The organism is Pseudomonas sp. GD04058 (assembly GCF_029836855.1).
Classification (GTDB): domain Bacteria; phylum Pseudomonadota; class Gammaproteobacteria; order Pseudomonadales; family Pseudomonadaceae; genus Aquipseudomonas; species Aquipseudomonas bharatica.
The window spans coordinates 114,480-229,822 of sequence record NZ_JAOECN010000004.1 but is presented as its reverse complement, the minus strand read 5'-3'; the positions used below and the strand labels follow the sequence as shown (position 1 = coordinate 229,822).

Here is a 115,343-nt window from a genome sequence, read left to right as displayed (position 1 = left end):
CAGCATGGGTAATGACTTGCGCACGCCAGGCATAACGATCAGCGCGCAGGTTGCCGAACTGCAATTCATTGGCGACCTGATGCAGTACCTGTTCGTCGCTGAGGCGGTGAATCAGCAAGGTCTGCCGGGCCAGCATCGCGCGCAGTTCCAACAGCCGGTCGCGCAAGTGAAACTGCACGAACGCCTCGGCCTGCCAGGCATCCCCGAGGTCGACGCGCCGCTGCCAGGACAGGTTGCCACCGTCACGGGCAATGGCCGGGAACTCGGCCTGTTCGCACAGGCCGATCTGTTCCACGCCGTCGGCAAGCCATATGCGCATGGTCGTCCCGGGAAGTCGAAAAATGTGCCGACACACTACCGCGAGCAATGGCCTTTAGCCAGATCAGCACGAAAGCCGCAGTGGCGCCGTTCAGGATTTCTACCGAACGTAGGTCAATAAGCCACAAAAAAAGCCGGGATTTGCTTGACCCACGCCAGAATCCTCCCCTTAAATCCGCACATTCTTACAAAAATAACGGCCGCCGCCAGGCTTCCTCAAGGGACGTCCCATGCTCAGCACCGCCCTCGATAACGCTCGTGTCATGGCTCTCAACGACCAGGCCGGGCATTACAAAGCCCACGGTTACCTGGACAAGGCGGAGCAATGCTTCATCGAGGCACTCGACCTCGCCGGAAGCGTCGACAGCTTCGATCCCGCCCTTCTCGCCACGCTTCGCGACGGCCTCGCCGGCCTGCGCTGGGAGCAGCAACGCCACGCCGAAGCGGAGGCCCTGTACCTGGAGGTGCTGAGCACCCGGGAACAGCTGTTCTCCAGCAGCCACCGACTGGTCGGGCAAAGCCTGCAGACCCTTGGCAATTGCTACCTCAAGCAGGGCCGCATCGGCGAAGCGGCGCGCATGCTGGAACGGGCGGTGCAGGTCTACCGCGAAGACACCCCCGACGACCTGGAGCCGGTCAGTGCCTGCCTGGCTTCGCTGGGGCTGGCTCATCTGCAGCAGGACAACCTGGCGGCGGCGCACAAGGCATTCAGCGAATCGCTGGGTATCTACCAGGTGCAACAGCCGCGAGACGAACAGGTGATCGCGGTGCTGGGCGAGCAGTTGAAGATGATCGAGCATCTGGGCAAGGGGGCCTGGTGGAAGTTCTGGTAAAGAACGGTTAGCACGGCCCCTGTGGGAGCTGGCTTGCCAGCGATAGCTAGGGTGAATTCACTGGAGCTATCGCTGGCAAGCCAGCTCCCACAGAGTCCGCGGTGCTTTCCGACTATCTGCCTCCTGCAAAACCCGCCAAGAAGGATTATTCTTCGAAAACATCTCCCCGCCCCAGACTATGTGAGAAGCGAATATGAAGATCGATGACATGGACGCTTTCGTCGCGGTCATCCGCTGCCAGTCGACCAACCTGGCCGCCGAGGCCTTGCAGTTGACCCAACCGGCGATCACCCGGCGGGTACAGAATTTCGAGGAAGACCTGGGCGCCAACCTGCTCGATCGCAATACCAAGCCGCTCAAGCCGACGCCCATGGGCTGGCGTGTGTACGAACAGTGCAAGGCGATCCTGCGCGAGATCGATACCCTGCGCGAGCTGGTCGCCAGCGACGGTGCGCCCAGCGGCACCCTGCGCCTCGGCGTGCCGCAGACCATCGGCGACGTGGTCCTGCTCGACGCCCTGGCGAAGATTCGCGAAGCCTACCCGGACCTGCGTACCCAGGTGGTCAGCGGCTGGGGCAGCTCGTTGATCTCGCGCATGGAAAACGGTGACCTCGACGCCGCCGCGGCACTGTTCCCTACCGGCAAGATCTTCCCCGAAGGCATCGCCAGCCGCTCCATCGGGCGCATGCAATTGAGGGTAGTGGCGGCCAAGGGCACCGCCGGCAAGAAAAGCTACAAGCTCAAGGACTGCTACCTGCGCGGCTGGGTGCTCAACCCCGATGGCTGCGGTTTCCGCGCAGGTTTGCAACGGGCGTTGAGCGAACAGGGGTTGTCATTGCAGATCAACCTGGAAACCTTCGGCACCGAGCTGCAACTGGGCCTGGTCGCCAATGGCCAGGGCCTGGGCCTGGTACCGGAACCCCTGCTCGCGGCCAGCCGGCATCGCGACCAGCTGGAAGTGCTGAACGTCACCGATTTCAAGCCCCAGGTCGATCTCTGGCTGTTCCATCCGCGCTACCTGGGCAATCTGCAGGAGCCGGTGGAGTTGTTCGGCGCGGTATCGGCCCAGCGCCTGGATACGCATAAAATAGCCTGATTGCATTTTGAAAATTTTGATTATGTCTTTCTCTGATAATTAACTTAGAACCAAAAAGCCTTTCACAAGCCCGTTTCAGACGCTTATGTTCGCTTTACCGACCCCGACCTGGTGGAGGCAAATGGATTTCCGCCGCCGCCAGAGGGTCGTCCCCCCTCCCCGTTTTCGGGTCGCCCTCCGGTTGTCTGCGGAACCGCTATCCCAAGCTCGCGGTTGCCCATGCGGCAACCTTATGGAGAACGCGATATGGGGCTCACCCGTAGAGATCTGGTAACCCGCCTGGCCGCCATCGGCGGCTATTCGGCGGCATTGGGCGGCCTGTCCGCCCTTGGTCTGCCCGGCAGCGCCCGGGCGGCAAGTTTCGAACCCCTGAACCTGGCCAGCCGCACCGGCAACGGCAAGCGCGTGCTGATCGTCGGCGGCGGCATCAGCGGCCTGGTTTCGGCCTACGAGTTGCGCAAGGCCGGTTTCGAAGTGAAGGTGCTGGAAGCACGCAACCGCATCGGCGGGCGCGTCTGGACCCTGCGCAACGGCGACCCGGTCGAACACAACGACGGCAGCAAGCAGACCGTGGCCTTCGACGACGGCCTGTTCTTCAACGCCGGCGCCGCGCGCCTGCCCAGCCACCACCTGACCATCCTCGGCTACTGCCGCGAACTCGGCGTGCCCCTGGAGGTGCTGGTCAACAGCAGCCGCAACGCCCTCGCCCAGCCGGACCTGGCGCAGCCACCCCTGCTGCTGCGCCAGGCGGTCAACGACACCCGCGGTCATCTCAGCGAACTGCTGGCGCGCAGCGTGCAGCGCAATACCCTCGACCAGGAGCTGAATGCCGGCGAACGCAAGGCACTGCTGGATTTCCTCAAGGTCTATGGCGACCTCAACGACGAGCGCCAGTACCGCGGTTCGGTGCGCTCCGGCTATACCCGCTTCGCCGGCGCCGGCGACCAGACGCCAGTGCAACGCACGCCGGTGGAACTGAAGCGCCTGCTCGACAGCAACCTGCTGCTGCCCCTGGTGTTCGACGAAATCCCGGAGTTCTCGGCAACCATGTTCCAGCCCGTGGGCGGCATGGACCAGATCCCCAAGGCGCTCTACCGCCAGGTCAAGGACGCGGTGCAGCTCAACGCCGAGGTGCAGTCGATCCAGACCTCGGACAGCGGCAGCCGGGTGGTATGGCGCGACCGCCTCACGGGCCGCCAGCACACCGAGGACGCCGACTACGCCGTGGCCGCCCTGCCGCTGCCACTGCTGCGCCGGCTCGACAGCAACTTCACCCCGGCCTTCAAGCAGGCCATGGAGCTGGCCAAGCCGGACAAGGCCAACAAGGTGGCCTGGCAATCACCGCGTTTCTGGGAGACCGACTTCCAGATCTACGGCGGGCTTTCCTATATCAACCATGAAGCGCGTTTCCTCTGGTACCCGAGCGATCGCCTGAACAGCCCGCAAGGCGTGCTGGTCGCCACCTACAACACCAGCGAAGTCGCCGAGTCCTTTGCCGCCAAGCCCTGGGATGCGCAACTCGCCTCGTCGCGCAGCGCGGTGGAATCCCTGCACCCCGGCCACTCGCACAAGCTCGGCCGTGGCGTGGTGGTCAACTGGTCGAAGATCCCCTTCAGCGAAGCCCCGTGGATCGTCCACGACGAAGTCGCCCAGCCCGGCTACGACATTCTCAACCAGCCGCAAGGCCGCACCTGGCTGGCCAGCGATGCCCTGGCCCATGGCGGAGTCGGCATCTGGCAGAACAGCGCCGCCGAATCGGCGCGGCGGGTGGTCGGCCTGATCGCGCAACACGCCAAGCAAACCCATGCCGGCGTCGCCGCCGCCTGAACCACGACAAGGAACGTCCCATGAAAAACATTCACGCCCTTACCCTCGGAGCCCTGATGAGCCTGACGCTGAACACCGCCCACGCCGACAGCATCCAGCGTATCGATCCGCCGGGTTCCAGCTTCCCCATTTCCCAGGTCGTCACGGTGCCGGCGTCGGCGAAGCTGACCTTCGTCAGCGGCACCCTGCCTGACGTCGCCGACCCCAAGGCGCCGAAAGGCAGCATCGCCGCCTACGGCAATACCGAGACCCAGACCCTGTCGGTGCTCAACAAGCTGCAAGCCATCCTCAAGGCCCAGGGCCTGGGCCTGGGCGATATCGTGCAGTTGCGAGTGTTCCTCGTGGGCGATCCGGACAAGGGTGGCAACCTCGACTTCGCCGGGCTGCAGGCCGCCTACACGCGCTTCTTCGCCACCGCCGAGCAACCGAACAAGCCAACCCGCACCGCCTTGCAGGTGGTCGCCCTACCGCTGCCTGGCGCCCTCGTCGAAATCGAAGCCATAGCCGCCAAAGCCCCATAAGCCACCGGGACCGCTCCCGGACATAAAACAGAACAGGAAACACGCCTTGAACACTGCCCGACTTTCCCGTTGGCCGGTGGCGACGGCGCGCACCCCGCTGTTGGGTGCCGCGCTGCTTGCCGGCCTTAACTTCCCCGTCGCCCAGGCCGAAGAAGCCGGTACCGACACCGCGGCCTCGCGCCTGGAGACCGTGATCGTCACCGGTAGCCGCGGCAGCGAAAAACGCACCGTGACCACCAGCCCCGCGCCGATCGACGTGATCAGCGCCAAGCAATTGCAGGACACCGGCAAGCCAGGCCTGATGGAGGCCCTGAGCGCCACCGTGGCCTCCTTCACCCTCCCGGAAAAGACCGGCTGGGATGCCAGCGGCATGGCCCGGGCGCCTAGCCTGCGCGGGCTGAATGCGGCGCAGGTGCTGGTATTGGTCAATGGCAAGCGCCGCCACACCAGCGCCACCCTCAACATCAGCGGGATCAACGCCGGCGCCGCCCCGGCCGACCTGGACCTGATCCCGATCAGCGCCATCGACCATGTCGAGGTGCTGCGCGATGGCGCCGCCGCCCAGTACGGCTCCGACGCCATCGCTGGGGTGATCAACGTGATCCTCAAGGCCGATACCAGCGGCACCGCGGTAACCAACGTCGGCCAGGGCTACGACGGCAAGAAGCAGACCGTGCAGCAAAGCCTGAACAAGGGCTTCGAGATCGGCCAGGACGGCGTGCTGCAACTGGCGCTGGACGCGCGCAGCCAGAACGACGACAACAAGGCCAGCGCCAACGGCTATAGCGTCGCCGAGGCCCACGAGAAAGCCGGCAAGGTCACCTACGGCGGCTACGGCACGCCGAAGATCAACCTGCTGACCCTGGGCTACAACGCCGAACTGCCGATCCACGACGACCTGAGCCTGTACTCCTTCAGCACCTGGTCGTACCGCAAGGCCGAGCAGGGCCAGAACTTCCGCCTGCCGACCATCGTCAACACCATCACCACCGGCCCCAACGGCCGGCCTTCGGGCTATACGCCAACCTGGTACATCGAAGAGCAGGACTTCCAGGCGGCCTTCGGCGCCAAGGGCCTGGTCGGCGAGTGGGACTGGGACCTGTCCAGCACCTACGGGCGCAACGATGCCGAACAGGGCACGTGGAACAACCAGAACCCGTCTCTCGGTGAAGCGACACCCAATCACTTCAAGTCCGGCACCTGGATCTCCACGCAGCTGACCAGCAACCTCGATCTGCACCGCGGTTTCGACGTGGGCCTGAGCAAGCCGCTGGACCTGTCGTGGGGCCTGGAGCAGCGCCGCGACGGTTATGAAGTGGAAGAAGGCGACTGGGCCAGCTGGGCCGACGGCGGTTACTGCCGCGCGCCGGGGCAATGCGCCTCGTCCGGGGCCCAGGTAACCAACGGCATCTCGCCCGACCAGACCGACAAGACCCACCGCAACAGCGTCGCCAGCTACGTGGACGTCGGCTTCAACCCGCTGCCGCAGTGGTATGTCGGCACTGCCCTGCGCTACGAGCACTACGATCAGGGCATCGGTGCCACCCGCAGCGGCAAGCTCAGCACCCGCTACGAGTTCACCCCGCAGCTGGCGGTACGGGCCACGGTGAGCAACGGCTTCCGCGCACCGTCCCTGGCCAACAGCCTGTTCAGTGCACGCTCCACCACCTATGGCGTGGTCGACGGGGTCTACCAGTCGATCAACTACGGCGTACTGCCGGTGGACTCGGCGGCAGCCAAGGCCCTGGGTGCCGAAGCACTGAAGCCGGAACGATCGACCAACTACAGCCTCGGCCTGACCTTCCAGCCAAGTGACCGGCTGTCGTTCACCGCCGATGCCTACGTGATCAACGTGCGCGACCGCATCACCCTGACCGGGACCCTGCTTGGCCCGGAAGTCACCCAGACCCTGATCGCCAACGGCATCGACTCGACCTCCGGCGGCCAATACTTCACCAACGGTGCGAACACCCGGACCAAGGGTGTGGACCTGGTCGGCAACTACGACCAGGACCTTGGCGGCTACGGCAGCGTGAAGTGGACGGCGGCATGGAACTGGAACGACACCGAGATCCTTTCGTACAAGGACAGCGTCAACATCCTCGGCAAGGACTACGCGCTGATGGATCGCCAGGCACGCAACTTCATCTCCGGGGTGCAGCCCAGGACCAAGCTGCTGCTGGGCGGGAGCTGGAAGCTGGATGACTACACGGTGAACCTCGGGCTGACCCGTTATGGCTCGCACCGCGAGGTCAACGATGCCAACGACCGCTCGCTGGACCGGATATACAAGGCGCGCTGGATCACCGACCTCGACGTCGGCTACCAGTTGACCAAGGACCTGAACCTGGCAGTAGGCGCGAAGAACCTGTTCGACATCTATCCGGAACGCCAGGCGCCGAGCAGCAAGACCATGACCAAAGGATATGGGGCCTATTCGCCGTATGGCTTTACCGGGGGTTATTACTACACGCGGTTGACCTATGACTTTTGATTGACCTTTCGGACCTCATCGCTGGCAAGCCAGCTCCCACAGGCTTACGCGATCCCTGTGGGAGCTGGCTTGCCAGCGATGAGGCCCTCAAGTTCAAGATTCAATTCACTGATATAAACCAATCCTAAAATGCACAACTTACATAATTAGCATAGAAGAAAATGTGCTTTCACAGCACAGCCCGCAACAGCTTAAGGTCTACCCCACAGTCCGACCCCATGCCAGGCGGAGGCCATCACGAACTCCCCTCTCCTCAAGGAGCCAAGCATGAGCAAGCGACAGATCAAACTCGGCGCAATGATCCACGGTGTCGGCCACGGTTGGGGCGAATGGCGCCATCCCGATGCGCTGGCCGATGCCAGCGTCAACTTCGGCTACTACAAGCAGCAGGCGCAACTGGCCGAAGCAGCCAGGTTCGACTTCGCCTTCATCGCCGACAGCCTGCATATCCACGCCAAGTCCAGCCCCCACTACCTCAACCGCTTCGAACCGCTGACCGTGCTTTCGGCCCTGGCCGCCGTGACCGAGCATATCGGCCTGGTGGCGACCATTACCGTCAGCTACACCGAGCCCTTCCAGGTGGCCCGCCAACTGGCTTCCCTGGACCATATCAGCGGCGGTCGCGCCGGCTGGAACGTGGTCACCTCCTGGCTGTCCGGCACCGCCGACAACTTCGGCAAGGCCGAGCACCCGCCCCATGCCGAGCGCTACCGCATCGCCAAGGAACATGTGCAGGTGGTCCAGGGCCTGTGGGATTCCTGGGAAGACGATGCCTTCACCCGCGACAAGCAGAGCGGCGAGTTCTTCGACCCGGAAAAACTCCATGCGCTGAACCACCAGGGCGAGTTCTTCAAGGTCAAGGGCCCGCTGAACATCGCCCGTTCGCGCCAGGGCCAGCCGCTGATCTTCCAGGCCGGAACCTCCGAGGACGGGCGTAACTTCGCCGCGCGTCAGGCCGATGCGATCTTCGTCAGCCCCGAGGGTTTCAGCGAAGCCCGCGCCTACTACCAGGACCTCAAGCAACGCGCCCGCAACTTCGGGCGCAATGCCGAAGAGCTGTTCATCCTCCCGGGCATCCGCCCCATCGTCGGTGTCGATGCCGAAGACGCCGAGCGCCGCTATCAGCAGGCGGTGGACCTGGTCAGCATCGATGACGCCCTGGTCGCCCTCGGCCGGCCGTTCAACGACTACGACTTCAGCGGCCATGACCTCGACGCGCCCTTCCCCGATCTCGGCGACCTCGGCAGCCAGAGCCACAAGGGCTCGTCCGACCAGCTCAAGCGCATCGCCCGCGAAGAGGGCCTGACCCTGCGCCAGGTTGCGCTGCGGTTCTCCGCGCCGAAGCGCGACTTCGTCGGCACCGCCGAGGAAGTCGCCAATGCCGTGCAGGACTGGTTCGAACACGAAGCGGCGGACGGTTTCATCATCAATTCCCTATTGCCGGACGGCCTGCAGCGCTTCACCGAACTGGTGGTGCCGGTACTGCAAGCCCGTGGCCTGCTGCGTCGCGACTACGAGGGCCAGACCCTGCGCGACAACTTCGGCCTGGCCGTGCCGGCCAACCGCAATACCTTGCGTCGCACCCAGGAAGCGGTCGCTTGAACCGCCCGAGCCCCCACACACAAGGAGTTTGCTTCATGAGTCTTGAATTCATCGGCCTGATCGGCCCCCAGGAAGGCAGCGAATCCCAGGCGCCGCGCGGCCCCGGCGTTGACCTGGATTTCATCAAGGCCTTTGCCCAGGCCCAGGAATACGGCGGTTTCGACAAGGCCCTGCTGGCGGTCAATACCAGTGCTGCCGACTCGCTGATCATCGCCAGCCACGTTGCCGCCTACACCGAGAAACTCGGCCTGCTGGTAGCCCACCGTCCGGGCTTCCAGGCGCCGACCTTCGCCGCGCGCCAGTTCGCCACCCTCGACCAGCTCAGCCGCGGTCGCGCCTCGATCAACGTGATCACCGGCGCCGACAGCGGCGACCTGCAACGCGACGGCGATTTCATCGACAAGGATGCGCGCTACGCCCGCACCGAAGAGTACCTGGACGTGGCCAAGCAGGTCTGGACCGCGACCCAGCCGTTCAGCCACCAGGGCGCGCATTACCGGGTCGAGGAAAACCTGACCCTGGTCAAGCCGCTGCAGAAACCGCATATCCCGATCTACTTCTCCGGTGCCTCGGACGCGGCGGTGGAAGTCGCGGCCAAACATGCCGACGTCTACATGATGTGGGGCGAGCCCCTGGAACAGGTGCGCGAGCGCATCGCCAAGGTGCGCCGGGCAGCGGCGAAATACGGGCGGGAAAAGCACATTCGCTTCAGCCTGTCGCTGCGGCCGATCCTCGGGGCTACCGAGGAGGAAGCCTGGGCCCGGGCCGAGCGGATCCTCGCGGACGCCAAGGTGCTGCACGAGCAGCGCGCCGGCAAGCGTCGCGAACTGAACGTTGGCAGGAACAACGTCGGCTCCTCGCGCCTGGTGGAACTGGCGAGCCAGAAGGTGGTGCACGACAAGCGCCTGTGGACTGCGATTGCCGCCCTCACCGGCGCCGCAGGCAACTCGACCTCGCTGGTCGGCACACCGGACCAGGTCGCCGAGGCGGCGCTGGAGTACTACAACCTTGGAATAACGACCTTCCTGTTCCGCGGTTTCGACCAGTTGCGCGACGCGGTGGAGTACGGGCAGGAATTGCTGCCGCGGATTCGCTCGCTGGTGGCGCAGCAGGCGCAGGGGAAACGGGCCAACGGTTGAGGCCCTGATAATCGCTGGCAAGCCAGCTCCCACAGTGTCCTGTGGGAGCTGGCTTGCCAGCGATGAGGCCCTCAAGAACACCACAAGGTCCAGAGCAAAAAAAACCGCCGGCAGCCCTGCCGGCGGTTCAAACGTAGCGCAGATATGAAGATATTGCCGTCGCACGCAAAGGGACCTGTTCCAGTGGTGCGCCGCCAGTATCCGCGTCCGCTCCCCTGCGCGCTTGCCTGTCCCTGCCAGTCGCTTGCATCTGGTTGCCAAGGCCCAACTATCAACGCCAGACGATAATCCCCGACTTCCATCATTCCCCGTGATAGTCACCTTCGCTTCATTCGATTCGTCCGCGCCCGCGGCAAAACGCAGAATCCGCCCACTATCAATACATTGGCGGAGTTTTCCATGGAGCAGTCACTCAAACCCTTGCGCTATCCCCTTGCTGCGTTGGCCCTTCTGGTGATGAGTGCCTGCGGTCGCACCCCGGAAGCGGTGCAGGCTCCAGGGGCGCCCAAGGTCAGCGTAGCCAAGGTGATCGAGCAACCGATCAACGAATGGGACGAGTTCACTGGCCGTCTCGAGGCCCCGGAAACCGTCGAGGTGCGTCCGCGCGTCTCCGGCCAGATCGACCAGGTGGCGTTCACCGAGGGCGCCCAGGTACAGAAAGGCGATCTGCTGTTCCAGATCGATCCACGCCCGTTCCAGGCCGAGGTCCGCCGCCTCGAAGCCCAGCTGCAACAAGCCCGCGCCACCGCCATCCGCTCGGAAAACGAAGCCCAGCGCGGTGAACGCCTGCGCAACAGCAATGCGATTTCCGCCGAACTGGCCGAATCGCGCACCAGCGCCGCTGCCGAAGCACGCGCCGGTGTGGCGGCGATCCAGGCGCAACTGGACCTGGCCAAGCTGAACCTGAGCTTCACCCGGGTCACCGCGCCGATCAGCGGCCGGGTCAGCCGCGCCCAGTTCACCGCCGGCAACATCGTCACCGCCGACGTCACCCCGCTGACCAGCGTGGTCTCCACCGACCGCGTCTACGCCTATTTCGATGCCGACGAGCGCGTGTACCTCAAGTACACCCAGCTGGCACGGGAAGGCCAGCGCGGCCAGACCACCCCGGTGTACCTGGGCCTGTCCAACGAAGCCGGCAACCCGCACCTGGGCCAGATGAACTTCGTCGATAACCAGGTCAACCCCAGGACCGGCACCATCCGCGGTCGTGCAGTCTTCGACAACCGCGACGGCCAGTTCACCCCGGGCCTGTATGCGCGGCTGAAACTGGTGGGCAGCGCCACCTACTCCGCGGTGCTGATCAACGATGAAGCCGTGGGCACCGACCTGGGCAAGAAGTTCGTACTGGTCATGGACAAGGACAACAAGGCCGACTACCGCGCCGTCGAGCTGGGGCCGAAACTCGAGGGCCTGCGCATCGTGCGCAGTGGCCTGTCCAAGGACGACCGCATCGTGGTCAAGGGCCTGCAACGGGTACGCCCGGGCTCGCCGGTCACCCCTGAAGAAACGCCGATGGCGAGCGAAGCCACCCTCGCCGCCCTCGCCCAACAGCGCCAGGCCCTGGAAGCCGCCAACCGTCAGCCTGCCGACAACGGCAAGGCCACGGCGAAGCTCGCCAGCGCCGCGACTCCACGCGGTTAAGGGACTACACCCATGAATTTCTCCCGTTTCTTCATCACCCGGCCGATCTTCGCCGCGGTGCTTTCCCTGCTGATCCTGATCGCCGGCGCGATTTCGCTGTTCCAGTTGCCGATCAGCGAATACCCGGAAGTGGTACCGCCCACCGTCGTGGTCCGCGCCAACTTCCCCGGCGCCAACCCCAAGGTGATCGGTGAAACCGTCGCCGCGCCGCTGGAGCAGGCCATCACCGGTGTCGAGAACATGCTGTACATGTCCTCGCAGTCCACTGCCGACGGCAAGCTGACCCTGACCATCACCTTCGCCCTGGGTACCGACCTGGACAACGCCCAGGTCCAGGTACAGAACCGCGTGACGCGAACCCAGCCGAAGCTGCCGGAAGAGGTGACGCGCATCGGCATCACCGTGGACAAGGCCTCGCCCGACCTGACCATGGTCGTGCACCTGACCTCGCCGGATAACCGTTACGACATGCTCTACCTGTCGAACTACGCGATCCTCAATATCAAGGACGAACTGGCCCGTCTGGGCGGCGTCGGCGACGTGCAGTTGTTCGGCATGGGCGACTATTCCCTGCGGGTCTGGCTCGACCCGAACAAGGTCGCTTCACGCAACCTGACCGCCGCCGATGTGGTCAGCGCCATCCGCGAGCAGAACCGCCAGGTCGCCGCCGGCCAGCTCGGTGCGCCACCCGCGCCGAACGCCACCAGCTTCCAGCTTTCGGTCAACACCCAGGGCCGCCTGGTCAGCGAGGACGAGTTCGAGAACATCATCATTCGCTCCGGCGCCGACGGCGAGATTACCCGCCTGAAGGACATCGCCCGGGTCGAGCTGGGCTCCAGCCAGTACGCCCTGCGTTCGCTGCTGAACAACCAGCCGGCGGTGGCCATCCCGATCTTCCAGCGCCCAGGCTCCAATGCCATCGAGATCTCCGACGAAGTGCGGGCGAAGATGGCCGAGCTCAAGCAGAGCTTCCCCGAAGGCATGGACTACAGCATCGTCTATGACCCGACCGTGTTCGTCCGTGGCTCGATCGAGGCCGTGGTGCATACGCTGTTCGAAGCGCTGATCCTCGTGGTCCTGGTAGTGATTCTCTTCCTGCAGACCTGGCGCGCCTCGATCATCCCGCTGGTGGCGGTTCCGGTGTCGCTGATCGGTACCTTCGCGGTGATGCACCTGTTCGGTTTCTCGCTCAACGCCCTGTCGCTGTTCGGCCTGGTACTGGCCATCGGTATCGTGGTGGACGACGCCATCGTCGTGGTGGAGAACGTCGAGCGCAACATCGAACTCGGCCTGCCGCCCCTGGAAGCGACCAAGAAGGCCATGGGCGAAGTGACCGGCCCGATCATCGCGACCGCCCTGGTGCTGTGCGCCGTATTTGTCCCGGCGGCGTTCATCTCCGGCCTTACCGGGCAGTTCTACAAGCAGTTCGCCCTGACCATCGCCATCTCCACGGTGATCTCGGCCTTCAACTCGCTGACCCTGTCGCCGGCCCTGGCTGCCGTGCTGCTGAAGGGGCACCACGAGCCGAAGGACCGTTTCTCGCGGCTGCTGGAGCGCTTGCTCGGCGGCTGGTTGTTCCGTCCGTTCAACCGCTTCTTCGAGCGTGCCAGCCATAGCTACGTGGGCACCGTCGGCCGGGTCATCCGCCGCAGTGGCGTGGCGCTGTTCGTTTATGCCGGGCTGATGGGCCTGACGTACCTGGGCTTCTCGTCCACCCCGACCGGTTTCGTTCCGGCCCAGGACAAGCAGTACCTGGTGGCCTTCGCCCAGTTGCCGGACGCGGCGAGCCTCGACCGCACCGAAGCGGTAATCAAGAAGATGAGCGAAATCGCCCTGAAACAACCGGGCGTGGCCGACTCGGTGGCCTTCCCGGGCCTGTCGATCAACGGTTTCACCAACAGCCCGAACAGCGGCATCGTGTTCACTCCGCTCAAGCCGTTCGACGAGCGCAAGGACCCGAGCCAATCGGCCGGTGCCATCGCCGCCGCGCTGAACGCGCAGTTCGCCGACATCCAGGACGCCTATATCGCGATCTTCCCGCCGCCGCCGGTACAGGGGCTGGGCACCATCGGCGGTTTCCGCCTGCAGATCGAGGACCGTGGCAACCTGGGCTATGAAGCGCTGTACAAGGAAACCCAGAACATCATCGCCAAGAGCCATAACGTGCCGGAACTGGCCGGCCTGTTCACCAGCTACCAGGTGAACGTGCCCCAGGTCGATGCCGCCATCGACCGCGAGAAAGCCAAGACCCACGGCGTGGCCATCAGCGATATCTTCGACACCCTGCAGATCTACCTGGGCTCGCTGTACGCCAACGACTTCAACCGTTTCGGCCGTACCTACCAGGTCAACGTCCAGGCCGAGCAGCAGTTCCGCCTCGACGCCGAGCAGATCGGCCAGTTGAAGGTGCGCAACAACCAGGGCGAGATGATCCCGCTGGCGACCTTCATCAAGGTCAGCGACACCTCCGGCCCCGACCGGGTCATGCACTACAACGGCTTCATCACCGCCGAGATCAACGGCGCCGCGGCGCCGGGCTACAGCTCCGGCCAGGCGGAAAAAGCCATGGAAAAACTGCTCAAGGAAGAACTGCCCAACGGCATGACTTTCGAATGGACCGAGCTGACCTACCAGCAGATCCTTGCCGGTAACACCGCGCTGTTCGTCTTCCCGCTCTGCGTGCTGCTGGCCTTCCTGGTGCTGGCCGCCCAGTACGAAAGCTGGAGCCTGCCGCTGGCGGTGATCCTGATCGTACCGATGACCCTGCTCTCGGCGATTACCGGGGTGATCCTGTCCGGTAGCGACAACAACATCTTCACCCAGATCGGCTTGATCGTACTGGTGGGGCTGGCGTGCAAGAACGCGATCCTGATCGTCGAGTTCGCCAAGGACAAGCAGGCCGAAGGGCTCGATCCGCTGGCCGCGGTACTGGAAGCCTGCCGCCTGCGCCTGCGGCCGATCCTGATGACCTCGTTCGCCTTCATCATGGGTGTGGTACCGCTGGTGTTCTCCTCCGGCGCCGGTGCGGAAATGCGTCATGCCATGGGCGTGGCGGTGTTCTCCGGGATGATCGGGGTGACCATCTTCGGCTTGCTGCTGACCCCGGTGTTCTTCGTTCTGATCCGCCGTTATGTCGAGCGCAAGCAGGCGCGCAAAGCGGCCCGCCTGACCGCGCAAGGGAGCCACGCATGAGCCGTGTAGAGATGAGTAGCAAACTGTGGCTGCCGAGCCTGTTGGTGCTGGCCCTGAGCGCGTGCGCCGTGGGCCCGGACTACAAGGCGCCGGACACCGCTGCCGCCCACCTGGCCGCCAGCGACGGCCAGGCCGGCCTGGACCGCAGCCGCTTCGAAAGCGCCTGGTGGCACCAGTTCGAAGACCCGGTACTGGACCAGTTGGTAAGCCAGTCGCTCAACGGCAACCGTGACCTGCGGGTGGCGTTCGCCCGCCTCAAGGCGGCCCGTGCGATCCGCGAGGACGTCGATAACGACGCCTTGCCGACCGTGACCAGCCGCGCCAGCAGCGACCTCGGCAAAGGCCAGATCCCTGGCCAGACCACCGATCGGGTCAACAGCGAACGTTATGACCTGGGCCTGGACATGGCCTGGGAACTTGACCTGTTCGGTCGCATCCAGCGCCGCCTGGAAGCCAGCGAAGCCCAGGAAGCGGCGGCCCAGGCCGACCTGCAGCAGTTGCAGGTCAGCCTGATCGCCGAACTGGTGGATGCCTACGGGCAACTGCGCGGCGCCCAGGAGCGCGAAAAGATCGCCCTGGCCAACCTGAAGACCCAGCAGGATTCGCGCGGTATCACCGAAACCCTGCGTGAAGCCGGGGTCGGCAACGAGCTGGATGTGGTGCGCGCCGATGCGCGCCTGGCGGCAGTGGAAGCTAGCGTGCCGCAACTGCAAGCGGAACAGGTGCGCGCTCGCAACCGCATCGCCACCCTGCTCGGCCAGCGACCGGATGCCCTGAGCGTCGATCTCTCACCCAAGCAGTTGCCGGCCATCGCCAAGGCGCTGCCGATCGGCGACCCGGGCGAACTGCTGCAACGCCGTCCGGACATCCGCCGGGCCGAGCGGCAACTGGCGGCGGCCACGGCCAATGTGGGTGTGGCTACTGCTGATCTGTTCCCGCGTGTGAGCCTCAGTGGCTTCCTTGGCTTCACCGCCGCGCGGGGTTCGCAACTGGGTTCGTCGGCAGCCTCGGCCTGGGCCCTGGGCCCGAGCATCACCTGGCCGGCCTTCGACCTGGGCAGCGTGCGCGCCCGCTTGCGCGGCGCCAATGCCGAAGCCGAAGGCGCTCTGGCGACCTACGAGCAGCAGGTATTGCTGGCCCTGGAGGAATCGGAAAACGCCTTCAGCGACTATGGCAAGCGTCAGCAACGCCTCGTCTCGTTATTGAAGCAGAGCGAAGCCAGCCGCAAGGCGGCCGACCTGGCGTCGATCCGCTATCGCGAAGGCACGGTGGATTACCTGGTACTGCTGGACGCCGAACGCGAGCGCCTGGCGGCGGAAGATGCCCAGGCTTTGGGCGAGGTCGAGCTGTATCGCGGCATCGTCGCGATCTACAAGGCCTTGGGTGGTGGCTGGCAGAGCGAGGCGGTGGCTTCGCGCTAACCTGATTTGGCAAGGCTCCTTTGGTTGGTTCGCACCAGCCTTTTTGCCCCGCAGGCTTTTGGCCTTGCGGGGCTTTTTTATGCCTCAGGCATCATCCCGTCATTGCGGTCCTTCGTCCGGCCTGCGTGACCGGAGCAGTGCGAAAAACACATTGGGCACCATCATGATCGCCAGCATCCCCCAGAAACCGACCTTCCCGGCGTTGTGCAGCGCGGCGCCAAGGGCGATGAATGCCAGCAGCGCGACAAAGCGCAGCGATACGAATTTTTCCAGGCCTCTCACGGCGGCTCCTCGGTGTCGTCTGGTGCAAGCGGGCGATTCTACAGAATGCCTCTGCGCCGCGCTTGCCGGGCCGTCGATACATCCGGCTGAACCATCCCTGCACCCACCCGCCGAATGAAGGGAAGGAAGCGCAAGTCTCCCTCAGGATTGGAAGGCAATCTGCCAGGCCAATGAAATTTATCGTCAGGAGTTCCCATGACCGTAAATATCAGCAATCTGACAATCACCACACCGCTGCCCGTCTCCTCGACCAACCCCGTCGCGCTGGAAGTCAACGGCGCAACGGCGATCGCCCAGTTCCCCAGCGTGGTCAAGGTACTCGGCGACGGCTCGATCCAGTTCTCCGCCCCGACCAAGGGTGCCTCCAGCAAAAGCACGCGCAGGACCCGCTGCGAATGGACCGAATCGACCAACTGGACCCTGGCCAGCGCCCGGGATCACTGGAACAGGCAGGAAATGACCCTGACCAAGGTCAATTCCGCGCAAAAGGTGGTGATTTCGCAGATGCACGTCCGGGGCGATGATGGCCCGCCGGTGAAGGTGTTCTGGAACAAGGGCAATATCACCCTGGGGTTCCGGCAATCCTATGACCAGGCGGATCCGGTCAACTCGACGATCCTCAAGGGGGTGCCGCTGGGAACCAAGTTCAAGGTCAGTATCCACGTGACGGCGCAGGGTGTGGTCAATGTCAGCGTCGTCGCGGGAACGGCTTCTGGTTCGTCGGGGGATCTGCGGCTCGACAGCAGCTGGAATGTGCGCCTGTTCGAATTTCATGGCGGGGTTTACAACCAGATCGACTACTCGGATGCCACGCCGACTGACGATGGGTCGATTTGCGTCATCAGTGACCTTTCGCTGAGTCACGTCTGAGCCTGCGCTCTCGGCGTTGTGGTGCTAGTGTCAGGGTCTGTCCTGGTCAAGGAGCGCAGCATGACTATTCGCAGTCTGGCGAAAAACCTGCCGGCGGACCCTGGCAATCCCGGTTGGGTGCTTGGTTGGGGCGTGTTGCGGGATCGGCATCCGTGGCATTTCGTCGATGTGTATGCCGACCAGGGAACCGCAAGGGCGGAGGCGCAGCGGCGGGGTGCGGGTTATGTCGTGGAGTTCGGGTCTCATCGGCTTGGAACGGATGAGTTTGTTTGCGGTGTTGTGGCGCCGGAGGGGTGAGGGTCGCTCCGTAAGACCTTGAATACAGCGAATCCGATCAAACCCGCCTCGCTTCTGTGTGTCCAACACTCGGTAGCCCGGATGTTCCGGGGCGATGAACAAAGGTGGATAGCATGGCTGATGATTTGAACAACCGCGGCCCTCAGGACCGCTCCCGGATTAATCTGTCCGAGGAATGGGAAGTGCAATACTGGACAAAGAAATTCGGCGTGACGAAGGAGAAACTGACTGAAGCCGTCAAGGCGGTGGGAGCCAGCGCCGAGGCTGTTCAGAAGCACCTCGGCAGGTAGCAAGCGGCGCTGCGCGCTTCAAGCGCAAACTAAAAAGCCCCGCAGACGTTAATCTGCGGGGCTTTCGAATAGTGGAGGCCGAGGTCGGAATCGAACCGGCGTAGACGGATTTGCAATCCGGAGCATAACCACTTTGCTACTCGGCCTCATGAGCTTCGGAAATCTCTCGATTTCCCTAACTCGTTGAAAACTTTGAGATTTTTTATTTCTCGTCGCTTTCGATGGACGCCATTATGTCCACATTCCCGGATGCTGGCAACCCCCTGATTTAAAAAAACTTTCTGGCCGGGACAGGGGCGCTTCGCGTCGGCTCGGCGCCCTGCTCCGCGCCGGCGATCAAGCCGCTTCGCGCTGGCCACCGCTCCTGGAGACTTCGAACAGCCCAACCAGCTTCTGCAGTTTGTTGGCATTGAGGCGCACCGTTTCGGCACTGGCATGCAGGACGTTGACGGTCTGGTGCATTTCCAGGGAGGACTGGTCCACTTCCTTGATCGTCCGCCCATAGTCGAGGCTGCGCTGGTTGAGCTGCTGGATGATCTGGAACATGTTTTCCACCGCCTGGTGCAGTTGCACGTTTTCCGACGAGGCCTGTTCGGCGAGGCCGAGGCTTTGGTCGACGTTGTGCACGCCATCCTCCATGAAACCCACCGCCTTGCGCGTTTCGCCTTGCAGGCTTTCGACCGTGAGGCGGATCTCTTCGGCTGCGCTGGAGGTACGTGCCGCCAGGCTGCGGACCTCATCCGCGACCACGGCGAATCCGCGTCCGTGCTCCCCTGCCCTGGCCGCTTCGATGGCAGCGTTGAGCGCCAGCAGGTTGGTCTGGTTGGTGATGTCGCTGATCAGCCCGCTGATCTTGCCGATCTCGGCCATGCGACTGTCGAGCAGTTGCACGCTGGCCGCCGAGCGCTCGACCACGTCGCGGATCGACTGAGTGCCCTGGCGCACGGTGAGGAACTGCTCGCGGGCACGCTCGACCACTTCGTCCATGGCCTGCTTCATCTGCTCGGCACCGGCGGAGGCCTGCTGGATTTCACCCAACTGCTCCTCGACGATCACCATCATGCGATGCACCGCGTCGGCCACTTCCATGGATGTGCTGCTGGCCTTGCGGCTGCGGCCGATCATCATCTGGTTGGTGGTGCCGACGCTGTGGCTGGCCTTGACCACCTGGCCGACCACAGAGTCGAGGTGGTCGATGAAGCTGTTGATCCAGCGGCCCATGTCGCCGGTTTCGTCGTTGGCCATGCGCGTGGGGTCGAGCCGCTGGCGCAGGTTGCCCTCACCTTCGGCGATGGTGCGGATGACCCCGGTCATTTCCGTCAGGCGGGCGGCCAGGCGCTTGGGCCCCAGGGTGCTGAACACCAGCGCGGCGATCATCAGGCTGGCGGCCTCGCACAGGTCGATCAGGTGCTGGGACAGCCCGCTATAGTGCTGCACACCATAGTTGCAGGCGAACAGGCCGAGCATGGTGGCCAGGTAGGGCTTCATCAGGCCGTAGCTGAGGGAACGGCGGCGGTAGACCTCTTCCAGGTCGGCCTCGCACATCATGCCCCAGCGGTCCGGCGAGCCCGGCAACTGGAAGGTCACGCCCTTGCCCACCACTGGAATGTGCCGGTAGTCGGAGTAGCCCGGGTAGGTGACGAACAGGTTCGAGCCATTGCGGATGGTTTCCCGGACCCCGGGATGAAGCTGCTCGGTGGCAGGGTCGGTGAAGCGCAGTTCGAGTTCGGTGTGGCGCTGCACCCGCACGGTCTTCCAGGGCGTGTGCACGCCGCTCTTGAGGTTTTCGCCATGGCTGAAGGTGCCGTCCTCGAAACGCGAGCGCGACAACGCCACACCCGGCTGCAGGTTGCGGTCGAAGCGCGACTGGACCATGAACAGGTAGTTGTCACCGGACTCGGCGAAGATATGCCCGGCCTCGCGCTGGATAAGGTCGCCCAGCACATCGTTGGGCACCCTGCCGCACAGGCAGCCGAGGGTTTTCCCGTCGACTTTCAGGGGCTGGTAGAACATCAGCGTCACCTCGTCGTGGAAACGCGACGAGGACGGGCCGATGGCGAGGGTCAGTGGATCGCTGTAGGGGCCGTGGAGAAACGGCGCCTTCAACCCTTCGGCCAGCGCTGCCGGGTTCAGGGAACGGGGTTGCGCACCGCTCCAGGTCGAGGCCAGCAGATTGCCCGTGCTGTCGACGACAAAAAGTTCGGAGAAGTCCTCGGCCTGTTGCAGTTTGTCCTGCAAGGCCTGGGCGTCGATGGCACCAGGCTCGCCCAGCCCCTGGGCCAGCTCGGCAAGATGCTCCCACTGTTCCAGGGCCCAGCCATTGAGTAGCTTGACCCGGGTTTCGGCGATGGCTTCGAAGGTCTGCTCGATTACCGGATAAGCCCCACGGTTGACCCGGCAGGCCCAGCCCATGGCGAGCTTGCCGGTCTTGCCGAACCAGGGTAGCCAGCGACGTTCTTCAGCGGATAACAGCATGGAGTTGCTTGATAGCGACATACACCTCTCCAATGGCGACATTCCAATGGATTTTTTGAGGCAACTACCAGGCCAAGAGCAAAGCTAGCTAACGAATCCACTGGTAAAACTGGCTTTCTGCCATCTCCGCTGATCGCAACTTGTTGAAACGCTCACCCGGACGAGCGCGAATTGCCCCAAATGCGAGCGGTTTCGCCTTCCTGATCGTCATAACGGTGCAATTTCAACGCCTTGCTCAAGCACTGCTGGCCAGCGCCCAGTCGCTGGAGCGCCGCTGGAACGGTGTCGGCTCATCGGCCACCCGCCTGTCTTCACGGGTGATGAACAGGCCAAGTTGCGCCGCCCTGGCAATGGCGGCCACCTTGTTCTGCACCCCCAGCTTGACGATGCTGTTGCGCGCATGGAAGTTGACCGTCGATTCCGACAGGTTAAGGATCCCGGCCACCTCCTCCGCCGTCTTGCCGATGGCCGACCAGCGCAACACTTCGATCTCGCGGGTGCTGAGATTGAGCGCCTCGATCCGGCGCTTGAGCTCGTCGACCTGCTGCATATGGATCAGGTTGCACAGCAGCAGGACCTGGCCGGCCTTCTCATACCACTCCTGGTCGGAAATCGGCCCTTTTTCCCGGGCGACATCAAGGACGCTGAACACCCCTTCCGAATGCGAACCCTGTGACCAGCCATGGCACAGCCCGAAGGCCTGTGCCTCATCCCACAGGCCCGGCGCGGAACGGAACAGATCCTCGCTCCAGTTGATCGGCAAAATGGAGCGTCGGCAATGCTCTATCCGGGGATCGATCTCCAGAAACTTCCTCGCCTTGTACTTCTGGATCCACCCCGCCGGCCACGTGTTCCAGAACATCGGGCGCGGGTCGAAGCTGGTCCAGCAACTGAATCCGAAGAAATCGAACCCCAACTGCACGACCAGGTCGTGCAGCATGCCGAAGCGCAGATTGGGAGAGACTTCTCGTGCCAGAACATTCAACACATCGGCACTTAACGGCATGGTGCACCTCTTGTAATAAGCGCGAGGGTCCCTCCCGGATGCGCCTTGGGTGACGGAAATATGAGCGGTAGCAGGTTGAGGCTAGTGGCGAGCCGAAGCGCCGACAACAGGCTTTTGGATATATATCGAAAGGATGTTCCGCAGTCGGCGGAGGCTCTGGGATAGGGGTATTGGCCAGATCCAAAAGGAAATGCCGCACGTCGCGCGACGGGAACTTTGTCACTGGGCCCTGTGGGAGCTGCGGTGCGGCGGTCCGACTTGCCAGCGATAAGGCCGGCATAAGCAATGCTGGTGTCTGGACGGACCAATCGCTGGCAAGCCAGCTCCCACAAGGCCAGTGTCGAACGCAAAATCTGCGGCTGGCTCGGAACCTGTGGGAGCTGGCTTGCCGGCGATGAGGCCGGCACAGGCAATGATGGTGTCTGGACGGGCCAATCGCTGGCAAGCCAGCTCCCACAAGGTCGGTGTCGAACGCACAATCTGCGGCTGGCTCGGAACCTGTGGGAGCTGGATTTCCAGCAATGAGGCCGGCATAGGCAATGCTGGACGGGCCAATCGCTGGCAAGCCAGCTCCCACAAGGCCAGTGTCGAACGCAAAATCTGCGGCTGGCTCGGAACCTGTGGGAGCTGGCTTGCCAGCGATGAGGCCGGCATAGGCAATGATGGTGTCTGGACGGGCCAATCGCTGGCAACGCCAACTCCCACCAGGATCCAGGTCGCTCCAGCGAAATCTCACACCTTGAATTTGGAAATCATCACATTCAGTTCCACCGCCAGGCGCGACAGCTCCTGGCTCGCCGCATTGGTCTGGTTGGCCCCGGCCGAGGTCTGCATCGACAGGTCGCGGATATTGACCAGGTTGCGATCTACCTCGCGCGCCACCGACGCCTGTTCTTCCGAGGCACTAGCGATCACCAGGTTGCGCTCGTTGATCGCGGCGATGGCTTCGGCGATGACCTTCAGCGCCTCGTCCGCCGCCTGCGCCACCACCAGGGTCTGGCTGGCCTGGCTCTGGCTGCTGTGCATGGTGCTGACCGCCCGGTGGGTGCCGGCCTGTACACCGCCGATCATTTGCTCGATCTCTTCGGTGGACTGCTGGGTGCGGTGCGCCAGGGCGCGCACTTCGTCGGCCACCACGGCGAAACCACGCCCGGCCTCCCCGGCCCTGGCCGCTTCGATGGCGGCATTGAGGGCGAGCAGGTTGGTCTGGTCGGCAATGGAGCCGATCACATCGAGCACCCGGCTGATATCGTTGACGTGGTTGGCCAGGTCCTCGACTTCCTGGGCGGTGTCGCCAACGTCGCTGACCAGGCTCTGGATCGAGGCCAGCGCCTGGTCGACCTGCGCCCGGCCGTGCTGGGTGGTGTCGTCGGCGCGACGCGAGGCGTCGGAGGTGGTCACCGCATTGCTCGCGACTTCCTCGACGGCAGCGGTCATTTCGTTGACCGCCGTGGCCGCCTGCTCGATCTCGGCACTCTGTTGCAGCAGGCCGCGACTGGTGTCGTCGGTTACTGCATGCAGCTCTTCCGACGCCGAGGCGAGGCGATCGGAGGACTCGGCGATCTGACGCAAGGTGGTACGCAGCCGTTCCTGCATGGTGCGCATCGACTCCAGCAACAGTGCCGGTTCGTCCTTGCCGTAGACGTTGATTTCCTGGGTCAGGTCGCCGTGGGAGACGCGGTCGGCCACCACCACTGCCTCATGCAGCGGCAGGACAATGCTGCGGGTCAGCACCGCAGCGATGGCGATCATCGCCAGGAGGATCACCACCAGGGTCGCGGCCATGATCACGATGGCACGGTCATAGGCCTCGCCACTGATCCGCCCCGACTCCAGCAGGCCGTCGTAGTTGTAGCGGATCAGCTCGCCGAGGTCGTTCATCATGGCGTCGGCGTGGGCCACGATAGGGCCGTTGAGCACGTCGATAGCCTCTTCGGTGCGGTCGCCGCGCACGGCATCGAGGAGCTGGCGCTGCAGCACGGAGTACTGGTCATATGAAGTCTTGAATGCCTCGAACAACTCGCGGTTGCGCGGGCTGTCGATGCTTTGCTGATAGAACTCGAGGTTGCCGCTGATCTCTGCCTGGCGCTCGCCGATCAGCTCCAGGGTGCGCTGGCGCTCCTGTGGGTCGCGCTGCAGGATCGACCGCAGGGTCAGGGCCCGCGTGCGGCCCAATGCCAGGCCGACTTCGGCCAGGGCATGGCTGCCGGGCTGCCAGTAGCCGGTGATCTTCTTGGTCGAGGAATCCATTTTCTCCGCTTCGAAAATGGCGACCGCACCCAGCAGCAAGACAAGCACCGCCAGGATTGCGAAAGCGAACCCGGCCCTGGCACCTATGGAGAGATTTCTGACCCGCATTGACCGTTCCTCGAATAAAGCCTTGGAGCCCACAGGCACGACGCGATAGCGCCGGCAATGAGGGCGTGGTGCACACAAAGGCTTTTTCTGGTCAGGTCGCAGGCCTGATTTATGGGGTAGGTATTCTACGGAAGCGGCCAGATGATGGCAAACTGCCTTGCATCGTTCTCCAGGCGCTCATCATTACGGGACAGCGCTCTGGAACCCCGGGGCGGAACCTTATAGCAGGGGTTATTCTCTTGACATACAGACCTGCATCTTCCTGCGAAGAACGCTTTTGACGTGTGTCAACTCACACTAAGTGGAAACGTGCAAAATGATGAAGACTCGCCTAAAGCCATGTACTTCATCAACCGGGGGAATTCGCTCCGCGCTTGCCCCCCTGCGCCTGTCCAGCTCGATCAACAAGGCCCCACACGATGTCATCACGCACCAATCTCACTCGCGAAGACTGGATTCATGCCGCGCAGCACGTACTGGTCAGCAGCGGCGTCGATGCGGTCCGGGTCGATACCCTGGCCAAGGAACTGAAGATCACCCGCGGTAGTTTCTACTACCATTTCAAGAGCCGCGGCGAACTGCTCGAATGCATCCTCGGCAACTGGCGGACGCGGGCGACCGAGGAGGTGATCCTCAATCTGCGCAATGCCAATGTGTCGCCATTGAAGCGGTTGCAACGCTTGCTGGAGCTGCCGTCCCACGGGCAGACGGCCAAGGAAGCGGCAGCGATCGAACTGGGTATCCGCGCCTGGGCGCGGCGCGACAAGCAGGCGCGCCAGGCGATCGACGAGGTGGACAGTCACCGCCTGAACTACATCGAGGGCTTGCTGATCCAGGCCGGGGCGCTGGCAGACGAAGCCCAGGACCGGGCGTACCTGATCTATGCGTACCAGATCAGCCTGTCGCTGCTGCACGGGCATGACACCCAGCAGCAGAGGCTGGAGCGCAGCCAGCGGATGGTGGAATTGTTGTTGCCGCAGGGTGCGGCCGTGCCGGCTTGAGTACGACGCAGGCACACGAGTACAGCCTGTGCGAGCCTGAACGCACCACCGTGCCCGCCCTGGAACTGGCCATTGCGGTCAAAAGCACTGGCAGCCACGAACAAGACTTGCCCCGCCGCCCGGCGCCCTAATAGCCCCCGATCTGCCAACAAGAACCGGGGAGCACTCATGAACAAGCAACACCACCTGTTACCACTGGCCCGGGCCGTCGGCCTGAGCCTTGTCACCCTGGCCGCGGCCCAGCCGGCCCTGGCCTACGAGCTGTACGCCGACGACGATACCCACCTGAACGCCGACATGCTCGCCGTGTTCGGCATGTTCAATAGTCGCAAGAACTACGATGGCACCCCGGGCGGTTCGACCTGGCGCGAAGGCTTCATCAAGTACGGGGTCAGCGGCGACCAGGGCCTGGGTGGCAACGGCACGCTGTACGGCACTTTTAACCTGGTCAGCTCGGCGACCTGGGGTGATGGCGACGCGGCAGGCAATACCGACGGCTCCGAACGCACCACCAAGATCGAGGATGCTTTCCTTGGCTGGCGCTCGGGCGATCTGTTCCCGGTCCTGGGCAAGGACGGCGTGGACTTCTCCGCAGGACGCCAGGTGGTCAAGCTCGGCAGCGGCTTCCTGATCAACGACGACGGCCCCAACCTTGGCAAGGGCCCGGCCGACGGTGCGCTGAACCGTGGCGGCGCCTACTACCTGGCGGCCCGTCACGCCTTCGACCGCACCGCGGTGCTGAAACTCGGCGGCCAGGACGGGCTGCACGGCAGCGTAGTGTGGCTGAAGTCCGACAACCGCGCCCAGGCCGAAACCGAACTGGCTGCGGGCACCCTGGACTACACCGCCGAGGCCGGCACTCTGGGCCTGACCTGGGTACATGGCCTCGACGTGGTCGACCAATGGGCCAGCGAGTTCCAGAAAGAACGCGAGAACATGGACGTCTACAGCCTGCGCGGCGAAGGCAACGGCGGCATCGAGAATGCCAGCTTCGCCTTCGAATACGCCTGGCAGGACAAGGACGCAGGCCCGGAAAAGGCCTGGTACGCGGAAGCAGGCTACACCTTCGCCGATGTCGCCTGGTCGCCCAAGGTTACCTACCGCTACACCCGTTATTCCCAGGGCTGGGATTCGCTGTTCACCGGCCTGAGCACCGGCTATGGCACCTGGTTCCAGGGTGAAGTGGCGGCCAACTACTCCGGCCCGTTCAACAGCAACACCGGCATCCACCATGTCGGCCTGAAGGCCACGCCGCTGGAAAATCTCACCGTCGGCGCGCTGTATTTCGACTTCAATACCCTGAGGACCCGCGACACCCTCAACCTCGATGCCCGCGAGCTGGATTTCTATGTCGAATGGGCGGTCAACGAGCACCTGATCGTCAGCCCGCTGATCGGCCTCTACCAGCCGAAGAAGGATGAGACGAACGGAGGGAATCAGGTGGGCGGGAACGGGACCAATGTGTATAGCCAGTTGACCGTGGCGGTACCGTTCTAGCTCTCCATTGGTCTTGAGGGCCTCATCGCTGGCAAGCCAGCTCCCACAGGATCACCACTGCTCTTGAGAGCGGTGCTGTACCTGTGGGAGCTGGCTTGCCAGCGATGAGGCCCGAAAGAACACCTCAACCATCCGCCTTCTTGTCAGCCTTGTCCTGCTTCACCACCTGCTGCTCCTTGTCCCGGTCACCCCACAGCCGGTCCTGCTCGGCCTGGAACCTGGCCTGGAAATCCTGGATCCGCTGCATGCCATCAGCCGCCTGTGCCGTCCCGGCCAGCGCCGACACCAGACCCGCCACCGCCATTACCTTGAGCATCCGCATCACACCTCGAACGTTTTCGGACGCCCAGGGAAAGGGGTCCTGTTGCTGGCCAGTCTATGCAGGTGCAGCTAACGCCAAGGTGAGGCGCGGATGACAATCGTGAAAGGTTCAGTAGCGCCGCGTACTCATCAACTCGTCCAGCACCCGGTTCGGCACGCGGAACGGAATCGCCGCGTGATCCTCGCCCGCCTCGATCTGCAGGTCGCTGCGCAGTCCGTACTGCGAGAGGTTTTCCAGGCGCAATTGCAGCGAGCGTACATCCTGGATCTCCTGGGGCATTTCCCGGTCGCCGACGCTCAGGCTCAGGCTGCGGTGGATCAGGTCCAGCTTGCCGGCATGGGCGTTGGCGGTGAAGGCCCGTTCATGGGCCAGCAGGAAACGATCCTGCCACCACAGGCTCGGGCTGATCGCCACGTAGTGCTGGAACAGCCCGGGCCGGGTGAACAGCGTATAGATGGCGAACATTCCGCCGAACGAGTGGCCGACCAGGCTGCGCTGGTCCTGGTCGACCTTGAAGCGTTCGTTGACCCTGGGCATCAGGCGCTTCTCGATGAAGTCGAGGAACACATCCTGCCCGCCCTGTGGCGGCTTGTTGCGCTCGGCCGGGGCCGGCGGCGACAGGTCATAGGCGCGGCGCACGAAATCCAGCGGTGTGTCGCTCGGATAGCCGATCCCCACCAGCACCGCCCCGCGCAGCCGGTCCTGGGCCCGCTTGGCGGCATGGAAGGCCGGGAAGTAGGCATTGCCGTCGAGCAGGTAGATCACCGGGTAGCCGCCGGTCCAGGGCACATCACCCTCGGGCAGGCTGACCATGATGCGGTATTCGCGGCCTTCGGCACTGTGCATCGTCCATTGTTCGGTGCCATCCAGGGTCACCGGTTCAGCCCGGGCCAGACCACTGAACAGCAGCACCGCAAGGCTCATCATCCAGTTACGCAGCATGTGTTTTCCCCTCGTTACCAGCGATAGCTGAGGCTGGTGACCACGCTGCGCGCTTCACCGCGATAGCAGTAGCCGTCCTGGCAATTGATGAAGCGCTCGTCGAACAGGTTGCGAGCATTGACGCCCACCCGCACGCCGTCGAGACCGCCACCGAAGTCGTAGTGCACGCCGGCGTCGACCAGGGTATAGCCCTGGTTCTTCACCCGGTTGGCCGCATCGCCGTAGGTGCTGCCGGTGTAGCGCGCGCCGCCGGAAATGCCGAAGCCGAACGGCAGCCTGTAGTCCAGCCACAGCGAAGCCAGGTGGCGCGGTACGTTCTTCGGCACCTTGCCCTGGTCGCCGTTGTTGCCCTTGGTCACCTCCGCGTCGTTGAAGGCATAGCTGGCAGTCAGGCGCAGGCTGTCGTTGACGTCCGATACCGCTTCCAGCTCGAGCCCGCGGGACACCTGCTCGCCGGTCTGCAGGTTGTTCAGCGGGTTGACCAGGTCGCGGGTCTGTACGTTGCTCTGGGTCAGGTGGTACAGCGAGGCGGTGAGCAGGGTGCTGCTGCCTGGCGGCTGGTATTTCACCCCGACTTCATACTGCTTGCCCTCGGTAGGCTTGTACGGCTGGCCGCTGGCGTTCACGCCGCTGACCGGCAGGAACGAGGTGGCGAAGCTGGCATAGGGTGCCACGCCGTTGTCGAACAGATAGAGCACCCCGAGCTGACCGGTGGTGGCCGAATCGCTGGTGGTGCTGTTGATGTCGGTCAGGTTGTCGTCGCGCCGCACATGCACCCAGTCGCGGCGCAGGCCGGCGGACAGGCGCCACTGGTCGAGCTCGATCTGGTCCTGCACATAGGCGCCCATGCGGTGTTCCAGGCCATCCTGGTCGGCCAGCGGCGAAGTCGGCTTGGCGACCGGCTGGTGGTAATCCGGGTTCCAGCGATCGATGGTGGGTGCCGGGCCCATGGCGTAGAGCAACGAGGTGTCCAGCCAGGCATAGTCGACGCCGCTGACCAGGGTGTGGTGCAGGTTGCCGGTGGAGAAGCGGCTGACCAGGCGTGTGTCGGTGGACAGCGAGTTCATGTCCTCGTACACGCCCACCGCATAGCGGTCGAGGATATGCCCGGCGGTGATCGAGGTCGGCTGCAGGTACTGGTTGGTGGTGCTGACCTGGCCGTAGCGCAGGTTCTGCTGAAGGCTGAAGGTTTCATTGAAGGCGTGCTCGAACTCGTAGCCGAAGGTCCACTGGCGCTGGTGCAGCTTGTCGAAGTATTCGTCGCCCTGCCAGAAATGGGTCAGGTGGTCGCCTTCCTGGAGCATCATCGGCGAAGCGGCGGTCTGCCGCTCCTGGTATTGCGCCAGCAGGGTCAGGCTGGTGTCCGGGTCGATCTGCCAGCTCAGGGACGGCGCCAGCAGACGCGAGTCGTTGTCCATCTGCTCGACCGAATAGCCGGAATCGCGGTACAGGCCAACGCTGCGGAACAACACGTCACCCGCCTCGTCCAGCTGACCGCCGATATCGAACTGGCCTTGCCGGTGGTCATAGCTGCCGGCTTGTACCTGCACTTCATTCCTGGCCAGCAGGCTCGGGCGCTTGCTGACCCGGTTGACCATGCCGCCGGGGCTGATCTGGCCGTAGAGCACCGAGGCCGGGCCCTTGAGTATTTCGATGCGCTCCAGCGCGTAGGCTTCGGTGGAATACAGCGACAGCCAGCCGCTGCCGGGCTGGCGCAGGCCGTCGAGGAAGTCGGCAGCGATGGTGGTCTCGAAGCCGCGCACCTGGATATTGTCGAAGCGCGGGTCCAGGCCCGAACTGCCGACCCGCACCCCGGCACTGTAGGCTACGGCATCCTCGACCTTGTTGACCTTGCGGTCGTTGATCTGCTCGGCGGTGACCACGCTGATGCTCTGCGCGGTCTCCAGGATGGGCCGGTCGCTCTTGGTCGCACTGCTGGCATTGCTGGCGAAATAACCCGGCACCGGGGCGAAGGCGCTCTGCACCGAGGTGCTTTCGATGCTGGTTGGCGCCAACTGCAGGCCAGCTTCGCTATCGCGCAGTACCACATAACCGGAGGCGGTCTTGCGCGCGACCAGGCCGCTGCCCGCGAGCAGCCGGTTCAGGCCCTCCTCCAATGAGCCGCCACCGCCGAGGCCGGAAGTGCTCAGGCCACGCACGTCATCAGGGGCGAACGACAGGGTGATCCCGGAGCGCTCGGCGAAACTGCTCAGGGCCTGGGCCAGCGGGCCGGCAGCCACGGCCGGGGCGACCGGGTATTCGGCCCGGGCCGGCAAGCTGGCGACAGCGCTGCCCAGGGCCAGCGCCAGGCACACGGCGCGGGACAGGAAACGGGGCTGCGAGGGAATCGATGGAGGGCTTGGGCGGCGCATTCAGGGGTCCAATAAGGGAAGTGATAGCCCATAACCGGACGAGTCCATGAAGTCCGACAAAAAATTCTGCCCGGCGCTATGCCGGCACTACCCGCACCCACCAGCGGGTGCGCTCCACCACTTTCACTGGCAGCAGATGGCTGATGTTGTCCAGCAGCGAGGCTGGCTCATCCAGGCGGAAAACGCCGGACAGGCGCAGGTCGGCAATTCGCTCGTCGCAGCCCAGCCAGCCGTGTCGATAGCGCCCGGCCTCGGCGAGGAAGTCACCCAATGGCATATCGTTGACCACCAGCAGCCCACGGCTCCAGGCGAACGGATCGAGGCGGCTCTTGCCCAGCTCCGTCAGCGCCGACGCCGACGCGCCCAGCCCCTCGCCCGCCTGCAAGCGGCGCTGGCCGACCGGCGAGGTCACCAGCACCTCGCCGCGATCGACGCGGATCTCGCTGTAGCCATCGCGCTCGCGCAGCGCCACCCGGGCCTCGCGGCCGCTGCATTCGGCGAAACGGCAGCGCGCCTGCCAGCGCGCACCGTCCACCAGCACCTCGCCGGAGCGCAGCAACAACTCACCGCCCTGCACGTCCACCGAGCTGTCGCCGTTGAGGGTGACCTGGGTACCGTTGCCCAGTTCGATCTGCCGGCGCTCGCCGAGGCCGGTGACATAGCCGGGATGCCAGGTCGGTGGCGCGCTCACTGTCGCCAGCGCGGTACCTCCAGCGACCAGCCCGAGCATCTTCAGCATGCGTCGCCGGCTGAGGTCGGCCGAGGCGCGCTGCAGCAACGGGATACTCTGCTCGGCCCGCGGCAACTGGCTGGCCTGGAACATCCCGGCCATCTGCTGCAGGCGTTGCCAGGCCAGTTGATGACGGGGGTCGCGGCGCAACCATTCATTGAACGGGGCCTGCAGTTCGGGGTTGCCGCGCAGGCGCATCTGCCAGTCGATGGCGGCACGCACCACGTTTTCCGGCAGGCGACTCATGATGGCGTCTCGAAGCACAGGCGGTAGCAGTGCAGCAGGGCATGGGCGACATGCCGCTCCACGGTACGGCTGGACACCCCCAGTTGCTCGGCGATCCGGGTGTGGGTCAGCCCGCCGAGCTGGTACAACAGGAAGGCTTCGCGCACCGCCGGTTTCAGGCCTTCGAGCATTTGCGCGATGCGCTCCAGGCACTGCAGGGCTTCATGGCGGACTTCCGGCGAGGGGTGGCAGGCTTGCGGCAGATGGGACAGGGTTTCGAGGTAGGCACGTTCCAGGGCATCGCGACGCCAGTGATCGATCACCAGGCCACGGGCAATACGCGCCAGCAGGGCCCGGGGCGAACGGTTGGTCACCGGCTGATTGCGCACCAGCAGGCGCACGAAGGTGTCCTGGGCCAGGTCGGCGGCCTGCTGCGAACAGCCGACCGAACGCCGCAGCCAACCGTTGAGCCAGCCGTGGTGGGTGCCGTAGAGCACGTCGAAAGGAACGATGGAATCCGCTTCATGCAGCGACATGGCACCCCCTTCGGAGCCAGAACGGCTGAAATACGGGGGCACATTAATAGCGAATCATTCTTATTTCAATATGAAATTAGGCAAGCTCGAAAGGACAACGCGTACATTGTATGAGCGGGTTTGCTCCCATATGGGTGGAGCACGCAGACCTTGAGAAACCGGTTTTGGGACCGCTGGCGCGGTCCTTCGCAGGCAAGCCAGCTCCTACAGGGCTTTGGGCAGGCCCATCAAACCTGGCCCACGCCCCTGGAACCACCGGCAGTTCAGTCGAAATCACTCGCCGCATGCCGCTCCGGCAACCGTTCCGATTCCTCGCCCCAGGTCCGGTTGACCCGTGCCCCGCGCTTTACCGCCGGACGCTCGGCGATCTCGTTGGCCCAGCGCAGCACATGGGGGTAGCTGGGCGCATCGAGGAATTCCGCCGCGCCGTAGACCTTGTTGCGCAGCATCTCGCCGAACCACGGCCAGCAGGCCATGTCGGCGATGCTGTATTCGTCCCCGGCGACATAGCGATGTTCCGCCAGCTGTCGGTCCAGCACGTCGAGCAGGCGCTTGACCTCCATGGTGTAGCGGTTGATCGGGTATTCGAACTTCTCCGGCGCATAGGCGAAGAAATGCCCGAAACCGCCACCGACGAAACCGGCACCGCTCATCTGCCAGAACAGCCAGTTCAGGCATTCGGCGCGCTTGGCCGGGTCCTTGGGGATGAAGGCGCCGAAAGAGTCGGCGAGGTACAGCAGGATCGAGCCCGACTCGAACAGGCGCACAGGCGGGTTCTGGCGGGTGTCCAGCAGGGCAGGGATCTTCGAGTTGGGATTGAGTTCGACGAAGCCGCTGCCGAACTGGTCGCCCTCGCCGATGCGGATCAGCCAGGCGTCGTACTCGGCATCCTTGAAGCCGGCGGCGAGCAGCTCTTCGAGCATGATCCCGACCTTGACGCCGTTGGGCGTGGCCAGGGAATACAACTGCAGCGGATGGCGGCCCCGGGGCAATTCACGCTCGTGGGTCGGGCCGGCGATCGGGCGGTTGATATTGGCGAACTGGCCACCGCTGGCCTTGTCCCAGGTCCAGACCTTGGGCGGGGTGTAAGGGGTGTCTGACATGAAAAGCCCTCCTCGACGGATCGTTTGCAGGTCCTTGGTTCGGCAGCGCATGGCCGCCACGGGTTCAGTTTTCGCCGCCTACAGCGCCGTACCGCGGCGCGGCGTGTAGAACAGCGAGGACAACGCACCTTCGTGCTCCAGCAGGTGGATCTTCTTTTCGATGCCCCCGGCGTAGCCGGTCAGGCTGCCGTCGCGGCCGATCACCCGATGGCACGGAATGATGATGGAAATCGGGTTATGCCCCACTGCCCCGCCCACGGCCTGGCTGGACATGCTTGCCAGGCCGCTGCGCAGGGCCACGGCCTTGGCGATCTCGCCGTAGGTAGTGGTGCCGCCGTAGGGGATTTCACAGAGCAGGGCCCACACGGCCTTGCGGAAATCGCTGCCGATCGGGGCCATAGGCAGGTCGGCGATGGCGGGCTGCCGGCCAGCGAAGTACTGGTCGAGCCAGTCGCAGGCCTGTTGGAAGAACGGCAGGTTGTCGTTTGGCTCAAGGGTGCCGGGAGCACTGCCGCCGAAGTACTTCTGGCCGACCATCCACAGGCCCAGCAGGTGGCTGTCGCTGGCGGCGAGCTGCAGGGTGCCGACGGGGGACGGGTAGAGGGTGGAGTAGTACATGGGGCTGTCCTGGATCCGGGGGGAAGTCTTTAACATGGCATCCGCTGTGTTCTCAAGGGCCTCATCGCTGGCAAGCCAGCTCCCACAGGGTCGGCAGAGCACACAGAACCTGTGGGAGCTGGCTTGCCAGCGATGAGGCCCCCGAGGTCAACGATCAATCGTCAGGATATCCACCAGCACCCGCCCCGGCCCGCTCAGTTCCACCCCGCGCCGCGTCACCACCTCGTACGGCTCGCTGCGCGATCTCAATTGCAACGGCAACTGCACCAGCATCCCGTGCTCCACCGCCACCCGCGCCACATCCCAGGGCATCACCGCCAGCAGACCCGGGTCCTGGCGCAACAAGGACAAGGTGGTGAAGGTCGAGGAAGTTTCGATCGGGTACTGGGGGAAATTCAGCCCCGCTTCGCGAAACTCCCGCTCCAGGGTCAGGCGCATCGGCATGTTCACCGGGAACACCACCCAGCGCGAATCCGCCAGTTGCGCCAGGTCGAGCTGCTCGCTACCGGCCAGGGCGTGCTCCGGGTTGGCCACCAGCACCAGTCGCTCCTGGTGCCGGACCCGGCTGTCATAGGCATCCGGCCGCCGGCTGACGCTGGTCCGGCAGATCACCACATCCAGCCGCCCTTGGTCGAGCAGGCTGAGCAGGCGGTCGCTGGTGTCCTCGACCACGGTCACCGACAGGTCCGGCTGCTCCTCGCGCAGCCGTGCCAGCCCCTCGACCAGCATCGGCACCGCGCCCATGATGGTGCCCACCGACAGCCGGCCGCCGTGCCCCTGCATGATTCCCAGCATTTCCTCACGCAAATGGGCCAGGTCGGTGTTGATCAGCCGCGCGTAGCGCACCACGCAGCGCCCAAGGTCGTTGGCCTCCAGGCCCTTGCTGGTACGCTCGAACAGCACCGCGCCCAGGGTCGATTCGATCTCGTTGAGGGCCTTGGTCGCGCCTGGCTGTGTGATCGACATGGCGTCGGCCGCCTTGTGGATCGAGCCCAGTTCGTCGAGACAGATCAGCAGGCGCAGTTGTCGCAGGCGCAGGCGCGAGGCCATGGAACTCAAGGATGGCAGCACGGGGGATCACCAAAAGTTATCACAGGGTCAATAGCTGTCATTAGGCAGCATCGTCCGGGAAATTTAAAGTGGCCCCAGCGATCCTCCACAAGAACACACAATCATGGAGCCCCCATGCGTCTGATCCAATTCGAAACCGCAACCGCCCGGCGCCATGTGGGCGTGGTCGAGGGCGACCTGATCCAGCCGGTCCGCGCAACCAGCCATATGCGCGAACTGGCCCTGGCCGCGATTCGCAACCAGCGCAGCCTCACGGCCGAGGTGCTGGCCCGGGGCCTGGATGACGTTACTGAAAGTTATTCCCTGGCCCTGGACGAGTGCCGGGTCCTGCCGCCGCTGGACCACGAGGATCCGGCCCACTGCCTGGTCAGCGGCACCGGCCTGACCCACCTGGGCAGCGCTTCGACCCGGGACAAGATGCACCAGCAGAAGATCGACGATGCCGCTGCCCTGACCGATACCGCGCGCATGTTCCAGTGGGGCATCGAGGGCGGTCGTCCGGCGGCCGGCAGCGTCGGCGCCCAGCCCGAGTGGTTCTACAAGGGCGACGGCTCCACCGTGGTCCGCCCCGGCCAGGCATTGCGCAGCCCGGCCTTCGCCGAAGACGCCGGCGAGGAACCGGAACTGGCCGGCCTCTACGTGATCGCCGATGATGGCCAGCCTTACCGCCTGGGCTTCGCCATCGGCAACGAGTTTTCCGACCATGTGATGGAGCGCCGCAGCTACCTGTACCTGGCCCATTCGAAACTGCGCAATTGCGCCTACGGCCCGGAGCTGCGGGTTGGCGAACTGCCGCGCCATCTCGAAGGCGTGAGCCGGATCCGCCGTGGCGACAGGGTGCTGTGGGAAAAACCTTTCCTCAGCGGCGAGGACAACATGTGCCACTCGCTGGAGAACCTCGAGTACCACCATTTCAAGTACCAGCAGTTCCTGCGCCCGGGCGACGTGCATATCCATTTCTTCGGCACCGCCACCCTGTCCTTTGCCGACCAGGTCAGGACCGAGCCGGGCGATGTGTTCGAAATCAGCCTGGCCGAGTTCGGCGCGCCGCTGCGCAATACCGTGGGCCAGGCCGCCGAACCGCTGGCACCGGGAGCCGTGCAGGCCCTCTGAACCCGACCCACCCGGCGCAGGGAGGCGCCACCCGGCATTTCATAACAAACATAAGAGTGAGATGAGCATGAAGAACAGCCCCTTCCCGGCGGCGCCCTCGCCCGCCGTCGCCGGCGCCGACAGCACACGTCCGAGCAACGTGCGCTGGCGCATCTTCCTGATCCTGCTGTTGCTGGCGGCGATCAACTACATCGACCGCGCTTCGCTGTCGGTGGCCCTGCCATTGATTTCCGCCGAGTTCGAACTGACCCCGGCGCTGGAAGGCCTGATCCTCAGCGCGTTCTTCTGGTCCTACGCGTTGATGCAGATCCCCAGCGGCATGCTCCTGGACCGCTTCCAGGTGCGCAATATCGTCGGCGTCGCCACCGTCGGCTGGGGCGCTTTCCAGGCCCTCGGCGGCTTCGCCCATAACTGGATCACCCTGCTGATCACCCGGGTCGGCCTGGGCGTGGCCGAGTCGCCGATCATGCCGGCTGGGGCCAAGCTCAACGGCTCCTGGCTGACACCCAACGAACGCGGGCGCGGTGCCACCCTGGTTGACGGCGGCGCACCGCTGGGCACCGCCTTCGGGGCGATCATCATCGCCGGGCTGATCACCTGGTTCGACTCCTGGCGCATCGCCTTCATCATTGCCGGCGTCGGTACCGTGGTGGTCGGCGTCTGGGCCTGGTGGTACATCCGTAACCACCCCAGCGAACACCCGCTGGTGAACAAGGCCGAGCTGGACTACATCACCCAGGCCAACGACGCCGCGAGCACGTCCGGCGGCAACCGCAAGGCGGTGCTCAAGGAACTGCTGAAAAGCCGCTCGGTACTCTGCATGTTCGCCGGCTATGCCTGCTACAACAGCGTGTTCTACGGCCTGCTGACCTGGATGCCGAGCTACCTGCACCAGAGCCACAACCTGGATATCAAGGCCATGGGCGGGGCGACCTTCCTGATCTTCATGTGCGGCTTCGTCGGCGAGCTGGTCGGCGGCTGGATCGCCGATAAATGGCGGACCAACGGCGGCCAGCCGAACACCGTGATGCGCAGCATGTTCGCCGGCTCCGCTGCCGTCGCTGCGCTATGCATCCTGCTGGTGGCCTACACCCCGGATGCCGCGCGCGTGATCGCCCTGCTCTGCGTAGCGCTGTTCTTCATCCGCTGGTGCGGCATGTACTGGTGCCTGCCGGCCATTCTCGGCGGCAAGTCCAAGGCCGGCGTGCTGGGTGGCAGCATGAACTTCTGCGGCAACATGGTCGGGGTGATCGTGCCGATCCTGATCGGCCTGATCGTACAGTTCACCGGCTCCTATTTCCTGGCTCTGATCTTCTTCGTGGTCATGGCCTTCGGCCTGATGCTGTTCTCCGGCCTGATCGACTATCGCGAGCGTGGGCTGGCCTGAGCCCACACCGTTATCCGAGGTAAACCGTCATGCAACTGATTACAACAACAGGCAGTGAACGCGCTGCTCTGGCCGTGATCCGGCTCAATCCGCTGGACGATGTGCTGATCGCCCGCCAGCCGCTGACCGAAGGCCTGGAACTGCCCGAAGGCATCCGCGTGCGCGAGCCGGTGCCGGCCGGGCACAAGATCGCCGCCCGGGACATCGCCGTGGGCGAGCCGCTGCGCCGCTACGGGCAGATCATCGGCTTTGCCAGCCAGGCCATCGGCGTCGGCCAGCATGTCCACGTGCATAACCTGGCCATGGGCGACTTCAGTCGCGACTACGCGTTCGGCGTCGATGCCAAGGGCGTGCAGACGCCCGTCGAAGACAGCTTCATGGGCATCGTCCGCGCCGATGGGCGGGTCGCCACGCGCAACTACATCGGCATCCTGACGTCGGTGAACTGTTCGGCCACCGTGGCCCGGGCCATCGCCGACCATTTCCGCCGCGACATCCATCCCGAGGCGCTGGCCGACTACCCCAATGTCGATGGCGTGGTCGCCCTGACCCACGGCGTCGGTTGCGCCGTGGACCCGGGTGGCGAAGCCCTGGCGATGCTCCAGCGCACCCTGGGCGGCTACGCGGTGCACGCTAATTTCCACTCGGTGCTGATGATCGGCCTGGGCTGCGAGACCAACCAGATCCCCGACCTGCTCGCGGCCCAGGGCCTGGAAAGCTGCAACACCCTGCGCACCTTCACCATCCAGGGCACCGGCGGCACCTCGAAAACCATCGCCAGCGGTATCGCCCAGGTCAAGTCGCTGCTGGCCGAGGCCAATGCGGTACAACGCGAACCGGTCAGCGTCCGCCACCTCACCGTCGGCCTGCAATGCGGCGGCTCCGATGGCTATTCCGGGATCACCGCCAACCCGGCGCTGGGCAATGCGGTAGACCGCCTGGTGGCGGCCGGCGGCACCGCGATCCTCTCGGAAACCCCGGAAATCTATGGTGCCGAGCACCTGCTGACCCGTCGTGCGGTCAGCCAGGCCGTGGGCGAGAAACTCATCGCCCGCATCCAGTGGTGGGAGGCCTACTGCCAGCGCATGGGCGCCGAGCTGAACAACAACCCGTCCGCCGGCAACAAGGCCGGCGGCCTGACCACCATCCTGGAAAAGTCCCTCGGCGCCGTGGCCAAGGCCGGCTCCAGTGACCTGGTGGATGTCTACCAATACGCCGAACCGGTACGCGCCCATGGCCTGGTGTTCATGGACACCCCCGGCTATGACCCGATCTCCGCCACCGGCCAGGTTGCCGGTGGCGCCAACCTGATCGCCTTCACCACCGGGCGCGGCTCGGCCTACGGTTGCGCGCCCTCGCCGTCGATCAAACTGGCGACCAATACCCGCCTGTGGGAAACCCAGGAGGAAGACATGGACGTGAATTGCGGTGGCATCGCCGACGGCAGCATGACCATCGAAGAACGCGGCGAGCACATCTACCGCCTGATGCTGGCGATCGCCTCGGGCCAACGCAGCAAGAGCGAGCAGCACGGCTACGGACAGAACGAGTTCGTGCCGTGGCAGATCGGCGCCATCACCTGATTTTCCGTTTTACCGCTTAGGAGCAACCCATGATCCTCGGTCACAACTACATTGGCGGACAGCGCTCGGCGCAGGGCGATATCCGCCTGCAGAGCCTCGACGCCAGCACCGGCGAAGCCCTGCCTGGCGAGTTCTGCCAGGCCACCGAGGCGGAGGTCGATGCAGCGGCGCGCGCAGCTGCGGCAGCCTTCCCGGCCTATCGCAACCTGTCGCCGGAGCGGCGTGCGCAGTTCCTCGATGCCATCGCCGACGAACTGGACGCCCTGGGCGATGCCTTCGTCGCCATGGTCTGCCGCGAAACCGCCCTGCCCGCCGCACGTATCCAGGGCGAGCGCGGACGTACCAGCGGGCAGATGCGCCTGTTCGCCAAGGTGCTGCGCCGCGGTGATTTCCTCGGTGCGCGGATCGACCGCGCCCTGCCCGATCGCCAGCCATTGCCGCGCGTGGACCTGCGGCAGATGCGCATCGGCATCGGCCCGGTTGCCGTGTTCGGTGCCAGCAACTTCCCCCTGGCCTTCTCTACCGCCGGCGGTGATACCGCCGCAGCTCTGGCGGCGGGCTGCCCGGTGGTGGTCAAGGCCCACAGCGGCCATATGGCCACCGCCGAAGCGGTGGCCGATGCCATCCTCCGCGCGGCGGAGCGCACCGGCATGCCGGCCGGCGTCTTCAACATGATCTACGGCGGTGGGGTTGGCGAATGGCTGGTCAAGCACGCGGCGATCCAGGCCGTGGGCTTTACCGGCTCGCTGCGCGGCGGCAACGCCCTGTGCCGCCTGGCCGCCGAACGGCCACAGCCGATCCCGGTGTTCGCCGAGATGTCCAGCATCAACCCGGTGATCCTGTTGCCGGACGCGCTGCGCACCCGCGGCGACACCCTCGCTCGGGAACTGGCGGCCTCGGTGACCCTGGGCTGTGGGCAGTTCTGTACCAATCCGGGACTGATCATCGGCCTGCGCTCGGCGCAGTTCACTGGGTTCGTCGAGCAGCTCAAGGGGCAGATGGCCGAGCAGCCGGCGCAGACCATGCTCAATCGCGGCACCCTGGCCAGCTATTGCAAGGGGCTGGAGCATTTGCACGGGCATCCCGGCGTGCGTCATCTGGCCGGGGCCGCGCAGGGCGACGGGCAAGCGCAGCCGCAGCTGTTCGCGGCGGATGTGCGGCTGTTGCTGGAGGGCGATGAACTGCTGCAGGAAGAAGTATTCGGGCCGGCAACCGTGGTGATCGAAGTCGAGGACACGGCGCAACTGCGCGCGGCAATCCAGGCGCTGCGCGGGCAATTGACGGCGACACTGATCGGCGAGCCGGACGAGCTGCTGGCCCATGCCTGGCTGGGTGAACTGTTGCAGGAAAAGGTCGGGCGGGTACTGGTCAATGGCTATCCGACCGGGGTCGAAGTCTGCGATGCCATGGTCCATGGTGGGCCCTATCCGGCGACCTCCGATAGCCGCGGAACGTCGGTGGGCACGCTGGCGATCGAGCGCTTCCTGCGGCCGGTGTGCTTCCAGAATTATCCGGATGCCTTGTTGCCGGAAGCGCTGAGGGATGGGAATCCGCTGGGGGTGTTGCGGCTGGTGGATGGGGTGTTCAGTCGGGAGGGTCTGGTCTGATCTTCAGGGCCCCATCGCTGGCAAGCCAGCTCCCACAGGTATTGCGTGCACCGCTGAACCTGTGGGAGCTGGCTTGCCAGCGATGGGGCCCTGCAAATCCAACTTACTTCTTCGGCAAGACACTGCTCACCAGCTGCCTCGCCGTCTGCCGGATCACCCCCACGCCATCCGGATCACCCTGCAACAGCGCCCCGGCGAACTGCCGGGCCTGCTTGAGGTTGATGTGCGGCGGCAACGGCGGAACATCCGGGTCGGTGCGAAACTCGATGAGCACCGGCACATCGCTGGCCAGCGCCTGCTCCCAGGCCGGGGCCACGTCTTCCTCGCGCTCGACGCAGATACCTTTCAAGCCAATGGAAATGGCGAACAGGTGATACGGCACATCCGGTATCGCCTGGCTCGCCACGTACTTCGGATCACCCTCCATCACCCGCTGCTCCCAGGTTACCTGGTTCAGGTCCTGGTTATTGAACACGGCGCAGATCCAGCGCCCGTTGCCCCACTGGCGCCAGTACTTGGCGACCGTGATCAGCTCGGCGAGGTTGTTCATCTGCATCGCGCCGTCTCCCACCAGCGCCACCACCGTCTGCTGCGGATGGGCGAACTTGGCGGCAATGGCGTAAGGCACCGCCGCGCCCATCGAGGCCAGCCCGCCGGACAGCGAGCAGCGCATGCCCGGACGAATCCGCAGGTCGCGGGCGAACCAGTTGGCGCAGGAGCCGGAGTCGCTGGTGATGATCGAGTGATCCGGCAGGCGCGGCGAAAGCTCATACACCACGCGCTGTGGATTGACCGGGTCGGCCTTGCTCAGCGCGCGCTTCTCCAGCTTGCTGTCCCAGGCCTTGCGCCAGCCCTCGATCTTCTTGCGCCAGCGCCGTTCGCCCTTCTGCTCGATCAGCGGCAGCAGCGCATCGAGGGTGTCGGCAGCATCGCCCACCAGGTTGATTTCCATCGGGTAGCGCAGGCCGAGCATGTTCGGCTCGATATCGATCTGCACGCCCCGGGCCTGGCCTTCCTTGGGCAGGAATTCGGCATAGGGGAAGCCCGACCCGATCATCAGCAAGGTGTCGCATTCGTTCATCAGCTTCAGGCTCGGCTCGGTGCCGAGCAAACCGATGCAACCGGTGACCCAAGGCAGGTCATCGGACAGGACCGCCTTGCCCAGCAACGCCTTGGCGACCCCTGCACCGAGCTTGTCGGCCAGTTGCCTGACCTGCTCGCTGGCCCCCAGGGCACCGGCGCCGACCAGGATGGCCACCTTGCTTCCCTCGTTAAGCAGCTTCGCCGCAGCCGCCAGGTCGTCTTCCCGCGGCAGGACCCGCGGCCGACGGTAGCCAAGGCCGGAATGTAGGGTGCCGTGGGCGCGGGCCGGCTCTTCGTAGGGCAGTTCCTGCAGGTCGTTGGGCAGGATCAGCGCCGTCACCTTGCGCTCGCCCACTGCGGTGCGCACCGCACGATCCAGCAGATGGCGCACCTGGGACGGCGCCGAAGCCTGCTGGACGAACGCCCCGGCCACATCCTTGAACAGCGACACCAGGTCGACTTCCTGCTGGTAATGCCCGCCCAGCGCGGTACGGGCCTGCTGGCCGCAGATGGCGAGGACCGGCATGTGGTCCAGGCGCGCGTCATACAGCCCGGTGACAAGGTGCGATGCGCCGGGCCCCGAGGTGGCGATGCACACCCCCAGCTCCCCGGTGAACTTGGCGTGGGCACTGGCCATGAAGGCGGCCATTTCCTCGTGGCGGCACTGCACGAACTCGATCTTGCCGGAGCGCCGCAGCGCCCCGAACACGCCGTTGATGCCATCGCCGGGGTAACCGAAGATGCGCTTCACGCCCCACTGGCTGAGCCGTTCCACGAGAAAGTCGCCTACGGTGCTGGACATGTACTGCCTCCTTTATCGTTCGGGTCGATAAAGGTTGGGACAGGAAGCGTTCGGCAGGTGTTCAGATTGTTTGAACCGGGCGTGACCCGTCAGGACATCAGCTACTGCCCAGTAAACGGGCCATGCTCCTGGCCAGTTCCAGCCGCCGGAACGGCTTGCGCAACACTTCGAACTCAAGCAATGCCTGGGGTGGCAGGTTGGCGTAGCCGGTGATGATCAACACCGGCAGGTCCGCCCGCCATTGGCGCAGGTCGTGGGCGAAGCGGCTGCCGGTTTCATCGGCCATGATCTGGTCGGTCACCAGGATATCCAGCTCCAGCCCCGCCTCGATCAGGCGCCGCGCCTGGGCCGGGCCGTCGGCTTCGGTGACCTTGTAGCCGAGATCGCGCAGTTGCAATGCCGTGGCGTTGCGGACCATTTCCTCGTCATCCACCAGCAGCACACGGTTCAGGTGCCGGGCCATGGGCACCGCGTCACCGAACTCGTCCTGCCCCTCCTGCTCCACCGATCCCACCGGCAGCCAAAGCGTCACTTCGGTACCACGCCCCGGCCAGGAGCGGACCTCCATGCCGCCACCGGATTGCCCGGCCAGCCCCTGGACCATGGACAGGCCCAACCCGGTCCCGCGGCCTACGCCCTTGGTGGAGAAAAACGGCTCGGCGCAGCGGCGCAGCACATCCGCACTCATGCCACAGCCGCTGTCGCTGACCTTGAGCCACAACTGTTGCCCGCGTACGCCCTCCGGCGGTTCGCCCGGACCGGCGGAAATCCGCAGGCGCCCCCCCTGTTCCATGGCATCCCGGGCATTGACCACCAGATTGAGCAACGCCAGTTCCAGTTGATGCGGATCGACCACCACGGTCGGCAGGTATTCGTCGACCTCGACCTCGAACTGTATGGTCGGCCCCAGGGAGTGGGCAATCAGCTCGTGCATCTCCGCCACCAGGCTTGCCAGCGCCACGGTCTGCGGGGTCAGGGTCTGGCGCCGGGCGAAGCTGAGCAGGCGCCCCACCAGGTTGCGCGCCCGCTCCGCCGCCTGCAATGCGCCCTGGGTCAGGCGCGCGGTGCGTTGCAGGTCATCGGGGCGGCGCTGGATCAACTCCAGCGAGGCAATGATCGGCGTGAGCATATTGTTGAAATCGTGAGCGATACCGCCGCTGAGCTGGCCGACCATCTCCATCTTGCGCGCTTCATGCAGCTCGACGATGGCCGCCTCACGCTCGGCAAGGATGGCGCCGACCCGCTCCTCCAGGCTTTCATTGAGCGCCTTCATCTCGGCGAAGGCCGCCTGCAGGTCGCGTTGCGCGCGGGCATGGCTCATGGCGTCCCAGGTCTGCCGGGCACACTCCTCTACCAGCAGGCATTCGTCCTCGCACAGTACCCGGGGCCGGGCGAACTCCACACTGAGCATGGCCTGCAGTTCACCCGCCCGCAGCACCGGCACCTGCAGGCTGGCCGGCACGGAAAAGCGCGCGGGGTCCTCGTCGAAGCACACGCAGGAGGCGTCCAGTTCCTGCTGCAAACGGCGGGTCGCATGGTCGCGGATCGCCTCGGCGTCGTCGAGCCCGCGCAGCGCCTCGCCGAGCTCCAGGAGAAAAGCCTGGCGCCGCTGGAACTGCACGCGCCGGGTGGTCTCGGTGACGATGCACAACACCCCGCCCACGCTGCCGTCACTCTCGCGCACTGCCGAATAGGACACATCGAACCAGGCCGTCTCGCCGAAGCCGCTGCGTTCGATATAGAACGGCCGGTCGGTGGCGGAGAAGGTCTGGCCGGTTTCGCGCACGCCGCGCAACAGCGGCTCGAGGTCGTCCCATAGCTCGCTCCAGTGTTCGATGGCAGGGCGGCCAAGGGCGTGGGGATGCTTGGCACCGATGGTCGGCACGTAGGCTTCGTTATACAGGGCCACGTACTGCGGCCCCCAGAACAGCACGATCTGCGCCTTGGCCGGGAGCATCAGGCTCATGGTCGCTTGCAGCCCCGCCGACCAGGCGTGCGGAGGACCCAGCGGCGAGCTTCGCCAATCCAGCGTCTGCAATAGATCACTCATGATGCCGCCATTGTCGATAAAGCCTGGCGAAAGCGTCGTGCAACCGTCCAAAGGGTTGCCGTGGCTTGTTTTCATCCTGTAGAGGCCCCGGCCGTGTTTCGTTCATCCATCAATATGAAGCACGCCGGCCCCGGATCGTTCCACGCCGAGCGACCGAAGGAGAGAAAATTTCGTTTATTGCGCAAAAAGTCGTAAAGCCAGTGATCCCTGCTGTTCAACGGCTTTTTGTGCAATAAATAGAAATAACCGTTCGGTTGGACAGCCTACAATGGCCTGTCCACCACCCTTTCCAGCAAGGAGTCCCCATGACCTGCGCCCTGGCCCTGGAAGCACTGGCCTTCGATCACCGGGATGGCGAAGAGATCCTGCCCCACTGCCATGCCCAGGCGCAGCTGATCCACGGTATCAGCGGGGTCATGCTGGTGGGTGCGGCGGGTACGCACTGGGTGCTACCGGCCGGCCATGCACTGTGGGTGCCGCCGGGCATCGAGCACCAGATCCGCATGCTTGGCCAGGTCAGCATGCGCACCCTGTTCATGCCCGCCTCGACCTGGCCATGGGGCGGTGAGCAGTGCCAGTTGATCAGCGTCACGCCGTTGATGCGCGAGTTGCTGGTGGCCGCCAGCGGCCTGCCTTCGCAAGCCGACAACCCACACCGCCGGCAGTGCATCCATGAGCTGCTGCTGGTGGAAATGCACGGTGCGCAGGCCGTCGCCCTGCATCTGGCAATGCCCGCCGACCCGCGCCTGCAGCGCCTGTGCAACCAGGTGATCGCCCGTCCGGCGAGCGAAGCCGGGCTGGAGGAATGGGCCCGGCAATTGAACATGAGCAGCCGGACCCTTGCCCGCCTGTTCCAGCGCGAGCTCGGAACCAGCTTCGGCGACTGGCGCACCCGCGTGCGCATGGTACTGGCCATGCAGCGCCTGGGCAGCGGCGCCTCTGTGCTGGAAGTGGCGCTGGAGCATGGTTACCAGAGCCCGAGTGCGTTCTCGCAGACCTTCAAGCGGGTCGTCGGGCATCTGCCGAGTCATTACCAGGGGTGAGTCCGTCTCACAAGACTGCCTAGCGCGAGATTATCCGTTCGATGTGGTGCGGCTGACGGCCCCTTCCGCCTTTACGGCGGCCTACTTTTTTCTTGGAAAAAGTAGGCAAAACCGCTGGCTCCTACATGCGGCCCTGCGCTTCGCTCCGGGTTCCCTCCCTCCGGCACCTTCCGGGGCCATCGCGGCCTACGATTTGCTGCGCAAATCTACATCTCGCGTCTTCGGCTAACGCCGAAGGGTGCTGCGCACCTGGCCCCTACAGGCACCTCCACTCGGCCTCCTGAAGTCGCAATTGGCGGCGTTTGAACTGACGCGCACGAGGAGCAAGAGCAAAAGCCAAACCAGAAACTTGAATCCAGGAATCGATCTGTCGATGCAGTTTTCGATTTCGAAGATGGGTCAATGCAGGCGCCACCCGTAACTCGCGACGTCAGGAGGGGACCCGGAGCGAAGCGTAGGGCCGGATGTAGGAGCAAGCGGTTTTGCTTACTTTTTCCAAGAAAAAAGTAAGCCGCCGTAAAGGCGGAACGGGTCGTCAGCCGCACCACACCGAACGGATAATCTCGCGAGACAAGCCGCACACACGAAGCACTTCCCCCATATCAGATCGAACAACGGTGCAGATACAGCGACAAGATCCTGAAAGGATCAATCCCCCATTGGCATGGTGAACCTGAACTCGGTGCCCTTGCCCACTTCACTGCGAGCCTCGATCCGCCCGCCATGGGCTTCGACGATGCCCTGGGTGATATACAGCCCAAGCCCGGTACCGTTGGGGTTGCCCTCCTTCATCGTCCAGTAGCGCTCGAAAACATGGGGCAATTGTTCGGCCGGGATGCCTTCGCCGTCGTCCTTGACCGTAAACACAATCTCGTTGCCGCCCAGCGCCGCATGTACGCCCACCGTGCCCAGGCGCGGGGTGAACTTGATGGCGTTGCCCACCAGGTTGGAGAGCACCTGGAACAACCGCTCCGGGTCGGCGTGGATCTTCAGTTCCGGCTCGCTTTCGAAGGCGATGCTGATGTTCTTGTTCAACGCCAGCGGCATGAGCAGCGCCTGGGTTTCCTCGAAGATCTGGCCGACGTCCAGGGTCTTGGGCGAGATGGTGTAGCGTCCGGCGTCGATCTTCGAGGTATCGAGCAGGTCGTCCAGCAGCGTGCTCATGCGCCCGGCCGCCTGCTGCATGGTCTCGATGGCCGTGGCAATGCGCCGCGAGGCATGCGGGCCGTCGGAGCTGAAACTCTTCTGCATCATGCCGCAGAGCATGGAAATGACCGTCATCGGATTGCGCAGGTCATGGGAAACCACCGCCACCAGGTCGTCGCGGGTGCGCACCGCCTGCTGTTCACGGCGTACCTGGCGGGCCAGGTCGTTTTCCAGCGCGGAGCGGCGCAGGTCGTTGGCAGCGTACAGGTCGCCATGGCTCCACTTGCGTGAGATCCCGGCCATTTCCACCTTCCAGATCTCGAACGAGGCACGCGGGCGCAGGCGCGGGCCGGCTTCGGAATTTTCCAGGTCCAGCGGCTTCTTCGGGTCGCCGCTCCAGTTGATGGTTTCTTTTACTTCCGGGCGGAACCACAGCACGCCGTTATCCACCGGCTTGGGCAGGCTCATGGCGAGTAAGCCGCTGGCGACATGCTGGTAGGCCTCGGCCGGGGGATAGACCGCAGACAGATTGTGGCTGGCGAAAACCGCCTGGCCGCCCTGCTGCAGCCACTTGTGCAAGGCGCGGATCTCGTCGGGCTCCGGGCAATTGCCATAGCGGTGCAGTTGCTTGTCCTCGATGATCGCGATGCCGGCGGCATCGGTCAGGTTCATCAGCACCTCGGGCTGGCCGGCCAGGCCGTCGAACACATTCTGCGGCGAGTCGATCATGGCCTGGTTGAGCAGCCCCAGCGCTTCGATCTTTTCTTCACGCTGGCGGCTGACTTCCAGCGCCTCCATGGCACTGATCTGCAGCGACAGCACCTGGCCGATGGACTGGCAGGCCATGCGCAGTTCATGGGGCACGTGCAGCGGCTGGCGATTGCCACAACTGATCAGGCCCCACAGCTCGCCGTCCTTGAGCAGGGAAATGCTCATGGACGAGAGCACGCCCATGTTCTTCATGTACTGGCAGTGGATCGGCGACACGCTGCGCAGGTTGGCAAAGCCGAGATCCAGGGGCTCGCCGGTGTCGGGCCGCAGCGCCGGCACCAGCGGGACAGCCTGGTAGCCGGCATCCGGAATGATCCGCAGCCAGTTCTTGCGGTACAGCTCGCGGGCCTGCCGGGGGATGTCCGAGGCGGGGAAGAACAGGCCGTTGAAGACTTCCATGGACGGGCCGGAGGCCTCGGCGATCACCTGGCCATGGCCTTCCTCTTCGAAGCGGTAGATCAGCACCCGGTCGTAGCCGGTCAGGGCCTGGATCTCGCGGACGCTGACCTCGTACAGCGCCTGCAGGGAGGCTGCGCCCTGCAGGCGCTGGAGCATGCGGCCCAGGTTGGTCAGGTTGCCGGCGATGCTGCCGGGCTGGTAGTGCCCGGCATGCACTTCCAGTTCGAAGATCAGTACACCGTCGTGACGGTGCAGCAGGCCATCGAAGGTCATGCCGTTGAGCGCGACGGTCAGTGGCGAATCATTGGACAGCAGCGGCTGTTGCACGCTGTGCTGCAAGGCGGCGGCCTGGGCCTGGCCCAGCAGGCCTTCGACGGGCTGGCCCAGCAGCGACTGCGGCGTACGACCGAGCAGGGTCTCGACGTTGGCGCTGACCTGGAGGATCTCCAGCCCCGGCTCGCTCAGGGTCAGCAGCAGGCCGTGGGGCTGGATGGCACCGGGAAAACGGATGGGTTCATCGGCGCAATTGGCCAACAGCGTTTCGAAGGCATCCTGTTCTTCTGGGGTCATAGCAGTACCTCCCGGCCTTGCAGCCAGTGTTCGAAACAGCGAAATGTATCCTGCGCCGCACGCACCGTGGCGGCGCGCTCTTGGCCGCTCAATGGCTGCGAGCACAGATAATGAAGAAAGGCACGCCAGCGGCGGCCGGTATCTTCACCATAGACATCGAGAAAGGCCGCACCGTTTCGGGCGTCCAGGCCCAGGTGCGCGTGGATGTGCCGGCGCAGCACCTGGCCGCCCAGGGTCGCCCCTTCCACAACATAGAGCACGCCCAGGCAGGCCGCCCTGGAATCAAGGGCTGGCAGGTCCCGGCAACGCGGCAGCCCCTCGATGGCCTCGGCAGACAGGCCCAGGGCCCGCAGATCATCCTGCAGGATGGCGGATTTCAGGCGCGGTTGCAGATCGAAATCGGCGGGAAACCACGGGCTGGTGCGCAGCGCGTCTTCCAGCGGGGCATAGAAACCGTGATAGGCCTGCATCAACTGCAGGAAAGCGTGGGAATCCAGGAAATCGGCGAAGAAAGGCAGGCGTTTTTCCAGTGCGATGTGCAGTTCGGCAGTATGGGTACGCAATTCCTGCAGTACCGGCGCCGAAGCGACCTCACGGGACGTTGATTGCATATAGCGGGGCTCGGATGGCTGACCTCGTGATGGCCAATGGCTGAAAGTTGATCGAAAGATCAGGGCACAAAATGGCCTATTTCCTACAAGGAAGCAATGCGAACGACGATTTTGTACCCGGGCCCTGGATACCGAATCAGTAAAAAAGGCCGCCGGGTCTCCCCGGCGGCCTTTTTTATTACAGGACCCGACTTACTTGTTGTAGGTCATCACCCCATCCTCGCCTTCGACGAAGCCGTTGTACGGCGCGATCTGCTGGCTGGTCAGCAGGCCTGCGTCGAACATTTTCTCCGCGCCAGTCTGCTGCACGATCGCCGGCTGCAGCAGCGCTTCCATGAAGCGACGGCTTTCGGCCAGGCTGCCACCGATGACGCGGCTGCCCAGATCGACCTGCGACGAGTCGTTGACGTCGCCCATCAGTTCCTGGATCAGCGCGGCATTGCCGTTGTCCGCGGTGATCGACACCTGCCACGCACGCACGTTGGCCACGCCCGGCATGTTGTCGAGTACCTGCGGTGCGACGAACACCACCTTGCCGCCACCCATGTTGTTGGCGGTCTGGATCGACGCCACCTTGATGGTCTTGCCGCCCTGGTAGCTGACGGTACCGGTATCGGTGCTGGTGGTGCTGTTGGTGGCCATGACCACGTCGCCGGAACCGGTGACGCTGACGTTGCCCCGGCCACTGGTGCTGATATTGGCATTCTGGTTGACGTTGGCACCGCTCAGGGCAATGTTGCCCGCCCCGCTGTTGCGCACCGCGCCATTGACGTTGAGGTCGCCGGCAGTGGCCAGGGCGATGTTGCCCTGGGCAGTGGACAGCGAGGCCAGGTTCAGCGCCGAGGTGGAGGTGCTGTTCAGGTTGGCACCGCCGTTGCCACCGTTGCCGGCCAGGGTCTGCACGTTGACGTCGAAGGCATTGCCGGCCTGACCGACGCCATTGGCGGCGACCAGGTTGGCGCTTTGCGCGTTGACGTTGCTCACCGCGTTGCCATTGGCGTCGAGGATCGCGCCGGTGGTGGCATTGAGGTTGACCGCGTGGCCATTGGCATTGACCACATCGACAGCAAGGTTGCCGCCACGGCTGGTTACCGAGACGTCGCCATTGGCGCTGTTGACCGTCAGGCGGTTCAGGCCGTCGGCTTCGTCGATGGCGATATTGCCATTGCTAGTGACCTGGGCATTGACGCTGTTGCCCTGGGTCTGCACGGCGATGCCGTTGCCCGCCGTCAGGTTCAGGGCATTGCCCTGGACGCGGGTGCTGGCGTTGCCGTCATCGACCAGGGCGCCGTTTTCGGCGGTCAGGTTGACCGAGCCCGTGCCGCTCACCGAACCCAGGGTGGCATTGCCATCGGCCACATCGACCGAGACATTGCCATTGCCGGTACGAACCTGCTCCAGGGTCACGGCCTGGCTCTGCGCCAGGTTGACGTCGCCGCTGGTGGTGCTGGCCGCCACGGTAGTGCCGTGCAGTTGCAGGGCGCCTTGCGAGCCGTTACCCAGGCCGTTGGCGGCATTGAGCTCGATGCGTTCGCCGGTGATCCCGGTTGCCTGGGCGACACGGGACAGCAGGCGAGCGAAGAAGCTCGGCTGCGCCTGGGTGACGATGGCACCGCTGGCGGAGTTCAGGCTGACGGTGTGGGTACCGGCATCGACCGTGCCCACCGCAATGTCGCCACCGGCGTTGACCCGGACGTTGCCGTCAGCCGCGCCCAGGCGGGTCAGGCTGATGCCGTCGTCTTCGGTCAGCACCAGATCGCCGCTGCCATTGACCCGTACCGAAGCGCTGTCCACCGCGGTATGCAGGTTGACCCCGGTCTCGGCCGTGACGTTGAGGCTGCCACCCTTGACCAGGCCACCATTGGCGCTGACCACCTTGCCGGTGGAATCCAGCGAGATGCTGCCGCCCTGCAGTTGCTTGACGGTGATGTCACCGGCGCTGACCGCTACCAGGCCATTGGCCGCAGTAACCGCGTCGAGGGTGACCGCGTTGGCTTCGTCGATGATGATCGAACCACTGTCGGCCTTGGCCACCAGGGTATCGACCTCGGTACGCAGGGCGCCGTTGCTACCGATATCGGTCCCGGCATTGGCGGTCAGCTGACGGGCGGTAACGTTGCGTGCCGCAGAACCCTGGGCCTGGATATCACCGCTGCCGGCGCTCAGGGTCGCGTTGCCATTGGCAGCGACGATTTCGTCGATCAGCAGGTTGCCGCCGGCACCGTAGGTCACGTCGCCCTGGCCGTTGACCAGGGTCTGGGCACCGAGGTTCATGATCAGGTCGCGGCCGGCCGAGGCGTTGACATGGCCGCTGGCAGTCTGCACCAGCGCTTGCTGGGTCAGGTTGCCGACCAGCGCCTTCAGGTCGATGTTGCCGCCGCCGCTGGTCACTTGCTGCAGGTCGAGGTTGCCGCCGGCGCTGTAGTCGATGTTGCCGCTACCCGAAACCCGGGTGTCGGCCAGGGTGGTCAGGTTGCCATCCGCCTGGGCGGTGATGTTGCCTGCCCCGGTCTGCACGAGCTGGTTCTGGGTCAGGTTGCCGCCGGCCTTGAGGCCGATATTGCCGGCCGATGTGCTGACTTGCTGCAGGTCCAGGTTGCCGCCGGCGCTGTAATCGATGGCGCCATTGCCGATCACGGCGGTCGGCGCCAGGGTGGTCAGGTTGCCACCGGCCTTGGCGACGATATCGCCCTGCCCGGTCATGACCGCCGCGTTCTGCACCAGGTTGCCGCTTGCACTCAGGTCGATCTTGCCGCTGCCGGTGTCGACCTGCTGCAGGCTGAGGTTGCCGTGGCTGACGAAGGTGATGTCGCCGGTCCCGGACACGTTGGTGCTCGCCAGGGAGGTGACGTCACCTTCTGCGCCGATGCGGATATCGCCGTCGATGGTGTGCACCAGTTCCTGCTGGGTCAGGCTGCCCAGGGCAGTGAGCTGGATATCGCCGGTGCCATTGACCACCACCTCGCGCTCGGTGACCAGGTTGCCGCCGGCATGGGCGCTGATATTGCCTGCGCCGGTCTGCACCAGCCTGTGCTGGGTCAGGTTGCCCTGCCCGGCCTTCAGGTCGATGTTGCCGGTAACGGTGGTCAGGCGTTCCAGGTTGGCGTTGCCGCCGGCGTGGTAGGTGATGTCACCGCTGCTCAGGGAGTTGGCCGAGGTGCCGGAGAGCATCTCGATGTCGCCACCGGCGGTGACCGACAGGTTGCCGTTGGCGGTCATCAGGCTGGTGTTCTGCCGGACATCGCCGCCCGCCTCCAGCGTAAGGGAGCCCGCCGCAGTGTTGGCCACGCCTTCGTTGACGGTGAGGTTGCCGGTGGTGCCGACCTCGATATCGCCACCGTTGGTGTTGACCCCGAAGATCTGCTGGTTGCCCAGGTTCGGGACCACGCCACCGATGACCAGGTCGCCGTCCAGGTCCTTGACCTTGACGCCGCCGACGGCGGTTTGCGCGACAAGCCTGTCGACCTTGACGTTCAGGGCCTTGTCGGTGCCGATGCCGTTGACGGCCGACAGGGACAGGTTGCCGGCGTCGATGTTGCTGTCGTCGCCAGTGCTGGCGTTGCTGATGCTGTCACCGGCAACCAGGGTCACGGTGTCGCTGGCGGTGCTGATACGGCCGACGTTGAGCGCGCCACCTGTGGTGACGGTGACATTGCCCTGCTCGGTTTCCAGGGTGCCGATCTTTAGGTCGTCGACTTCGGCCAGGTTGACCTCGCCGCTGGCGGTGACATTGACGGTGTTGACCTTGAGGTCCAGGTGACGGTTGCTATCGCTGCCGACCGCACCGACGCTGCCCGCCGCGTTGACGTTCAGGGTGTCGGCGACGATCAGGGTGGTGTTGTCCTGGTCATCGGAAACCGCGCCATCGGCGTGCAGGTCGATGGTGCCAGTGCCGGCACCGGCGTCGAGGCTGCCCACCACTACCGCACCACCGGCCTTGAGGTCGATGTTGCCGGCGGCGGTGTTCAGGTTGCGCGCGGTCACGCCGTTGGCTTCACGCAGGGTGATAGTGCCGGCGTTGGTGACCTGGACGTCGAGGGTATCGACTTCGCTGTCGAGGTCGATATCGCCAGCGGCCCTGGCCACCAGGGTACCGCCCTGGACATTGCGCTCGACGGTGTTGCCATCGACGATCGCGCCGTTGGTGGCGGTCAGGCTCACGGTATGGGTGTGGGTGCTGTCCTTCACCAGTTGCTCGATCTTCAGCGAACCATCGGTGCTGACGCTGATGTCGCCCGCACCGCTGATGCCCTTGACCGCGCCCTGGGTACCGATGGTCAGCAGCGCGCCGCCATTGGCGTTGACGATGGCCACGCCGCCGTTGCCGGCGTCCGCTGCAACGCGGTCGACCTGGGTGTTGACCGCCTGCAGGGCACCGATGCCGTTGCCGGCGACCATTTTCAGGTCCGGAGTGACCAGCACGCCGCCCTGGCCGAGGATGGCCTGGCCGGCTTTCAGGCTGATGGAGGTGTCGCTGTTGACGTTGCCCACCACGCCGACGTTGCCGGTGGCTTCGGCGACGATCTTCTCGCCGGCGGCGACGGTGATGTCACCCAGCCCCAGGCTGCCGGTGGAGTTCAGGTACAGGCTGGAGTCGATCACCCCGCCGTTGTTGATGTCCAGGCGGTTGGCGGTGATGCCCAGCGGCTTGTCGGCGGAGCTGTCGATCTGCTGGTTCAGGTCATAGGCGGCCACGGCCTGCTTGCGCACCTGGAGGGCGGCGTCGCGGGCGGTGTTGGCCTTGAACACGGCAAGGTCCGCGGTGGCCTTGGAGGTCGCGGTGGTGTCGCGGATCTGGGTGGTGGTCGCCAGGTTGGTGGCTGCGGTGTAGACCGCGGCGTTGGCCACGTCCAGGGTGTTGTTCAGCTCCACCAGCAGGTCTTGCTGCGGTGCCAGGCTGTAGCGCTCGTAGCTGTCCAGCGCCAGGGATGCGGCGGACATCACCAGGTCGACCACGGCGAAGGCCGCGTCGGCACCGGCGTCACCGGAGAACGGGATGGCCTGGGCGGCACCGGCGATCACCGCGGCGGCGTTGCGCACCACGGTGGCGGCGTTCAGCGCGGTGTTCAGCGCATCGGCGGTGGCCGACATGCTGTCGACCTTGGCGGCCTGGGCATTGGCGTTGATCTCGGACAGACGCTGGGTCAGCTCGGCCAGGCTGTTCTGCAGGGCCGCCGAGTTGACCAGCGCCTCGTAGTCCTTCAGTTGCTGGATCAGGATGTTCAGTTGCAGCAGCTTGGCCGCGGCTTCGGCATCGCGCGCCGAGTATTCGGCGATGGCGGTGTCGCGGGTCAGCTCGGCGGTGTGCTCGCTCGGGGTGCTGGCGGTCAGGCTGACACGGTTGCCGCGGATGTTCTGCGCGCTACCGTTGCCATCGAGGATCACGCCGCCGGCCGAGGCCACGGTAACGTTGCCGGTGCTGCCGGCGTCGAGCATGCCGATGGTGATGTTCGACTGCGCCTGCAGGGTGATGTTGCCACCGTCGGTCTTCAGGTTGCCGGCGATGATCACGCCGTCATAGCCCGGAACCTGGGAGCTGGCCTTGGAGGTGGCGATCAGGCTGATGCTGCCGCCACCCGGCAGGTAGATGGTGTCGTTCTGGTTGAGGAAGACGATGTTGCCCGAGGTCGCCTTCAGTACCAGCGAGCCGCCATCCATGGTGATGGTGCCGCCGTTGTTGTCGAGGATGGTGATGGCGGTGGCGACGATATTGATCGCGCTGGCGCCCTTGCCGGTCAAGGAAGAGGCATCCACGGCCACGGCGCCGGCGTTGGTCGCGGTGACGCCCGCGTTGCCGCCGGCGGCAGACAGGAAGCTGACGTCCAGGGCGAGGTCGCCCTGCTGGCCGATGCCGTTCGGCGCGCTGATATCCAGCGAGCGGGCGACCACGTTGGCCTTGCTGCGGTCGGTGCGACCGTCCTCGATGCTGCCACCGGCAGCGATCTTGACGTTGTTGCCGCCAGCATCGACGTTGCCCAGCTTGATGCTGCCGTCGGCGTCGATCTGGATGTTGCTGCCGGTGCCGCCGCTGGTGACCTGGACCAGGGACAGCAGGTTGCCGTTGCTCTGGCGTGCGTAGATACCGCCGTTGGCGGCGTCGATCACCAGGTTATCGACCTGGATTTCCAGGGCGTCGCCGCTGGTACCGAAGGATTTCACCGCCGCGGTCAGGCCGCTGGTGATGAAGTTGGCGGCACTGCCGTTGCCGTCGGTGACGTTGCCGGTGACCTTGAAGTCGATGGTGCCGCTGGCCTGCAGTTGGCCGACCACGGTGTCGCCGGCGTTCTGGAAGGCGATCTTGCCATTGGTAGCGAGCACGTCCAGCAGGCTGATGGCACCGCTGTTGGCGAAGTTCACGTCGCCGCCGGTGGCGGTCAGGTTCACGGCGCCGCCAGCCACCTGGCTGGACAGGGCCTTGCTGCCGGTGCCGATGGAGGCGCCGGTGACGGTCAGCGAACCCGCCGAGATCGGCGTGCCCACGGCGTCGGTCGCAGTGGTCACGGCGCCGCCGGCGCTGAGTTGCACGGCTTTCTTGGCGATGACCGAGTTGACCGCGAGGTTGCCGGTCTGGGTCGCGGTGATCGCACCGTTGGTGGCGTTGGCCTTGGCGGTCAGGGTCAAGTCGCTGGAGCTGTTGGCGACGTTGACGGTGCCGTTGCGGCTGGTCAGGTTCAGGCTGCTGGCCTGGGTGGCCAGGGCGGCCCCATCGGCACCGACACTGCCGGAAGCGTCGATGACCACATCCTTGCCGACCAGGCTGCCGCTGCCCTGGGTGATATCACCGGCGGCGGTCAGGGACACCTTGCTGTCGGCACCGGCGTCGATGCCGTTGAGCTTGAGGCCGGCGGCGGTGTTGGCGAAGGACAGGTCCAGCGCCTGGGTACGGTTCAGGGTCAGGGTACCGAGGGTGCGGCTGTACACCAGCGAACCGCCGGTGAAGGCCACGTTGGTATCGCCGTTCGGAGTGGTCACCGACAGCGCGCTCAGGGCCTTGTCGTTGTTGGCGTAGACGCCGGCCTGGGCCGCCGTGGTGGTGGCGGTCAGGGTATCGACGCTGGTGCCCAGCTTCTTGGCCGAGGTACCGATGCCGGATTTGCTCGATGCGGTGAGGTCCTTGGCGCTGACGTTGGTGGTCGAGCCGCTGGCGGAGACGATGCTGCCGTTGCCGGCGTTCAGGGTTACCGAGGCACCGGCAGCGCTGATGCTGCCTACGGTCAGGTTGCCCTGGGTGGCATTGAGCACGACGTTGTTGCCGGTGCCTGCGGCAGTGATGGTGCCGACGCTCAGGCCGTTGCTTTCGCTCAGGTACACGCCACCGTTGCCGGCCGCTGCGTTGAGCGTGTTGCTTTGGGTGCTCAGGGCCTGGGCGGCGTCACCGATCTCGCCACCGGCGGACAGGTCGATGGTGCGGCCAACCAGCGAGGTGCCGGCCTGGGCGGCGAGGATGCTGCCGGTGTCGGACGTCACGCTCAGGCCATTGGTGGCCGAGACGGTACCGGTGAGGATCACCCCTTCGCTGGCCTGGACCTTGACGTTCCTGGTGCCGGTGCTGCCGTTGCTCAAGGTGATCGAGCCGCTGTTGTCCACCGCGCCGGACACCGAGGACTGGCCGTTGATGCTGATCTGCTCGCGGGCGACCACGTCGCCGAGGATCAGCGCACCGTCGTTCTTGACGTTGATGCCGCCGTTCTGGGTCGAGGCCGAGAGTACGCCGACCTGGGTGTTGACCGCGGTGCTGTCGCTGCCGACCGCGCCGTCGGCGACCAGCTTGGCCGAGTAGCCGCTGACGTTGGTTTTGCTGGTATCGGCCGAGGTGATGGAGCCGTTCTGCGCGGTGATCACCACGCTGCCGCCGGCAGCCGGGGTACCGGCCTTGACTTCGCCCAGGGCGACGCCGCCACTGACGTCGGTAACCAGCACGTTGCCGCTTTGCGAAGTGGCATTGAGCACGTCGGCATCGACCAGCAGCGCGCCTTGCTCGAAGCCGATCGATGCGCCTTCGTCCTTCACGGTCAGGTTCAGGGTGCTGGCGCGGGTCGAGCTGTTGCCGCTGGTGCTGATGGTCTTGCCGGCGGTCAGGCTGGCGGTGGTGGCGGCGGCCGTGCCAACGCCCTTGATCACGCCGGCCTGGACGATATCACCGGCGTCGATGCTCAGGTCGGTCGCCTCGACGATACCGCTGTTGTTGACCACCGAGCTCATCAGGCCGCTGGCCGAGTTGCCTTGCAGCAGGACGGTCTGGGCCGACACGGTGCCGCTGTTGCTGACGCCGGTGGCGTCGCTGCCGGTGGCGGCGGCCAGGGTATCGGCGCTGACGCTGAAGTTGATCAGGTTGCTGCCTTGCAGGTTGACCGTGAAGCGGTCGCCTGCGGCCATGGTCACCCGGCCGACGTTGGCGATGACGAAGCCGGAGTTATCGACCTTCGGTGCCACCAGGTAGACGAAGCCACCGGTATCGGCGGTGATCTGCCCCTGGTTGGTGATGCTGCCCAGGTCCTTGCCGGCGACCTGGGTGAAGTTCAGCTGGCCACCGTTCATGAAGCTCTGGTCGCTGACATCGAACGTGGTGGCCAGCAGGCCGGCCACGTCCACCTGGGAACCGGCGCCGAAAACGATACCGTTGGGGTTGATCAGGAAGATGTTGCCGTTGGCCTGCAGGGCGCCCTGGATATTCGACACCTGGCTGCCCAGCACCCGGTTCAGGGTGATCGAATCGTTACCGGCCTGCTGGGCGAAGCGCACCAGCTCGCCGGCGTCGATGCTGAAGTCGGTCCAGTTGATGATGCCCTTCTGCAGGGCCTGGGTGATCACCAGCTCGTTGTTGTTCATGCTGCCGATGGTGATGCCACCCTGGACGGCGACGCCGCCGCTCGGGGCTGCCAGCGCTACCGAGCTGCTGGCGCCGATCACGGAAACCGAAACCGCCTTGATGAATCTCTGCGTGCCTTTCTTCTTGCGGGACATAAGTACTTACCTGTGCAAATGGGGTGTGGTTTCCGAGGCTCAGAAGTGGTAGCGGGCCTGGGCGTAGACGTAGGAGCCGTCTTCGGTCTTGTCACCGATAGGCACTCCGAAATCGACGCGCAGGTCGACGCTGTCCAGCGGCCGCGCAAGCAGGCCGATGGCGGCACCGGTCAGGTCCTGGTGGTCGTCCTGGCCGACCAGCGGGTCCTTCAACCAGACCTGACCGTGGTCCAGGCGCGCGGTGGCCTGGTAGCGGTCGTTGTCCTTGAACAGCGAGTAGCGACCTTCGAGGCTGGCGGTGAAACCGTGGTCGCCCGACCAGGTGGAGGGCGCGTGCCCGACCACGGAGTTGAAACCACCGATGCCCCACTGCTCGCTCGACACCAGCGAGTCCAGCGAGTACTGGCCGGCGATGCGCGGAATCACCAGGAAGCGCGGGGTGATCTGCTGCAGACGGGCGATATCGAAGGTGAACTTGGTGAACCGGTTGTCCGCCTTGGCCGCAGCGCGGCTGGACATCAGCGAGTCGTCGTCCATGCCGCCGAGGGCCTCGCCAAGGCCGTAGTGCAGGCCGGCGGTGGCCAGGGTGCGGCCGTACAGGTCGGAGTTGTCCAGGTTCAGGCTGAAACGCAGTTTGCGGATCTTGTCTTCGGCGGTACGCACGCCGAGGATGCTCTGCTCCAGGTCCTGGGATTCGAGCCAGGCCTCGGCGGTGACGATGCTGCGCGCGGAACGCACGAAGTCCTGGGACAGGCCCAGGCCCCAGCTCTGGTTGTCACCCTCGATTTCCAGCACGCGGTAGGTGTTGCCGACGTCGACGTTACCTTTCGAGAAGTAGGCGCGGGCCTTGGTGCCCCGGGCATTGAGCGGCAGGCTGTAATCGACGTAGCCGTACCACAGGTCGCCGTCGCCCACCGAGGTCAGGGCCAGGACGTTGGCTTCGTCGCCGTGGCCGGTCAGGTTGGCGAACTTCAGGCTCGGCATCAGGCGGGTTTCGCCGGTGTCCTTGCTCCCGTAGTTGTTGATTTCCATCGCGCCTTGGACCCGCGGCGCCTCGCTCACATCGACCACCAGGTCGGTGGAACCGGTCTGCACGCCCGGTTGCAGGGTGGAGGTGACTTCGATGCCGGACAGGCGGTTCAGGTGGGTCAGCGCCCGCTCGACCTGCTCCAGGGTGAACGGCTTGCCTTCGACCACGCCACCGGCGGTGAGGGCGTCGTGCACCTGTTCCGGGGTGAAGCGCTTGGCGCCGGTGACCTGGACATTGCCCAGCCAGCCTTCCAGCACCACCAGCTTGAGGGCCGGCTCGTTGGCAAAGTCCTGGGCCGGCACCACCACCTTGACCAGGCGGTAGTTGGCGGCCTGGTAGAAGGCCTCGATCTTGGCGGCCAGGGCCTTCATCTCGACCAGGCTCATCGGCCGACCGATGTCGGCGGCGATCTGCGCGCTGAGCTGCTCGCTGGTGAAGGTGCGGTTACCACTGAACTCGACGGCCTTGACCATCACCCGGCTCTGGGAAGCCTGGGGCTGGGCGGCCGGAGCCGCGCTTTCGCTGGCCATCGCGGCATTGGCTGTCATCACGGCAAAACCGAGGGCGCACAGCAGCGCCTTCGCCGGTACGGAGGAATTGAGCATGGGAACCTTGCTGTCAGTTATTGGCGAGGAGGTTGTGCGGGACGGGCGGTTCGATCGTCGTGATACATCCGGCATCTTTGTTGTTTCTCTAACGTTGAAGCACAATCGAGCACAATGCCCCGAAACAGGGCATCGAACAGTCCTTGGTAACACCGGTTGGCATAATTCGGGCACACAGGTGCCCCTGGCCGAAAAACAGTCAGCCAATCATCTTTTTTGTCGGGCACACATAAGCGGCTTCGAGGAAGCTTGCACGCAAAGTTGTTTGCCACTCCCCCCGCAAGTCCATCGCAGTCACGACCAATAGCATGGTCTGGGTAGAGTTGGCGCATTAATAGCGCTGTTAGCAATAACGGTCAACGGCAAGTTGCTGATATTTTCTGACGCCGCCTAATTGACGCGACGACGTGCAACTTTCATAAGTGCGCAAAATAATCGGAACGGGTGGCCGAGAGGGAACGAAACAGACACAACTAGGCACGCGCAGGCCTTGAACTGCGCGGCCTGCAGCGCGACAGAGCCTTAGAGCCGCAACCTCGCAGGTAGTACCGCAAATATTTTGAGCGCTAAGCAATCAACCGGACTAGTTAAGTTACAGCCAATAACTCAGAACTACCCAATCCGTACCCAAGCATAAAAACAACAGCTCATTAATAACAACTTAAACAGCAAACCGCATCACCGACGCTCTCTACAAAGGCGCACTTCTAAATACGTAGCGCTGCGCAAAAGTCATAGAGCACATGTTAGCGGGGACGACCTGGACTATTAAGCAATCCAGGCAACTTAAAAAACGCCGCTATCAGACAATAACCAACTTTGCCTCGCCCCTGATTGCACAAATAAACAGAGGCCTCAGGTTCTCTTCATGACTACTAGGAAGACACCCAGAAACTGCAGTCGGATATGCCTACTCACACCCGATTGCCGCGCCGAAGGAAATGCGAACTTCATCACATATTTTTTTGCCTGGTCGGTCAGGACCAACGATTCCGGGGGTGATGCCCTGGTAAGGCCATGTTCGGAGATACGACACGTCGCAACTCGGCCCTATCAACGAAGAGCGACGCTAGTTGATGGCTCAATGATGGCACCTCTGATCGGGTGATGTTCCGTCAGAGCAACACTCAAATGGCTCGCTTGAACTAGCTGACCACCCCAAGCGGATGAACCGACACGCTCCAAACGAATGGTTTTTTCGAAATGTGAAATACAGTTTATATAGCGATTGGAAGCAAGCGGTTGCCCTGTACCAACTAGTCGTATGGCATACCAAGCGCACAGCCGGGAGTTCCGGCAAACATGGCGGAATGATGGCATCTATGAGGCGCCGATCATCGTAAAGTTGGGAATATGCAGGGCAAGCCTGGAACTTCTTTGCCCATAGGTAGTCGGCGCCCTGCCAGCGTTAAGAACGATGCTATTCGCTGGCCGAAGGCAACAGGACCTCGGCGCACAACCCACCCTCCTGCCGGTTGCTCAAGCGCAACGCCCCGCCCAGGCTCTGCGCCAGTTGCGCCGCGATCGCCAGGCCCAGACCGGTGCCGCCGGTATCCCGGCTGCGCGAGCTTTCCAGGCGATAGAACGGCTTGGTCACCTCTCCAAGCAGGGCATCGGGGATCCCCGGCCCGCTATCCAGCACTTGGATCGACAGGCCGGCACCTGTGTCCTCAAGCACCCTTACCCGCGCCTCGCCAGCGAACTTCAGGGCATTGTCGAGCAGGTTGGCAAGCAGCCGACGCAATGCCTGCGGCCGGCTGACCACCAGCAGATCCGCCATCTCCAGCAGCTCCACCGGCCGCCCGGTATCGCGGTAATCGAGCACCAGGCTTTCAAGGAACGCCCTGAGCCGGATCCGGCTCGCCACCTCGGTGCAAGGCTCGCTGCTGCGGGCGTAGGCCACGCCCTCCTTGACCAGGTGCCGCATCTCCTCGAGGTCGCTGTTGAGCTTGTCCTTGTCCGTCGAGTCGTCCATGAACTCGACCCGCAGCTTCATTCGCGTGATCGGGGTCTGCAGGTCATGGGAAATGGCGGCGAGCAGTTGCACGCGCTCCTTCACATAGGCAGCGATGCGCTCCTGCATGGCGTTGAAAGCCACTGCCGCCTGTACCACCTCACTCGGCCCCTGCTCCGCAAGACGCGGGTTCTGGCGGTTGAGGTCGAGACTGTCGACGGCGCTGGCCAGTTGCGTGAGCGGACGCACGGCGGTTCGCACCGCCAGCCAGGTGCAGATCAGCAACAGCGCCAGTTGCCCGAGCAACAGCGCCGGCAGCCATGGCGAAAGCGGCATGATCGACGGGCGCACATCGATGGTCAGCGGCTGCCCGTCGGCCAGGCGCAGGTGCGCCTGGTAATGCGGGCGGACATCGGGGATATCACGAAAGCTCAAGGCGTAGTGCGGGCCCAGGGTGGCCTTGATCGATTGCACCGACGCCGGCGCATCGGTCATCTCCTCCCCCGCTTCGCCCTGGTCCAGCCGGTAGCTGTAGTTAGGCCGCTGCAAACGCTGGAGCCAGGCCGGACGCTCCGCCGCAGGCAGGCGTTCGAGAATCGCCACCGAGGTGTCGATGTCCTGCTCGAAATTGCTCAGCATCAGGGTCCGGGCGCTGCTATAGCGCTCGAAGGTCTGCAGGCCGAAGGACAGGCCGTGGGCGAGGATCAGGCTGGCAAGGAAGATCAGCGACAGGCGCGAGGCCAGGCTGCGTGGCCAGGGTTTCATGAGTCGCCCCCGACCAGGCGCACCGGGAAGCTGAACACGTAGCCTTCGCTGCGCACCGTCTTGATATAGGCCGGCTGGCGCGCATCATCCAGCAGGCGTTGGCGCAGGCGGCTGACCATCAGGTCGATGGAGCGGTCGAACAGGTCGGCGTCGCGGCCCTGGGTCAGGTTGAGCAATTGGTCGCGGCTGAGCACTCGCTGCGGATGGTCGAGAAACACCCGCAACAGGCGGTATTCGGCACCACTGAGGGCGACCACGGTGTTCTGCTCGTCGAGCAGATGGCGCGCCGTGGTGTCCAGACGCCAGGTGCCGAATTCGAGCACCCGCACCGGCTCGCTGACCTGCAGGTTCGGCGGCAGCATCCGTGTGCGCCGCAGCACGGCGTTGATCCGCGCCAGCAACTCGCGGGCCGAGAAGGGTTTGACCAGATAGTCGTCGGCGCCCATTTCCAGGCCGATGATGCGGTCGGTCTCGTCGTCCCGAGCGGTCAGCATCAGCACCGGCGTAGCGCGGTGCTTGCCGGCGCGCAGTTCGCGGCAGAGCACCAGGCCGTCGTCGCCGGGGAGCATGATGTCGAGAATGATCAGGTCGACCTGGCCGGCTTCGAGGTAACTGCGCATCTGCCGGCCGTCGGCGGCCAGGGTGACACGCAGGCCGTTCTTCTTCAGGTAGTTGCCCACCAGTTCGCGGATTTCGCGGTCGTCGTCGACGATCAGCACGTGATCAGCGTTGGAATCCATTGCGGTGACCTTGCTCAGCGGGTGGTGCGCTGAGTCTAGCGAGGCGTCCCCTGGCTGGCAGCAGGCTTTGTAGGGTTTTGTATCAGAGCGGTACGCAGATACCAAAAGCGACAGCAAAGGCCCCGGATCGACACATCCCGGATACCTGCGCGACGTGAAATGCCTGGCAAGCGCTGATCCGCGGAGCAGCGCCCTCCCCCTCGCAACCGGAGAACGCCATGTTGATCATTGCCTTCCTGGGCGGCCTGCTGACCGTCCTCAGTCCCTGCATCCTGCCCATCGTGCCCTTCGTCTTCGCCCGTAGCGGACAACACCGCGCCTCGATCCTGCTGACCCTCGGCGGCCTGGTGCTGACCTTCGCTGCGGTGTCGAGCCTGGCGGTGGTCGGCAGTGCCTGGGTGGTCAAGGCCAATACCGTCGGGCGCCATCTGGCGCTGGCAGTGTTGATGCTGTTCGCCGTGTCGCTGCTGGCGCCGCGCCTCGGCAACTGGCTGGCCCGGCCTTTCGTGGCCCTGGGCAACCGCCTGGCGCCAAAGGCCTCGGCCTCGGGCCCGCTGGCCTCGTTGCTGATTGGTGTCGCCACAGGCCTGCTCTGGGCGCCCTGCGCCGGGCCGATCCTCGGCCTGATCCTCAGCGGCGCCATGCTCGCCGGGCCGAATGCCCAGACCAGCCTGCTGCTGCTCGCCTACGGCCTGGGCAGCGCGGTCTCCCTTGGCGTACTGATCCTCGCCGGCAAGGGCCTGGCCCGGCGTTTGCGCCTGTCCCTGCCAAGCCTCGAATGGCTGCGCCGCGGTACCGGCGTGGTGGTGCTGCTGGCGGCAGTCGGGATCGCCAGCGGCGGCACCCGCAGCCTGCTGGCGGACACCTCGTCGAAACTGTCCAACCGGGTCGAACAGCAGGTGCTGAAGTCGGTTTCGGGCGCCCTCGACCACCTGATAAGCAAAGCCCGGGCCGCCACCGAGCCGGACCTTTCGCCCAAGGGGCCGATGCCCTCGCTGGGCGGCGCCGTGGAATGGCTCAACTCCCCCGAACTCAGCGCCGAAGCCCTGCGCGGCAAGGTGGTGCTGGTGGATTTCTGGACCTTCGACTGCATCAACTGCCAGCACACCCTGCCCTACGTCAAGCAGTGGGCCGAACGCTACGGCAAGGACGGCCTGGTGGTGATCGGCGTGCATACCCCGGAATACCCCTTCGAGCGCGTGCCGGCCAATGTGCGCAAGCAGGTACGCAAACTTGGCATCACCTACCCGGTGGCGATCGACAACGACTACGCGATCTGGCGCCAGTTCGCCAACCAGTACTGGCCCGCCCACTACCTGATCGATGCCACGGGCCAGGTGCGCTACGCCCACTTCGGCGAAGGCGCCTATGCCACCCAGGAACACGTCATTGAAAAACTGCTGGCCGAAGCCAAGGCCACCCACTGAAGGAGCATGACCATGAACACCCTCACCTCGCTCTTCGCCGCCACCGCACTGCAACTGGGTCTGCTGGGGGCCACGCACGCCGCCCCGGGCAATGCACCGCAGATTGCGCCGCAGATTGCCCCGATCAGCGTCGGCAGCCATGTGTCCCTCGGCCCGCTCAAGCACATCAAGGCCGGCCTGCTGGACGTCGCCTATGCAGAGGTCGGTCCTGCCGACGGCCCGGTGGTGATCCTCCTGCACGGCTGGCCCTACGACATCCACAGCTACGCCGATGTTGCCCCGGCCCTCGCCGAACAGGGCTACAGGGTGCTGATCCCTTACGCCCGGGGCTATGGCGAGACCCGCTTCCTCTCGCCGAAAACCCTGCGCAACGGCCAGCCGGCGGCAATGGCCGAGGACCTGATCGCCTTCATGGATGCGCTGCAGGTGAAGAACGCCGTACTTGGCGGCTATGACTGGGGCGCACGGACGGCGGATATCGTCGCGGCGCTGTGGCCGGAGCGCGTCAAGGCACTGGTGGCGGTCAGCGGCTACCTGATCGGCAGCCAGGAGGTCGGCAGGAAACCGCTGCCTCCGACCGCCGAGCTGCAATGGTGGTACCAGTTCTACTTCGCCACCGAGCGCGGTCGCGAAGGCTATGCGCAAAACACCCATGACTTCGCCAAACTGATCTGGAAGACCGCATCGCCGCAATGGCAGTTCGACGATGCCACCTATGACCGCAGTGCAGCGGCCCTGGCCAACCCGGACCATGTCGCGGTGTCGGTGTACAACTACCGCTGGCGGCTGGGCCTGGAAAAGGGCGAGGCGCGCTATGACGCGATCGAGAAGAAGCTTGCCGGCTTCCCCGCGATCACGGTGCCCAGCATCGCCCTGGAAGGTGACGCCAACGGTGCACCGCACCCACCGGCCGAGGCGTATGCCAAGCGCTACACCGGGAAATACGAGTACCGCCTGATCGAGGGCGGCGTGGGGCACAACCTGCCGCAGGAAGCGCCACGGGCGTTTGCCCAGGCGATCGTGGATGCGGATCGGATGTAGCCATCTCAAGTGCACCGCATTACCCTGTGGGAGCTGGCTTGCCAGCGATAGCGGCTGTGAATTCAGCAAAGTCATCGCTGCGGTGCGGCGGTCCGACAAGCCAGCTCCCACAGGGTCCGCAGCGCTCCTGCCGTTCCGGTTGCCCTGATCTTGGCGGCCTGCGTATCCTGCCCCGGCCTACACACGCACAAGGCCTCCCCCTCATGTGGCACATCGACCCGATCTCCCTGCGCCTGTTCATCGCGGTCTGCGAGGAAGGCACCATCGCCCGCGCCGCCGAGCGCGAATTCATCGCACCCTCGGCGGTGAGCAAGCGCATCGCCGATATCGAGGCCGACCTCGGCGTGCCGATGCTGCACCGCAGCAAGCGCGGCGTCACGCCGACGCCCGCAGGCCAGGCGCTGTTGCGCCATGCGCGGCAACTGATGCTGAGCATGGAAAGGCTGCAAGGGGAAATCAGCGAATTCGCGGAGGGCGCGCGCGGGCATGTGAAGGTACTGGCGAACATTTCGTCGATCATGGAGTTCCTCCCCGAGTCGCTGTCGTCGTTCATGATGGCCAACGAAAACATCCGCGTGGACGTGGAAGAGCGCTTCAGTTTCGATGTGGTCCGCGGCGTGCTGGAAGGCCAGGCCGACCTGGGGATCTGTCGCAAGACCGTGTCCACCAGCGAGCTGGAATTCATTCCCTATCGGCGCGATCACCTGTCGCTGGTGGTCAACGAGCGGCACCCGCTGGCCGGGCGCAGCAGCATCACCCTCGGTGAGACCCTGGACTACGAGCATATCGGCCATTCGGCGTTCGCCACCCTCAACAGCTTCATGCAGAACACCGCCCAGGAACTGGGGCGGGAATTGCGCATCCGCGCGCATGTGTCGTCGTTCGATGCGGCTTACCGGCTGGTCCAGTCCGGCCTGGCGCAGACCATCCTGCCCCGGGAAGCGGTGACCCGCTACGCGACGATGTTCGGCCTGAAGGTGATTCCGCTGACCGATGCCTGGGCCAAGGGAGAATTCGTGATCTGCGTGCGCGACCAGGAAGCGCTGTCGCCTTCGGCACGGCGGTTGTTGAATCATCTGCTGGCGGAGATACCCACATAGCTGACCGACCCAACACGCCCTTGTGGGAGCTGGCTTGCCAGCGATTTGGTCCTACCTAACAACATCGCTGCACAGGCCGGCCTCATCGCTGGCAAGCCAGCTCCCACAGGGTTCTGTGCCAGCCGAATCGATCCATCGCCATCCACGATGGATACCCCCGTCAAAGACGTCTTTTCCCTCGCCTGCCCCCTGCCTACCTTAGGCAGCAGATCACCCCGCGAGAGACGCCATGACAAGAATAATCATCAACGAAGTCGGCATGCGCGATGGCCTGCAAAGCCTGCAGAGCATCATGCCCACCGACGCCAAGAAACGCTGGATCGACCAGGCCTACGCCGCCGGCGTGCGGCATATGGAGGTCGCCTCCTTCGTTCCCGCCCGCCTGTTGCCGCAGATGGCCGACGCCGCCGAGGTGGTGGCCCATGCCCTGACCTGTCCCGGACTGACTGTCACCGTACTCGCGCCGAACCTGCGCGGTGCGCAGAACGCCCTGGCCTCGGGCGCCCACCGTATCGTCGCGCCGATCTCGGTCAGCGCCGCCCATAGCCAGGCCAATGTGCGCCGCTCGCCGGAAGAAATGGTCGAGGAATTCGCACGCATGTGCGACCTGCGCAGCAGCAGCGGTCGCGACGACGTGATCATGGTCGCCGGGATGTCCACCGCCTTCGGCTGCACCCGCCAGGGCGAAGTGCCGTTGGCCGACCTGTGCGCCCTGGTGCGCCGCGTGCTGGAAACCGGTTGCGAGCAGATTTCCCTCGGCGACACCACCGGCTACGCCACCCCGGGCCAGGTCGGCGAGACCATCGATGCGGTGCGCGAGGTCGCCGGCTCGAAACTGCAAGCAGCACACTTCCACGACACCCGCGGCCTGGCCCTGGCCAACAGCCTGGTGGCGGTGCAGCACGGCATCACCGAGCTGGATGCCTCGCTCGCCGGCCTCGGCGGCTGCCCGTTCGCCCCGGGTGCCTCGGGCAATACGGTGACCGAAGACCTGGTGTTCATGCTGCAGAGCATGGGCCATGCCACCGGCATCGACCTGCAGGGCCTGATTGCCAGCCGCGAACTGCTGGCCCGGGCCCTGCCCGGCGAGCCGCTGTACGGCTACATCGCCCGCGCCGGCCTGCCGAAGCACTTCGTCGCCCCCGCTGCCTGAGGAAAAACCCATGCAACAGTTGCCACTCGACGGCGTTCGCGTCGTGGAAATGTCCCATATGGTCATGGGCCCTACCTGCGGGATGATCCTCGCCGATCTCGGCGCCGAAGTGATCAAGGTCGAGCCGCTCAAGGGCGACGGCACCCGCCGACTGCTCGGCGCCGGCGCCGGCTTCTTCCGTACCTTCAACCGCAACAAGCAGAGCCTGGCGGTGGATGTCGAGACGCCCGAGGGCCGCGATGCCGTGCTCAAGCTGCTGGACAGCGCCGACGTGTTCATCGAGAACTTCAAGCCCGGGCGCATGGACGCCCTCGGCTTTGGCTACGCGGCGCTGAAACAGCGCAATCCGCAGCTGATCTACGCTACCCACAAGGGTTTCCTGGCCGGACCCTACGACAAGCGCCTGGCCCTCGACGAGGTGGTGCAGATGATGGCCGGCCTGGCCTACATGACCGGGCCGGTGGGACGACCGCTGCGCGCCGGCAGTTCGGTCAACGACATCATGGGCGGCATGTTCGGCGCCATCGCCGTGCTCGCCGCGCTGTTCGAGCGCCAGCGCAGCGGCAAGGGCCGCGAAGTGCAGAGCGCACTGTACGAGAACTGCGTGCTGCTGGCCGCCCAGCACATGCAGCAATACGTGGTCACCGGCGAAGCGGCGGCGCCGATGCCCAATCGCATCAGCGCCTGGGCCATCTACGACGTGTTCGGCTTTGCCGGCGGCGAGCAGATGTTCGTCGCCGCCACCGGCGACGGCCAGTGGCGCACCCTGTGCACCCTGCTCGGCCAGCACGACCTGATGAACGACCCAACCCTGGCGAGCAACAACGACCGGGTCCTGCAACGCCCGCGCCTGCTGGCCCATCTCGCGGAGATCTTCGCCACCCTGGATGCCCGGCAACTGGCAGCGCAACTGGAAGCCAACGGCATTCCCTTCGCGCCCATTCGGCGCCCGGAAGAGCTGTTCGACGACGAGCACCTGATCCACAGCGGCGGCCTCGCCCGGCTGGAACTCGAGGACGGCAGCCATACGGAAATGCCGCTGCTGCCGTTTTCCCTCGATGGCGAACGCCTGGGGCCACGCCGCCCCATCGCGCGGATCGGCGAGGACACCCTCGGGGTGATGCGCGGCCTCGGCTACAGCGACGACGAAATCGCCCGACTGCGCGATGCCGGCGTGCTGCGCAGCGAACAATAGGAAGAGGACTGCAAGATGGCGATCTACGAATACGACGGCCAGCGGCCGGAATTGCACGACAGCGTGTACGTGGCCGAGGACGCCACGGTGATCGGCAAGGTGGCCCTCGGCCAGGGCGCCAGTGTCTGGCCCCAGGCGGTGCTGCGCGGCGACAACGAACTGATCGAGATCGGTGCCGGCAGCAATGTCCAGGAAGGTGCGGTGCTGCATACCGATCCAGGCTTCCCGCTGCGGGTCGGCAACGACGTGACCATCGGCCACCAGGTGATGCTGCACGGTTGCCAGATCGGCGACGGCAGCCTGATCGGTATCCAGTCGGTGATCCTCAATGGCGCGGTGATCGGCAGGAATTGCCTGGTCGGCGCTGGCTCCGTGGTCCCCGAGGGCAAGGTCTACCCCGACAATTCGCTGATCCTCGGCGTACCGGCCAAGGTGGTGCGGGAACTCACCGACGACAGCATCCGCAGCTTCCACCGCAACGCCCATGATTATGTGGAGCGTGCACAGATCCACAAGCGGAGCCTGATCCGCATCGCCTGACCCGAACCCGCCGCCCTCGAAGGCGGCAAACACTCTCCGCACAATTACAAGAATGGAGAACACCATGACCACGTCCTCGACGGCGCTGGACATTCCACACGCCTCTGCACGCCTCGACGAACTGCTGCTGTACCGCCGGGTGGCCTGGCGGATCATGCCGCTGGCGATCATCTGCTTCCTGTTTTCCTATTTCGACCGCATCAATATCAGCTTCGCCAAGACCCAGATGCAGGCCGAGCTGGGCCTGAGCGATGCCGCCTATGGCCTGGCGGCAAGCATGTTCTTCATCGGCTACGTGCTGTTCGAAGTCCCCAGCAGTTGGGGCCTGAAGAAGTACGGGGCACCGGCGTGGATCTGCCGGATCATGATTTCCTGGGGCCTGGCGACTGCCGCGCTGGTGTTTGCCTACACCCAGTACACCCTGTACTTCCTGCGGTTCCTGATCGGGGTGATGGAGGCCGGTTTCGGCCCGGCGATCCTGTTCTACCTGGCCTGCTGGTTTCCCAAGCGCTACCTGGCGCGGATCAACGGCCTGTGGTTCCTCGCCGTGCCCCTGGCCGGTGCGGTCGGCTCGCCGGCCGCTGGGCTGATCCTCGGCAAGATGGACGGCCTGCTTGGCCTGGCCGGCTGGCATTGGCTGTTCCTGCTGTCCGGCCTGCCCTGCGTGCTGCTCGGCCTGGCGGTGCTGTGGAAGCTGGACAAGGATATCGATTCGGCCAAATGGCTGAGCCCGGAGCAGAAGCACCAGTTGAAGGAAAACCTCAAGGCCGACCGCAAGCCGGACAGCAACGGCCACGGCTCGATCTGGCGGGTGCTGCTGACCTGGGAGGTGGGCGTGTTCGCGCTGATCTACTTCGTGATCAAGAGCGCCAGCTACGGCCTGAACTTCTGGATGCCCAACCTGATCCAGCTGTCCGGGGTACATGACCTGCTGATGGTCGGGCTGCTCAGTTCCTCGCCCTATATCGTTGCTTGCATCGGCATGCTGGTGGTGACCCGGCGCTCGGACAAGACCGGCGATCGCAAGAGCTACCTGCTCTGGTGCATGGTCGCCTCGGCCATTGGCTACATCCTCGCCTGCGGTTTCTCTGGCAATCCGCTAGCGCTGATGCTGGCGCTGGTGTTGGCGACGGCCGGCACCTTCATCGCCATCCCGGTGTTCTGGACCATTCCCCAATCCACCTTCTCCGGGCTGGGCATCGCCACCGGCACGGCGGCGATCAACTCCCTCGCGCAACTGAGCGGCATCGTCTCCCCGGCCATGGTCGGCTTCGTCAATGACCTGACCGGGATCAGCTACATGGGCATGCTCTCCATCGTGCCGTTGATCCTTGGCTGCATCGTGCTGATCGCGGTGTTCGTGAAGAACCCGGCAAAAGACTGAACCCCTGGTCGTCGGGCCGAGCCTCGGCCCGCACCGCTCTCGCAGGTAATAACAATGACAACAAGCACCTCCTGGTGGGCTTGCGCCGTGGGCGCCGGCCTGGGTTTCACCCTGCTCGCCCCGCAGGCTTCGGCGGACTTTCTGGCCGACAGCAAGGGCAAGCTGGAACTGCGCAATTTCTACTTCAGCCGGGATTTTCGCGATGGGTTTCCCAGCCAGTCCAAACGTGAGGAATGGGCGCAGGGCTTTATTCTCAACGGGCAATCAGGCTTTACTCCGGGACCGGTGGGCTTCGGTGTAGATGCCATCGGCATGATCGGACTCAAGCTGGATTCCAGCCCGGATCGCTCGGGTACCGGATTGCTGCCGCGCAATGCCGAAGGTCGGGCCGAGGATGATTATTCGAAGATGCTCGTGACCGCCAAGCTGCGTTTCGCCAAGAGCGAGTTGCGCTATGGCGGGCTGAATCCGCTGCTGCCGCTGATCGCCTCGAACAACAGCCGGCTGCTGCCGCAGTATTTCAACGGTGGGCAACTGATCTCCCGGGATTTTGACGACCTCACCCTTCATCTCGGCCGGGTCGACAAGGTCAAGCAGCGGGACTCGGCGGACTCGGAAGAACTCACCACCATGGCCCAGGTGGGCGCCTGGTCCACGGCGATCCACAGCGACAGCTACAGCTATGGCGGCGTCGATTACCAGCCGCTTGCCGACCTGACCCTGAGCGCCCATGCCAGCGAGCTTGAGGACTTCTACCGGCGCACCTACCTCGGGTTGAAATACTCGCTGCCACTGGGGCCCGGCAAGGCGTTCACCGAGATCCGCCACTTCACCGCACGGGAAACCGGGGCCGCACGGATTGGCGAAGTGGACAACCGGGTGATCAGCAGCAACTTCGGCTACCAGCTGGGTGGGCACCGGTTCAGCGGCGGGTACCAGAAGGTCGCCGGGGATACGGCTTATGCCTATCTTGGCGGCACCGATACCTACCTGTTCAGCGAGCAGCAGGCCTACACCTTTTCCCTGCAGGAAGAGCGGGCCTGGCATGCGCGCTATGACTTCGACTTCGCGACGCTGGGTATTCCCGGCCTGACGTTTACCCTGCGCTACGTGAAGGGCGATAACGTCGATGTCAGCCATGTGTCGACCCGCAAGGCCGCGTTATTGCGCGCTGCCGGCGAGGATGGACACGAATGGGAGCGCACCACGGACCTGGCCTATGTAATCCAGAGCGGGCCGTTGAAGAACCTCGGGCTGAGGTGGCGCAATGCGACGGCGCGGTCGAATCTGCAGGATGGGGTGGATGAGAATCGGGTGATTGTCAGTTACGAAATAGGGTTCTAGGTGAGCGCGCCGCGAACCCTGTGGGAGCTGGCTTGCCAGCGATTTGGCCCGACCTGACAACATCGTTGCTCAAGCCGGCCTCATCGCTGGCAAGACCAGCTCCCACAGGGTTTTGAGCCAACCCTGGAATCAGAGTCCACCGCGGACACTGTGGGAGCTGGCTTGCCAGCGATTTGGCCTGACCTGACAACATCCTTGCTCAAGCCGGCCTCATCGCTGGCAAGCCCCCACAAGAGTTGAGCCAACCCTGGAATCAGAGTCCACCGCGGACACTGTGGGAGCTGGCTTGCCAGCGATTTGGCCAGATCAGGCAACATCATTGCCCTTGCCGGCCCTCAGGGTTCGCGGCGCTTACAGCATGTTGACTACGAGTTCAACCAGGCGCGCCAGCCGCCCCACTCGCTGATATCCTGCGCGCCCTCCAGCCCGTAGGCATCACAGACGAAGCCAGTCTCCCAGCGTCCATCTTCCAGTTCGACCTTGCCCAGCCCCAGCGGCGCCGGGATCTCGGCGAGAAAGGCGCCCAGCGCCGCGCTAGGGATTTGCCAGACCTCCAGCGCAATTGCCACACCATCACGGGCAACCCGCACCATCCCCGGGCGCTGCACCGGCCCGCCGGCCAGGGCATACAGCCGGTAGTTCGGCGAGCTGCGGGTTGCCTCGACCAGCGTCGCGCCACGCTGCTGCAACTGCCAGTTGAGCGCCAGTCCTTCCAGGTGAGCACCACAGACCACCACGCTAACGCGGTCATTGCGCGCCTCGCGGGCCGGCACTTCAAGGCTCTGGTAAGCACTGGCCAGACTGAGCAGGTACTGATCGGTAAATGCCCGACCGAACAGGGTCACTCCCCACGGCAGCCCGTTGCCCATGAACCCGCTGGGCAGCGCAACCGCCGCGTAGTCCAGCAGGTTCATGAAGTTGGTGTAGTAACCCAGCTCGGCATTGCGCAGCACCGGCTCCTCGGCCAGTTCGGCCAGGGTCACCGGACGGCCGATGGTCGGGGTAAGCACGCACTCCAGCCCGGCAAGCAGCCGGTCGCATTCCGCCTTGAGCTGCTGCAAACGGTACTGGGCACGGAAGGTATCGACGCCACTCACCTGCGGCGCCTTGGCCAGCACCGCGTGGATGACCGGCAACACCGCTTCAGGCTGGTGGCGCGCCAGCTCGCCGACCACGCTGTAGCGCTCGGCGACCCAAGGGCCTTCGTACAGCAACCGGGCTGCCTCAAGGAACGGAGAAAGATCCAGGGTCACCGCCTCGCCGCCCAGCGCCTGCAAGCGCTCCACCGCAGCCGCGAACAGCGCCGGGCCTTCCTGGCAACCGAAGAATTCGAGGTCCTGCTGCCGGGGCACGCCGAAGCGGAATCTGCCCACGCGGCCAAAGGCGCTGCCCAGGTTCCACCCGGCGTTGGCCCGGCTGTATTCGTCTCGCGGATCCTGCACCGCCAGCAGTTGCAGCAGCTGGCTGGCCTCCGGGGCGGTGGCCGTAAAGGTGGTCACGCAATCCAGGGTGCGGCAGGCCGGGACCACGCCAGCGGTGGAGATCAACCCTTTGCTGGCCTTGAGTCCAACCAGGTTGTTCAGCGCTGCCGGGACCCGACCGGAACCGGCGGTGTCGGTGCCGAGGGCAAAGCTGGTCAGCCCCAACGCCACGGTCAGCGGCGAGCCGGCGCTCGAACCACCCGAGGGGTAGTCTTCCAGCACGCTGTTGATACAGGCGCCATAAGGCGAGCGCGTACCGTTGAGCCCGGTGGCGAACTGATCCAGGTTGGTCTTGCCCAGCGGCACCGCGCCCAGTTTGATCAACTGCTCCACCACCGTAGCCGAGCGCTCCGGCACATAGGCGAATGCCGGGCACGCCGCCGTGGTCGGGATGCCGGCGAGGTCGATATTGTCCTTGATCGCGAAGGGCACGCCGTACAGCGGCAGGCTCTCCAGCGAAGCGCCCTCCAGCGCTGCCAGATAGGGCTCCAGTTGTTCGGTGCTCAACAGATGGATGAACATGTTGAAGCGCGGATTCAGCTGCGCCGCCCGCTCGCGCAGGGCCAGGATCAGGTCCCGCGGTGATTGTTCACCAGCGCCATACGCCTTGCGCAGCGCGTCCAGTTGCAGATTCACCTTCATGCTTCACCTCCTTGCAGTACCACCACCCGTTGCCCCGCACGCACCGCCGAACCCGGCTCGACCCGCACTTCCCGTACCACACCCGCACAGGGCGCCAGCAGCGGGATCTCCATCTTCATCGACTCCAGCACCACCAGCGCGTCCCCTGCCGCAACCCGCTGACCGACAGCGACCTGCACCTGCCAGAGATTGCCGGCGATAGCGCTTTCCACACCGATCTGCCCCGCAGGCAACGGCGCTTCCTCGCCCGCTTCGGCCACCGCCTCGGTGGATTCGAAATGCGCTTGCCCACTGTCGATCCAGCGCTGCCGCTCGGCCGCGAACGCCGCCTGCTGCTGGTCACGGAACGCCTGGATGCCCGCTGCTTCCTCGGCCAGGAACTGCTGGTAGTCCGCCAGTCGCAACTGGCTCGATTCGATCGCCAGATCGAAACGCCCCAGCGGAAAGTCCCGGCGAATGCGCTCCAGTTCCCCGGCACTGACCGGGTAGAAGCGAATCTGGTCGAAAAAGCGCAGCAGCCACGGCTTGCCATCGAAGGCCGCGACCTCACGGTAGCGGTTCCACATCTGCAAGGTGCGACCGACAAACTGGTAACCGCCCGGCCCTTCCATGCCGTACACGCACATATAGGCGCCGCCGATACCCACCGAGTTTTCCGCGGTCCAGGTGCGCGCCGGGTTGTACTTGGTAGTGACCAGGCGATGCCGCGGGTCCAGCGGCGTGGCCACCGGCGCGCCGAGATAGACGTCGCCCAGGCCCATGACCAGGTAGCTGGCGTCGAACACCGTGCGCTGCACCTCGTCGAGGTTCGGCAGGTCGTTGATACGGCGGATGAATTCCAGATTGCTCGGACACCAGGGCGCGTCCTTGCGCACGGTGGTCATGTATTTCTCGATGGCCAGCTGGCAGGCCGGGTCGTCCCAGGACAGTGGCAGGTGGACGATGCGCGATGGCACCTGAAGGTCCTTCGAAGCGCACACGGACTGCCATTCACCGGCCACGACTTCCAGGAGATGACCAAGCGGCAGGCGCTCCGGCTGGTAATGGACCTGCAGCGAGCGGATGCCCGGGGTCAGGTCGATCACGCCGGCCAGGGCCCTGGCTTCCAGCGCCTGCATCAAGGCGTGGCCACGGAAGCGCAGGACCAGGTCCAGCTCGGCAGCGCCGATTTCCAGCAGCAGATGGGTATCCCCCGCCAACCGCGCGACCAGGCGGGTATCGTCCGCGCCGAGATCAAGAACGATGGGCGACAGCCATTGCTCTTCGCCGACGGGTTCGACCGTTTCGGCCAGCAGCTCTGCACAAGCCAGTCGCCGTGCCTGTTCCAGGGAGACGGGAACAAAGCGCACCTTGTCCCCCGCCTTGAGCTGGCCGAGCTGCCAGAGATCGGCCTCGATCACCGTTACCGGGCAGACGAAACCACCCAGGCTCGGGCCATCGGGGCCGAGGATCACCGGCATGTCGCCGGTGAAGTCCACCGCGCCGATGGCATAGGGGTTGTCGTGGATATTCGATGGATGCAGCCCGGCCTCGCCGCCATCGGCACGGACCCACTCGGGTTTCGGGCCGATCAGGCGCACGCCGGTACGGCTGGAGTTGAAGTGCACTTCCCAGTCGGTGGCGAAGAAGGTGCGGATGTAGTTTTCGCTGAAGTATTCCGGAGCGCCATGCGGGCCATAGATAACCCGGACCTGCCGGGTGGCGGCCAGCGCCGCTTGCCCGGGCAGCGAGGCACCTGCCGATCTGTCGCTCAAGCACTCCAGGTGCAGCACATCCCCGGCCCGCAACGCACGACCGCCATGGCCGCCGAACTGGCCGAGCATGAAGGTACTGCGGCTGCCCAGGTATTCCGGCACCTGGATACCGCCACGCACGCACAGATACGCCCGGGCGCCAGCACCGGCAATGGTGCCCAGGGCCAGCGTACTGCCGGCCTTGACCAGCACGCTGGTGTTCATGGCGATCGCCTGGCCGTCCAGGGTCAGCGGGATCACCGCTCCGGTCACGGCGATCACCGCATCGGTATTGAAGCGCAGGGTCGGACCACTCATGGTCACTTCCAGCGCCGCTGCACCTTCCGGGTTGCCCAGCAATTGGTTGCCCAGGCGCAGCGCGCGGCTGTCCATCGGGCCGGACGGGGGAACGCCGACGGCCCAGTAGCCCAGGCGCCCGGGGTAATCCTGCACGCTGGTCTGGGTGCCGCCGCCGAGCACTTCGACGGTGGCGGCGCGATAGGCCAGGCCTTCGAGGCAGCGGGTCCAGGGCTGGCCGCTGGCGAAGGGCGTGTCCTGGAGAATCTGGCGCAGGTAGTCGCGATTGGTTTCGACGCCGTAGACCTGGCTGTCGCCGAGGGCACGATGCAGTTGCTCCCGCGCCTGCTCGCGGTCGTCGGCCCAGACGATCACCTTGGCGATCATCGGGTCGAAGTACGGCGGAATTTCGCAGCCAGCACTGACCCAGGTGTCGATCCGCAGCGCCTTGCCATCAGCCTCGGGGAAGCCGACGGCGGTGAGCAGGCCGGGGCTGGGCTGGAAATCCTTGCCCGGATCCTCCGCATACAACCGCGCCTGCACCGCATGGCCCACGGGTTCCAGGCCCGCGGCCAGTTGATGCAGCGGCGGCAGATCGCCGGCCGCCAGTTCGATCATCCAGCGCACCAGGTCCACGTCCCAGACCTGCTCGGTGACACCGTGTTCCACCTGGAGCCGGGTATTCACCTCAAGGAAGTAGAAGCGTTGCGCATCGCTGTCGAAGACGAACTCGACGGTGCCGGCGCTGCGGTACTTCACCGCGCGAGCCAAGCGGATCGCGGCGTCGCACAGGGCTTCGGCCATGCCTTCGGGCAGGTTCGGCGCCGGGGTTTCCTCCAGCACTTTCTGGTTGCGCCGCTGTACCGAGCAGTCGCGCACGCCGAGCGCAATGACCTCGCCGGCGCCATCGCCAAACACCTGCACTTCAAGATGGCGGGCGCGCTCGATGTATTTTTCGATGAACACCCCGGCATCGCTGAAGTTGTTCTGGCCCAGGCGCTTGACCGCCTCGAAGGCCTCTTCCAGCTCCGCCGCCGAGCGGCATACGCGCATACCGATGCCGCCACCGCCTGCCGTGCTTTTCAGCATTACCGGGTAGCCGACCGCTTCGGCGGCGCGCCAGGCGTCGGCGAGGCTATCGAGCAGACCGGTGCCTTCCAGCAGCGGCAGGCCTTGCTGGCGGGCGAGATCACGGGCGGTGTGCTTGAGGCCGAACAGGCGCAGTTGCTCCGGCGTCGGGCCGACGAAGACCAGCCCGGCAGCCTCGCAGGCTTCGGCGAACGCGGCGTTTTCGGAGAGAAAGCCATAGCCGGGATGGATGGCCTGCGCCCCGCTCTCTTTGGCGGCGGCGAGGATCTTGTCCACGGCCAGATAGGTACCGGCCGCAGCGCCCTGCCCCAGGCTGATGGCCTGGTCGGCCTCGACGAGGTGGCGGCTGGCGAGATCGGCTTCGGAGTAGACCGCGACGCCGCGGACCTTCAGCTCGCGCAGGGTGCGCAGGATGCGACAGGCAATGGCGCCACGGTTGGCGATCAGCAGTGTTTCGAACATGACAACGTCCCCGGAGGGGTGCGGGCCGTCCCGCAGTTGTTTGGAGGTCTCGGGGTCGTCCCCGGACGGCAGATCAGGGATGCCTGTCGGCGTTCAACTGGCCGAAACGGGCCTGGCAGGCGCTGAAGAAGCACAGCCGGACCTTGCGCAAAAAGGCTTTCAGTTCCATATCAGCAGCTCCGCCGGGGTCGGGTTGTAGCCGTTGCACGGGTTGTTCAGTTGCGGGCAGTTGGAGATCAGCACCATCACGTCCATTTCGGCCTTGAGCTGTACGTACTTGCCGGCAGCGGAGATACCGTCCTCGAAGGTCAGGCCGCCTTCGGCGGTGACCGGGACATTCATGAAGAAGTTGATGTTCGGGCTGATATCGCGCTTGCCCAGGCGGCCGTCGTGGCAGCAGGCGCGCAGGTAGTTATCGCGGCAGCTGTGCATATGGCGCTTGTCGAGGGCGTAGCGCACGGTGTTGCTTTCCTGGGCGCAGGCGCCGCCGAGGGTGTCGTGGCGGCCGCAGTTGTCCTCGACGATGGTCAGCATCGGCCGCCCCAGGTTGGAATACAGCACGCTGCCAACGCCCAGGTAGACATTGCCCTGGCGCCGCAGGGTGCGTTGCACGTCATAGCGCTCGCGGGGGTTGGCGACGCTGTAGAACAAGGTGTCGATGGCCTGGTTGCCTTCCAGGTCGAGAATGCGCAGGGTCTGGCCGGCCTTCACTTCGGTGAGCCAGGGCTCGCCGGCCGGGATGGTGGCGCGGTAGATCGCGGTGTCGGCTTGCAGGGGTGACGTCATGACGGGTCCTCAGGCGAACAGGCGTTGGGTGTTGAGGAAGCCGCGCTCGTTTTCCGGGCGCGAGGTGCGGCAGTGCTCGGCGACGCTTTCGTCGGCGCGGGCAAAGGTCAGTTGTACCGGCCTGGGGGCGTATTGCGCGGACGGGTCCATCGGGTGCTGCAGGGCGGTAACGATGAACAGGGTGTCCATCGGCGCATACAGCTCGATGGCATCGCCCGGCCGGGAGTTGCCCTCGACGAAATGCAGGCTGCCGTCGGCGCCCACGTCCACGCGGCTGAACAGGTTGAGGGGCATGGTCAGGTCGGACAGCTCCAGGCCCCACTTGCCCATTTCCACCAGCAGGTTGTCGGTGCCGTTGCGGTGGAAGCGGTTGCGCAGTTCCTGATAACGCCCGGTGCCATATTTTTCCCGGACTTCCTCGGCGTTCAGCACACCGCCGATGCTGTCGCTCCAGCCGCAGGTATCGCGGGTGATCGCCGCCAGGACGCGGCCCATGTCCGAATACAGGCAATGCCCGCTGGTGAGCCTGGCGGTGTGCTGGCACTTGAGGCTGTCCGGCAGGTTCAAGCGTTCGCTTTTTTCATGGGCGTTGAACAGCATCAGGCTGACGTTGGCGCCGCCTTCCAGGTCGGTGAAGCGCACCTGCTGGCCGCGCTTGAGGACGAAGGACAGGTGGCCGCCTCCGGGCAGGAAGTCTTCGGCGAATACAGAGTTGTCGGTCATGGTTAACCTCTTGCGTACGATTGAAGAAGCTCGGGCAACGCGTCGGCCCGGGCCGCGAGGCGCTTGTCGTTGAGCGGCAGGTCGTAGGTGACCCGCGAGCCGAACGCCGCCGGCGCGTGCGGGTCGTGGCGCACCTTGTCGAAGACCAGCAGGCGGCTGCCGAGGCTGAAGCCTTCGCTCAGGTCGTGGGTGACCATGAACACGGTGACCCCGGTTTCGCGCCACAGCTCAAGGAGCAAGGCATGCATGTCCTTGCGGATTCCCGGATCGAGGGCGCCGAAGGGTTCGTCGAGCAGCAGCACCCTGGGCTTCATGATCAGCGCCTGGGCGATCGCCAGGCGCTGCTGCATGCCGCCGGAGAGCTGGCTGGCGTATTTGTCGAGGGCGTGGCCGAGGCCGACCTTGTGCAGCAAGGCGGCGGCCTGCTCCCGGGCTTCGCGCCTGGCGCTGCCGAACAGGCGGCCCAGCAGCTTCGCCCGGGGCAACTCAAGGCCAAGGGCGACGTTGTCCAGCACACTCAGGTGCGGGAACACCGAGTAGCGCTGGAACACCACGCCCCGGGCCGGATCAGGCTCGGCAACCAGGGGCTGGCCATCGAGCAGGATCTGCCCGCGGCTTGGTCGTTCCTGGCCCAGCAGCAGGCGCAGGAAGGTGGATTTGCCGCAGCCCGAAGCCCCGACCATGGTGCAGAACTCGCCTTCGGCAATGCTCAGGTTCAGGCCTTCGAGTACCACGTGCTGGTCATATTCCTGCCAGACATTCCTTACCTGGATAAAGCTCATGCCCGTGCCCCCTCGTACCAGGGAAACGCACGGCGGGTCAGGGCCTTGAGCAGCCAGTCGGTGAGCCAGGCGAGCGCGGTGATCCACACCACGTAGGGCAGGATCACATCCATCGCCAGGTAGCGCCGGACCAGGAAGATCCGGTAGCCCAGGCCATCCTCGGAAGCGATGGCTTCCGCCGCGATCAGGAACAGCCAGGCCGAACCCAGCACCAGGCGCAGGGAGATCAGCAGGCGCGGCAGCAGTTGTGGCAGCACCACCCGCAGGATCAGGGTCCAGGAACTGGCGCCCAGGGTCTGGGCCTTGATCAGCAATTCGACGGGAATCTCGCGGGCACGCTGTTCCAGGTCACGGGCCAGGACCGGGGTGATGCCGATGACGATCAGCATCACCTTGGACAGCTCGCCCAGGCCGAAGACGATGAACAGGATTGGCAGGATCGCCAGCGGCGGAATCATCGACAGCACCACCAGCAAGGGCGAGAGCATCGCGCCGAACAGCGGCAAGGTGCCCGAGGCGATGCCCAGGCACAGGCCGATCAAGGCGCTGATGGCCAGGCCGACGCCAAGGCGCTGCAGGCTGGAAGCGGTGTCCTGCCAGAGCAGGTAGTTGCCGCTGCGCTTGTCCTCCACCAGCGCCATGCGTTCCACCGCCGCGCCCATCTGGGCCGCGCCGGGCAGCAGCTTGTCGTTGGGATTGTCCGCCAGGCGCTGCGCCGAGCCGAGGAAATAGGCACAGAGCACCAGCACGAACGGCAACAGCATCAGCAGCAGCCGCGACGGACGATCGGGATGGCGATTGATCAGGCGCATGTTCATTCCTCGCTTACAGCGAACCGTCGACGGCCATGCGTACGTAGGTCGGGTCGAAACGCAGCTTGAGGTTGTCGCGGTTGCCGACGATCACCTCGTTGGCGAAGCTCATGCCCACCGCCGTGCTGTCCTTGGCGCCCTCGCCCAGCAGGCCGTGGTCGAAGGAGAAGCTGGCGACCTTGTCCATGGTCCTGGGCAGTTCCGCGCTGCTGACGAAGGTCAGTGCCGCCTTGGGCGTATCGAACAGGTAGGTGGTGGAAAGCTGGCGCTCGAAACCGGCGAGGTCGGTGCCGGAGGCCTTGGCCATATGCTCCAGGGCCTTGGTGCGCTGCGGGGAGTCGCCGGCGATCAGGTCCATCACCTCGTACCAGGCGCCGGTCAGCGCCTTGCCCAGCGCCGGGTTGTCCTTGAGGGTCTGGGTGTTGACCACCATCAGGTCAAGGATCTCGCCGGGAATGCGGCTGGAGTCGAAGACCTGGGTCACGCCGGGCTTGCTGCGCACTTCTTCGAGCATCGGGTTCCAGGTGGTCACCACCTGCACGTCGGGAGTATTGAAGGCAGCGGCGATATCGGCGTCGGAGGTGTTGATCACCTTCAGGTCCTTCTCGCGCAGGCCGGCGCTGTCGAGGGCGCGGGCCAGCAGGTAATGCGAGACGGACAGCTCGACCAGGTTGACGTCCATGCCCTTGAGGTCGTTCACCGTCTTGCCGGTGCCTTTCAGGACCACACCGTCATTGCCGTTGGAGAAGTCGCCGACGATCAGCGCGGTACTGTCGACGCCGCCGGCGGCGGGGATGGTCAGGGCGTCCATGTTGGTCATCGAGCAGCCGTCGAACTGGCCGGCGGTGTACTGGTTGATCGACTCGACGTAGTCGTTGACCTGGGTGAGCTTGATATGGATGCCGTACTTGCTCGCCCACTTGTCGACGATGCCTTCGGCGGCGGCGTATTCCCAGGGCATCCAGCCGGCGTAGATGGTCCAGCAGATATCGAAATCGGTCTTCGCCGCGGCGTTGGAGGCGGAGCTCGCGGACAGGGCCAGGCCGGCGGCGAGGAAGGCGGAAAGCAGGGACTTTCGCATGAAGTGACTCCAGTTGACGGTGGACGAACCAGGGAGCAGCACGACACTCATTGCAGTGAGTGGTCTGTCTCCCGGGCTTTTATCCCGCCGTGTAACCTCGAACTGGAGGTCGCCGGCTCTCGGTCCAGACGCCCGCAGAAGCGGACCGGAACCCTAGCCGACCTATTTTCAGATTGTGGTGCAATTTAGCTCGCGCTACTCCCGCACGGAGGGAAGTAATGCCAGAGGCGTGCCAAGTGGATGGCGGGGTGGGTTTTGCGGGGGTTCTGGGGGATGCGGGGGGATTATGGGCGCGGGGGATGCACGGTATTGGGGCGTTGTGCGCGTTGGCGGGGCGTCAGCTTGCGACAGGGAGAAGGGTATGGGCGAGGAAGGTGGCTGCGGGGGCGATCAGGGCGCTGAGGCTGGTTTCGGAACTGGCCAGGGCGCCGCCGGAGAGTGCGGCTGCGATGAGGGAAATGGCGGTCCAGAGGCGGCGCTTGGGGGTGAGGCCGGCTTGGAGGTTCTTCAATCGCTTGACCATGTTGGCTCTGCTTTTTATCCGGAGACTAATGAGCGGTGCAGTCTACCAGCCATTTGGGGACATCCCTTGTGCTAATCGACAGCAGGGTAATGGGCTTGGCCTTCATCCACGGCTATTGCGAACCCTGGTGCGGAGGGACCCGAAGTAGTCGTCGGTCACCGCAACGGTCGGGGCCGACTCTGCTCCAGCCGATAGCGCGTTCCGTAAATGCTGGCGGTCGTGATCCTTGCGAATCAGCTCTTGCACATACTCGCTGCTGGAGCTGTAGCCGCGTTGGCTGACCTGCTCATCGATGAAGAGCTTGAGATCGTCAGGCAGGGAAATGATCATAGTGTTGGCTGCTTTGGGCTCAAGTTCTTCAAAGCATACACTTTTGATCCTGCGTCGGCAGTGCTCGAGCTGGACACGTTTTCTGTAGGAGTCCAACCAGCCTTTCAGGCTGCGCTGTCGCGCAAAGCACTGTTCTAGAGCAGGATGCGGACCCTGTGGGAGCGAGCTTGCTCGCGAAGGACCGCAAAGCGGTCCCAAAGCCTGCCAAACTGGGGATTTGGATAAATACCATCAGCCAGTTCCCGTGAATCCAGCACTGCATTTACCTGCAGCCCGTGCTGGATGGTTTTGGGACCGCTCCGCAGTCCTTCGCGGCGCTTCGGCGGTCCGACAAGTCACAGTCCAATCCGGCACCGATCAGCGCGAGATGCGTAGATCCCCTTCCCCATCAGAAACGAGAACAGGTACTGCGAAATGCTACAAAAGGTCATGTCTCCACACTGATGATCTACCGTTGCGTCATTCAATGCAGAGACGCTAGGCAGAGGATTGAAACGTGTTTGACTACCCAGTGACCATTCACACTGACGGAAACCCGGGCGTCGCACTCACCTGCGACGACCTGCCGGAGTTCAATAGCGCTGGAGATGACATCGAGGATGCACTGTGCGAAGCAGTGGATGGCATCGAAAGCGCGTTGTCGATCTATGTTGATCAGCGTCGCGTGATTCCTGTCGCATCCGCCCCGACGCGAGGGCAGCGTGTCGTTCACCTGCCTGCCGTCAACGTGGCCAAGATCGTACTTTGGAATGAAATGATGAGCCGGGACATGCGCAAGGCTGACCTGTGCCGTCTGCTTGGTGTTTCGCAGACGCAGGGGGACCGGTTGGTGGACTTTCTTCACGCGTCAAAGATGGAGGCTGTGGAGAAGGCGCTGGCTGCGCTCGGGAAGCGGTTGAGCATCTCGGTGCTTGGCGAACGGTTTATCACCGCTTCCGGCTTTGGCGAAACAGTGGAACGTTCGAGCAGATGCTCAAGCGATTGCATCTGCAGTTCAATAATCAAGGGCTCATCGACCTGCGGGCCGGGATGATCGATTCAACTGCTATTCGTGCCACCCGCGCTTTATCAGGTGCCGGTAAAAAAGGGAGCTTGATGCCCCCAGATCACGCTCTAGGCAGCAGTCGGGGTGGTCTCACCACCAAGATTCATATGCTCTGCGACGCCAACGGCGTGCCTCTGCGCTTCCTGCTTTCTGGAGTTCAAGCCAGCGATATCAGCTACGCAGAGCCACTGCTGGACGATGTCTGTATTCCGACAAGCAAGCGCGGCCGGCCTCGCAAGCGCTGTCGCTGGCTTCTGGCCGACAAGGGCTACGATGCTGATGCACTACGCCGCTACTGTGACCGGTATCGAATGCAGCCGGTCATTCCTCTGCTTGCGATGAAGCGCAAACCCAAGCCTGGATTGCCCCGCCTGTTTGATCGCCCCAAATACCGTCAACGGAATGTGATCGAGCGCATGTTCGGCTGGCTGAAAGAGAACCGCCGAGTCGTGACACGCTTCGACAAGCTCGCAAAAAGTTATGGCGCGATGGTTTCGCTGGCTTGTGTCATGCGGTGTCTGCGACACCTGTTTCAGACACAGAAGGCGACAGAGGCAACCAGAGCTTAAAGAGTCCAGCCTGGCTGAGTGGTCTTCACTCTGCCAGGCGTTGGCCAGGTTTGAATCTGACGCATACAACACCGAAGTAACTAGCTTGGCCGGACAGGTGCTGTTTTGACGGAGATCGGCGCCTGCAGCCACCACCCCAATCGGGGTGGAGGTTGCCCTTCCCCTCCTAGGAAGCACGCTGCCAACCTATCTGCGCATCGAAGCCATGCTTTCGACCCCACGATCAAAAGCTCTGGACTACATTTGATCAATCTATTGCCTGAGTACGCATAGGTCTGAGCATGTTGATTCTGCAGGAGCAGCCAGGAGAAGGCACCATCGCATCAGCGTTGAGCAGCCACGGCTATCTTTTCCTCAAGACATGGCAGCCTGAGGCTTCAACCCTCGAACTGGCATGCAGCATCGGCCCTATCACCGATCTGGAGAAAATTGCTGCCGCGTACAAGCTCGGCAGCATCCAGACCTTAAAGCCGCGTGAAAGCGACGAATCCAGTCCTCACAGTTACAGTGCCGTGTACGGGCTCAACGCCTTCCCCCTACACACGGATTACGCTCACTGGGGAACCCCTCCTCGCTTCCTCATGCTTCGCTGCCGACTTGGCGACCCTTCAGTCACCACCTGTCTCCTGCCGTGGTCATACTTAGCCGAACAAGCCAGTCACATCATTAACCGCGCGATTGTGGCTCCACGTCGAAAGCATCCGGCACAAGCAATCTGCCCCCTTGCGGTTCGATATCGCAAAGACGGCCAGGTTGGGTTCAGATGGGACTCCCTTTTCCTGAGGCCACTTAATCAGGCCGCAGAAGCATTAGCTGACGTTTTGCAGGCCAGGGCCAGGATAGATCGCATTGCAATAGCTTTATCCGATCCTGGGGACACCTTGATTATTGACAACTGGCACATGCTGCATGGCCGCTCCGAGGTACCGCAACGAGCACTGAAGCGCCACATTGAGCGCATCTACCTGTCCAGCTTATGGGAATTGAAATGACAGCACCTGAAGAATCGCCGTGGTCTAAAGAAGCGCTCATGCTTAAAGCACAGCTGTACGCTGAGGAGATGGGGCGCTTTCCAGCGAACGACTGGAGGTTTGGCCTGTTCTCTTCACTCAGCCTTGAATTTCTCGCTCGGGCAGCACTGTCCAACTTCTCACCAGTGCTTCTCGCAGACCAGCAAAGCTGGCGAAACATCATGTATGCGCTGGGCAGAGAGGCTACTAGCAAAAAGTTTTCCGCCACGTCGATAGGCACCAAGGAGGTTCTGGTGCGCTTGAAGGAACTCCTGCCCTCCTTTACTGAGGAGATCGCCGGATTCTGTTCCAAACATGTAGAACGACGAAATATCGAGCTCCACACTGGCGAAGCTGCTTTCTTAGAAGCAGCAACGTCCGAGTGGCTTCCTAGGTTCTATCGCGCCTGCAGTGTCCTCCTCCAATCGATGGATCTTCCCTTGCAAGACCTGGTACCAGACGCGGGCAAGGCTCAAGAAATGATCGCCTCCCTGGAAGATGCAGCTGCTAGAGCGGTCGAGCAGGATATAAAGGCGCACGCAAAGGTATGGAGCAACACCGCCGAGAAGGATAGGAAGACCCTAACCGAGCAAGCAACAACATGGGCTGCCAGGCAATCCGGCCACAGAGAGAAATGCCCAGCTTGTCACTCCCCTGGGTTGCTGAACGGTGATCCAATTGGAACCGTCGACACGTCAATCGGGGATGACGAGGTGATTCAGCGTCAGAGCATGCTGCCCTCCACGTTCGAATGTGTTGCTTGCCGACTTAAGATCAGCGGGTTCTCCAAGCTTTCAGCATGCGGAATGGGCAACGTTTTCACCGAGACCTCAACCTACACGGCTGCTGAGTATTTCAACCTCTACACAGAGGACGATCTTGAGGACGCTAGGCGTGAGGGCCATGACTATGAGATGGACAACAACGAGTGAGGGTAATCTACGAACTGGCACTCAATTGCACCCAGCACCACCGCAGGGCTTATGGGCGCTTGATAAATCACTGGAGCGCAAAGCATTGAGCATCATCCACTAAGCGTTTGCCGATACCTCCCAATCGGAAGCGAAACGGGTATGCTTTGGGTCTTGGCAGAATACTTGGGGTGGGCGGTGCCGAATCAAGACGAACAACTTCAGCAGGCAGCTGATCACATTGAAAAATTGAAACAGGCTGAAGTAGCGTGGACACCGGATGATTTGACTGTGCGCCAGAGCATCGCGAATCCAACTAGCCTTTCTGCGTTATCGTTAATGATAAACTCCCGCTCAAAAAGCATAGAGTCACTTAGTGAGCTAGTTGAGTCCAGACTTCTAAACCTCTGTTTTTCTTCATCTAACTTCTTCATCGAAGAAATACAGAGATCAGCGCTAGCGTCGATACTAAAACACTACTCACCGAAATCAGGAGTTACACGCACCGACTTTCAGAGATCAGCTGCCCGCGCCATAAGAAATACTGTGAACCAAAACACTAACACCAACCTATTTAATGCATTCCTAGCTAAACAGCGAGAGATTGAAGCAACCTTACCATTCAACTTCTCCTCACTTAAATTTCAAAATCTCACTGATAAGCTTGCGAAAATCCAAGCAATTGATTACTGCAAAGAAATAACAAGGCAAGTGCTCGATATTGATGAGCCATCAGTGCTGAGGGCCATCGAAAACTCCAGGCCTGATGAACTTTCTAAACTGTTCGAAGAATATCAGGATGCCGTCGAGGGCGACGGAGCCATTGAGTCGCCGACCGCTTTCGTTAACCGGCCAGTTAACGGAGCCTTGATACATGCAGAAATCATCGATGCACTCGAAGGCAAGAAGAATCGCAAGCCGCTTTCGCCTGCCGCGTTCCTCCTGCTCTGCTACATTCTTGGCTTCCTTACCGGCACGATGACACTCATAAGCCAGTGGAAGGACTTCAAGGAGGGTCTGTGTGAGCTCAACGACCTCACGCTTCAGTCAGAGTCTACTGCAGAGGCCCAAAGGTGGGTTCGTTCCTCGATGTGCCATATGCCTAAAAGCGCCAAAGCGCGTGTGAGGCTCGTGGCCAGGGACAACGTAAACCTTCGCTACTCGCCAAGCATGAAGGCCGAGGTAATCATGCCTTTGAAGCAGTATGCCGTGCTGGAGGTTGTAGACTCGACCGATAAGACTTGGCTCGAGGTCATTTACAAGCACGAGGACATTGAGATTCAGGGCTGGGTATCTAGGAGCATGGTGAAGACCGTCCAGTAATGCATCGAACAAAAGGAGCTGTTTTCGAGTAGCCACCCACGCTCAAACCGTTTGTGACTGAAAGATTCGAACAGATCGTTGAGAGAGCACTCGCCAAGCGCTGACTAACGAGCGCTACTACTCAGGCTATGATCTGTCGAAGCTACGCCACTAGCGTGGTGTTTCGCAAGTAACACTCATATTTTGGTCTAGGCTTTCAGCATCAGAAATGCCGTGGAGCAACGATATGAAAACCGGCCGACCTGCTGCCCCGATTGAGTTGAGCGACGAAGAAAACCTCGAACTGCTTCGTCGCTCCCTACAGCGTAAAGGCCCTGCTGAATCGCGCATTCGGGCCGAAATCATCTTGGCGTGCGCAGCGACTCAGTCGGCTGCGACTCGATGGCTTAAATGATGAACATCGTTCAGGCCGGCCTCGCAGCATTACCGATGAACAAGTACAAGCCGTGGTCAATCAGGCAATGCAATCCAAACCCGAAGATGCCAGTCACTGGAGCACTCGCTCGATGAGTCAGGCAACCGGGATTTCTCCAGCCAGCGTCATGCGGATATGGCATGCCTTCGGCCTTAAGCCTCACCTGGAAAAGACTTTCAAGCTTTCGACCGATCCGCTGTTCGTCGACAAGGTGCACGACATTGTCGGGCTCTATCTCAACCCGCCTGAAAAGGCCCTGGTGCTCTGTATCGACGAGAAAAGCCAGATTCAGGCGCTGAACCGTACCCAGCCAGGCTTACCTCTTGCCCCGGGCAAACCCGTCACTCGTACCCACGACTACAAACGCCACGGAACCACATCGTTGTTCGCGGCGCTGGATATCGCTACGGATGAAGTCATCGGAAGATTGAAGCGCCGCCATCGAAGCACCGAGTTTCTCTCGTTCCTCAAAGAGGTGGACGCCAACGTACCAGAGGACATGCCAGTTCATTTGGTAATGGACAACTACGCGACACACAAGACCGACAAAGTGAAAGCGTGGTTGGCAGCGCATCCGCGCTACCAAGTGCATTTCACGCCTACTTCGGCATCCTGGTTGAATCTGGTGGAGCGCTTCTTTTCTCGACGCTGAGCGAGAAGTGGATCAAGCGCCAGGCACATACCAACGTGAAAAATCTGGAGGAGTCTATTGAGTACTACCTGTCCGCTCATAACGCCAACCCTCGACCCTTTCGCTGGCATCGAAAGGCCGATGACATCTTGGCGAGCGTCGGCCGTGCAGCCGAGGCGCTAAGCCGAAAAATATGAGTGTTACTTGCGAAACACCACACTAGACCATACAGACAAACGCATCACTGCAACGGTATATCGGAGAATAGGGGACCGTACTACCTGCTCAACAACCTTTTATAATTTTAAAAATCGAGCTCCATATTAGCCCTGATCTCCACCTTCAGTTTTCCTAGGAGAAAAACCAGCATTACTAGTTAAGTCTCGCAACGTACCAGCGTGGCGTTCCTCATGCTCTGATCTCGATATCACAATATCTGCTGGGACGAGCGATAACACTACGGTCCATAATTGCCACAGCGTCAAAATAGCTAGCGAACCATATGATAAAGAACGCATAATCTCAACATGCGAAACTAAAAAATCAAACCGTTTCAACAGCGGAGCAATGATTCCAATCAACAATACCGAACAAAGTATTGCAGTTGAATGAACAATGGGCGTGAGAAGTCGAGACATCCCTCCACCATTACTTGGCTTGGGGGTAGTAGCTTTGCGAAAGGAGAGTTTTAATCGATCCGGATAGATGATCGCCAACCAAGCCCCGACTACAGCAAAGATAATAGAGGCTGTAGCTCGCAGAGCTTCAAACAAAGGCCACTGGTCTTTGAAAGGCACCCCACTACCTTGCCAGAATGCAAGCATAACTATAGCAAGGGAGAGGACTAGAGCGACAGCCTTGATAATCACCTTCAGTCACCTCATAAGGTTAAGTATATCCGCCCGCTGGGCACGAAGCGCTCGAAGCAGCGATTTTGGATTGACAACTTCTAGATTGTTACGTTCAATATCAAAACTGAAACTGCTACGAGCGATCGCGTGACTCAGCCAATGCGGAGAGCTCTGACCACTAAGAACAAACCCATAGTCATCCCATTCAGTTTCATGATCTTCGGTCCAAGCCTCGATGATGCTTTGAACCTCATCGCGATCCATTCGCGCCTTCACTTCATATTTGAAGTTCACTTCATCAGGAAGGTTCTGCGCATAGCGAAGTGTCGCCATCCTGTACGCTTTTTGCCAAAAAGCCAACTCTTCGGGACGGTTTAGCTGTAGGCTTGTCTTCCTAATAACCTTACGGATCAAGTGTGCACTTTCAAGGAGCAGATTATGCTCTCCAGCTTTTTTCAATATCTGCGTCCGAAATCTTGGATATACATCGTTTCGTACAGGATCGTTCACTCCGCGACGGTAACCAAGTATTTGCAAATCCGCATCAGCATCCGGGTCAGTAAACACCACTGATGATGAATAATGCCCAAGGTACGCTTCCATGTATTCCTGCATAGGTTTTTGCCCCGTGATTAGGTGCTGAAACCGAATACTGGCGAATGCACCTTCTTCTGGAACAAACCAAAAATATGTCGCGAACCCAGGGATCCCTCCCTCAGGAATATCATTCATGACAACTTGCGCATTACCCACTGCCGAGTTACCCATCGCAGCTGCAACCTTCCCCTGGGTAGCCGGCGTTTGATTCCACATAGTGACCAGCCAATCCTGCCGGTCTGCAGTGATGTCCATCAAATAGACCGGCAGGAAATCCGATCCTTCAGCGGGCTCAAAGGTCTTAGTCACAGCGAGGCTCTTGCCTTGACTCCACCCTGACAACTCCTGGAGCAATGAGGCCGAGCTACCAAATTCTGGGTGTTCAGTTTCACCCCGCTTGTAAAAGCCGGTTTGATTAATTTTGTAAAATGTGATCTGTGCCTGCTCTAACGCCACTGCGCCGCTCCTGTGCTCAGCAAAATGATAACTACATCGGCAATCCCCGAGGAGGATACACCTGAGGGCATCATGGCATCAAAGTGCCGTCAAAAGGTGCCCTATCGTCGCCCGCGAACGGACAGCCCTGACGGTGCGTAATTGGAGTGAAGCGGAAATGATCCGAAAAATGCGGAAACGAGTAAGCGCCCAGCGAGGTTGAAACGGGGACTTATGAAAACGCAAAAAGCCCTGATTAATCAGGGCTTTAGTGCAGAAAATATGGCGGAAGCGTAGAGATTCGAACTCTAGGATAGTTGCCCATCGACGGTTTTCAAGACCGTTGCCTTAAACCACTCGGCCACGCTTCCACTTTGTCATGCGGGCGCCATCATACCGAAATGAAACACGCTGTCAAACTCTCTACGTGGCTGCTTTCCAAGGGTCTGATATGATCTTTGCAACTCAACGTTTCAAACCCCACAGGAGTGTCGCCATGCGCGAACAGGATTATGCCGTCCACCACGGCCTGCAGGCCGATCAGCAGGAAGTCAGCAAGGTCCTGCGCAACACCTACGGCCTGCTGGCCCTGACCCTGGCTTTCAGTGCCGTCATGGCCTATGTCGCACAGCAGATGCGCGTCGGTTACCCGAACATCTTCGTCGTACTGATCGGTTTCTACGGTCTGTTCTTCCTCACCGCCAAGCTGCGTGATTCGGCCTGGGGCCTGGTCTCCACCTTCGCCCTGACCGGCTTCATGGGCTTCCTGCTTGGCCCGATCCTCAACCGCTACCTGGGCATGGCCGGTGGTGCCGAAGTCGTCAGCTCGGCCTTCGCCATGACCGCACTGGTCTTCGGTGGGCTGTCGGCCTACGTGCTGATCACCCGCAAGGACATGAGCTTCCTCAGCGGTTTCATCACCGCTGGCTTCTTCGTCCTGCTGGGTGCCGTGGTCGCGAGCTTCTTCTTCCAGATCAGCGGCCTGCAACTGGCGATCAGCGCCGGCTTCGTACTGTTCTCGTCGGTCTGCATCCTCTTCCAGACCAGCCAGATCATCCACGGCGGCGAGCGTAACTACATCATGGCGACCATCAGCCTGTATGTATCGATCTACAACCTGTTCGTCAGCCTGCTGCAACTGTTCGGCATCATGAGCTCGGACGACTGATCCAGGTGCTGAATTGAAAAAGCCCGCTTCGGCGGGCTTTTTTATGCCTCTGAATAGGCGACCCTGGTTTGCGAAATTGCGATGGCGAGGCTACTACCTCAATCGCGGGTGAACCCGCTCCCACAAGGTCCGCGTCGCACTTCAGCCCTGCTCTCCCCGCCCCCGAATACACTCCGCAAACACCGCCTCCCGCAAATACGCCACATTCAACCGCGTCCACGGCGTAACCCCCTTCTGATCCATCTGGAAGATCGCACCTGGCGCCAGCATCACGCCCCTGCCCTGCACCTCCCGGGTCAGTTGCGCCGAATCCTCGATCCCCGGAAACCGCGCCCACAGGTACAGACTCTGCTGCGGCCGACAGAACACCTCCGCCCCCAGCTCATCCAGCACCTGCAAACCGCCCTCGGTAGCCTCCCGCACCCGGTCCTGCAAACGCATCAGGTGCCGCAGAAAATGCCCTTCGCCAAGGATCACGTCCGCCGTACGTTCGCACAGCTCCGAGCAACTGGTGTGCAGCATCATCTGCAGATCCGCCAGCTCATCGATGATGTCCTTGCTGCCAGCGATATACCCCACCCGCAACGCCGCCGAGACCGACTTGGAAAAACTGCCGATGTACAGCGAACGGCGCAGTTGGTCCAGCGCCGCGACCTTGAGCGCGGAGCTGGGCTTGAAGTCCGCCAGGGCATCATCCTCCACCAGCAACAGGTCGTGCCGCTCGGCCAGTTGCAGCAAGCGATGGGCCTTGGCCGGCGAGATATCCGAGCCGGTGGGGTTGTGACAGACCGACTGGACGAAGAACAACCGCGGCCGCTCCCGCTGCAACAGCGCTTCGAGGGCATCCATGTCCGGCCCGTCGGGCAGGCGCGGGACACTGAGCATCCGCGCGCCCTGCATCTGCAACTTGCCGAACAACGGGTAGTAACCAGGGTTCTCCACCAGTACCGCATCCCCGGGCACCACGAAGCGGCGGATGATCAGGTCCAGCGCATGATTGGCACCATGGGTGGTGACGATCTGCCGCGGCGTAGCGCTGATCGCGTAGCTGGCCAGCTTGCGCACCAGGCTCTGGCGCAACGCCGGGTTGCCCAGGCGGTTGCCGTAGCGGAACAGGTTGCCGGCCCCGCTGCGCATCACCTGGCGGGTGAATTTGTCCAGACGCATGTCCTGCAGCCAGGCCACCGGCGCAAAACCCTCGCCCAACGGCGCCACCCCCGGCTCGCGCACGAACTGCTGGCGCATCATCCAGATGGTGTCCATGGCCCTGGTGTAGGGCGGCGTTTCATCCGCTTCGGCAGCCTGCACCAGCACGCCGACGAAGAAGCCCTGCCCGTGCCGCGCCTCCACCAGGCCCTTGGAGGCAAGGATCTCGTAGGCGGTGATCACGGTGTTCTTCGAGTGCCCGTGCAGGCGCATGTATTCGCGCAGCGACGGCAGGCGGTCACCGGCCTTGAGCACCCCGGCACGGATCTGCTGCTCCACCGAATCGGCGACCTGCTGGGCAAGGGTGACACGGACCATCGGCACGCTCCTGGGCTGTCATGGGTACAGTCTGGGTACTGTTGGGCAAAACTGTACCTTTATCCAAGGGCACAGTGGCTGCACATTTAGCACCACGCCGGCGCCGCGCTCAAGCCGTCGCCCCAACAACAATGACTCCACAGGAGCCCCCATGAGCCTCGACTCCCGCCTGCCCGATTTCCGCAACCTCTCCCCCGCTGCCCGTCTCGACCATATCGGCCGCCTGCTCGGCCTGAGCGGCGATGACGTCGCCCTGCTGGCCGACGCCGGCGCCCTGCCGATGGAGATCGCCAACGGCATGATCGAAAACGTCATCGGCAAGTTCGAACTGCCCTATGCCGTGGCCAGCAACTTCCAGATCAATGGCAAGGACGTGCTGGTGCCACTGGTGGTGGAAGAACCCTCGATCGTCGCCGCTGCCTCCTACATGGCCAAGCTGGCCCGGGCCAACGGCGGTTTCGTGACCTCCAGCAGCGCCCCGCTGATGCGCGCCCAGGTACAGATCGTCGGTGTCGCCGATCCGCTCAATGCGCGCCTGAGCCTGCTGCGGCGCAAGGACGAGATCATCGAGCTGGCCAACCGCAAGGACCAGTTGCTCAACCGCCTCGGCGGCGGCTGCCGCGATATCGAGGTGCACACCTTCGCCGACACCCCGCGCGGCCCGATGCTGGTGGCCCACCTGATCGTCGATGTGCGCGATGCCATGGGCGCCAACACCGTCAACACCATGGCCGAGGCCGTGGCGCCGCTGATGGAGGAGATCACCGGCGGCAAGGTGCGCCTGCGCATCCTCTCCAACCTGGCCGACCTGCGCCTGGCCCGGGCCCAGGTGCGGATCACCCCGGAGCAACTGAAGTCCGCCGAGTTCAGCGGCGAAGCGGTGATCGAGGGCATCCTCGACGCCTATTCCTTCGCCGCCGTTGACCCCTACCGCGCCGCGACCCATAACAAAGGCATCATGAACGGCATCGACCCGCTGATCGTCGCCACCGGCAACGACTGGCGCGCGGTCGAGGCCGGAGCCCACGCCTACGCCTGCCGCAGCGGTCACTACGGCTCCCTGACCACTTGGGAAAAGGACGGCAACGGCCATCTGGTCGGCACCCTGGAAATGCCGATGCCGGTGGGCCTGGTCGGCGGCGCGACCAAGACCCATCCGCTGGCGCAACTGTCGCTGCGCATCCTCGGGGTCAAGACTGCCCAGGACCTGGCCGAGATCGCCGTGGCCGTGGGCCTGGCGCAGAACCTCGGGGCGATGCGCGCCCTGGCGACCGAAGGCATCCAGCGTGGTCATATGGCCCTGCACGCGCGCAACATCGCCGTAGTGGCCGGTGCCCGTGGCGACGAGGTGGACTGGGTCGCCCGGCAACTGGTGCAGGACCACGACGTGCGCGCCGACCGTGCCGTCGAGCTGCTGAAACAGAAGCGCGGCGAATGACCATGCAGGTCAGGATCTTCGAGGTAGGCCCGCGGGACGGTTTGCAGAACGAGCCACGGCATCTGTCGGTGGACACCCGCCTGGCCCTGATCGGCAAGCTGGCAGCCACCGGCCTGCGGCATATCGAGGGCGGCGCCTTCGTGTCGCCGCGCTGGGTACCGCAGATGGCCGACAGCGAGGCGCTGTTCCAGCGTCTGCCGGAGGACGACGGGGTCAACTACTCCGCCCTGGTGCCCAACGGCCAAGGCCTCGACGCCGCGCTGCGCGCGGGATGCCGGGAGGTAGCGGTGTTCGCCGCCGCCTCCGAGGCGTTTTCGCGCAACAACATCAATTGCTCCATCGATGAGAGCTTCGAGCGCTTCACCCCAGTGCTGCAAGCTGCCAAAGCTGCGGGTGTCCGGGTGCGCGGCTATGTATCCTGCGTGCTCGGCTGCCCGTTCAGCGGTGCAGTGGCGCCAGACGCCGTAGCAGCGGTAGCGCGGCGCCTGCATGCACTGGGCTGCTACGAGATCAGCCTGGGCGACACCATCGGCGCAGGACGCCCGGACGAGACCGCCCGCCTGATCGAGCACTGCGCCCGCGAGCTGCCGGTCGAAGCCCTGGCCGGGCATTTCCATGACACCTGGGGCATGGCCATCGCCAATGTCCACGCTGCGCTGTCGCAGGGAGTACGCACCTTCGACAGCTCGGTCGCCAGCCTCGGTGGCTGCCCCTACTCCCCCGGCGCCAGCGGCAACGTGGCGACCGAGGACGTGCTCTACCTGCTGCATGGCATGGGGTTCGAGACCGGCGTGGACCTGGACGCAGTGGCCCGGGTCGGCACCTGGATCAGTGCGGAGCTGGGCATCGCCAATCGCTCCCGCGCAGGCAGGGCCCTGGCGGCAAGGAGCGCAGAACACCGCTGAATCCGATCCTGGCTCCCGAACAAAAACAACAAGCCCGCAAGGGCAGGAGAATTCCGATGACACTTGAATGCCGCCTGCACCCCCGCACCACGGAGGTGAACCATGGCTGACGACAACCTCTACGAAGTCTGGGGCGACACCGTGGACAGCCACCACCTGGTCGCTTCCATCGCCATCGGCGCCGCGTGCAGCCTGGGCATCTTCTTCCTCGCCGAGCACCTGCTGACCGACTGGGTCGAGTCCGCGCAGATGGCCCGCGCCTACGCCATGCTCCTCGGCATCCTCGGCTCGCTGCTGGGCGGTGGCGTCAGCGCCTGCCTGTTCAAGCCCAAGCGCCATGTGGTGGAACACGTCGCCGACCCGGCGTGGCGCCAGCAGGTGATCGAAGAGCTGCGCAGCGAATACGGCGGTATCGGGCAACTCTCCGAACTGCCGCCGGAAGTCCGCGCCGAGCTGCGCGAGCTGGGCCTGGAGCAGTTGTTCGATGAAGCCGAACCGGCCAGCCCGACCCGCACCGTCACCGCCCCGGCAGCCCTGAAGGGAGGTACCGCCTGATGGAAGCCCTGTTCGACCAGATCCTGATGGCCGCCCTGATGGGCGTGATCGGTGCGGTGGTGTTTTCCGCCATCGGCCTGATCTCCGGCAGCGACGAGACCACCACCCTGGCCCCGCTGACCCTGCTGGTGGTGCTGCTCGGCGTTCCTGCCGCCGGAGTCTTCACCTTCTTCCTCGCCGGCGCCGTGGCCAAGCACATGACTCACGCCGTGCCCACCGCCCTGCTCGGCATCCCCGGCGACACCATGGCCACGCCGCTGATGCGCGAGGCGAACTTCCTGCGCAACCTCGGCGTGCCACATATCGCCCTGCGCAAGATGATCTCCGGGGCGGTGATCGCCGCACTGGTGGCCGTACCGCTGGCAGTGCTGTTCGCCGTGCTGCTGGCGCCGTTCGGCGACGGGATCAAGCAGGCGGCGCCCTGGGTGTTCCTCGCCGCCGCGACCACCATCGCCTGGTTCTCGGCCGGCCGCTGGGCCTCGGTCCTGGCACTGCTGCCCTTCGTGCTGGTGATCATCGCCCTGCAGACCTTCACTGGCCAGCATGGGGTCAAGCTCAGCGTCAGCTACTTCCTCGGCATCGCCATCGGCCCGCTGATCGCCGCCTTGTTCGCCATGCTTGCCCCGGCCGAACGGGCGCGGATGAAGCGCAGCGAACCGCGGACCTTCTCCCTGTCGCCGGACGTGAAAAGCTGGGGCGGCTGGTTCCCCAACCCACTGAAAGTCCTCGACCGCCGCCAGGCCGGCTGGACCCTGGCCACCGCCACGGTGTCCAGCGCCACCTTCGTCTTCAGCCCGGTGGCGATGACGGTGATTCTCGGTGAAGTGGTCGGCGCGCGCATCAAGCACGCCTACCACCGCCTGACCTCGGTGATCAGCGTGCGCAACGGGGTGACCGAGTCCACCTATATCGCCGAGGCGCTGATCCCGCTGATCGCCTTCGGCCTGCCCCTGAGCCCGGTGGCCGCCGGCCCGGCCGCGCCGCTGTTCAACGCCCCGCCGCGCTTTACCGTGGACAGCGCCACTGGCCAGGTGAACAACCTGCACAACCTGCTCAGCGCCGGGGAGTTCCTTGCCTTCGGCATGCTCGCGGTCGTAATCGCCATCCTGATCGCCTACCCGTTCTCGATGAACTTCGCCCACCGCGCGGCTTCGTTCGTGTCGCGGCGCATCAGCCACGAGGCGGTAATCGCCACCTTCGTCGGCCTGATCCTAGTCATCGGCCTTTGGGAAGGTGGCCTGCTGGGCCTGCTGGTGATCCTTACCATCGGCCTGCTGGGCGGCTTCCTGCAGCGCTTCATCGGCTTCAACATCGGCGTGCAGTTCATGGGTTACTACACCGCCGTGCTCAGCGTGCCGGCCATCATCGCCCTGTTCGCCTGACCTGATCTCCCACCCTTCTCCCACGCAGCCCCCGGGCGGCTGCGTGGTTTCACTCGCCCGCAAGAAAGGAACAACAACAATGAATATCCTTTGCTTTCCACGCCGTCTGCCGGCGGCCTGCGCCTGCCTGCTGTTCGGCGCCGGCACTGCCCAGGCCGCCGGTTTCGTCGAAGACGCCAAGGCAGGCCTGACACTGCGCAACTTCTATATCAATCGCAACTTCGTCGATCCGGCGTACCCGCAAGGCAAGGCCGAGGAATGGACCCAGAGCTTCATCCTCGATGCCCGCTCGGGGTTCACCGAGGGCACGGTGGGCTTCGGCGTGGATGTGCTGGGGCTGTATTCGGTCAAGCTGGACGGTGGTCGCGGCACGGCCAACACGCAACTGCTGCCGCTGCATGACGACGGTCGTCCGGCGGATGATTTCGGACGTCTTGCGGTTGCCGGGAAAGCACGGATTTCCGCGACCGAACTGAAGGTCGGCGAGTGGTCGCCGATGCTTCCGGTGCTGCGCTCGGACGACGGCCGCTCGCTGCCCCAGACCTTCCAGGGCGCCCAGGTCACCTCCCGGGAAATCACCGACCTGACCCTCTACGGCGCGCGTTTCCGTGGCAACAGCCCGCGCAACGACGCGAGCATGGACGACATGTTCATGTCCGGCCGCCCCGGCGCCACCTCGGATCGCCTGGATATCGTGGGTGCCGAATACCTGTTCAACGACAAGGCGACCCTGGTCGGTGCCTGGCATTCGGACCTGCGCGACATCTACCGGCAGCAGTACTACAACCTGACCCACCGCCAGGCCGTGGGCACCTGGACCCTGGGCGCCAACCTGGGCTACTTCACCGGCAAGGACAGCGGCCGCTCGCTGGCCGGCGACATGGACAACCGCACCGCCTCGCTGCTGCTCTCGGCGCGCACGGGCGGGCACACCTTCTACCTGGGCCTGCAAAAGGTCAGTGGCGATACCGGCTGGATGCGGGTCAATGGCACGGCGGGCACCAGCCTGGCCAACGACAGCTACAACTCCAGCTATGACAACGCCCATGAGCGCTCCTGGCAGGTGCGCTATGACCATGATTTCGCGGTTGATGGATTGCCGGGGCTGCAGTTCATGACGCGCTATATCAGTGGGGATCAGGTGCAGGTCGGTAGCGTGAAGGATGGCAAGGAATGGGGACGCGAGACGGAGCTGGCCTATACCGTGCAGAGCGGTGCGCTGCGCGACCTGACGCTGAGGTGGCGCAACTCGACCTTGCGGCGGGACTTCAGCAGCAATGAGTTCGATGAGCATCGGGTGATCGTGAGTTATCCGCTTTCGCTGCTCTGACAACCAACCTGGGTTATTGCTGATGGCCCCATCGCTGGCAAGCCAGCTCCAGGGTCCGTGTGGGAGCTGGCTTGCCAGCGATAAGGCCAGGTCAGACAACACCCCTCTTCATGAATCAACATGAACAAGCCTTCATGTTCGCCCATGAACACTCCGGTAACGCGTAGCATCGCCGACCCGCTGCCCGATACACGCCCATGCCACAACCGATCCCCCTCAAGGACCACGAAAAGGAACAGCACCTGGTCAACCGCCGGCTGGTAGCCTGCGCCATCCTGGTCCTGGCCCTGGTCGCCGTACTCGTGGGCCGCCTCTATGTCCTGCAGGTGCTCCAGCACGACCAGCAGACGGCCGTTTCGGAAAACAACCGCGTCCACATCCTGCCCATCCCGCCCGAGCGCGGGCTGATCTATGACCGCAACGGCGTGGTCCTGGCCGACAACAAGCCCAGCTTCGACCTGACCATGACCCGCGAGCGCGCCGGCGATTCGGCGAAGACCCTGGACACCCTGGCGCAAGTCCTGAACCTCGGTGAAGACGACCGCCGCCAGTTCGACAAGGACCTGCGCCGCGGCCGCAAGCCTTTCGAGCCGGTCACCCTGATGGTCGGCCTGACTGAAGAGCAGATCGCCCTGATCGCCGTAAATCAGTTTCGCCTGCCGGGGCTTGAGGTGGAGCCGCAGTTCATCCGCGAATATCCCTTGGCCGAGCATTTCGCGCACTCCGTGGGCTATGTCGGACGGATCAACGAGAAAGAAGCCAAGGTCCTCGACAGCACCCAGTACCGCGGTACGCAATCGATCGGCAAGACCGGGATCGAGCGCTTCTACGAGAACGAGCTGCATGGCCAGGTTGGCTATGAAGAAGTCGAGACCAACGCTCAGGGCCGGGTGATGCGGGTGCTCAACCATAAGGACCCGGTCCCCGGAATGAACATTACCCTCAGCCTCGACGCGCATTTGCAACTGGCCGCCGAGCACGCCCTGGGCGACCGCCGGGGCGCGGTAGTGGTGCTCGACCCCGGCAACGGCGACGTGCTGGCGATGGTCAGCAACCCGAGCTTCGACCCCAACCTGTTCGTCAAGGGCATCAGCTTCAAGCAGTACGCCGCCCTGCGCGACTCCATCGACCGGCCACTGTTCAACCGTGTGCTGCGCGGACTGTATGCGCCCGGATCGACGGTCAAGCCGGAGGTCGCCATCGCCGGCCTCGACAGCGGCGTGACCACCCCGGGCAGCCGCGTGTTCGACCCGGGCTACTACGAGCTGCCCAACTACGACCACAAGTACCGCAACTGGAACCGCAGCGGCGATGGCTGGGTGGACATGTACACGGCGATCATGCGTTCCAACGACACCTACTTCTACGACCTGGCGCACAAGCTCGGCATCGATCGCCTGCACGACTACATGGCCCGCTTCGGCCTCGGCGAGAAGGTCTCGCTGGACATGTTCGAGGAAGCGCCGGGCCTGATGCCCTCGCAGCAATGGAAACGCGCCACTCGCCGCCAGGCCTGGTTCCCGGGGGAAACGTTGATCCTTGGCATTGGCCAGGGCTATATGCAGGTCACGCCGCTACAGCTGGCCCAGGCCACCAGCCTGCTGGCCAGCAAGGGCAAGTGGCACCGGCCGCACCTGGCGCTCGAAGTCGGCGACACGGCGCCGATCGACCCCAATCCCATGCCGGACATCGTGCTGCACGACAGCCATGCCTGGGACCAGGTCAACCAGGGCATGCAGATGGTCATGCACGACCCCCGCGGCATCGCCCGCGCCGCCGCCGCCGGGGCGCAATACCGCATAGCCGGCAAGAGCGGCACGGCCCAGGTGGTGGCGATCAAGCAGGGCGAACGCTACAACCGCAACAAGACTCTGGAGCGGCACCGCGACAACGCCCTGTTCGTCGGTTTCGCGCCTGCCGATCATCCCAGCGTGGTGGTGGCGGTGATGATCGAGAACGGCGAGGCCGGCGGCCGGGTGGCCGGGCCGGTGGTGCGGGAAATCATGGATGCGTGGCTACTGGACGACCAGGGGCACCTTAAACCCCAATACGCCGGCGGCCAGGGCCTGGCGCTGCATGCATCGGCACACCCCTAGATACCGTCAACCGTGCCAGCAACGGTACCAACCATCCTGCTCGGTCAGGCGCAGGTCGGTCTGGTAAAGGGCGGACAGGCGTTCGCTGGTGAGCACGTCGGCCTTGGGCCCGTCGGCGACGATGCGGCCCTTGTCCAGCAGGACCACCCGCTCGATCTCCGGAATGATCTCGTCGATATGGTGGGTGGTGATGATCATCGCGTGCTCGGCACCGCAGAAGCGCCGCATCAGCTTGAGCATGCCCAGGCTGGCGCCCATGTCCAGGCCGTTGGCCGGCTCGTCGAGGATCAGCGCGCTGGGCTGGTGGACCAAGGCGCGGGCCAGCAGCAAGCGGCGACGCTGGCCGGTGGACAGGCGCTGGAACATGGTCTGTTCATGGCCGGACATCTCTACCACGGCCAGCAATTCGCGGGCTTTCTCCAGTTGTTCGGCACTGGGTTGCAGATGGCCGTGGGCGCCGATGGAACCAAAGAAGCCGGAGACCACCACGTCCAGCGCCTGGGTGTAGGGGGTGTAGTCGTCCTGCAGGTCCTGGGAAACGAAACCGATGCGGCTGCGCAGGGCCCAGAGATTGACGGTGTCGCTGCCGAACAGGCGAAGGTGGCTGCCCTCGCGCTCCACCGGGTACAGCTCGCGGGTGATCAGCTTGAGCAGGGTGCTCTTGCCGGCGCCGTTGGGGCCGAGGATGGCGACCTTCTCGCCTTCGCCGATATGCAGGGAGAAACCTTCCAGGACTCGGGTCTGCTGCTGGAAGGCGGTGACGTTATGGATATCGATCATCAGGGGGCTCTTGACTGCCTTGTGTAACAGGAGTTTGCCAGAGGCATCGGGGAACCAGCATGGTTTTTTGTTGTTCTTTCGGGCCCCATCGCCGGCAACGCCGGCTCCCACAAGGTTATTCACCTGCCACAGGACCAGTGTTCGACGCCATCTCTGTGGGAGCCGGCGTTGCCGGCGATGAGGCCCGCCAGGCCAACGCCTTGTACAACCCCACCGCATTCAGATAAGACGCCGTCTCCGCCCCCGCAATCGCCTGCCTTGTGCGCAACAGCTCGCGCTGACTCTCCAGCACCGCCTGATAGCTCCCGCCGCCGGCGTCATAACGCCGGCTGGCGATGGCGAACGCCGCCTCGTCATGCACGGCCGACTTCACCAGCCCCTGCAGATGCCGCTGCTGCTCGGTCAGTTCCACCACGGCGCCCTCCACTTCTTCCACCGCCACCAGCAGCACCTGCTCGAAGCGCGCGCCCTCGCCCGCCGAACGTGCCTGCGCCGCCCGCAAGCGGGCCCGCACACTGCCCAGGTCCAGCGCCGGCCAGGTCAGCACGGGGGCCAGTTCGAAGGCCCGCGAGGCACTGCCGAGATCGCCGTCGCGCAGGGCGAAGAAGCCGATAAAGCCTCCCAGGTTCAAGCGCGGATAAAGATCCGCCGTCGCCGCGCCGACGTCTTCGACCCGGGCCGCCAGCAAGCGCTCGGCGCGCACCACATCCGGGCGCTTGCGGATCAGCCGGTCGACATCGCCCAGCGGCAGTTGCCGGGCCAAAGGCAGCGGTGGCGCCGCACCCAACGCCAGCGCAAGACTGCCGGGACGCTGTCCGCATAACACTTCCAGCCGGTACAGGCTGCGCTGCAAAGCACTGCTCAAGGGTGCGATCGATGCCTCGGCCCGCAGCAGGTTGCTCCGCGCACTTTCCCGGTCTTCGGGCAGACCGCTGCCCGCCGCCAGCTGCGCCTCGATCATGCGCACCGTCTCGCCCCAGCTACGCACCTCGTCATGGGCCAGCACCAGTTGCCGTCGCTGTCCCTGGGCCTGGAACCAGGCTCGCGCCACCTCGGCGGCGATGCTCAACTGCACCTGCTCGAAGTCTGCCCGGGACGCCTCGACCCGCGCTTGCGCGGCACGACTGAGGTGGTCGAGGCGGCCGAACAGGTCCAGTTCCCATTGCAGGTCCAGCCCTGCCCGCCACGACTCGGCCAGGCTGCGCTGGGGCGCCGCGCCGTCCACCGCGCGCTGTTCAAGACTGCGCTGGTAACCGGCCTCGCTGGTGACCTGCGGATAGCGCTTGAGGTCCTGTTCGTCGAGTCCGGCGCGGGCCAGCAGCAGGTTGGCGTGGGCCTGGCGCACATCGTTGTTCTGTACCAGGGCCCGCTCGATCAGGCGCGACAGTTGCGGGTCGTCGAAAAAACCCCACCAGTTCGCCTGCGACTGCGCCCCGGTCGCAGCGAACTCCCCGGCCTGCGGACTGACCAACGCGATCGGCGCCACATCCGGCTGCCGATACTGCGACCCGACACTACAAGCCCCCAGAATCAACGCCCCGCTCACCACGCCAAAATACTTCATGAGCATTCCTCAGTTCCCCAGCACGCGATGGGCATCGGCCAACTGTTGCTTGCGTGCACCTTCGACCCGGTGATCCCGGGCCAGCCATGAATAAAGGGTCGGCAGCACGAACAGGGTGAACAGCGTGCCCACCAGCATGCCGCAGACGATTACCACCCCCAGGCCGAAACGGCTGTTGGCCCCGGCACCACTGGCGAACAACAGCGGTACCACGCCGAAGGTCATCGCCGCCGTGGTCATCAGCACCGGGCGCAGGCGGACCTGCGCGGCGCGGATGATCGCCTCGCCACGGCCCAGGTTGTCGAGCACCTGGATCTCGTTGGCGAACGCCACCATCAGGATCCCGTGCTTGCTGATCAGGCCGATCAGGGTCACCAGACCGATCTGCGTGTAGATGTTCAGGGTCGCCCAGCCCATCGTCAGCGGCAGCAGCGCTCCGCAGATCGACAGCGGCACGGTGACCAGGATGATCAGCGGGTCCACCAGGCTTTCGTACTGGGCGGCGAGCACCAGGTAGATCACCACCAACGCGGCGAGGAAGGCCCACATCAGCGCCAGTCCTTCCTGCACGTATTGCCGCGACTCCGATTGCCAGTCATGGCTGAAGCCTGGCGGCAGCTCGCTGGCCAGTTGTTCGAGGAAGGCCACCGCCTGGCCTTGGGAAACACCCGGCGCGGGAATCGCCTGCAACGTGCTGGCATTCTGCTGATCGAATTGCAGCAGGCGGTTCGGCGCCACGTCGATGTCCATGTGCACCACGCTGGACAGAGGCAGCAATTGCCCGTCATCCGCCCGCACATACTGGCGGGCCAGGGCCTGCGGGGTCAGGCGTTGGTCGTGGATGCTCTGCGGGATCACGTCGTAGGAGCGGCCATACAGGGCGAAGCGATTGATGTACTGCTCGCCCACCAGCACCGCCAGCGAATCGCCGATGGCCTGCATGCCGATGCCGAGGCTGGCGGCCTTGGCCCGGTCGACACTCAGGCTGACCAGCGGGTTGTTGTAGTCCAGGTCGCTGTCCACCACGACGAACAGGCCGCTTTCCCGCGCGCGCTGCTTGAGCCCTTCCATGGTCTGGTACAGCAGCGGGTAGTCCTGGGCGCTGCGCAGCACCATCTGCACCGGCAGGCCACCACTGGAACCCGGCAGCGAGGCCACCTGGAAGGCGAAGATACTGCTGCCTTCGACCTCGCCCACGGCCGCTTGCAGTTCGGCCTGGACCTGCGCCGCCGAACGCTGGCGTTCGCCCCAGGCACTCAGGTTGATGCCGCCGAAACTGCTGGCCGGGCCGTCGGTGCCGTTGATGATCCAGGTGTCGGTGGTTTCCGGGATGGCCTTCATCACCCGGTCCAGCCTGGCGTTGAAATGCTCGGCGTATTCCAGGCTGGCATATTGCGGTGCCTTGATCGCGGCCAGTACCGCCGCCTGGTCCTCCGGCGGTGCCAGCTCGCGCTGCGCCTGCAGGTACAGCCAGGGCAGGCTCAGGCAGACCAGGATGGCGATGCCGCCGCTGATCCAGCGCCGCGCCAGCGATTGCCCCAGCAACCGACCATACCCTCCGGCCAGGCCCCCGAAAACCTTCTCCGCCAGCCGGGCCATCGGCCCCTCCTGCTGGCCGGGCTTGAGCAGCAACGAGCTCATCACCGGCGACAAGGTCAGGGCAACTATTCCGGAGATGATCACTGCACCGGCCAACGTCAGGGCAAACTCACGAAACAGCGTGCCGGTGAGCCCGCCCATCAAACCGATGGGCGCGTACACCGCCGCCAGGGTCAGAGTCATGGCCACCACCGGCCCGGCGATCTCCCGGGCGCCCGCCAGCGCCGCAGCCACCGGCGTCTGCCCTTCTTCTATATGGCGATGGACGTTCTCCACCACCACGATGGCATCGTCCACCACCAGGCCGATGGCCAGGACCATCGCCAGCAAAGTGAGCAGGTTGAGGCTGAAGCCGAAAGACAGCATCAATGCGGCGGCGCCGAGCATCGACAGGGGAATCGCCAGCACCGGGATCGCCACGCTGCGTAGCGACCCCAGGCACAGCCAGATCACCGCGACCACGATCAGCATCGCTTCGAGCAAGGTGTGCAGCACTTCCTTGATCGATGCATCGATAAAACGTGCAGTCTCGTAGGCCAACGCCACCTTCACCCCTGGCGGCAGGGTCTGCTGGATCTGTGGCAGGAGCTTGCGGATGCCGTCGACGATCACCAGCGGGTTGCCTGAGGGCGTGGGGAACAGGCCCAGGTGCACCGCGGGCTTGCCGTCCATGGTGGCGCTGGTCTGGGTCATGGCCGCGCTCAGCTCGACGCTGCCGATGTCACGCAGGCGCACGAGGTCGCGACCGTCGTTGCGCACGATCAGGTCGCGAAAGGCCTCGACGCTGGTCAGGTCGGTGTCGACGCGGATATCCGCCAGCACGTATTGCCCGCGCACCTGGCCCGGGGTGGCCTGGTAGTTGTTGCGCCGCACCGCCTCGGCCACGTCGCTGGCGGTGACACCGCGCCCGGCCATGCGCTCGCTGTCCAGCCACAGGCGCATGGCCAGGTTCTGGCCGCCGAAGGTCTGCACCTTGACCACGCCATCGATCCCCGAGAACTGTGGCTCGACCACCCGCGACAGGTAATCGCTCAATTCGGGGATGGACAGGGTCTCGCTGGAGAACCCGACATAGGCCACCGCGGTGGAGTCCCCCGCCGACAGCTCGACCACCGGATCGTAGGCCTTTTCCGGCAGGCGATAGCGCACCTGGTTGACCTTGGCCATGGCCTGGGTCAGGGCCTGGGTCGGATCGCGGTTGAGGGTCATGCGCAGGGTGATGGTGCTGCGACCCTGCATCGACGAGGACGCCAGGTAGTCGATGCCCTCCACCGAGGACACCGCCTGGGTGATCGGCTGGGTGACGAAGCCCTGCATCAGCTCGGCAGACGCGCCGGGGTACTCGGTGGTGATGGTGATGGTCGAGCTTTCCAGCAGCGGGTACTGGCGGATCGGCAACTTGCCGAGGGCGAACAGGCCCATCAAGGTGATCAGCGCACTGACCACCAGGGCCAGCACCGGACGGCGGACGAACAGGTCGGTGAATCTCACGGCCGGCCTCCTTCATCCAGGCTGTTGCCGGCTACGGGTTCCACCGTCATGCCATCGCTGAGCTTGAGCTGGCCGGAAACCACCACCTGCTCGCCTTCGGCCAGGCCAGAGGTGATTTCCACCCGGCCCTGCCAGCGCTCGCCGGTGGTCACGCCGACCCGCGCAACCTGCAGGCCGCCCTCGACCTGCCGCGCGACGAACACGGTCTGGCCGTAGGCGGTGTAGGTGACGGCGGTTTCCGGCAGCGACAAGACACTGGCCGGCTGTTGGGCGTCCAGACGCACCCGGGCGTACATGCCGGGTTGCAGTTGGCTGTCCGGGTTGACCAGGGTGGCCTGCACCTGGACCAGGCGCGTGGAACTGATCATGGGGTCGATGGCGCTGATCCGCGCCGGGAAGCTCCGGTCCGCCAGGGCATCGATGCCCAGTTGCACGGTCTGTCCGGTACTCAGTTCGGCGACTACCTGTTCGTTCAGGGAGAAATTCACCCGCAGCCGGTTTGGTTCGACCAGGTTGGCAACCGCGTCGCCCGCATTGAGGTACTGGCCCTGATGCACCCGGCGGATCCCGAGCTTGCCGGCGAATGGCGCGACGATAGCCTTCTGCGCAATCCGCGCTTCAACCTGTTGCAACTCGCCCCTGGCCATGTCGGCGGCGGCGCTGGCGTTATCCAGTTGCTCCTGGGTGGTGACACTGGAGGCACGCAGCTTGCGCGTCCTCTCCAGCAATGATTCGGCATTGCGCAACTGTGCCCGCAGGCGCAGGCGCTCAGCCTGCTCCGGGGCATCGTTGAGCTGGACCAGCAACTGCCCGGCCTTGACCGTCTGGCCCGAGTCGAAGGCAATGCGCGTCACCCGGCCGGCGCTTTCGGCGGCCAGCCGCACCTGATCCACGGCTTCCAGCTCGCCCACCGCGAAACGCTGCCGTGGCGCCGGCATCGACGTAACCCTGGCCAACGCCACCTTGGTTGTCGGCCATGCACTGCTGGCCTGCGCCGGCGGTGTCCGCTGCGTGCCCACTACCAACACCAGCGCACCCAGCGCCAGCGCCCCTCCCCCCAACAGCAGCCTTTTGCCCATGCTCCGCCCCGCTGATCGATGATGATTCCTGCACTTGCAGGAACGACGGGGCCGGACTATAAAACCTCAACTTTACTTGAGGTCAACAGGCATGGCGGGGAAAAAAGCGGTGGACGGGATGCGACTGCTCAGCGTCGGCGAAGTGGCGCGGCGCGCCGGGGTGCCGGTGTCGACCTTGCACTTCTACGAGGCCAAGGGGCTGATCGCCAGTACCCGCAATGCCGGCAACCAACGGCGTTTTCCGGCGCTGGTGCTGCGGACCATCGCAGTGATCAAGGTGGCCCAGCGCACCGGGATTCCGTTGGAGGAGATCAAGAATGCCTTTGGCCGCTATCCGCCGAACAGCAAGCTGACGGCGGCGCAGTGGGGGGAAATGTCCACGGCCTGGCGCGAAGACCTGAATGCGCGGATACGGACGCTGGAAGCATTGCGCGACAGCCTGGATGACTGCATTGGCTGTGGCTGCCTGTCGCTGGAGGATTGTCCGTTGCGCAACCCGGAGGACAGGCTCGGGTTGGAAGGGCCGGGGCCGCGGGTGCTGGAGGCGGCTTGTCGAGGCAGTTGATTGGTGTGGTGTACTTCATGGCCTCATCGCTGGCAAGCCAGCTCCCACAGTGATCGCATGCGCCGCGAACCTGTGGGAGCTGGCTTGCCAGCGGTGAGGCACCGAAGAACACCGAAAAAACCGGACTACCGCAAACCCCAGGCGCCCCGTAGAATGCGCTCCTTTTTTTCCGGGGCATCCTTTCCATGAGCTCAATCGAACAAGGCCCGGCACAGGCCAATGAACTGGTCCTCGGCCTGGAAGACCGGCCGCGCCTGGTGATCGGCCTGCTGGCCGCGCTCCAGCATTTGCTGGCGATCATCGTGCCGATCGTGACCCCGGGCCTGCTGATCTGCCAGGCCCTGGGCGTTTCCGCCCGCGATACCAACCTGATCGTGTCGATGTCCCTGGTGATCTCCGGCATCGCGACCTTCGTCCAGTGCCGCCGCTTCGGGCCGTTCGGCGCCGGGCTGCTGATCGTCCAGGGCACCAGCTTCAACTTCGTCGGCCCGCTGATCGCCGGCGGTGCGCTGATGGTCAAGCAGGGTACACCGGTGGAAGCGGTGATGGCGGCAATCTTCGGCGTGGTCATCGCCGGATCGTTCGTGGAAATGGGCATTTCGCGCATCCTGCCCTTCGTCAAGCGCCTGATTACCCCGCTGGTGACCGGCATCGTCGTGCTGATGATCGGCCTGACCCTGATCAAGGTTGGCCTGATCAGCATGGGCGGCGGTTTCGCCGCCATGGGCAACGGCACCTTCGCCAACGGCGAGAACCTGCTGCTGTCCGGCGTGGTGCTGGCGATCATCGTGGTGCTCAACCGCATCCCGCTGGTGTGGATGCGCAGTTGCGCCATCGTCATTGCCCTCGCCGTGGGCTATGCCCTGGCCGGGTATCTGGGCCGCCTGGATTTCACCGGCATGCATGAAGCAGCGCTGTTCCAGGTGCCGGTGCCGCTGCATTTCGGGCTGGGCTTCTCCTGGTCGTTGTTCATTCCGATGCTGGTGATCTACCTGGTCACCTCGCTGGAGGCCATCGGCGATGTCACCGCCACCAGCAAGGTGTCGCGCCAGCCGGTGGAAGGCCCGCTGTGGATGCAGCGGATCAAGGGCGGGGTACTGGTCAACGGGGCCAACTCGCTGCTGGCCGGGGTATTCAACACTTTCCCCAGCTCGATCTTCGCGCAGAACAACGGGGTGATTCAGCTGACCGGCATCGCCAGCCGCCATATTGGCGTATGGATCGCTCTGATGCTGGTCGTGCTGGGCCTGTTCCCGGCGGTGGCCGGGGTGATCCAGGCCGTGCCCGAGCCGGTGCTGGGCGGCGCGGCCATGGTCATGTTCGGCGCCGTCGCCGCTTCCGGGATCAACATCCTTGCCAGCATCAGCCTGGACCGCCGGGCCCTGCTGATCATCGCTGTGTCCCTGGCCCTCGGCCTGGGTGTGGCCCAGGTGCCGGAGTTCCTCGCCCATATGCCCTCGGCCCTGCGCAACGTGCTGGAATCGGGCGTGGCCACCGGTGGCATCTGTGCCCTGGTGCTGAACTGGTTCCTGCCCGAGGCCAGGCGCGAGGCCTGATCCGGGTCGTGCATCGGACAAGCCCGCAGCCTGCTGCGGGCTTTTTGCTTTATCATGCCGGGTGTTTTTCCCACAGGGCCTGCCATGAAGTTCGTCATCGCGGTTTTTTCCCCCGGCCACGCGCCCTCCTCGCGCCGCGCCTTGCTGTTCGCCCAGGCGGCTCTTGCCGGCGGTCATGAGATCGTGCGCCTGTTCTTCTACCAGGACGGTGTGCACAGCGCCTCGGCCAACGTGGTCACGCCCCAGGATGAAAACGACGTGCCGGCGCACTGGCGCGAGTTCGTCACGGCCCACCAGCTCGACGCGGTGGTGTGCATCGCCGCCGCCCTGCGCCGCGGTGTACTGAACGACGAGGAAGCCAATCGCTATCAGCGTCCGGCTGCCAACCTGCCGGTACCGTGGGAACTGTCCGGCCTCGGCCAGTTGCATGAAGCCGCACAAAGCGCGGACCGCCTGGTCTGCTTCGGAGGCGATTGAAATGGCCAAGTCCCTGCTGATCATCAGCCGCCAGGCGCCGTGGAGCGGCCCGTCCGCGCGCGAAGCGCTGGATATCGCGCTGGCCGGCGGCGCCTTCGATCTGCCGCTGGGCATGCTGTTCCTCGATGACGGCGTGTTCCAGCTCGCGCCCAACCAGCAACCGGCGCTGCTGCAGCAGAAGAACCTCGCAGCCAATCTTCAGGCCCTGCCGATGTTCGGCGTCGAAGACCTGTTCGTTGCCGCCAGCAGCCTGGCCGAGCGCGGCCTGGACCCCGACGGCCTGGGCCTGCCGGTGCAGGTGCTGGATGACGCTGGCCTTACGGCCTTGATCGACCGTTTCGACCAGGTGGTAACCCTCTGATGAGCACCCTGCATGTCATTTCCCGCTCGCCGTTCGGCGACAACCGCCTGGCCAGCTGCCTGCGCCTGCTCGGCCCGCACGACGGCCTGCTGCTCTGTGGCGATGCGGTGTACGCGTTGAATCCCGGCAGCGTAACGGTCGCCGGGCTGACCACGCTCGGCCCGCGCCTGTATGCCCTTGCGGAAGACCTCGAGGCCCGCGCCATCACCGACACCGTCGCCACGGCCGTGGATTATCCGGCATTCGTCGAACTGTCCCTGAACTACGACAAGGTCAACAGCTGGCTATGAGCATCCTGCATGTCAACGGCCGCGATATCGCCCTCGACAAGGACGGTTACCTGGTAGAACTGGGTGACTGGTCCGAGGATGTCGCCCGGGCCCTGGCCGAGCGCGAGTCCATCGAGCTGAGTGCCGATCACTGGGAAGTGCTGGAGCTGCTGCGCCAGTTCTACCAGGAGTTCGAGCTGTCGCCGGCGACCCGGCCGCTGATCAAGTACACCGCGCTCAAGCTGGGCGCGGACAAAGGCAACAGCCTGCACCTTAACCGCCTGTTCAACGGTACTCCCGCCAAACTTGCCGCCAAGCTGGCGGGCCTGCCCAAGCCGACCAATTGCATATGACCGAGCCACGTCCCCTCGTTACCGAAACCCCGGCCGAACACCCTTTCGCCGAATTCGTCCGCATCCTCGGCAAGGGCAAGCGCGGAGCCCGCGGCCTGACCCGCGAGGAAGCCCGCGAGGCGATGGGCATGCTCCTCGACGGCAAGGTCGAAGAAACCCAGCTTGGCGCCTTCCTGATGCTGCTGCGGCACAAGGAAGAAAGCCCCGAGGAACTGGCCGGTTTCACCGAGGCCTTGCGTGCGCGCCTGGATGCCCCGGCGATCGCCGTGGACATCGACTGGCCGAGCTACGCCGGGAAGAAGCGCCACCTGCCCTGGTACCTGCTGGCGACGCGTTGCCTGGCGCGCAATGGTGTGCGCATCCTGATGCACGGCGGTGGCGCGCACACCGCCGGGCGCCTGTATACCGAGCAGGTACTGGGCCTGCTGGACATCCCCTTGTGCCGCAACTGGGGCGAAGTCAGGACGGCGCTGGACCGGCACAACCTGGCCTTCTTCCCGCTGCAGGACTGGGCGCCGCGCCTGCAACGGATGATCGACCTGCGCAACACCCTCGGCCTGCGCTCGCCGATCCACTCCCTGGCCCGGGTGCTCAATCCGCTGGGCGCCCGCTGCGGCCTGCAGAGCATCTTCCACCCCGGCTACCAGGCGGTGCACCGCGAGGCCAGCCGTTTGCTGGGCGATCGCACCATCGTGATCAAGGGCGATGGCGGCGAGATCGAGGTCAACCCGGACGCGACCAGCCATCTCTACGGCACCGCCGAGGGTGCGGACTGGGATGAGGAATGGCCGCAGATGTCGGCGCAACGGCATGTGAAGCCGGCAAGCCTGGAGCCTCCGCATCTGTTGAGCGTCTGGTCCGGCGAGTCCGCTGACAGCTATGGCGAGATGGCGGTAGTCGCGACCATGGCCCTGGCGCTGCGAGGTCTCGGACACAGCCAGGCCGACGCCTTCGCCAAGGCCCGTGAATACTGGGCGGCCCGCCTAGCCTGAGACAATCCATCGACTCTTTCGATCAAACAGGCAGGATCTTTGCGCTATTCGTTCGAACTTGAGCCCGTAGAATGGCCTCCAATTTCAAACGAATTGCCAAGGAGCCTTCACCATGGGCCTGTTGATCGACGGACGCTGGCATGACCAGTGGTACCAAAGCAGCAAGGACGGCGCTTTCGAGCGCGAAAACGCGCAGCGCCGCAATGACTTGCCAGCGGCCGAAGCCGGACGCTATCACCTGTATGTGTCGCTGGCCTGCCCCTGGGCCCACCGCACCCTGATCTATCGCAAGCTCAAGGGCCTGGAAAGCCTGATCGACGTGTCCGTGGTCAGTTGGCTGATGGGCGAGCATGGCTGGACCTTCGACAAGGGCCTGGGCTCCACCGGCGACAAGCTCGACGGCTTCGACTACCTGCACCAGCGCTACACCCGCGACGACCCGCACTACACCGGGCGCGTCACCGTACCGGTGCTTTGGGACAGGCAGGAGCAGCGCATCGTCAACAACGAGTCGTCGCAGATCATCCGCATCTTCAACAGCGCCTTCGACGGCTTGACCGGCAATCGCCTGGACCTGTACCCGGAGCCGCTGCGGGCAAAGATCGATGCCTTGAACGAGCGCATCTACCCGGCAGTGAACAACGGTGTCTACCGGGCGGGCTTCGCCACGTCGCAGAAGGCGTATGAGGAGGCGTTCGATGCGCTGTTCGCCGAACTGGATACCTTGGAGCAGCTACTGGATGGGCAGCGTTACCTGGCCGGGGAATACCTGACCGAAGCCGATATCCGCCTGTTCACCACCATCGTGCGTTTCGATGCGGTGTACTACGGGCACTTCAAGTGCAACCTGCGGCGGATTGCCGACTACCCGAACCTGAGCAACTGGCTGCGCGAACTGTACCAATGGCCGGGAGTGGCGCAGACAGTGGATATGGAGCATATCCAGCACCACTATTACGCCAGTCACAAGACCATCAACCCGAACGGCATCGTGCCCAAGGGGCCGAAGCAGGACTTTGGCCAGGCGCATGATCGGGAACGGCTGGTTGGGCGGGGGATCTGGAAGAAAACCGGGGCCTGAAAGAACATCGCTGGCAAGCCAGCTCCCACACCCTGTGGGAGCTGGCTTGCCAGCGATGAGGCCCTACTGGGCGCCTTCGAACCAGGCCAGCTTGTCGCGCAGTTGCACCACCTCACCCACGATCACCAGGGTCGGCGCATGAACCTCATGCTCCGCCACCAGTTGCGGCAGGTCGGCCAGGGTGCCGGTAAATACCCGCTGGTTCTTGGTAGTGCCTTGCTGGACCAGCGCTGCCGGGGTGTCGGCGGCGCGGCCATGGCGGATCAATTCGGAACAGATGGTCGGCAAGCCCACCAAGCCCATGTAGAACACCAGGGTCTGCGCTGGCGCCACCAGATCGTTCCACGGCAGGTTGCTGGTGCCATCCTTCAGGTGACCGGTGACGAAGCGTACCGACTGCGCGTAGTCACGGTGGGTCAGCGGGATTCCGGCATAGGCCGAGCAACCGCTTGCCGCGGTGATACCGGGCACCACCTGGAACGGTATGCCCTGCTCCGCCAGTTCCTCGATCTCTTCCCCGCCACGCCCGAAGATGAACGGATCTCCACCCTTGAGCCGCAGCACCCGCTTGCCCTGGCGAGCCAGGTCCACCAATAGCTGGTTGATCTGTTCCTGGGGTACCGAATGATCAGCGCGGCGCTTGCCGACATAAATGCGCTCGGCATCACGCCGGCACATTTCGATGATCGCGGGCGCGACAAGACGGTCATACAGCACCACGTCAGCCTGCTGCATCAGGCGCAAGGCGCGGAAGGTCAACAGATCCGGATCACCCGGACCGGCACCGACCAGATACACCTCGCCCGCCGTCTGCTCCGGCTTGCCCTCGACCTTGGCCTGCAACAGGCGCTCGGCTTCGGCGCCCTGCCCGGCCAGCTGGCGCTCGGCGATCGGGCCCTGGAACACCTCTTCCCAGAAACCCCGACGCTGGTTGACGTCGGGGTACAGCTGCTTGACCCGATCGCGGAAACGCGCGGCCAGCCCGGCCAGTTCGCCGTAGGCGGCGGGGATCCAGGTTTCCAGGCGGGCACGGATCAACCGCGCCAGCACCGGGGCATCGCCGCCGCTGGAAACCGCGACCACCAGCGGCGAACGATCGACGATGGCAGGGAAGATCACCGAGCACAGCGCGGGGGCATCCACCACGTTGACCGGCACGCAGCGCTTGCGCGCATCTGCCGAGACCTGGGCATTGAGCGCCTGGTCATCGGTGGCGGCGATGACCAGTTGGCAATCGTCCAGGTCCTGTTCCTGATAGCCACGCTCCAGAAGCTGGCCACCACTGTGCCGGGCCAACTCGGCCAGTTGCCCTTCGATCGCCGGGGCGACCACGCGCAGCCGTGCTCCGGCATCGGCCAGCAGGCGGGATTTGCGCAAGGCAATCTCGCCGCCACCCACCACCAGGACCTGACTGCCGCGCAAATTGTGGAACAGCGGCAGGAATTCCATTTAGCCGATGACCTCGATGCCGCCCATGTAGGGCTTGAGGACTTCCGGTACACGGATGGTGCCGTCGGCCTGCTGGTAGTTCTCCAGCACCGCGACCAGGGTCCGGCCTACCGCCAGGCCCGAACCGTTGAGGGTGTGGACCAGTTCCGGCTTGCCGGTTTCCGGGTTGCGCCAGCGCGCCTGCATGCGGCGGGCCTGGAAGTCGCCGCAGTTGGAGCACGAGGAGATCTCGCGGTACTTGTCCTGGCTCGGCACCCAGACTTCCAGGTCGTAGGTCTTGGTGGCACTGAAGCCCATGTCGCCGGTGCACAGGGCCAGCACGCGGTACGGCAGCTCCAGCGCCTGCAGGACGCGCTCGGCGTTGGCGGTGAGGCTTTCCAGGGCTTCCATGGATTTCGACGGCTCGACCACCTGGACCATCTCGACCTTGTCGAACTGGTGCTGGCGAATCATGCCGCGGGTATCGCGGCCCGAAGCGCCGGCTTCGCTACGGAAGCACGGGGTGTGGGCGACGAATTTGATCGGCAGGTCCTTGGCGTCGACGATCTCGTTGGCAACGATGTTGGTCAGCGACACCTCGGCGGTCGGGATCAGGTAGAAATCGGCCTCGCCTTCGCGGCTGATCTTGAACAGGTCTTCCTCGAACTTCGGCAACTGGCCGGTGCCTTGCAGCGCCGGGGCCTGGACTAGGTACGGGGTGTAGGCCTCTTCGTAACCGTGCTCGTTGATGTGCAGGTTGATCATGAACTGGGCCAGGGCGCGGTGCAGGCGGGCAATCGGCCCGCGCAACAGGGCGAAGCGCGCGCCGGAGAGCTTGGCGGCGGTTTCGAAGTCCAGCCAGCCGTTACGCTCGCCGAGAGCCACGTGGTCCTGGATCTGGAAGTCGAACTGGCGCGGGGTGCCCCAGCGACGGATTTCGACGTTGCCGTCTTCATCCTCGCCGAGCGGAACGCTGGCATCCGGCAGGTTGGGAATGGTCAGCAGGATCTGGTCCAGCTCGGACTGGATCTGGTCCAGCTCGACCTTGCCGGCGGCCAGCTCGGTGGCCATGCGCTCGACGTCGGCCATCAGCGGTGCGATGTCCTCGCCCTTGGCCTTGGCCATGCCGATCGACTTCGAGCGCGCGTTGCGCTCGGCCTGCAACTGCTCGGTACGGGTCTGCACCGTCTTGCGGCGCTCTTCCAGGGATTCGATGCGCGCGACATCCAGGCTGAAGCCACGGGAGGCCAGGCGGTCCGCCACTTCCTGAAGTTGGCCGCGTAACAGTTTGGAATCGAGCATATCGTTCTCTCGTTATGTGTGGTGTTGGTTC

General features: G+C 64.1%; 86 protein-coding genes, 2 tRNA genes, 3 pseudogenes and 1 riboswitch (2 of these 92 cut by a window edge). Of the genes and pseudogenes, 49 read left to right on the top strand and 42 right to left on the bottom strand.

The genetic code is table 11. The annotated features are described in order from the left end of the window. A protein-coding gene (locus N7650_RS05820) for a hypothetical protein (protein ID WP_009407280.1) crosses the window boundary here: on the bottom strand, positions 1–319 show its beginning. The gene continues 467 nt to the left of window position 1, outside the view; the window shows 319 of its 786 coding nt (coding positions 1–319); the start codon lies at positions 317–319; its stop codon lies beyond the left edge, outside the window. A gap of 229 nt (positions 320–548) precedes the next feature. Between N7650_RS05820 and N7650_RS05815 the strand changes: the two genes are divergently transcribed. From N7650_RS05815 to N7650_RS05770, 10 genes are all read left to right on the top strand, one after another. Further along, a complete protein-coding gene (locus N7650_RS05815; protein ID WP_279897353.1) occupies positions 549–1,151 on the top strand; it encodes a tetratricopeptide repeat protein in 603 nt (200 codons plus the stop codon). A 193-nt stretch (positions 1,152–1,344) separates the two neighbouring features. After that, positions 1,345–2,247 carry a LysR family transcriptional regulator gene (locus tag N7650_RS05810; protein ID WP_064304068.1) on the top strand — a complete coding sequence of 301 codons (903 nt, stop codon included), beginning with the start codon at positions 1,345–1,347 and terminating at the stop codon, positions 2,245–2,247. Between the two features lie 246 nt (positions 2,248–2,493). Continuing rightward, positions 2,494–4,074, top strand: coding sequence for an FAD-dependent oxidoreductase (locus N7650_RS05805; protein ID WP_279897351.1), 1,581 nt, complete (start codon positions 2,494–2,496; stop codon positions 4,072–4,074). 20 nt (positions 4,075–4,094) lie between these two features. Further along, positions 4,095–4,595, top strand: coding sequence for a RidA family protein (locus N7650_RS05800; RefSeq protein ID WP_279897350.1), 501 nt, complete (start codon positions 4,095–4,097; stop codon positions 4,593–4,595). 112 nt (positions 4,596–4,707) lie between these two features. Next, on the top strand, positions 4,708–7,089 hold the full coding sequence (locus N7650_RS05795; RefSeq protein WP_279897398.1) for a TonB-dependent receptor: 2,382 nt from the start codon (positions 4,708–4,710) through the stop codon (positions 7,087–7,089). 267 nt (positions 7,090–7,356) lie between these two features. After that, a complete protein-coding gene (locus N7650_RS05790) occupies positions 7,357–8,691 on the top strand; it encodes an LLM class flavin-dependent oxidoreductase (RefSeq protein WP_009407298.1) in 1,335 nt (444 codons plus the stop codon). Between the two features lie 35 nt (positions 8,692–8,726). Further along, complete coding sequence (locus N7650_RS05785; protein ID WP_009407300.1) at positions 8,727–9,830, top strand: LLM class flavin-dependent oxidoreductase; 1,104 nt, start codon at positions 8,727–8,729, stop codon at positions 9,828–9,830. 399 nt (positions 9,831–10,229) lie between these two features. After that, the gene (gene mexE, locus N7650_RS05780; RefSeq protein WP_064304063.1) at positions 10,230–11,474 is read left to right on the top strand and encodes a multidrug efflux RND transporter periplasmic adaptor subunit MexE; all 1,245 of its coding nucleotides are present in this window, start codon (positions 10,230–10,232) and stop codon (positions 11,472–11,474) included. Positions 11,475–11,486: 12 nt separating this feature from the next. Further along, the gene (locus tag N7650_RS05775; protein ID WP_009407304.1) at positions 11,487–14,666 is read left to right on the top strand and encodes an efflux RND transporter permease subunit; all 3,180 of its coding nucleotides are present in this window, start codon (positions 11,487–11,489) and stop codon (positions 14,664–14,666) included. 11 nt (positions 14,667–14,677) lie between these two features. After that, positions 14,678–16,087, top strand: coding sequence for a TolC family protein (locus N7650_RS05770; protein WP_037062260.1), 1,410 nt, complete (start codon positions 14,678–14,680; stop codon positions 16,085–16,087). 99 nt (positions 16,088–16,186) lie between these two features. Here the strand turns inward: N7650_RS05770 and N7650_RS05765 are convergent, their stop codons facing one another. Further along, positions 16,187–16,369: a hypothetical protein gene (locus tag N7650_RS05765; RefSeq protein ID WP_279897347.1), complete on the bottom strand. Its 183-nt coding sequence runs from the start codon at positions 16,367–16,369 to the stop codon at positions 16,187–16,189. A 195-nt stretch (positions 16,370–16,564) separates the two neighbouring features. Between N7650_RS05765 and N7650_RS05760 the strand changes: the two genes are divergently transcribed. From N7650_RS05760 to N7650_RS05750, 3 genes are all read left to right on the top strand, one after another. Further along, complete coding sequence (locus N7650_RS05760; protein WP_279897346.1) at positions 16,565–17,239, top strand: polysaccharide lyase family 7 protein; 675 nt, start codon at positions 16,565–16,567, stop codon at positions 17,237–17,239. A gap of 60 nt (positions 17,240–17,299) precedes the next feature. Next, complete coding sequence (locus N7650_RS05755) at positions 17,300–17,536, top strand: hypothetical protein (protein ID WP_279897345.1); 237 nt, start codon at positions 17,300–17,302, stop codon at positions 17,534–17,536. Between the two features lie 113 nt (positions 17,537–17,649). Next, positions 17,650–17,826, top strand: coding sequence for a DUF3606 domain-containing protein (locus tag N7650_RS05750; protein ID WP_009407317.1), 177 nt, complete (start codon positions 17,650–17,652; stop codon positions 17,824–17,826). A gap of 72 nt (positions 17,827–17,898) precedes the next feature. Here the strand turns inward: N7650_RS05750 and N7650_RS05745 are convergent. From N7650_RS05745 to N7650_RS05730, 4 genes are all read right to left on the bottom strand, one after another. Continuing rightward, positions 17,899–17,972 (bottom strand) — tRNA-Cys (locus tag N7650_RS05745). A 190-nt stretch (positions 17,973–18,162) separates the two neighbouring features. Beyond that, positions 18,163–20,322, bottom strand: coding sequence for a methyl-accepting chemotaxis protein (locus N7650_RS05740; protein ID WP_037062263.1), 2,160 nt, complete (start codon positions 20,320–20,322; stop codon positions 18,163–18,165). A gap of 214 nt (positions 20,323–20,536) precedes the next feature. Next, positions 20,537–21,307 (bottom strand): autoinducer binding domain-containing protein, encoded by a 771-nt coding sequence (locus tag N7650_RS05735; RefSeq protein ID WP_009407321.1) that lies wholly within the window; start codon positions 21,305–21,307, stop codon positions 20,537–20,539. 732 nt (positions 21,308–22,039) lie between these two features. Then, a complete protein-coding gene (locus tag N7650_RS05730; RefSeq protein ID WP_009407323.1) occupies positions 22,040–23,665 on the bottom strand; it encodes a methyl-accepting chemotaxis protein in 1,626 nt (541 codons plus the stop codon). A 419-nt stretch (positions 23,666–24,084) separates the two neighbouring features. Between N7650_RS05730 and N7650_RS05725 the strand changes: the two genes are divergently transcribed. Together N7650_RS05725 and N7650_RS05720 are read left to right on the top strand one after the other, a co-directional pair. Continuing rightward, complete coding sequence (locus N7650_RS05725) at positions 24,085–24,666, top strand: TetR/AcrR family transcriptional regulator (RefSeq protein ID WP_279897341.1); 582 nt, start codon at positions 24,085–24,087, stop codon at positions 24,664–24,666. 168 nt (positions 24,667–24,834) lie between these two features. Next, positions 24,835–26,163 carry a hypothetical protein gene (locus N7650_RS05720; protein ID WP_009407327.1) on the top strand — a complete coding sequence of 443 codons (1,329 nt, stop codon included), beginning with the start codon at positions 24,835–24,837 and terminating at the stop codon, positions 26,161–26,163. Positions 26,164–26,287: 124 nt separating this feature from the next. Here the strand turns inward: N7650_RS05720 and N7650_RS05715 are convergent, their stop codons facing one another. From N7650_RS05715 to N7650_RS05680, 8 genes are all read right to left on the bottom strand, one after another. Continuing rightward, positions 26,288–26,479, bottom strand: coding sequence for a hypothetical protein (locus N7650_RS05715; protein WP_009407329.1), 192 nt, complete (start codon positions 26,477–26,479; stop codon positions 26,288–26,290). 114 nt (positions 26,480–26,593) lie between these two features. Then, positions 26,594–27,427, bottom strand: coding sequence for an alpha/beta hydrolase-fold protein (locus N7650_RS05710; RefSeq protein ID WP_009407330.1), 834 nt, complete (start codon positions 27,425–27,427; stop codon positions 26,594–26,596). Between the two features lie 14 nt (positions 27,428–27,441). Then, positions 27,442–29,799 carry a TonB-dependent siderophore receptor gene (locus N7650_RS05705; RefSeq protein WP_009407331.1) on the bottom strand — a complete coding sequence of 786 codons (2,358 nt, stop codon included), beginning with the start codon at positions 29,797–29,799 and terminating at the stop codon, positions 27,442–27,444. Between the two features lie 76 nt (positions 29,800–29,875). Beyond that, the gene (locus tag N7650_RS05700) at positions 29,876–30,775 is read right to left on the bottom strand and encodes a DUF4880 domain-containing protein (RefSeq protein ID WP_279897336.1); all 900 of its coding nucleotides are present in this window, start codon (positions 30,773–30,775) and stop codon (positions 29,876–29,878) included. Beyond that, positions 30,772–31,290, bottom strand: coding sequence for a sigma-70 family RNA polymerase sigma factor (locus N7650_RS05695; protein ID WP_279897334.1), 519 nt, complete (start codon positions 31,288–31,290; stop codon positions 30,772–30,774). Before N7650_RS05695 ends, N7650_RS05700 begins: the two co-directional genes overlap by 4 nt. A 263-nt stretch (positions 31,291–31,553) precedes the next feature. After that, positions 31,554–32,393: a glutathione-dependent disulfide-bond oxidoreductase gene (gene yghU, locus N7650_RS05690; protein ID WP_279897332.1), complete on the bottom strand. Its 840-nt coding sequence runs from the start codon at positions 32,391–32,393 to the stop codon at positions 31,554–31,556. Between the two features lie 78 nt (positions 32,394–32,471). Next, positions 32,472–33,011, bottom strand: coding sequence for a methylated-DNA--[protein]-cysteine S-methyltransferase (locus tag N7650_RS05685; RefSeq protein WP_009398892.1), 540 nt, complete (start codon positions 33,009–33,011; stop codon positions 32,472–32,474). 147 nt (positions 33,012–33,158) lie between these two features. Beyond that, positions 33,159–34,082: a LysR family transcriptional regulator gene (locus N7650_RS05680; RefSeq protein ID WP_279897330.1), complete on the bottom strand. Its 924-nt coding sequence runs from the start codon at positions 34,080–34,082 to the stop codon at positions 33,159–33,161. Between the two features lie 114 nt (positions 34,083–34,196). Here N7650_RS05680 and araD1 point away from each other — a divergent pair, with 114 nt between their 5' ends. The 4 genes from araD1 to N7650_RS05660 all read left to right on the top strand — a co-directional run bounded on the left by araD1 (position 34,197) and on the right by N7650_RS05660 (position 39,772). Beyond that, the gene (araD1, locus tag N7650_RS05675; RefSeq protein ID WP_279897329.1) at positions 34,197–35,195 is read left to right on the top strand and encodes an AraD1 family protein; all 999 of its coding nucleotides are present in this window, start codon (positions 34,197–34,199) and stop codon (positions 35,193–35,195) included. 67 nt (positions 35,196–35,262) lie between these two features. Then, on the top strand, positions 35,263–36,582 hold the full coding sequence (locus N7650_RS05670) for an MFS transporter (protein WP_085982841.1): 1,320 nt from the start codon (positions 35,263–35,265) through the stop codon (positions 36,580–36,582). A 29-nt stretch (positions 36,583–36,611) separates the two neighbouring features. Further along, positions 36,612–38,165 (top strand): altronate dehydratase family protein, encoded by a 1,554-nt coding sequence (locus tag N7650_RS05665; RefSeq protein WP_009398886.1) that lies wholly within the window; start codon positions 36,612–36,614, stop codon positions 38,163–38,165. Between the two features lie 29 nt (positions 38,166–38,194). Then, positions 38,195–39,772: an aldehyde dehydrogenase (NADP(+)) gene (locus N7650_RS05660; RefSeq protein ID WP_279897326.1), complete on the top strand. Its 1,578-nt coding sequence runs from the start codon at positions 38,195–38,197 to the stop codon at positions 39,770–39,772. Between the two features lie 103 nt (positions 39,773–39,875). Here N7650_RS05660 and N7650_RS05655 read toward each other — a convergent pair whose 3' ends face one another. Both N7650_RS05655 and N7650_RS05650 read right to left on the bottom strand, forming a co-directional pair. Continuing rightward, a complete protein-coding gene (locus N7650_RS05655; protein ID WP_009398883.1) occupies positions 39,876–41,657 on the bottom strand; it encodes a thiamine pyrophosphate-requiring protein in 1,782 nt (593 codons plus the stop codon). 97 nt (positions 41,658–41,754) lie between these two features. Further along, positions 41,755–43,782, bottom strand: coding sequence for an ATP-binding protein (locus N7650_RS05650; RefSeq protein WP_037060051.1), 2,028 nt, complete (start codon positions 43,780–43,782; stop codon positions 41,755–41,757). 230 nt (positions 43,783–44,012) lie between these two features. Between N7650_RS05650 and N7650_RS05645 the strand changes: the two genes are divergently transcribed. Next, positions 44,013–44,750: a helix-turn-helix transcriptional regulator gene (locus tag N7650_RS05645; protein WP_009398881.1), complete on the top strand. Its 738-nt coding sequence runs from the start codon at positions 44,013–44,015 to the stop codon at positions 44,748–44,750. A gap of 648 nt (positions 44,751–45,398) precedes the next feature. On the opposite strand, the gene N7650_RS05640 is transcribed toward N7650_RS05645, so the two are convergent. The 6 genes from N7650_RS05640 to N7650_RS05615 form a co-directional block, all read right to left on the bottom strand. Further along, positions 45,399–47,636, bottom strand: a complete 2,238-nt coding sequence (locus tag N7650_RS05640) for an ATP-binding protein (RefSeq protein WP_009398880.1) — start codon at positions 47,634–47,636, stop codon at positions 45,399–45,401. Continuing rightward, positions 47,633–48,247: a biliverdin-producing heme oxygenase gene (locus N7650_RS05635; RefSeq protein WP_009398879.1), complete on the bottom strand. Its 615-nt coding sequence runs from the start codon at positions 48,245–48,247 to the stop codon at positions 47,633–47,635. Before N7650_RS05635 ends, N7650_RS05640 begins: the two co-directional genes overlap by 4 nt. Positions 48,248–48,439: 192 nt before the next feature. Then, the gene (locus N7650_RS05630) at positions 48,440–57,211 is read right to left on the bottom strand and encodes a filamentous hemagglutinin N-terminal domain-containing protein (protein ID WP_279897325.1); all 8,772 of its coding nucleotides are present in this window, start codon (positions 57,209–57,211) and stop codon (positions 48,440–48,442) included. 39 nt (positions 57,212–57,250) lie between these two features. Then, the gene (locus tag N7650_RS05625) at positions 57,251–58,846 is read right to left on the bottom strand and encodes a ShlB/FhaC/HecB family hemolysin secretion/activation protein (RefSeq protein WP_009398876.1); all 1,596 of its coding nucleotides are present in this window, start codon (positions 58,844–58,846) and stop codon (positions 57,251–57,253) included. Between the two features lie 1,420 nt (positions 58,847–60,266). Further along, positions 60,267–61,565, bottom strand: coding sequence for an ATP-binding protein (locus N7650_RS05620; protein ID WP_279897324.1), 1,299 nt, complete (start codon positions 61,563–61,565; stop codon positions 60,267–60,269). Then, a complete protein-coding gene (locus tag N7650_RS05615; RefSeq protein WP_279897323.1) occupies positions 61,562–62,305 on the bottom strand; it encodes a response regulator in 744 nt (247 codons plus the stop codon). The genes N7650_RS05620 and N7650_RS05615 overlap by 4 nt, the downstream gene beginning before the upstream one ends. Positions 62,306–62,523: 218 nt before the next feature. Here N7650_RS05615 and N7650_RS05610 point away from each other — a divergent pair, with 218 nt between their 5' ends. The 8 genes from N7650_RS05610 to N7650_RS05575 all read left to right on the top strand — a co-directional run bounded on the left by N7650_RS05610 (position 62,524) and on the right by N7650_RS05575 (position 71,489). Next, complete coding sequence (locus N7650_RS05610; RefSeq protein WP_279897322.1) at positions 62,524–63,732, top strand: cytochrome c biogenesis protein DipZ; 1,209 nt, start codon at positions 62,524–62,526, stop codon at positions 63,730–63,732. A gap of 12 nt (positions 63,733–63,744) precedes the next feature. Beyond that, positions 63,745–64,773, top strand: a complete 1,029-nt coding sequence (locus tag N7650_RS05605) for an alpha/beta hydrolase (protein WP_279897321.1) — start codon at positions 63,745–63,747, stop codon at positions 64,771–64,773. 203 nt (positions 64,774–64,976) lie between these two features. Beyond that, positions 64,977–65,873, top strand: coding sequence for a LysR family transcriptional regulator (locus tag N7650_RS05600; protein WP_009398864.1), 897 nt, complete (start codon positions 64,977–64,979; stop codon positions 65,871–65,873). A 229-nt stretch (positions 65,874–66,102) separates the two neighbouring features. Beyond that, positions 66,103–67,026 carry a hydroxymethylglutaryl-CoA lyase gene (locus N7650_RS05595; protein WP_037060049.1) on the top strand — a complete coding sequence of 308 codons (924 nt, stop codon included), beginning with the start codon at positions 66,103–66,105 and terminating at the stop codon, positions 67,024–67,026. A gap of 10 nt (positions 67,027–67,036) precedes the next feature. Beyond that, positions 67,037–68,221: a CaiB/BaiF CoA-transferase family protein gene (locus N7650_RS05590; RefSeq protein WP_279897320.1), complete on the top strand. Its 1,185-nt coding sequence runs from the start codon at positions 67,037–67,039 to the stop codon at positions 68,219–68,221. Positions 68,222–68,236: 15 nt separating this feature from the next. Further along, positions 68,237–68,761 carry a gamma carbonic anhydrase family protein gene (locus N7650_RS05585; RefSeq protein WP_279897319.1) on the top strand — a complete coding sequence of 175 codons (525 nt, stop codon included), beginning with the start codon at positions 68,237–68,239 and terminating at the stop codon, positions 68,759–68,761. Positions 68,762–68,825: 64 nt separating this feature from the next. Beyond that, on the top strand, positions 68,826–70,145 hold the full coding sequence (locus N7650_RS05580; protein WP_279897318.1) for an MFS transporter: 1,320 nt from the start codon (positions 68,826–68,828) through the stop codon (positions 70,143–70,145). Between the two features lie 54 nt (positions 70,146–70,199). Then, positions 70,200–71,489: an OprD family porin gene (locus tag N7650_RS05575; protein ID WP_279897317.1), complete on the top strand. Its 1,290-nt coding sequence runs from the start codon at positions 70,200–70,202 to the stop codon at positions 71,487–71,489. Positions 71,490–71,854: 365 nt separating this feature from the next. Here N7650_RS05575 and atzF read toward each other — a convergent pair whose 3' ends face one another. From atzF to N7650_RS05530, 9 genes are all read right to left on the bottom strand, one after another. Further along, the gene (gene atzF / locus N7650_RS05570) at positions 71,855–73,612 is read right to left on the bottom strand and encodes an allophanate hydrolase (RefSeq protein ID WP_279897316.1); all 1,758 of its coding nucleotides are present in this window, start codon (positions 73,610–73,612) and stop codon (positions 71,855–71,857) included. Next, complete coding sequence (gene uca / locus N7650_RS05565; protein ID WP_279897315.1) at positions 73,609–77,193, bottom strand: urea carboxylase; 3,585 nt, start codon at positions 77,191–77,193, stop codon at positions 73,609–73,611. Before uca ends, atzF begins: the two co-directional genes overlap by 4 nt. A gap of 159 nt (positions 77,194–77,352) precedes the next feature. After that, positions 77,353–77,979, bottom strand: a complete 627-nt coding sequence (locus N7650_RS05560; protein WP_279897314.1) for an urea amidolyase associated protein UAAP2 — start codon at positions 77,977–77,979, stop codon at positions 77,353–77,355. A 9-nt stretch (positions 77,980–77,988) separates the two neighbouring features. Further along, positions 77,989–78,702, bottom strand: a complete 714-nt coding sequence (locus tag N7650_RS05555; protein WP_009398843.1) for an urea amidolyase associated protein UAAP1 — start codon at positions 78,700–78,702, stop codon at positions 77,989–77,991. A 2-nt stretch (positions 78,703–78,704) separates the two neighbouring features. Beyond that, entirely contained in the window at positions 78,705–79,484 is a 780-nt protein-coding gene (locus N7650_RS05550) for an ABC transporter ATP-binding protein (RefSeq protein ID WP_009398841.1), read from the bottom strand. Further along, a complete protein-coding gene (locus N7650_RS05545; RefSeq protein ID WP_009398839.1) occupies positions 79,481–80,296 on the bottom strand; it encodes an ABC transporter permease in 816 nt (271 codons plus the stop codon). Before N7650_RS05545 ends, N7650_RS05550 begins: the two co-directional genes overlap by 4 nt. Positions 80,297–80,309: 13 nt before the next feature. Beyond that, on the bottom strand, positions 80,310–81,377 hold the full coding sequence (locus N7650_RS05540) for a putative urea ABC transporter substrate-binding protein (protein ID WP_009398837.1): 1,068 nt from the start codon (positions 81,375–81,377) through the stop codon (positions 80,310–80,312). 66 nt (positions 81,378–81,443) lie between these two features. Next, a riboswitch (guanidine-I (ykkC/yxkD leader) is annotated at positions 81,444–81,545 on the bottom strand. A 169-nt stretch (positions 81,546–81,714) separates the two neighbouring features. Further along, positions 81,715–81,900, bottom strand: coding sequence for a hypothetical protein (locus N7650_RS05535; RefSeq protein ID WP_009398835.1), 186 nt, complete (start codon positions 81,898–81,900; stop codon positions 81,715–81,717). Between the two features lie 102 nt (positions 81,901–82,002). After that, positions 82,003–82,230, bottom strand: a complete 228-nt coding sequence (locus N7650_RS05530; protein WP_009398833.1) for a hypothetical protein — start codon at positions 82,228–82,230, stop codon at positions 82,003–82,005. 496 nt (positions 82,231–82,726) lie between these two features. On the opposite strand from N7650_RS05530, the pseudogene N7650_RS27905 reads away from it, so the two are divergent. The 6 genes and pseudogenes from N7650_RS27905 to N7650_RS05500 all read left to right on the top strand — a co-directional run. Next, positions 82,727–82,942 (top strand): annotated as a pseudogene (locus N7650_RS27905) (type II toxin-antitoxin system HicB family antitoxin); the annotation flags it as partial. Between the two features lie 161 nt (positions 82,943–83,103). After that, positions 83,104–83,844: pseudogene (locus N7650_RS05520) on the top strand (IS5 family transposase); the annotation flags it as partial. 281 nt (positions 83,845–84,125) lie between these two features. Next, on the top strand, positions 84,126–84,836 hold the full coding sequence (locus N7650_RS05515; RefSeq protein WP_170394484.1) for a TauD/TfdA family dioxygenase: 711 nt from the start codon (positions 84,126–84,128) through the stop codon (positions 84,834–84,836). Further along, entirely contained in the window at positions 84,833–85,786 is a 954-nt protein-coding gene (locus tag N7650_RS05510; protein WP_279897313.1) for a hypothetical protein, read from the top strand. The genes N7650_RS05515 and N7650_RS05510 overlap by 4 nt, the downstream gene beginning before the upstream one ends. A 141-nt stretch (positions 85,787–85,927) precedes the next feature. Then, positions 85,928–87,088 carry an SH3 domain-containing protein gene (locus tag N7650_RS05505; RefSeq protein ID WP_158487709.1) on the top strand — a complete coding sequence of 387 codons (1,161 nt, stop codon included), beginning with the start codon at positions 85,928–85,930 and terminating at the stop codon, positions 87,086–87,088. 226 nt (positions 87,089–87,314) lie between these two features. Further along, a pseudogene (locus tag N7650_RS05500) lies at positions 87,315–88,331 on the top strand (IS630 family transposase). A 126-nt stretch (positions 88,332–88,457) separates the two neighbouring features. Here N7650_RS05500 and N7650_RS05495 read toward each other — a convergent pair. From N7650_RS05495 to N7650_RS05485, 3 genes are all read right to left on the bottom strand, one after another. Further along, positions 88,458–89,003 (bottom strand): hypothetical protein, encoded by a 546-nt coding sequence (locus tag N7650_RS05495; protein ID WP_009397567.1) that lies wholly within the window; start codon positions 89,001–89,003, stop codon positions 88,458–88,460. A 6-nt stretch (positions 89,004–89,009) separates the two neighbouring features. Further along, complete coding sequence (locus N7650_RS05490) at positions 89,010–90,038, bottom strand: hypothetical protein (RefSeq protein WP_009397568.1); 1,029 nt, start codon at positions 90,036–90,038, stop codon at positions 89,010–89,012. 262 nt (positions 90,039–90,300) lie between these two features. After that, a tRNA-Ser gene (locus tag N7650_RS05485) sits at positions 90,301–90,388 on the bottom strand. A 125-nt stretch (positions 90,389–90,513) separates the two neighbouring features. On the opposite strand from N7650_RS05485, the gene N7650_RS05480 reads away from it, so the two are divergent. Next, on the top strand, positions 90,514–91,185 hold the full coding sequence (locus tag N7650_RS05480; protein ID WP_279897312.1) for a Bax inhibitor-1/YccA family protein: 672 nt from the start codon (positions 90,514–90,516) through the stop codon (positions 91,183–91,185). 141 nt (positions 91,186–91,326) lie between these two features. On the opposite strand, the gene N7650_RS05475 is transcribed toward N7650_RS05480, so the two are convergent. Beyond that, on the bottom strand, positions 91,327–92,709 hold the full coding sequence (locus N7650_RS05475; RefSeq protein WP_279897311.1) for a PLP-dependent aminotransferase family protein: 1,383 nt from the start codon (positions 92,707–92,709) through the stop codon (positions 91,327–91,329). Positions 92,710–92,860: 151 nt separating this feature from the next. On the opposite strand from N7650_RS05475, the gene N7650_RS05470 reads away from it, so the two are divergent. The 6 genes from N7650_RS05470 to mrdA all read left to right on the top strand — a co-directional run bounded on the left by N7650_RS05470 (position 92,861) and on the right by mrdA (position 100,415). Further along, complete coding sequence (locus N7650_RS05470) at positions 92,861–94,147, top strand: hydroxymethylglutaryl-CoA reductase, degradative (protein ID WP_279897310.1); 1,287 nt, start codon at positions 92,861–92,863, stop codon at positions 94,145–94,147. Then, complete coding sequence (locus N7650_RS05465; protein WP_279897309.1) at positions 94,144–95,052, top strand: hydroxymethylglutaryl-CoA lyase; 909 nt, start codon at positions 94,144–94,146, stop codon at positions 95,050–95,052. Before N7650_RS05470 ends, N7650_RS05465 begins: the two co-directional genes overlap by 4 nt. Positions 95,053–95,154: 102 nt before the next feature. Further along, on the top strand, positions 95,155–95,607 hold the full coding sequence (locus tag N7650_RS05460) for a hypothetical protein (protein ID WP_279897308.1): 453 nt from the start codon (positions 95,155–95,157) through the stop codon (positions 95,605–95,607). Continuing rightward, positions 95,607–96,989, top strand: coding sequence for a tripartite tricarboxylate transporter permease (locus N7650_RS05455; protein ID WP_279897307.1), 1,383 nt, complete (start codon positions 95,607–95,609; stop codon positions 96,987–96,989). Before N7650_RS05460 ends, N7650_RS05455 begins: the two co-directional genes overlap by 1 nt. A gap of 79 nt (positions 96,990–97,068) precedes the next feature. Continuing rightward, positions 97,069–98,319: an OprD family porin gene (locus N7650_RS05450; RefSeq protein WP_279897306.1), complete on the top strand. Its 1,251-nt coding sequence runs from the start codon at positions 97,069–97,071 to the stop codon at positions 98,317–98,319. 197 nt (positions 98,320–98,516) lie between these two features. Further along, complete coding sequence (gene mrdA, locus N7650_RS05445; RefSeq protein WP_279897305.1) at positions 98,517–100,415, top strand: penicillin-binding protein 2; 1,899 nt, start codon at positions 98,517–98,519, stop codon at positions 100,413–100,415. 6 nt (positions 100,416–100,421) lie between these two features. On the opposite strand, the gene N7650_RS05440 is transcribed toward mrdA, so the two are convergent. The 4 genes from N7650_RS05440 to N7650_RS05425 all read right to left on the bottom strand — a co-directional run bounded on the left by N7650_RS05440 (position 100,422) and on the right by N7650_RS05425 (position 106,928). Next, positions 100,422–101,195: an ATP-binding cassette domain-containing protein gene (locus N7650_RS05440; RefSeq protein WP_279897304.1), complete on the bottom strand. Its 774-nt coding sequence runs from the start codon at positions 101,193–101,195 to the stop codon at positions 100,422–100,424. A gap of 115 nt (positions 101,196–101,310) precedes the next feature. After that, positions 101,311–102,759 carry a TolC family protein gene (locus N7650_RS05435; RefSeq protein ID WP_279897303.1) on the bottom strand — a complete coding sequence of 483 codons (1,449 nt, stop codon included), beginning with the start codon at positions 102,757–102,759 and terminating at the stop codon, positions 101,311–101,313. 9 nt (positions 102,760–102,768) lie between these two features. Beyond that, positions 102,769–105,849 (bottom strand): MexW/MexI family multidrug efflux RND transporter permease subunit, encoded by a 3,081-nt coding sequence (locus N7650_RS05430; RefSeq protein WP_279897302.1) that lies wholly within the window; start codon positions 105,847–105,849, stop codon positions 102,769–102,771. Further along, positions 105,846–106,928: an efflux RND transporter periplasmic adaptor subunit gene (locus N7650_RS05425; protein ID WP_279897301.1), complete on the bottom strand. Its 1,083-nt coding sequence runs from the start codon at positions 106,926–106,928 to the stop codon at positions 105,846–105,848. Before N7650_RS05425 ends, N7650_RS05430 begins: the two co-directional genes overlap by 4 nt. 91 nt (positions 106,929–107,019) lie before the next feature. On the opposite strand from N7650_RS05425, the gene soxR reads away from it, so the two are divergent. The 8 genes from soxR to N7650_RS05385 all read left to right on the top strand — a co-directional run bounded on the left by soxR (position 107,020) and on the right by N7650_RS05385 (position 112,582). Further along, positions 107,020–107,493 (top strand): redox-sensitive transcriptional activator SoxR, encoded by a 474-nt coding sequence (soxR, locus tag N7650_RS05420; RefSeq protein ID WP_279897300.1) that lies wholly within the window; start codon positions 107,020–107,022, stop codon positions 107,491–107,493. Positions 107,494–107,678: 185 nt separating this feature from the next. Next, positions 107,679–109,049, top strand: a complete 1,371-nt coding sequence (locus N7650_RS05415) for a uracil-xanthine permease family protein (protein ID WP_064303276.1) — start codon at positions 107,679–107,681, stop codon at positions 109,047–109,049. A gap of 84 nt (positions 109,050–109,133) precedes the next feature. Further along, on the top strand, positions 109,134–109,526 hold the full coding sequence (tusD, locus tag N7650_RS05410; RefSeq protein WP_009397593.1) for a sulfurtransferase complex subunit TusD: 393 nt from the start codon (positions 109,134–109,136) through the stop codon (positions 109,524–109,526). A gap of 1 nt (position 109,527) precedes the next feature. Then, positions 109,528–109,887 carry a sulfurtransferase complex subunit TusC gene (gene tusC, locus N7650_RS05405; RefSeq protein WP_009397596.1) on the top strand — a complete coding sequence of 120 codons (360 nt, stop codon included), beginning with the start codon at positions 109,528–109,530 and terminating at the stop codon, positions 109,885–109,887. Then, on the top strand, positions 109,887–110,177 hold the full coding sequence (gene tusB, locus N7650_RS05400; RefSeq protein WP_279897299.1) for a sulfurtransferase complex subunit TusB: 291 nt from the start codon (positions 109,887–109,889) through the stop codon (positions 110,175–110,177). Before tusC ends, tusB begins: the two co-directional genes overlap by 1 nt. Then, the gene (locus N7650_RS05395; protein WP_009397599.1) at positions 110,174–110,509 is read left to right on the top strand and encodes a TusE/DsrC/DsvC family sulfur relay protein; all 336 of its coding nucleotides are present in this window, start codon (positions 110,174–110,176) and stop codon (positions 110,507–110,509) included. The genes tusB and N7650_RS05395 overlap by 4 nt, the downstream gene beginning before the upstream one ends. Then, positions 110,506–111,501: a glycosyl transferase family protein gene (locus N7650_RS05390; protein ID WP_279897298.1), complete on the top strand. Its 996-nt coding sequence runs from the start codon at positions 110,506–110,508 to the stop codon at positions 111,499–111,501. The genes N7650_RS05395 and N7650_RS05390 overlap by 4 nt, the downstream gene beginning before the upstream one ends. A 112-nt stretch (positions 111,502–111,613) precedes the next feature. Continuing rightward, the gene (locus N7650_RS05385; RefSeq protein ID WP_279897297.1) at positions 111,614–112,582 is read left to right on the top strand and encodes a glutathione S-transferase family protein; all 969 of its coding nucleotides are present in this window, start codon (positions 111,614–111,616) and stop codon (positions 112,580–112,582) included. Positions 112,583–112,645: 63 nt separating this feature from the next. Here the strand turns inward: N7650_RS05385 and cysG are convergent, their stop codons facing one another. The 3 genes in view from cysG to crcB are tightly spaced (at most 29 nt apart) and all read right to left on the bottom strand, a layout consistent with a single transcriptional unit that may run on beyond the window. Next, complete coding sequence (cysG, locus tag N7650_RS05380; RefSeq protein ID WP_009397602.1) at positions 112,646–114,031, bottom strand: siroheme synthase CysG; 1,386 nt, start codon at positions 114,029–114,031, stop codon at positions 112,646–112,648. Beyond that, complete coding sequence (gene serS / locus N7650_RS05375) at positions 114,032–115,312, bottom strand: serine--tRNA ligase (protein ID WP_279897296.1); 1,281 nt, start codon at positions 115,310–115,312, stop codon at positions 114,032–114,034. It lies immediately after the preceding gene. A gap of 29 nt (positions 115,313–115,341) precedes the next feature. Then, positions 115,342–115,343 carry a 2-nt sliver of a fluoride efflux transporter CrcB gene (gene crcB, locus N7650_RS05370; RefSeq protein WP_009397604.1) on the bottom strand. 373 nt of this gene lie beyond the right edge of the window, so just 2 of its 375 coding nucleotides fall inside the window; its start codon lies off the right edge, out of view — the gene reads right to left on this strand; its stop codon straddles the right edge of the window (only 2 of its three bases are visible, at positions 115,342–115,343).

What these genes read in the sequence shown, in the direction of transcription:
- N7650_RS05815 (WP_279897353.1), top strand. Translation starts at nt 549, where the DNA reads ATGCTCAGCACCGCCCTCGATAACGCTCGTGTCATGGCTCTCAACGAC.
- N7650_RS05810 (WP_064304068.1), top strand. Translation starts at nt 1,345, where the DNA reads ATGAAGATCGATGACATGGACGCTTTCGTCGCGGTCATCCGCTGCCAG.
- N7650_RS05805 (WP_279897351.1), top strand. Translation starts at nt 2,494, where the DNA reads ATGGGGCTCACCCGTAGAGATCTGGTAACCCGCCTGGCCGCCATCGGC.
- N7650_RS05800 (WP_279897350.1), top strand. Translation starts at nt 4,095, where the DNA reads ATGAAAAACATTCACGCCCTTACCCTCGGAGCCCTGATGAGCCTGACG.
- N7650_RS05790 (WP_009407298.1), top strand. Translation starts at nt 7,357, where the DNA reads ATGAGCAAGCGACAGATCAAACTCGGCGCAATGATCCACGGTGTCGGC.
- N7650_RS05785 (WP_009407300.1), top strand. Translation starts at nt 8,727, where the DNA reads ATGAGTCTTGAATTCATCGGCCTGATCGGCCCCCAGGAAGGCAGCGAA.
- mexE (WP_064304063.1), top strand. Translation starts at nt 10,230, where the DNA reads ATGGAGCAGTCACTCAAACCCTTGCGCTATCCCCTTGCTGCGTTGGCC.
- N7650_RS05775 (WP_009407304.1), top strand. Translation starts at nt 11,487, where the DNA reads ATGAATTTCTCCCGTTTCTTCATCACCCGGCCGATCTTCGCCGCGGTG.
- N7650_RS05770 (WP_037062260.1), top strand. Translation starts at nt 14,678, where the DNA reads ATGAGTAGCAAACTGTGGCTGCCGAGCCTGTTGGTGCTGGCCCTGAGC.
- N7650_RS05760 (WP_279897346.1), top strand. Translation starts at nt 16,565, where the DNA reads ATGACCGTAAATATCAGCAATCTGACAATCACCACACCGCTGCCCGTC.
- N7650_RS05755 (WP_279897345.1), top strand. Translation starts at nt 17,300, where the DNA reads ATGACTATTCGCAGTCTGGCGAAAAACCTGCCGGCGGACCCTGGCAAT.
- N7650_RS05750 (WP_009407317.1), top strand. Translation starts at nt 17,650, where the DNA reads ATGGCTGATGATTTGAACAACCGCGGCCCTCAGGACCGCTCCCGGATT.
- N7650_RS05740 (WP_037062263.1), bottom strand. Translation starts at nt 20,322, where the DNA reads ATGTCGCTATCAAGCAACTCCATGCTGTTATCCGCTGAAGAACGTCGC.
- N7650_RS05735 (WP_009407321.1), bottom strand. Translation starts at nt 21,307, where the DNA reads ATGCCGTTAAGTGCCGATGTGTTGAATGTTCTGGCACGAGAAGTCTCT.
- N7650_RS05730 (WP_009407323.1), bottom strand. Translation starts at nt 23,665, where the DNA reads ATGCGGGTCAGAAATCTCTCCATAGGTGCCAGGGCCGGGTTCGCTTTC.
- N7650_RS05725 (WP_279897341.1), top strand. Translation starts at nt 24,085, where the DNA reads ATGTCATCACGCACCAATCTCACTCGCGAAGACTGGATTCATGCCGCG.
- N7650_RS05720 (WP_009407327.1), top strand. Translation starts at nt 24,835, where the DNA reads ATGAACAAGCAACACCACCTGTTACCACTGGCCCGGGCCGTCGGCCTG.
- N7650_RS05715 (WP_009407329.1), bottom strand. Translation starts at nt 26,479, where the DNA reads ATGCTCAAGGTAATGGCGGTGGCGGGTCTGGTGTCGGCGCTGGCCGGG.
- N7650_RS05710 (WP_009407330.1), bottom strand. Translation starts at nt 27,427, where the DNA reads ATGCTGCGTAACTGGATGATGAGCCTTGCGGTGCTGCTGTTCAGTGGT.
- N7650_RS05705 (WP_009407331.1), bottom strand. Translation starts at nt 29,799, where the DNA reads ATGCGCCGCCCAAGCCCTCCATCGATTCCCTCGCAGCCCCGTTTCCTG.
- N7650_RS05700 (WP_279897336.1), bottom strand. Translation starts at nt 30,775, where the DNA reads ATGAGTCGCCTGCCGGAAAACGTGGTGCGTGCCGCCATCGACTGGCAG.
- N7650_RS05695 (WP_279897334.1), bottom strand. Translation starts at nt 31,290, where the DNA reads ATGTCGCTGCATGAAGCGGATTCCATCGTTCCTTTCGACGTGCTCTAC.
- yghU (WP_279897332.1), bottom strand. Translation starts at nt 32,393, where the DNA reads ATGTCAGACACCCCTTACACCCCGCCCAAGGTCTGGACCTGGGACAAG.
- N7650_RS05685 (WP_009398892.1), bottom strand. Translation starts at nt 33,011, where the DNA reads ATGTACTACTCCACCCTCTACCCGTCCCCCGTCGGCACCCTGCAGCTC.
- araD1 (WP_279897329.1), top strand. Translation starts at nt 34,197, where the DNA reads ATGCGTCTGATCCAATTCGAAACCGCAACCGCCCGGCGCCATGTGGGC.
- N7650_RS05670 (WP_085982841.1), top strand. Translation starts at nt 35,263, where the DNA reads ATGAAGAACAGCCCCTTCCCGGCGGCGCCCTCGCCCGCCGTCGCCGGC.
- N7650_RS05665 (WP_009398886.1), top strand. Translation starts at nt 36,612, where the DNA reads ATGCAACTGATTACAACAACAGGCAGTGAACGCGCTGCTCTGGCCGTG.
- N7650_RS05660 (WP_279897326.1), top strand. Translation starts at nt 38,195, where the DNA reads ATGATCCTCGGTCACAACTACATTGGCGGACAGCGCTCGGCGCAGGGC.
- N7650_RS05655 (WP_009398883.1), bottom strand. Translation starts at nt 41,657, where the DNA reads ATGTCCAGCACCGTAGGCGACTTTCTCGTGGAACGGCTCAGCCAGTGG.
- N7650_RS05650 (WP_037060051.1), bottom strand. Translation starts at nt 43,782, where the DNA reads ATGAAAACAAGCCACGGCAACCCTTTGGACGGTTGCACGACGCTTTCG.
- N7650_RS05645 (WP_009398881.1), top strand. Translation starts at nt 44,013, where the DNA reads ATGACCTGCGCCCTGGCCCTGGAAGCACTGGCCTTCGATCACCGGGAT.
- N7650_RS05640 (WP_009398880.1), bottom strand. Translation starts at nt 47,636, where the DNA reads ATGACCCCAGAAGAACAGGATGCCTTCGAAACGCTGTTGGCCAATTGC.
- N7650_RS05635 (WP_009398879.1), bottom strand. Translation starts at nt 48,247, where the DNA reads ATGCAATCAACGTCCCGTGAGGTCGCTTCGGCGCCGGTACTGCAGGAA.
- N7650_RS05630 (WP_279897325.1), bottom strand. Translation starts at nt 57,211, where the DNA reads ATGTCCCGCAAGAAGAAAGGCACGCAGAGATTCATCAAGGCGGTTTCG.
- N7650_RS05625 (WP_009398876.1), bottom strand. Translation starts at nt 58,846, where the DNA reads ATGCTCAATTCCTCCGTACCGGCGAAGGCGCTGCTGTGCGCCCTCGGT.
- N7650_RS05620 (WP_279897324.1), bottom strand. Translation starts at nt 61,565, where the DNA reads ATGAAACCCTGGCCACGCAGCCTGGCCTCGCGCCTGTCGCTGATCTTC.
- N7650_RS05615 (WP_279897323.1), bottom strand. Translation starts at nt 62,305, where the DNA reads ATGGATTCCAACGCTGATCACGTGCTGATCGTCGACGACGACCGCGAA.
- N7650_RS05610 (WP_279897322.1), top strand. Translation starts at nt 62,524, where the DNA reads ATGTTGATCATTGCCTTCCTGGGCGGCCTGCTGACCGTCCTCAGTCCC.
- N7650_RS05605 (WP_279897321.1), top strand. Translation starts at nt 63,745, where the DNA reads ATGAACACCCTCACCTCGCTCTTCGCCGCCACCGCACTGCAACTGGGT.
- N7650_RS05600 (WP_009398864.1), top strand. Translation starts at nt 64,977, where the DNA reads ATGTGGCACATCGACCCGATCTCCCTGCGCCTGTTCATCGCGGTCTGC.
- N7650_RS05595 (WP_037060049.1), top strand. Translation starts at nt 66,103, where the DNA reads ATGACAAGAATAATCATCAACGAAGTCGGCATGCGCGATGGCCTGCAA.
- N7650_RS05590 (WP_279897320.1), top strand. Translation starts at nt 67,037, where the DNA reads ATGCAACAGTTGCCACTCGACGGCGTTCGCGTCGTGGAAATGTCCCAT.
- N7650_RS05585 (WP_279897319.1), top strand. Translation starts at nt 68,237, where the DNA reads ATGGCGATCTACGAATACGACGGCCAGCGGCCGGAATTGCACGACAGC.
- N7650_RS05580 (WP_279897318.1), top strand. Translation starts at nt 68,826, where the DNA reads ATGACCACGTCCTCGACGGCGCTGGACATTCCACACGCCTCTGCACGC.
- N7650_RS05575 (WP_279897317.1), top strand. Translation starts at nt 70,200, where the DNA reads ATGACAACAAGCACCTCCTGGTGGGCTTGCGCCGTGGGCGCCGGCCTG.
- atzF (WP_279897316.1), bottom strand. Translation starts at nt 73,612, where the DNA reads ATGAAGGTGAATCTGCAACTGGACGCGCTGCGCAAGGCGTATGGCGCT.
- uca (WP_279897315.1), bottom strand. Translation starts at nt 77,193, where the DNA reads ATGTTCGAAACACTGCTGATCGCCAACCGTGGCGCCATTGCCTGTCGC.
- N7650_RS05560 (WP_279897314.1), bottom strand. Translation starts at nt 77,979, where the DNA reads ATGACGTCACCCCTGCAAGCCGACACCGCGATCTACCGCGCCACCATC.
- N7650_RS05555 (WP_009398843.1), bottom strand. Translation starts at nt 78,702, where the DNA reads ATGACCGACAACTCTGTATTCGCCGAAGACTTCCTGCCCGGAGGCGGC.
- N7650_RS05550 (WP_009398841.1), bottom strand. Translation starts at nt 79,484, where the DNA reads ATGAGCTTTATCCAGGTAAGGAATGTCTGGCAGGAATATGACCAGCAC.
- N7650_RS05545 (WP_009398839.1), bottom strand. Translation starts at nt 80,296, where the DNA reads ATGCGCCTGATCAATCGCCATCCCGATCGTCCGTCGCGGCTGCTGCTG.
- N7650_RS05540 (WP_009398837.1), bottom strand. Translation starts at nt 81,377, where the DNA reads ATGCGAAAGTCCCTGCTTTCCGCCTTCCTCGCCGCCGGCCTGGCCCTG.
- N7650_RS05535 (WP_009398835.1), bottom strand. Translation starts at nt 81,900, where the DNA reads ATGGTCAAGCGATTGAAGAACCTCCAAGCCGGCCTCACCCCCAAGCGC.
- N7650_RS05530 (WP_009398833.1), bottom strand. Translation starts at nt 82,230, where the DNA reads ATGATCATTTCCCTGCCTGACGATCTCAAGCTCTTCATCGATGAGCAG.
- N7650_RS05515 (WP_170394484.1), top strand. Translation starts at nt 84,126, where the DNA reads ATGTTGATTCTGCAGGAGCAGCCAGGAGAAGGCACCATCGCATCAGCG.
- N7650_RS05510 (WP_279897313.1), top strand. Translation starts at nt 84,833, where the DNA reads ATGACAGCACCTGAAGAATCGCCGTGGTCTAAAGAAGCGCTCATGCTT.
- N7650_RS05505 (WP_158487709.1), top strand. Translation starts at nt 85,928, where the DNA reads ATGCTTTGGGTCTTGGCAGAATACTTGGGGTGGGCGGTGCCGAATCAA.
- N7650_RS05480 (WP_279897312.1), top strand. Translation starts at nt 90,514, where the DNA reads ATGCGCGAACAGGATTATGCCGTCCACCACGGCCTGCAGGCCGATCAG.
- N7650_RS05475 (WP_279897311.1), bottom strand. Translation starts at nt 92,709, where the DNA reads ATGGTCCGTGTCACCCTTGCCCAGCAGGTCGCCGATTCGGTGGAGCAG.
- N7650_RS05470 (WP_279897310.1), top strand. Translation starts at nt 92,861, where the DNA reads ATGAGCCTCGACTCCCGCCTGCCCGATTTCCGCAACCTCTCCCCCGCT.
- N7650_RS05465 (WP_279897309.1), top strand. Translation starts at nt 94,144, where the DNA reads ATGACCATGCAGGTCAGGATCTTCGAGGTAGGCCCGCGGGACGGTTTG.
- N7650_RS05460 (WP_279897308.1), top strand. Translation starts at nt 95,155, where the DNA reads ATGGCTGACGACAACCTCTACGAAGTCTGGGGCGACACCGTGGACAGC.
- N7650_RS05455 (WP_279897307.1), top strand. Translation starts at nt 95,607, where the DNA reads ATGGAAGCCCTGTTCGACCAGATCCTGATGGCCGCCCTGATGGGCGTG.
- N7650_RS05450 (WP_279897306.1), top strand. Translation starts at nt 97,069, where the DNA reads ATGAATATCCTTTGCTTTCCACGCCGTCTGCCGGCGGCCTGCGCCTGC.
- mrdA (WP_279897305.1), top strand. Translation starts at nt 98,517, where the DNA reads ATGCCACAACCGATCCCCCTCAAGGACCACGAAAAGGAACAGCACCTG.
- N7650_RS05440 (WP_279897304.1), bottom strand. Translation starts at nt 101,195, where the DNA reads ATGATCGATATCCATAACGTCACCGCCTTCCAGCAGCAGACCCGAGTC.
- N7650_RS05435 (WP_279897303.1), bottom strand. Translation starts at nt 102,759, where the DNA reads ATGAAGTATTTTGGCGTGGTGAGCGGGGCGTTGATTCTGGGGGCTTGT.
- N7650_RS05425 (WP_279897301.1), bottom strand. Translation starts at nt 106,928, where the DNA reads ATGGGCAAAAGGCTGCTGTTGGGGGGAGGGGCGCTGGCGCTGGGTGCG.
- soxR (WP_279897300.1), top strand. Translation starts at nt 107,020, where the DNA reads ATGGCGGGGAAAAAAGCGGTGGACGGGATGCGACTGCTCAGCGTCGGC.
- N7650_RS05415 (WP_064303276.1), top strand. Translation starts at nt 107,679, where the DNA reads ATGAGCTCAATCGAACAAGGCCCGGCACAGGCCAATGAACTGGTCCTC.
- tusD (WP_009397593.1), top strand. Translation starts at nt 109,134, where the DNA reads ATGAAGTTCGTCATCGCGGTTTTTTCCCCCGGCCACGCGCCCTCCTCG.
- tusC (WP_009397596.1), top strand. Translation starts at nt 109,528, where the DNA reads ATGGCCAAGTCCCTGCTGATCATCAGCCGCCAGGCGCCGTGGAGCGGC.
- tusB (WP_279897299.1), top strand. Translation starts at nt 109,887, where the DNA reads ATGAGCACCCTGCATGTCATTTCCCGCTCGCCGTTCGGCGACAACCGC.
- N7650_RS05395 (WP_009397599.1), top strand. Translation starts at nt 110,174, where the DNA reads ATGAGCATCCTGCATGTCAACGGCCGCGATATCGCCCTCGACAAGGAC.
- N7650_RS05390 (WP_279897298.1), top strand. Translation starts at nt 110,506, where the DNA reads ATGACCGAGCCACGTCCCCTCGTTACCGAAACCCCGGCCGAACACCCT.
- N7650_RS05385 (WP_279897297.1), top strand. Translation starts at nt 111,614, where the DNA reads ATGGGCCTGTTGATCGACGGACGCTGGCATGACCAGTGGTACCAAAGC.
- cysG (WP_009397602.1), bottom strand. Translation starts at nt 114,031, where the DNA reads ATGGAATTCCTGCCGCTGTTCCACAATTTGCGCGGCAGTCAGGTCCTG.
- serS (WP_279897296.1), bottom strand. Translation starts at nt 115,312, where the DNA reads ATGCTCGATTCCAAACTGTTACGCGGCCAACTTCAGGAAGTGGCGGAC.